The organism is Ruegeria sp. G7 (genome assembly GCF_056535465.1).
On record NZ_JBQFIL010000001.1, the window covers coordinates 2,820,129 to 2,930,062 of the forward strand.

Consider the following 109,934-nt stretch of genomic DNA (forward strand, 5'->3'; position numbering starts at 1 on the left):
GCCCTTGAAGATGACAATGGCAACCAGTGCCGCTGCCAGCAGATAGATGATATTGGATGTAAGCAGTCCGATAATCTGGTCTTCGATCATACTGTCCTCTATTTTTGTGTACTATAGTATACATTTGGGGATTGAGTCGCCCGATTTCAACTCTGGTATGGATTGTGGGGCTCAAAATGCAAATCTTTGAAGGCGTTTATGTGGCGTGGAATTTTCGCGCTGTGTCCACTTTGCATCCCGTGCGTGTTTGCGATATCGGGCCGGGATGAAACTGATCATAGACACGGACCCTGGCATCGACGACGCAATGGCAATCGCCTATGCCGCCGCAGCCACCGAGATTGACCTGATCGGCCTGACAACCGTATTCGGCAACACCCATGTCCACCAATCCAGCCGCAACGCGCGGTTTTTGGCAGACAAGCTGGGGCTGAACATCCCTGTGGCCGAGGGCGCGCCCTTTGCGCGCGGTGAGACAACGCATGCCCCGTCCGAGCGTGTGCACGGCCCAGAGGGTTTTGGCGATCTCACCGATATTCGCGAAGTCGGCCAGAATCACGCGCTGCCTGCGGCTGAGTTCCTTGTAGAAATGGCGCGGACCCATCGCCAAGAGCTGGTTGTATGTGCTGTGGGCCCGCTGACCAACATCGCGGATGCGATGCGGCTTGATCCCGAGTTTGCGGGCAACCTTGGTAAGCTGGTGATCATGGGCGGGGCCGTATTCTGCGCTGGAAACATCACCGAACATGCCGAGGCGAACATCTATCACGATGCCAAAGCCGCGGATGAGGTCTTTGCCGCGCCGCCACCCACGGTTTTGGTGGGTTTGGATGTGACGCTGAAAACGCTCTACGAAACCGCCGATTTTGAGGCTTTGGCCCTGCGCGCGCCTGATATGGGCGGCTTTCTGCGTGACATATCGCGCTTCTATCTGAAGTTCTACAAAGAGGTCGGCGGGCTTGAGGGCTGTGGCCTGCATGATTCAACCGCAGTGATTGCCTGCACGCATGAGCCGATGTTCGAGATGGTAGAAACCGGTTTGCAAGTGGCGTTGGACGGCCCCGAGATCGGCGCGACGCGACCTGACCCCGCGCGGCCGCCGGTGCGTGTGTGTCGGGATGTGGATGGGGCAGGGGTCGTGCATCTGTTTACGGAACGCGTGGCCTCGCTGCCCTGACGGGTTGCAATGCCCATGTAGATCGGGCAAAGCCTGCCCGGTTCAGCGACCCAAGGCGATGACATGACCCAACGATTTTCTTTTGATCTGAAAGCCACCGATGGCAAGGCCCGCACAGGTGTGATCAACACCCCGCGTGGCGAGGTGCGAACACCAGCGTTCATGCCTGTCGGTACGGCTGCAACAGTCAAGGCGATGATGCCGGAAAGTGTGCGGGCTACGGGTGCCGATATCCTGCTGGGTAACACCTATCACCTGATGCTGCGCCCCACGGCCGAGCGGATCGACCGTTTGGGCGGGTTGCACAAGTTCATGAACTGGGATCGCCCCATCCTGACGGATTCAGGTGGGTTTCAAGTCATGTCCCTTGCCGGTTTGCGGAAACTGACCGAGAAGGGCGTGACCTTCAAATCTCATGTCGATGGGTCCAAGCACGAGCTAACGCCGGAACGGTCGATGGAAATCCAGCGTTTGCTGGGTTCGGACATCGTGATGTGCTTTGACGAATGCCCGGCGCTGCCTGCCGACCGCGATCGGATCGCCAGTTCGATGCGGCTGTCGATGCGATGGGCCGAGCGCTCGCGTGAGGCGTTTGGCGATCGTCCGGGCCACGCGTTGTTCGGTATCATGCAGGGTGGGCTGGAACAGGACCTGCGCGCGGAAAGCGCCGAGGCGCTGAAGGCCATCGGATTCGAGGGCTACGCCATCGGCGGTCTGGCCGTGGGCGAGGGGCAGGAGGCCATGTTCGACTGTCTCGACTATGCACCCGACTATCTGCCCACCGACAAGCCGCGTTACCTGATGGGGGTCGGCAAGCCCGATGACATCGTCGGCGCGGTGGCGCGTGGGGTCGACATGATGGATTGCGTGCTGCCGTCGCGGTCGGGGCGGACGGGACAGGTGTTCACGCGGTACGGCGTGGTCAATATCAAGAACGCCCGACATGCCGACGACCCACGCCCGCTGGATGAACACTGCAGCTGCCCCGCATGCTCGAATTACTCCCGCGCCTATCTGCATCATGTGTTTCGCTCGAACGAGATGATCTCGGGGATGCTGCTGACGTGGCACAACCTGCATTACTTTCAGGAGATCATGCAGGGAATGCGCGACGCGATCACCTCGGGCACCTTCGCCGAGTGGCAGGCGCAGTTTCACGCGCAACGGGCGCAGGGCGATATCGAGCCGGTTTAACCGGGCTCTGCGTCTCTTCTATGCGATAACGCTTTGCTGAGTACTCGTTGGATCAGCCTGATCGAAAGCAATACGCTTGCGATCAACAACGGCAAAGCGATCGGCCAGAGATACAGTATCAAGTGACCGAAATAGAGTAAAAAGGCTTCCCATTCTATAAAGGCGGTCAGAATCAAGAGCACCAGAACGATGGTGGAGAGTGCGCCCAGAGCATCAAGCACTAAGCTTTTTACCTGAGAATCCGGGACTATGGGTGGTGTTTCGGTTTCTTTGTCGTTTTGAAACCATCTCATGCGAATGAAACGGATCGGAAGGACGCAAATGCCAAGCAATATCACCTCTTTGGTGTAGATCGGTAGTTTGACCAGAAGTACGGTTAGAAAAGCACACAGGATACACATCCCTATACGTCCGGACGGCCACCCGATTGACCACCTGATGCCAAAGGTCAAAAGCGCGGCAAGCGGTAAGTACAAAGCGATAAATATCAACAATAAATGAGGATTTTCGATGAATATCATTGAGCTATATTTGGATTTTAAACCTGCTGCAGCGAAGTGAGTGTGCAATGGCGAGGCTACACACCATAAAGTTGTGAAGTCAACATGGCCGTCTGACTACATCGAACTGATACCGCGGTGGCGCAGTAGGTTTTTTTGTTCGATTTTATGCCGTGCGCCGGCCATAGAAGACAAATTCGGTGGATATGTTCCAAGGACGCCTTGCAGTCGCCAAATCCTCGGGTCATGCTACTTCACGACGTAAGGCGATGAGGTTGAAATGGGGAAACAGGTGCCCCACCTTTATCGTCCAAACAGGAGACGGCCAAGGGTTGCCTGGATCAGGGACCGGTGTCGTCTTGCCAATGATAAGGATAGAGCATGCAAGAGCCTCTGAATTCCTCATACCCCGTCCTGCCGTTGCGCGACATCGTGGTGTTTCCGCATATGATCGTGCCGCTGTTCGTGGGCCGAGACAAATCGGTCCGCGCGCTGGAAGAGGTGATGCAGGATGACAAGCAAATTCTGTTGTCCAGCCAGATGGATCCCAGCGATGATGACCCGGATATTGACGGGATCTACCGCTCGGGCGTGCTGGCCAATGTGCTGCAGCTGCTGAAGCTGCCCGATGGCACTGTTAAGGTGCTGGTCGAAGGGCAGGCACGGGTGCAGATCACCGAGTTCCTTGAGAACGAACAGTTTTTCGAGGCCCGGGCCGAATATCTGACCGAAATCCCCGGTGATGTGACCACCACCGAAGCCTTGCTGCGCAGCGTCGCCGATGAGTTCGAGCGCTATGCCAAAGTGCGCAAGAACATCCCCGAAGAAGCGCTGGCTGCAGTCGGTGAGACCACCGAGCCCGCGAAGCTGGCCGACCTTGTGTCGGGTCATCTGGGCATCGAGGTTGAGCAAAAGCAGGAACTGCTTGAGACGCTCTCGGTCAGTGAGCGGCTTGAGAAGGTCTATGGCCTGATGCAGGGTGAAATGTCGGTTCTGCAGGTCGAGAAGAAGATCAAGACCCGCGTCAAAACCCAGATGGAGAAGACGCAGCGTGAGTATTATCTGAATGAGCAGATGAAGGCCATTCAGAAGGAGCTGGGCGACGGCGAGGACGGCAGTAACGAAGTTGCCGAACTGGAAGCCAAGATCGTTGAGACCAAACTGTCGAAAGAAGCGCGCGAGAAGGCCGAAGGTGAGCTGAAGAAGCTCAAGAATATGTCGCCCATGTCGGCTGAGGCCACAGTGGTGCGCAACTATCTGGACTGGATCCTGTCGCTGCCGTGGGGCACCAAGTCCCGCGTCAAAAAGGACCTGGGTCGCGCGCAGGACATTCTGGACGCCGATCACTATGGGCTTGAGAAGGTCAAAGAGCGGATCGTTGAGTATCTGGCTGTTCAGCAACGCTCGAAAAAGCTGAAAGGCCCGATCCTGTGCCTTGTCGGCCCTCCGGGCGTGGGTAAAACCTCACTTGGCAAATCGGTTGCCAAAGCCACGGGGCGCGAGTTCATTCGCATCTCGCTGGGCGGTGTGCGCGACGAGTCCGAAATTCGGGGTCACCGCCGGACTTACATTGGCTCGATGCCCGGTAAGATCATTCAGGCGCTGAAAAAGGCGAAAACCACGAATCCGCTGATCTTGTTGGATGAAATCGACAAGATGGGGCAGGACTTCCGTGGTGACCCGGCCTCGGCGATGCTTGAGGTGCTCGACCCTGAACAGAACAGCACGTTCATGGATCACTACCTTGAGGTCGAATATGACCTGTCCAACGTGATGTTCCTGACCACGTCGAACAGCTACAATATGCCTGGGCCTCTGCTGGACCGGATGGAGATCATCCCGCTGGCCGGTTACACCGAAGAGGAAAAATCCGAGATCGCCAAGCAGCACCTGATCAGCAAACAGGTCAAAAACCATGGCCTAAAAGCCAAGGAGTTTGAGCTGACCGATGAGGCGCTGCAGTCGATCATCCGCACTTATACCCGCGAGGCGGGGGTGCGGAACCTCGAACGTGAGATCGCCAAAGTGGCGCGGAAGTCGCTGACCAAGATCATCAAGAAAGAGGCTGACTCGGTTACCGTGACGCCCGACAATCTTGATGATTTCCTTGGGGTGCCCAAGTTCCGCTATGGTCTGGCCGAGCAGGACGATCAGGTTGGTGTCGTGACCGGTCTGGCGTGGACGTCGGTTGGGGGAGACCTTCTGCATATCGAAGCGCTGAAGCTGCCCGGCAAAGGCCGGATGAAGACCACGGGTAAGCTGGGCGATGTGATGAAGGAATCCATCGACGCGGCCTCGTCTTATGTGCGGTCGATCTCGCCCCAGATCGGGGTGAAGCCGCCTCAGTTCGACAAGATCGATATCCACGTGCACGTGCCGGATGGCGCAACGCCCAAAGACGGTCCGTCGGCGGGTCTGGCGATGGTGACGTCAATTGTCTCGGTCCTGACCGGTATTCCGGTGCGCAAGGATATTGCGATGACCGGCGAGGTCTCATTGCGCGGGAACGCGATGCCGATCGGCGGATTGAAGGAAAAACTGCTGGCCGCGTTGCGCGGTGGTATCAAGACCGTTCTCATTCCCGAGGAGAATGAAAAGGATCTGGCTGATATCCCGGACAATGTGAAGGAAGGGCTTGAGATCATCCCGGTCAAGCATGTTTCAGAGGTGCTGGAGCATTCATTGCTTCGCAAACCTGACCCGATTGAGTGGGACGAAGCTGCCGAGGAAGCCGCAGCTGCAGCGGCGCAATCTACAGACAGTAGCGGCCTGTCCGCGACGGCGCACTAAGTTCAGAGAGGCGGGCTTTGCCCGCCTTTTTGATTTGGCTGGATGATACGATGGCTATGCCCAGTGTTTTGGGAAAGGCTTTGGCCGATTTGGGGCTCATATCAAAACCGGTGGCATCAAAAATGCACCTCCGATACAATCTATATCCGCATTTGCAAATTCAGCGGTATTGTAAACAATCTGCCGCTCTTGAGGCTCGCGACGGTTTCGTAGGTCAGAAGCCTTAAATAACCCGAAGTTACAGGTTGACTGCGGCGACCAAAGTAAACTCTGCTGGCGTTTTTGCTGACCTTACCGCCGGGGAAAAACCAAGCACCATCGCACAAAGCGCAGGAATTCCGATGGGTTTCTTCTGCGAACGTCGTGACGAATTTTGGGCCATTTTTTTGGTTCTGGCACTGTGCAATTGCGCTTGTTATCCAGTTTGAACTCAGCGTTTAGCTTCTTACCCACCTTGGAACCGGCCAGATTTTTTTGCCTGAGCGGCAGTTTTGTTCTTAACTTGTTATGGTTATTTTGTGTGGTTTCTTTGTTCATGATATTCTCTATTCAATATCTCCGCTTCTTCGCTGCTTTCATCGTCGCCGTCACACATTGCGCTGGGGAAGCTTCACTTTTGTTCAACCGCGGCGAAGCGGGTGTTGATCTGTTCTTTGTGATTAGCGGTTTTGTGATTTACTTGGTCACGGAAAAGTCACGCGATACACCGCAAGCTTTTATCACTAAAAGATTTATCCGGGTAGCTTTACCCTACTATGTCCTACTCGCGTTCATTATATTCGACGAGGTGTATTTAGGCTGGACGAACGTAGATGATCGGCCACTTAATCTAAATGATGTTATACACTCGTTTCTGTTTGTTTTTGGCACAGAACCCAACGGAGTGTTCAGGCAACCTATTTATCCGATTGGCTGGACGCTCAACTACGAGATGTTCTTTTATGTCCTGATTGCTTTGTCGATACTGATTTCTCGACGTTATCGTCTGCTACTGGCGTCCTCGGCAATAGTAGGCTCGGCTGTGTTGCTCTGGATCATTCAGGCGGACGGCGGAATGCTCTACATGATGCAAAACCGAACTGCCATAGAATTCATCTATGGCATGCTAATTGCCTATTTCTACCTAAACAAGCGCGAAGCAATACTTGGGTTTCGGTTTTCCGTCCCGCTTGCAATTGTTGGAGCTTTGGTCGGTGCCGTGCTTCTTGTCTCCGGCCCTGAGATCCATCCTTACAGTAGTAGTCGGTTCATAACGACAGGGATCCCAGCAGCTATTCTAGTTGCTTCTTTGCTGGTGATTGAAATGGCAGGGCGCATGCCAAAAACCCAGTCGTTGTTTTACTTGGGCGGAGTGTCTTATTCGCTGTATCTGGTGCATCTGGTGGTTGCCGAGTTGTTTGTTCACTTTATTGGAATTGATGTCCTGCCGAGCCCGGTCTACGCCGTGGTCGCAATGCTCACGGCGTCGATGATAGCGGCGATAGCTTTCCACCATTTGTGCGAAAAACCACTTCTGGATTTATCTCGGCGTGTGAGCACTTATATGTTGAGCGGAGATTTGCGGACACGAAAATCTTCCTAACACCCACATCCAGCGCTTTAGGCTAAGTCAAAGCGAGCAGTCTCTGGGTAGAAGATAAGGTCGTACTTCAAATCGCCTCAAAACACTTTCGATGCGGTTCGTCGCTTTCAAGACCACAAAGAGGCTTTAAAGTGCCTGGTAGCGATTTGTTTTGTCAGAAAATGCGTGGTGGGTGATAAGAGATTTGAACTCCTGACATCTTCGATGTGAACGAAGCGCTCTACCACTGAGCTAATCACCCGTGGGGTCGGCTCTTACAGTGAGATTGGGTGTTACGCAAGGCCATTTGCTGGTTCGCTAAGGGGCGTTCAGGAAAATATCGGTCTTGCGCAAAAAACTTGAAAACCCCGCTTGACGCTGCCCGACCGGGGCCATAATACACCCCAACGTTCAGCAATGAACGGGCAGTGGGCGGTTGTAGCTCAGTTGGTTAGAGTACCGGCCTGTCACGCCGGGGGTCGCGGGTTCGAGCCCCGTCAACCGCGCCATCGCTGCACTCCTTGGTCCAGGTCAAAGGCCACGAAAATAGATGCGCGGTTGTAGCTCAGTTGGTTAGAGTACCGGCCTGTCACGCCGGGGGTCGCGGGTTCGAGCCCCGTCAACCGCGCCATTTCCCCTCTCTTACAAAAATCAGCCCTGACATTCAGGCCGTGTCATGTTGTAGTGCCGCGAATCCAGCCGAGGGCCGCAGTGACCAGTTTGAACCGAGTGATCATGGCGCGGCGCAGCCGTCAGTGGATACGCGATCTGAACCCGCCAAAGCTGGATGCGATCGAGATTTCGGGGTCGTGGGGCAGCCAGTTTGGGTTCCGCAGCTACACGCAGGTCTGGCACAATCAGCACGACATCTGCGCTGGACCCGTGCTGGATAATCAGGGGCAGGTTCGCCAGTTCGATCTGGTTCTGGCCAATCAGGTCTGGGAACATCTGGACCGCCCCTTCGAGGCCACATTGAACGTGCAGGAGATGCTGCGCCCCGGCGGTTATTTCTGGCTGGCGGTACCGTTCTTCATACCGTTTCACGCCGCGCCGTATGATTGCACGCGCTGGTCCGAACGCGGGTTGCGCAATCTGTTGACCGAGTGTGGTTTCGACCCGGCACATATCCGGGCCGAGCAGTGGGGAAATCGGCAGGCGGCGCTGCGGAACCTCGAGCCCGACTGGCCTCCGGTCTATGATCCGGCGACGGATGATCTGGAAAACGATCCCGCCTTTCCGATTTGTGCCTGGGCGTTGGCGCGCAAATCCGACAGTTAAGCCGGGATGAACCGAAAATCCGCTTGTTCTCACTTTGTTCTAACTTTTTGGTTGGAGACTCGGGCTTGCTCGCCTATTTCTAGGTCGTTGGTTGTTGGGGGCCGAAATGGCTGAGCTGAAGAATATCGAGGTGCGCGGCGCGCGCGAGCATAACCTCAAGGGCATTGATGTGGATATCCCGCGGGATCAGCTGGTGGTGATCACCGGGCTGTCGGGTTCGGGCAAGTCCTCGCTGGCATTTGACACGATCTATGCCGAGGGCCAGCGCCGCTATGTCGAAAGCCTGTCAGCCTACGCGCGGCAATTCCTTGATATGATGGAAAAACCCGACGTCGATCACATCAGCGGGCTAAGCCCCGCGATCTCGATCGAGCAGAAGACAACCTCGAAGAACCCGCGTTCGACCGTGGGGACCGTGACAGAAATTTACGACTATTTGCGCCTGCTCTTCGCCCGCGCCGGAACGCCCTACAGCCCCGCCACCGGCGAGCCGATCGAGGCGCAGCAGGTGCAGGACATGGTCGACCGGATCATGACCATGGAGGAGGGGACGCGGGGTTACCTGCTGGCCCCCATCGTGCGCGACCGGAAGGGTGAATATAAGAAAGAGTTTCTGGAGCTGCGCAAGCAGGGCTTTCAGCGCGTCAAGGTGGATGGCGCATTCTACGAACTGGACGAGCCGCCGACGCTGGACAAGAAGTTCCGGCACGACATTGACGTGGTCGTCGACCGTCTGGTCGTGCGTGAGGGGATGGAAACCCGGTTAGCCGACAGCCTACGAACTGCTTTGGATTTGGCTGATGGGATCGCCATTCTGGAAACAGCGCCAAAGGAAGGCGACCCCGAACGGATCACGTTCAGCGAGAATTTTGCCTGTCCGGTCAGTGGTTTCACCATCCCTGAAATCGAGCCGCGCCTGTTCTCGTTCAACGCGCCCTTTGGGGCCTGCCCGGATTGCGACGGTCTGGGGGTTGAGCTGTTCTTTGACGAGCGGCTGGTGGTGCCCGACCAGACTCTGAAACTTTACGACGGCGCGTTGGCACCTTGGCGCAAAGGAAAATCCCCGTATTTCCTGCAGACCATCGAGGCCATCGCGCGTCATTACGAATTCGACAAGAACACGCCATGGAAGGACCTGCCCAAGAAGGTGCAAGAGGTTTTCCTGCGCGGCTCGGGCGATGAGGAAATCCAGTTCCGCTATGATGAGGGGGGGCGCGTCTATCAGGTCACCCGCAGTTTCGAGGGCGTGATCCCGAATATGGAGCGTCGCTATCGCGAAACCGACAGTGCCTGGATTCGTGAGGAATTCGAGCGGTATCAGAACAACCGCCCCTGTGGCACTTGCGACGGGTATCGCCTGCGGGCCGAAGCTCTGGCTGTGAAGATCGCCGGGCTGCATGTTGGGCAGGTTGTTGAGATGTCGATCCGCGAGGCTCTGGCCTGGATCGAGGGCGCGCCAAACCATCTGAGCGTGCAGAAGAATGAGATCGCACGGGCCATCCTCAAAGAGATCCGTGAGCGGCTTGGTTTTCTGAATAACGTGGGTTTGGAATACCTTACGCTATCACGCTCAAGTGGGACCTTGTCGGGTGGAGAAAGCCAGCGTATTCGGCTGGCCAGCCAGATCGGATCGGGCCTGACCGGGGTTTTGTACGTGTTGGACGAGCCGTCAATCGGGCTGCACCAGCGTGATAATGACCGGCTGCTGGGCACGCTCAAGAACCTGCGCGATCAGGGCAATACGGTCATCGTTGTCGAACATGACGAAGAAGCCATTCGCGAGGCGGATTATGTCTTCGATATCGGCCCGGGCGCTGGGGTGCATGGGGGGCAGGTGGTTAGCCACGGAACGCCGGATCAGGTCGCGGGGGACGCGGCCTCAATCACCGGTCAGTATCTGTCGGGCACGCGCGAAATTGCGGTCCCGTCCGAACGGCGCAAGGGCAAAAAGCACAAGGTGACCGTGGTCAAGGCGACGGGAAACAACCTCAAGACGGTCACGGCAGCCTTTCCGCTGGGCAAATTCGTCTGCGTCACAGGTGTTTCGGGCGGCGGAAAATCCACTCTGACGATCGAGACGCTGTTCAAGACCGCCTCGATGCGGTTGAACGGTGCGCGGCAAACGCCGGCTCCGTGTGAGACGATCAAGGGGCTGGAGCATCTTGACAAGGTGATCGACATTGATCAGCGCCCGATCGGACGGACTCCGCGTTCGAATCCAGCGACTTACACCGGGGCATTCACCCCGATCCGCGACTGGTTTGCCGGGTTGCCCGAGGCCAAGGCGCGCGGATACAAGCCCGGGCGGTTCAGCTTTAACGTCAAGGGTGGGCGGTGTGAGGCCTGTCAGGGCGACGGTGTCATCAAGATCGAGATGCACTTCCTGCCCGATGTCTATGTCACCTGCGAGACCTGCAAGGGCGCTCGGTACAATCGCGAGACGTTGGAGATCAAGTTCAAGGGCAAGTCCATCGCGGATGTGCTTGATATGACTGTGGAAGATGCGCAGGAGTTCTTTAAGGCCGTCCCCTCGATCCGAGACAAGATGGATGCGCTGGCCCGCGTCGGGCTGGGCTATATCAAGGTCGGTCAGCAGGCGACAACCCTTTCAGGCGGTGAGGCGCAGCGGGTGAAACTGTCGAAAGAGCTGTCCAAACGTTCGACCGGGCGAACACTTTACATTCTGGATGAGCCGACAACGGGGCTGCATTTCGAAGATGTGCGTAAGCTGTTGGAAGTGCTGCATGAACTGGTGGATCAGGGCAACACTGTCGTGGTGATCGAACATAATCTGGACGTCGTGAAAACCGCCGACTGGATCATCGATATCGGCCCCGAGGGCGGTGACGGAGGTGGACAGATCGTCGCCGAGGGAACGCCGGAAGACGTTGCGGACTGCGAACGCAGCCATACCGGGCGCTACCTTAAGCCGATGCTGAACCCCGAGCGCGTGGCCGCCGAATAGCGGCCATCAATAAAGGATATCGGCCACCGCCCCAATGAGGTTCAGCACTTTGTGCGTTTCGGGATCGATTGTATAAACATAGTCCCCGGCGCGCACATAATTGCCACCACGGCGCAGCCCATAGCGGTAGGGGTCGTTGATCCAGATATAGTCATCAAGCCGGTCACCGGTCCGATAGAGCTTGTTGGCCTGTCCGGGTGGCACGCAGGGCACCGCTTTTTTGGCCAGACCCGGTGGGCAATGTCCGGCCCGGTTCGCGTAGACACCACCCGAATGCGGTGTGACACGTTCGACCTGCAGCTTGGATTTATTCTTACCTTTCCCATTGCCATTTCCCGCCAGGGCAATGGCTGGGCTCAGCGCAAGCAGGGTGATTATTGTGAGGCTGGTCAGGGTCTTCATAGAGGCGCGCTCCGGCGTGGGTGTTTCGGCATTGACTGCACTTTACCCAATCATCTAGGGACGCGCCTTACGCTTTCCAAGCTTGTGCGGTTTTCTGCCACAAGCCGGCTATGACCGGCTGCGTTTCTCGAACCGGGGCAGCATCGCGCTGAAATCGCGACCCAGACCTTCCTCATGTTCCACAAACTGCTCGTATAACATTGCGGCGACCTGTCCCATCGGCGTATCCGCATCGGCACTGTCGGCGGCCTGCTGGCTGAGGCGCAGATCCTTCAGCATCAGTTCTGCGGCAAAACCGGGTTGGTATCCGTTATCTGCCGGGCTCTGCGGGCCTACGCCGGGGGCGGGGCAATAGGCGTTCATCGTCCAGCTGTAACCCGATGACGTGCTCACGACATCGAACATCTTTTGACGGTCCAGACCGAGCTTGTCGGCCAGCGCGAAGGCCTCGCAGGTGGCGATCATGGTGACGCCGAGGATCATGTTGTTACAGATCTTCGCCGCCTGACCGGCACCTGCTTCGCCGCAATGCACCGCCTTCTGGCCCATGATGTCAAACAAAGGCGCAGCAAGCGCGAACGCGTCGTCCGACCCTCCGGCCATGAAGGTCAGCGTTCCGGCAGCAGCCCCGCCGATGCCGCCAGAGACCGGGGCATCAACCGCCAGCAGACCTGCGTCCGCGGCCTGCTTCGCGACAGTGCGTGCGCTGTCCACATCCACGGTAGAGCAATCGATCAACACCGCCCCAGTTTTCATCGCCGGGATGATCTGGTCCGCGACGCTACGCAGGATTTGCCCATTGGGCAGCATCGTAATGACTGCCTCGACCGCCGAGGCGGCCTCGGGGCCCGATGCGGCCATCGTGACGCCGTCGACCGAGACATCCGCCTGATCGAAACCGACCACGTCATGCCCGGCGGCGGCCAGATTGGCCGCCATGGGCGCGCCCATGTTGCCCAGCCCAATGAATGCGATTTTCATCCCTTACTCCTCTGCGAAACTCAGCGCGTTTGCCCCCAGCGGCTGCAGCATCTTCGAGACTGCCACAGTGGGTACGTTCATATCGGCAAATTGCCAGTTGGGGCTGCGATCCTTGTCGATGATCTGGGCACGGATACCTTCCAGAAAATCCCCGTGTTCCATCGCGCGATAGGTGAATCGATACTCCATATCCAACGCCTTGCGCAGCGTCAGGGTTGAGCCGCGTAACCGGTGCAGCATCTCAACTGTGCAGGCCATTGAAGTCGGGGAATTGCGTTGCAGCCCGCCCAGAATTTTCGTCGAAAATTCTTGGTCCTGGCTGCGCAGGTTGTTCAGGATGTCGGTCAGGCTCTCTCCGTCAAAGAGCGCATCTATCGCGGCCTGTGTATCAGCCAGATCGCTTTCGGGCAGAGCCTCGGCATGATCGTCGACGACCTCTGCGCGGCCCGACGCCTCGAGCAGTTCAATCAGTTCCGGCCAGCGCGCTTGGGGTACGAAATGATCGGCAAAACCTGCATAGATGGCGTCCGCAGGGCCCATGCGGTGGCCTGTTATACCCAGATATTCCCCCAACCGACCGGGTGCCAGCGCCAGCATCAGCGATCCGCCTACATCCGGTACGAGACCGATGGAGCATTCCGGCATCGATATCTTTGAGCTTTCGCCAACGACCCGATGACTGCCGTGACAGCCGATCCCAACACCACCCCCCATGGTAAATCCCTGCAGAAAGCTGATCACGGGCTTGGGGTATTCGAAAATAAGCGCGTTCAGGCGGTATTCGTCGCGCCAGAATGTGCGACCATAATTGTAATCACCCTTGGTGCCGGTCGCATAAAGTTCAGCGATGTCACCCCCGGCGCAGAAGGCTTTGTCACCCTCGGCATCCAGTATGATCAGGTCAACCGCATCATCTTCACGCCAGTTGCGCAGCGCGGTATCGATCGCCATGCACATCTCATAGCTGAGCGCGTTCAACGCTTTGGCACGTGTCAGCGTGATGCGCCCGGCGCGCCCGACTGTGCGGATTTCGATGTCGGCCATGTCGTCCTCAGCGGTTTGCAAGCATCTGGCGCGCTACGATGACGCGCATGATCTCGTTGGTGCCCTCGAGAATCTGATGCACGCGCAGATCGCGCACAAGCTTTTCGATGCCATAATCGGCCAGATAGCCATAGCCGCCATGCAGCTGCAGGCACTGGTCGACCACTTTCGAGCCGGTTTCGGTCACGAACTTCTTGGCCATCGCGCAGAATTTGCTGGCATCCGGTGCGCCTTGATCCAGTTTCCACGCCGCCTGTCGCAAGAACGTGCGTGCGGCCTGCAGCTCGATCTCCATATCCGCAAGCCGGAATTGAAGCGCCTGGAACTGATCGATGGATTGGCCAAACGCCTTGCGTTCGGACATATACTGCAGCGTCATGTCCAGCCCGTTCTGCGCAGCGCCCAGCGAGCAGGACGCGATATTCAAGCGCCCGCCATCCAGCCCCATCATTGCATATTTAAAACCGTCGCCTTCGGTGCCGACCAGATTTCCAGCTGGGATTTTGCAGTCGTCGAACTGAACCTGTGCGGTGGGCTGGCTTTTCCAGCCCATCTTCTGTTCCAGCGCGCCGAAGCTGAGGCCGGGCGTGCCATCCTCGACATAGACCGTCGAAATCCCCCGGGGGCCAGCTTCGCCGGTGCGGACCATGCAGACATAGGCATCTGAATACCCCCCGCCCGAGATAAAGGCCTTGGAGCCGTTCAGGGTGTATCCCTCGTTCGTCCGCTCGGCGCGGGTTTTAAGGGCAGCGGCGTCCGAGCCAGAACCGGGCTCGGTCAGGCAGTAGCTCAGCACTGTTTCGAGGCTGAGAATATCCGGCATGATGCGGGATTTCAGCGCATCGCTGGCAAAGCTGTCCAGCATCTTGGCGCACATATTGTGGATCGACAGAAACGCCGCGACCGACGGGCAGGCCATCGACAGGGCCTCGAACACCAACGTGGCGTCCAGCCGGCTCAGACCCGAGCCGCCGCCGTCTTCCGAGACATACAATGCGCCAAAGCCCAGCTCTCCGATCTTGGGCCACAGCTCTTTGGGAATGGTGCCATCCGCCTCCCACTGGCGAGCGAAGGGGGCGATATGGTCTTGGCCAAAGGCATAAGCCATGTCGAAAATGGCTGTCTGTTCTTCGGTCAGCGCGAAATCCATAGCTGTGGTCCCTGTATTCTGCAGAATTGAACGAGCGTTTTATTCTTCAATCCTTACAGAAATTTTTCAATCGGGGCAACGATCCTGCCCTATTTGGGCCGGGCGGACAACTGGGCTATACTGGCCTCATTCAATTAACCAATTTTTCGGAGGGTATTATGCCGAGCTACAAGATGGCCGTGGTCGTCATTCACGGGATGGGCAGCCAGTTTACTGGCCAAAAGAAGCCATCGTCCGAGGTGACATTCTCGCGCGATTTGCACCGGCGTGTCTCGCGCGAACTTGGGGCGCAATTCAATGACGTGGCTTGGCGCGAGATCGTCTGGGCGCATGTTTTGCAGGATCGGCAGAACGATTACCTGCGCAAGATCAAACGCCGGACCGGCTATGACGATGTGCGCAGCTTTGTGGTGCATAATCTGTCGGATGCCGCATCTTACCGAAAGACGGCGGATGGAAATGATGAGATCTACGAGGATATCCATGCCGAAGTGGACCGCGTAATGGAGGATGTCCGGCGGGATGTCGGCAACAATGCGCCCGTCCTGCTGCTTGCCCATTCCTTAGGGGGGCACATCATGTCCAACTACATCTATGATCACCAGAGCCATTTGCGCAAAACCGGGCAGACCCTTTTTAACTCGCCCGTTCGGAACATGCAGACGGTCGCCGGTATCATGACCTTTGGCTGCAATATCCCCATCTTCCTTTTTGCCTACCCGGAGGACGAGATTTACCCGATCGACGCACCAAGAGCGGCTGTGCCGCCAGCCATGCGCTTTAAGACATGGTGGTATAATTTCTATGACAAGCATGACGTGCTGGGCTATCCGCTGCGTGACTGCGGGCCGCGCTATGACCAGTTGGTCGCGTCGCAAGATATTCGTGATGTTTCAATCAATTCCGGCAATATCTTCACATCTTGGAACCCGTTGTCACACAACGGCTATTGGAAGGATCCCGATTTTTACGAACCCGTTTCGCGCATGGCGCGTAACATATTGCGTGCGGCCTGAGGTTACAAATCGGCATGGAACTCTTCTATCAGGTGACGCACAACCGCTTGACCGGCATCGTCGCCGCGTGCGGTCGCTTCGGCATGGATGCGGCGCTGGCGCGTGGCTGAGGTTCCGGTTTCAGCGATCTGCCGAAGGCTTGCGAGTTCTGCCATGGTGCCGAGGGCTTCGGCGTCTTCGGCCAGCATCCCCATAAGCTCGCCGATCAGTTCCGCCATCGGTGTGATCGAGCGGTCGCCGAAATCGATCAGACCTTCGCCAACGCCATAGCGCTGCGCGCGCCATCGGTTCTCTCCGATCAGGAACTTGTCATAGTGGCGCCAGCGCAGATTGCGCGCCTTCAGGCGGCACAACATGCGGGTCAGTGCCTGAACCAGCGCGGCCAGCGCAAGCGTGTGTTCCAATCGCGGTTGCACGTCCATTATACGCGTCTCGAGCGTCGGAAAGCGATGCGACGGGCGCAGGTCCCACCAGATTTTCGAGGTGTCTTCGATCACGCCCAACTCGACCAAAACTCCGGTGGTGCGCTCATATTCGCCCCAACTGCCAAAGACCGGTGGCAGGCCCGTGCGTGGCAGGTTGTCGAACACGGTCAGGCGGTACGAAGACAGGCCCGTATCTTCACCGTTCCAGTAAGGCGACGATGTCGACAGAGCCAGCAGGTGGGGCAGGAAATAGGACAGTTGCGGCATCAGGTCGGCGCGTAGGGCCTGATCCTCGATGCCCACATGCACATGCATCCCGCAGATCAGCATCCGCCGCGCAACGCCCCCAAGCGCGTGTTGCAGGGCGTCGTAACGTTCTTTGCGGGTATGGTGCTGATCCTTCCAGTTCGCGAAGGGATGGCACGAGACCGCGATGGGGGTCAGATTGTATTCGGCGGCGCGTTTTGACACGCAAGAACGCAGGCGCTTGAGATCCTCTCGGGCGGATTTGACGGTCGCGTGCGGGCGGGTACCGACCTCGATCTGACATTGCAGAAATTCGGGGCTGACCTGACCTTCGAAATCGGCCTGACAGGCCTCGATCAGTGCTTCGGGGGCATGCGCCAGTTGCAGGCTGTCGCGGTCAACCAGCAGATATTCCTCTTCGATCCCGATGGTGAATTCCTGCTGCATGATAATCCTCGTACTTCAATTCACTTCAGTGAATACGGAATTTTCCGTTTTGCCAAGGGTTTGACGTGGCGGGTTCTTGCGGATGCCCCTCAGGCAGAGGTATGGAACACCCAGAACCGAATGTGGAGCGCTTCGTGAAACCCAGGAAATTCCCCCAGATCAATGCGGCCCTTGATGAGTTGGGGGTCAAGCTGGTCGACAAGGTTATTGAAAACGATGAACGCGCACGGCTTGAGGCGTTCGAGCGGGCAGGGGGCCTGACCCGTCCGGCCTATGCGTTGTCGCCCGGGATGGAGGGGTTCGATATCGCACCCTTGATCGCCGATTACGTTCAGCACCAGTCTGCGCTCGAGGCGCTAAAGGACCCTGACCGCAACCAGACCGGATATCGTTCAGGCAATGGATATTATGACAGCCCGGACGCCGAAGCGCTGTATCTGATGATCCGCAGGTTCCAGCCCAGGCGCGTAATCGAGGTCGGTTGCGGAAACTCGACCCGTGTGACGCGACAGGCCATCATTGACGGCGGACTGCAAACCGGAATCACAGCAATCGATCCCTATCCGCGCGCCGATATTGCCCATGTGGTCGATCATTTCGAACAGAAACGTCTGGAAGAGGTCGATCCGGCCCTGTTCGATCAGCTCGAGTCCGGCGACGTTTTGTTCATCGACTCGAGCCATGTCGTGCGGATGAGCAACGATGTGGCGCATCTGTTCTGCCGCATCATCCCGACGCTGAAACCGGGCGTTGTGATCCATGTCCACGATGTTTTTCTGCCCTACGAATATCCCAAGCGTTTCTTCTATGACTGCCCGGGCTGGGGCGAGCAGTACATGCTTCACGCAGTGTTGCAATCCGGTGCCTATTCAATGCTTTGGCCCGGATACTACCTGCAGCAGGATCGCCCGGACGCAGTCGAGGCGCTGCCCTTTCTAAAAGATGGTCGCGCGCAGAGCATCTGGGTCCAGATCAAAGAAAATTGAAACAATTGTGATCCGGGCGACAGATTGTCCCGTAACCCTCTCCATAACAAGCTGGAGAGGAGTTAACAGCCATGTTCCGCCGCACATTCATGGGCGCCGCTGCCGCACTTGCCCTTGCGCTGCCCGTCAAGGCACAAGCCGCTGATATCGTAGACACGGCCGTATCTGCGGGGTCGTTCAATACGTTGGTTGCTGCTGTGCAAGCTGCAGGTCTGGTCGATACGCTGAAGGGCGACGGCCCGTTCACTGTGTTTGCCCCGACCGATGAGGCTTTTGCGGCGCTGCCGGAAGGCACCGTGGAAACGCTGCTGTTGCCTGAAAACAAGGACCAGCTTGTCTCGATCCTGACGTATCACGTGGTCCCTGCCAAGGTCATGTCCGGTGACATCGCGGGCAAGCGTGCAAAAGTTCTGACCGTTCAAGGAGATCGCCTGAGCGTGAATGCCAGGAACGGCGTAAAGGTCAATGACGCCAAAGTGGTGCAGGCCGATATTGAGGCAAGCAACGGCGTGATCCACGTGGTCGATACCGTTATCCTGCCCGAATAATCCCCCCTCAAGTACCCCCTGAACGTCAAAGCCCCGGTCCAATATGGCCGGGGCTTTTTCGTGGGGATTGTCAGTTGGGCTTATACCAAACGCACCTGCGTGCCGACCTGTACCAACGGGTAAAGCTCTTCGACATGCTGGTTGTAGAGCCCGATGCAGCCCGACGAGCTCTGCCGTCCGATCTTACGTGTATCATGTGTGCCGTGTACCAGATATGCTGGCCAGCCCAGATACATCGCTCGGGTTCCCAGCGGATTGCCGGGCTCGCCGCCTTCCATGCGGACCGGCAGCGAGGGGTCACGTTCGCGCATCGATGCCGTTGGCGTCCAGCTTGGGTTTTCCGCCTTGCGCACCACCTTGGTATAGCCGCGTTTGGTTAGTTCTTCGCTCATCGGGACCGAGCTGGGATAAAGCCGATAGGTTCCGTCCGGACCCCAGTAGTGCACCGCGCGGCTGGTGATATCGGCGAGCAGGGCGCCGACGCCCAGTTCATCAAAGTGGTCCTGCCAGTTCTGCTGCGAGAAGGATGACACATTGCGGCGCACTGGCAGTTGTGTGCTGATCGCGTCTTCGTCTTGCGGGAACGCATCAAGGCTCTGCGCGCGCACCAAAGCAGGCGTCGCGATCAGGGATGCGGCCCCCATCAGGGCGTAGCGGCGGGTCATACGGTTTTGGGACAAGTCTGCCTCCGGAACTATCAACTGCTCGGTCATTCAAGTTGGCGGTAAAATATTGGTGATTGTCCGATTTTTCCAGAGGGGCTGTTCTGAATTTCTTGTGAGGTGCGCCTTGGTGGTCATTCTGCCCCAGACAGTAAAAACCCGGCCGTGTTGGGCCGGGTTTAGAGTCGGTCGGAGAAGGCCGGTCAGTCCATCGCTTTGAAGTTGAACTCGCCACCTTCTTTGATGCCCGAAGGCCAGCGCGAGGTGACGGTTTTGGTCCGCGTATAGAACTTGAAGCTGTCCGGGCCGTGTTGGTTCAGGTCACCGAACATGGATTTCTTCCAGCCGCCAAAGGTGTGATAGGCCAGCGGCACCGGGATCGGCACGTTGATGCCGACCATGCCGATATTCACCCGGCTGGCAAAGTCACGCGCGGTGTCGCCGTCACGAGTGAAAATCGCGGTGCCGTTGCCGTACTCATGGTCCATCGCCAGCTTCAGCGCCTCTTCATACGATCCAGCGCGAACGGTGGACAGAACCGGGCCAAAGATTTCCTGCTTGTAGATATCCATATCCGGGGTGACATGGTCGAACAGATGCGGGCCGACGAAAAAGCCGTCTTCATAGCCCTGCAGGCTGAAGTCACGGTTGTCGACAACCAGCTTCGCGCCCTGTTCCACGCCCGAGTTGATCAGGCCCAGAATGCGTTCCTTCGCAGCTCGGGTCACGACCGGGCCCATGTCCACATCATCGCCAGCGGTATAGGGGCCAACTTTCAGTTTTTCGACACGCGGGATCAGCTTTTCGATCAGCGCATCGGCGGTTTCCTCTCCCACAGGGACGGCGACCGAGATCGCCATGCAGCGTTCGCCCGCCGCGCCGAATCCCGCCCCGACCAGCGCGTCAGCGGCCTGATCCATATCGGCGTCGGGCATCACGATCATGTGGTTTTTGGCACCGCCAAAGCACTGGGCGCGTTTGCCGTTCGCGGTTGCGCGGGCATAGATGTACTGCGCAATCGGGGTCGAGCCGACAAAGCTGACGCCCTGAATGATCTCGCTGTCCAGCAGAGTATCTACGGCCTCTTTATCACCGTTCACAACCTGGAAGACGCCTTTGGGCAGACCAGCTTCGATGAACAACTCGGCCAGCATCAGCGGGACCGAGGGATCACGCTCGGACGGTTTCAGCACCACCGCGTTGCCGCAGGCCAGCGCCGGGCCCACATGCCACAGGGGCATCATGGCCGGGAAGTTGAACGGCATGATCGAGGCGACAACACCCAGCGGCTGACGCATCGAATACATATCGATGCCGGGGCCCGCGCTGTCGGTGAATTCACCCTTCAGCATCTGCGGCGCGCCGATGCAATATTCGATCACCTCCAGCCCGCGCTGCAGATCGCCCTTGGCGTCGGGCAGCGTCTTGCCGTGTTCGCGGCTCAGCGCTTCGGCCAGCTTGTCCATGTCGCGGTTCATCAGGCCAACCATCGCCATCATCACCCGCGCGCGCTTCTGCGGGTTTGTCGCGCCCCATGCGACCTGAGCCGCAGCGGCGTCTTCAATGGCAGCGGTTGTCTCGGCCGCGCTGGCCATCGGGCATCTATACTGTGCCTCGCCGGTGGCGGGGTTGAAAACATCGTCGAAACGGCCCGATGTGCCGGCGACGTTCTCACCGTTGATGAAATGGGTCAGGTCGTTCATGGCAAACTCCTCCGAATTACGTTGCGCGCAGAATAGGCTTGCGAAAATCCCCTGAACAGAGGCAATGTTTCAAATCGGTTTTGCAAAAATGCAAAGGTTGAGGGATGTCACCAAACTGGGATGATCTGCGTGTCTTCCTTGCGGTCGCGCGCGAGGAAAGCCTGTCGGCGGCGGGCCGAGTGCTGATGATCGACCCGGCTACGGTTGGGCGTCGGATCGCGCGGCTTGAGGTTGCGCTGGATGCTGTTCTGTTCACGAAATCGCAGCAGGGATATGTGCTGACCACGGCAGGCCAACGGTTGATGGAGCACGGGCTGCAGGCCGAAGAGGCCATGCGCGCGGCGGCTGGGGTCATGTCCGGCTCGGCCAAATCGCTGAGTGGTCAGATTAGGATCGGCGCGCCGGATGGCTGTGCCAATTATCTGCTGCCGCAGGTTTGCGCGCAGATCAGCGATGCCAACCCGGATCTCGATATCCAGATTCTGGCCTTGCCGCGCATCATCAACCTGTCTCGGCGCGAGGCGGATATGGCGATTACCGTCAGCGCGCCGACAGCGGGGCAGTTGCTGGTTCAGAAAATCACCGATTATCGCCTGCATCTCGTCGCCAGTCAGAAATACCTGAACGATCACGACCCGATCCGGACCATCGGTGATCTGAACGCTCATCGCATGATCGGCTATATCCCCGACATGATCTTTGACCGAGAGCTGGATTACCTCAACGATATCGGGGTTGACCGTGTCGCGCTTGCATCAAACTCGGTGTCGGTGCAGCTGCGTCAGGTCTCGTTGGGATCGGGCGTCTGCGTGGCGCATGATTTTACGCTGCCGTTTCACTCCGGCTTGCGGAAAATCGTGACGGATCAGGTCAGTCTGACGCGGGGGTTCTATCTGGTGCGCCATCAGGGGGATCAGCGCAACGAGCGGTTGAACCGCTTTGCCGAGGCGCTGACGCGCGGCCTGCGGGACGAAGTGGCGCGGCTTGAGCGCGAAGCTTCACCTTGACACATTCAGGCATTCCGGCAACGCTTTGGAAAACAGTACGATATTCCGGAGGTTTTTGCTTATGCTTGTTCAGGCCATTCTTAAATCCAAGGCCACTGACGGGGTGGTGACGGTCGAACCATCGGCAACCGTCTCTCAGGCAGCAGAGATTCTGGCCAATAAACGGATCGGTACTGTGATCATCTCGGAGGATGGCGGCCAGACGGCAGCCGGTATATTGTCCGAGCGCGACATCGTGCGCGAGCTTGCCTCAAGCGGCAGCGGCTGTCTTGGAAAACCTGTCAGCGCCTATATGACCAAGGATCTTGTGACCGCGACCCAACAGGACACGGTCGAGGCCATCCTGTCCCGCATGACCGAAGGCCGCTTCCGCCACATGCCGGTTGTCGAAGAGGGCAAGCTGATCGGGATTGTGACGCTGGGTGATGCGGTGAAGGCGCAGCTTGCAGAACTGGCGATGGAAAAAAACGCGCTGGAAGGCATGATAATGGGGCATTGAGGGCAGGGCCCATGCCTGACCCTTGCACCTGCGGCAGAGTTATGTTTGCGTGCGCAGAAATAATGCGCAGGAGGCCCTGATGCGGGTTGGATTATATCCGGGAACCTTCGATCCCATCACCTTGGGTCATATCGACATCATCCGTCGGGCCTCGGCCCTTGTGGACAAGCTGGTGATCGGGGTTGCGATCAATCGGGACAAGGGCCCGTTGTTTTCTCTCGAAGAACGTGTGGCGATGATTGAGGCCGAGTGCGCCCATCTGACCGAGCAAACCGGCACCGAGATCGTAGCGCACCCATTTGAAAACCTGCTGATCGATTGCGCCCGCGATGTCGGCGCGCAGATCATCGTGCGCGGGCTGCGGGCGGTTGCGGATTTCGAGTATGAATTCCAGATGGTCGGGATGAACCGTGTGCTGGACGATTCGATTGAGACCGTATTCCTGATGGCCGAAGCGCGGCATCAGGCGATTGCTTCGAAACTGGTAAAGGAAATCGCCCGTCTGAACGGGGACGTGTCAAAATTCGTCACCCCCCGCGTCAATACGGCCTTGCGCGAACGCTTAGGATAGCGCGCCCATCGCGGCGGCCGTGTCCAGCATCCGGTTCGAGAAACCCCACTCGTTATCATACCACGCCAGCACGCGTACCAAGGTGCCGTCGGTCACTTTTGTTTCGGCAAGCGAAACAGTTGAGCTATGCGGGTCGTGATTGAAGTCGATTGAGATCAGCGGACGAGTCTCTGCGGCCAGAACGGTGGGCATTTTGGCAGCGGCTTCGACGAACAGGGCGTTGACCTCTTCTTCGGTGGTCGGGCGCGAGACCTCGGCCACCAGATCGACGACCGAGACGTTCGGCGTCGGTACTCGGATCGCTTGCCCGGTCAGTTTCCCCGCCAGTTGCGGCAGAACCAACCCGACCGCTGAAGCCGCACCAGTCGTGGTCGGAATCATCGAAAGTGCCGCTGCGCGCGACAGGTAGGGATCTTTGCCCGCAGTGTCATGCACCGGTTGGCTGGCCGTATAGGCGTGAACGGTGGTCATGTTGCCGTGCTTGATACCCAGACCAGCGTCCAGCGCCGCTGCGACCGGGGACAGGCAGTTGGTGGTGCAGGATGCGTTCGAGACAACGATGTCGTCGGCAGTCAGTTCGTGATCGTTCACACCAAAGACTACGGTTTTCACGCCGCCATCACCACGGGCGGGGGCCGAGATCAAAACCTTCTTTGATACGTTTTTCAGATGCCGCTCAGCCGCTTCGCGAGTACGGAACACGCCGGTACATTCCAGAACGACGTCCACATCGGCCCAATCCAGCGCTTCGGGGTCTCGCTCGCTGGTTAACCGGATGGGCCCGGCGCCAACGTCCAGACCTGCGTCGCTGAGTGTTACGGGGTTGGGATAGCGTCCATGCACGCTGTCAAACTCGAACAGATGGGCGTTCATCTCGGGCTTGGCCAGATCGTTGATCGCGACGATTTCAACATCGGTACGGCCTGATTCCATGACAGCGCGCAGAACACCGCGCCCGATCCGTCCAAATCCATTGATTGCCAGCTTGAGTGTCATGATACGCTCCGTCCGAATATCGCCTGTATATGGTTAGCGCTAACAAAGCCAGATTGCGCAGAAAGTCAAGCAAAACCTCTGTCAGCGCCAGAAGGCGAGCCAGTCGAGAAAATCGTAAAGCTTCTTACCGAGGAACAGCAGATGTTCTGTACCAACCAGCGCAACATCCAGCATCAGACCACCTAGAATGAGAATTCCAAGCCAGATGGCGATTTGATTGGTCATTGGGGTGCGCCCTAAACAAAATGCCCGCCCAGATAACCTGAGCGGGCATAAGGGTACAAGCGATGTGCGAAGGGTCAGTTAAGGCGGCCCATCGCAACGGCCACATCGGCCATACGCACCGAGAAGCCCCATTCATTGTCATACCACGCCAGCACGCGCACCATGCGGTTGTCGACCACGCGGGTCTGATCCGGCGCGAAGATCGAGCTTTCCTCGGTGTGGTTGAAATCGGTCGAGACCAGCGGCGCGGGTTCATACCCCAGAACGCGCTGCATCGGGCCTTTGCGGCCTCTTCCACGATGGCGTTGACCTCTTCGACGGTTACATCGCGCGAGGCGCGGAATGACAGATCGACAGCCGAGACGTTCGGGGTCGGCACGCGGATGGCCGAACCATCCAGTCGGCCTTTGAGGTTAGGCAGAACTTCGCCCAGGGCTGCAGCAGCACCGGTCGAGGTCGGGATCATCGACATGGCCGCTGCGCGCGCGCGGTAAAGATCGCTGTGACGGCGGTCCAATGTCGGCTGGTCACCGGTATAGGCGTGGATCGTGGTCATGATGCCGTGCTCGATGCCGACACCTTCGTCCAGAACCTTGGCAAGCGGGGCAAGGCAGTTGGTGGTGCAGGACCCGTTCGAAACCATCTTGTCTTCGCCGGTCAGGCTGTTGTGGTTCACGCCAAACACAATCGTCTTGTCGACGTTCTTGCCGGGGGCCGACAGCAAAACCTTCTGGGCGCCGCGATCCAGGTGTGTCTTGGCCTTCAGCCCGTCATTGAATTTGCCGGTGCATTCCAGAACGACGTCGCAGCCTTCCCAGTCCAGCTCGTTCATGTCGTAGGTCGAAAACATCTCCATCGGGCCGCGGCCCAGATCCATGGTGTTGCCCTCGATCGAGATATCGCGCGGGAACCGCCCGTGGATGCTGTCATATTTCAGCAGATGCGCCGAGGTTTCCAGCGGGCCGGTGGCGTTGACTTTGATCACTTCGATGTCGTTGCGGCCCGAGGCGGCAATGTGCGACAGGGTACAGCGGCCAATGCGGCCAAAACCATTGATACCGACCTTGATGGTCATCCGACGTCTCCAAACTGCGCTTATGTTGCAGCGCATATAGCCGCGAAAGTGGAATCTCAAAAGGGCAAAATTAGCATATTTTTAAGGTGTTAGCGCAAACCTGCGGCGGTTGCGCTAACGCTTGCGCTAGCTGTCGGATAAGGTAGGGTCCGACCGGAGCGGTTGATTGGAAAGGAAGCGCGATGAGTGGTCTTTTGGCCCTACTGGACGATGTGGCGGGCATCGCCAAGGTTGCCGCGGCCTCGGTCGATGACGTGGTGGCTGCAGCGGGTAAGGCCGGGGCAAAGACGGCAGGCGTGATCATCGATGACGCGGCAGTGACACCCAAATACGTTCAGGGTTTTGCGCCCGCACGCGAATTGCCGATCATCTGGCGTATCGCGCGCGGCTCGTTTTTCAACAAGCTCATCCTTTTATTACCGGTGGCGCTGCTGCTGGCCAATTTTGCGCCTTGGCTGATCACGCCTTTGCTGATGCTCGGCGGGTCTTATTTGTGTTTCGAAGGGGCCGAGAAGATCTTCCATGTGCTCTTTCCACATGGAAGCAAGGCGATCGAAGCGGATATGAAAAATCCAGATCCCGGTCATCTTGAGGAACAGAAGGTCAAGGGGGCGATCAAGACCGATTTCATCCTGTCGGCCGAAATCATGACCATCGCGTTAGCCGCCATCGAGGCGCCGAATGTTTGGATGCAAGCAGCAACGCTTGCTGTGGTTGGCATCGGGGTCACTGTGGCGGTCTATGGCTCTGTCGCGTTGATCGTGAAGATGGACGATGTGGGGCTGTTCCTAGCAAAAAATGCGCCGACGCGCATAGGACGAGGAACGGGCCGGGGGCTGGTCAAGGCAATGCCTGTTGTGATGAAAGTTCTGTCCATTGTCGGCACCGCTGCGATGCTTTGGGTCGGTGGGTCGATCATCATCCACGGGCTGGAGGAATTGGGCTTTGGCTGGCTTGGCCATCACATTCACGATTGGGCCTACGCTCTGGGCCATTTGGTTCCGGCAGCTTGGACAGGGGTTGTCGAGTGGGTGTCCAAAGCGACGATGGACGGGATTTTGGGACTGGCCTGGGGTATGGCGCTGATCCCGGTGGCGACCCGGCTGCTTAAATCGCACTGACAGCAATCAGCCCCACGCGCAAAGGTTCGGGCGCGTGGGGAGGTGTTCAATATCCGTTTGGGTTACCTTTGACGACAACACCCGCACCGTCCACCTTGCCGTCTTTGAACAGCGTTACGGCGGCTCCGTCGATTTTCAGGTTCCAACAATTCTTTGGGTCCGTTCCATACTGAAAGCACATACCGTTGTCCGTTGCCGTCCAAGTTCCGGTATAGCCGTCCCCTTTGATAGCGCCGTCAGCGGCGTAATACTCGGTGAACGCACCTGATAGCATGCCCCCCTGATAGGTGTGATCGCTCATGGTTTGCTGGATTTGTTCCTTCGTAGCGAAGTCGCCTGCGGCGGCTGTTGTGGCGATGCCCATCAAAACAATCGGGACTGCGGTTCGGAGTTGCATGGTCTGGTTCCCTGTATTCAATTCAGTGCCGCGCAGGTAATGCGAACGTGGTGCAGACACAGGGACGAGGGCTTCACGACGGCTCATCTATTCGTGACCGGTTCTGCGGAAACGAAAAAGGCGGCCGATGGGCCGCCTTTCCGATACGTTGTGCCTGGGCTTAACCCAGTAGCTCTTTGACTTTTGCAACAGTTGCTTCGGCGGTGATGCCAAAGTGTTTGTACAATTCACCCGCCGGAGCCGAAGCACCAAAGCTCGACATGCCGATAAAGCCAGCTTTGGCTTCGCGACCGCGTTCACCCAGCAGCCAGCGGTCCCAGCCTCCGGCACGCACTGCGGCCTCGATGCCGACACGTACGGCACCCGCGGGCAACACGCGCTTGCGATAGGCTTCGTCCTGCTCGGCGAACAGCTCCATACAGGGCATCGAGACGACGCGGGTGCCGATGCCTTCGGCTTCAAGCATCGCTTTGGCTTCCATTGCCAGCGAAACCTCAGAGCCGGTGGCGATCAGGATCGCCTGACGTTTGCTCTCGGCTTCGGCCAGAACGTAAGCACCCTGAGCGGTCAGGTTCTTGGCTTTGTGGTCCTTGCGCACGGTCGGAACGCCCTGACGGGTCAGCGACAGGACCGAGGGGCTGTCCTTGAAGGTCAGCGCCAGTTCCCAGGCTTCAGCGGTCTCAACGGTGTCGGCGGGGCGGAACACATAGGTGTTCGGCGTCGCGCGGCTGATCGCCAGATGCTCAACCGGCTGGTGGGTCGGACCGTCTTCGCCCAGACCGATCGAGTCATGGGTCATCACGAAAACCGACGGGATTTTCATCAGCGCAGCCAGACGCATGGAGGGGCGGGCATAGTCGGTGAAGGCCATGAAGGTACCGCCATAGGGGCGGATGCCACCATGCAGCGCCATGCCGTTCATCGCAGCGGCCATGCCGTGCTCACGAATACCGTAGTGGATGTAGCGACCCTTGCGGTTCTCCGGCAGGAAGACACCCATGTCAGCCGATTTGGTGTTGTTCGAGCCGGTCAAGTCGGCCGAGCCGCCCACGGTCTCGGTCATGATCGGGTTCACAACGTTCAGAACCTTCTCGGACGAGGCGCGGGTGGCCAGCTTGGGCTGGTCCTCGGACATTTGTTTCTTGAACGAACGGATGGCACCCGCCAGCTTTTTGGGCGCTTCAAACGCATAAGCGCGGTTGAACTCGGCCTGCTTGCGTTCAGATATATGCGAGAAGCGCTCCTCCCATGCAGCACGCTCGGCTGCGCCGCGGGCGCCAATGGCCTCCCACGCGGATTTCACATCTGCCGGGATTTCGAACGCATCATGCGGCCAGCCGTAGCCTTCCTTGGCAGCTTTCAACTGATCCTGATCGGTCAACGCACCGTGACCTTTCGAGGTGTCCTGCGCCGCGTGACCCAGAGCGATGTGGCTTTTGCAGGCAATCATCGAGGGTTTGTTTGATTTCTTCGCCTGAACGATGGCCGCGTCGATGGCTTTCGGATCATGGCCGTCGATCTCAATCACATGCCAGCCCGAAGCCGAAAAGCGGCGCACCTGATCGGTGCGGTCTGCAATATCGACCGTGCCGTCGATGGTGATGTTGTTGTCATCCCAGAAGACGATCAGTTTGCTCAGCTCGTGACGGCCTGCCAGTGTGATCGCTTCTTGGCTGACGCCTTCCATCAGGCAGCCATCGCCCGCGATGACGTAAGTGTAGTGATCAACGATCTTTTTGCCGTAATGTGCGCGCTGAATCTCTTCGGCCATGGCAAAGCCTACGGCGTTCGAGATGCCCTGACCCAGCGGCCCGGTGGTGGTTTCGATCCCCTCGACGAGGAAGTTCTCGGGGTGACCCGCAGTCTTCGCGCCCAGCTGGCGGAAGTTCTTGATCTCGTCCAACGTCACATCCGCGTGGCCAGTGAGATACAGAAGCGAATAGATCAGCATTGAGCCGTGGCCAGCCGACAGAATGAACCGATCGCGGTCAGGCCAGTTGGGGGCCGAGGCGTCAAACTTCAGGTGCTTTTCGAACAGCACGGTCGCAACATCGGCCATGCCCATTGGCATACCGGAATGGCCGGAATTGGCGGCGGCGACAGCGTCGAGGGTCAGGGTGCGGATGGCCGCAGCCTTGTCCCAGTGTTCAGGGTTGGCGGTGCGCAGCGCAGTCAGGTCCACGGGCGTTATTCCTTTGGGTTACGGGCAGATGGGGCGCTGAATACCATCCGTCCGTCAAAGTGCAAGCAGAACCGGGCGTTGCGTCTGTTTCGCGCTTGAACTGTGGTGCGCAAGTGGTTGAAACCAAACAGTGGGTATTTTCCGTCACATTCCGTTAGACTAGGCATCAGAGGCGCCGCTTTTGATTCGGTCAGGCGCGCAAAGAGAACGAACCTTGGTAAAGAGGTGACAGGGGCATGAGCCAGATCGAAGAATTACAACGCCGTATCATAACAGCGATGGAGCGGATCGGCAGCGGTGTTGAAGCACTACAGACGACCGCTGTGGCAGAGGGCGGTGATGCCGCTGCACTTGCGGAAGAGCGGTTGGCAAATGCTCAGTTGGAAGAGCGGATAAAGTCGCTCAAGGAACGCCATGCGCAGGAGATTGACGCGCTACGTGCCCAGCCTGCGTCGGACGGCGAGGTGGATGCCCTGCGTGCGCAGTTGGCGGATGTCAAATCCCAGTTGGCCGCAGTCGAGGCCGCGCGGTCCGAGTTGGCCGAGGCTAAAGCTGCTCTTGAAAATGACGACGAGATTTCAGCACTCAAGGCCGAGATTGAGATGCTGCGTCCTTACGCAGGCGCGGCGGAAGAGGCTGAGTCGCTGCGTTCTGAGGTCGAGCAGCTCACCCAGGTTGCAGATCGCGCTGAGGAAATGGAGACCGAACTGACGAAGTTGCGGGCTGAGCTTGCCGACAGTGAGCGCGTGGCCGAGTTGAGTGCCGAGCTTGAGATGCTGCGCGCTGAACGCGCAAGCCACGGCGCGGCGATGTCGCGGCTGGACGGCGATCTGCAGCGGCTACGCGGGGCAAACGAAAAACTGCGCGAGGCCGTTGACGAACTGCGCGCCGCCGCGCAGGACGGCGTGACGGATGCAGATATGCTCAACCGGGCAACCGCGGCAGAACTGGAGGCCACCCGAGCCGCACGGGCATCGGACGCCGCCGAAGCGCATGCGGTCTTGGCCCGGCTCGAGCCGTTGTTATCCCATGCCAAGCTGGCGGAAGGAGAGGTGGAATAATGCCCGAAGTAACCATTCATATCGGCGGTCGTGGCTTCGACGTATCTTGCCAGGACGGCGAGGAAACTTTTCTGCAAGCCGCCGCCAAGCTTTTGGATGATGAAGCTCAAGTGCTGTCAGACCAGATCGGGCGCATGCCTGAATCGCGCATGTTGCTGATGGCCGGACTGATGCTGGCGGACAAGGCAGCGGCGCAGGATGATCGTGTGAAACTGGCCGAGGCAAAGCTGGCCGAGGTCGAAGCCGAACTGACCCGCCTGCGCAACATGCCGCAACCGCAGCCCGAGCGGGTCGAGGTCGCGGTGGTTCCGCCTTCGGTGACGGATACGCTGGCCGAGATGGCCGCACGCGCTGAAGCCCTTGCGGCAGTCATCGAAGAGAAGTCGGCATGATGCTGCGGAGAGGTGTTGCAGTTAGCGCCGGAGTGCTTTCGATCTGGGGGTCTGCGGCGCTGGCGCAGATCGACATTCTATCGGTGACATTCACCTGCGAGAATGCAACGCAAATCCCGGTCTCTTACTTCAACGCGGCAGACGGGACAGGGGCTGCGGCGATGGTTATCGATGGACAGCTTATTGCGATGCAGCAGGCCGCAAGCGGATCGGGCATTCGATACGAATCCGTCGGTGCGAATGGCACGTACACGTTGCGGTCGAAAGGCTGGGACGCAACAATCAGCTTTCAAGCTGCAGGCGATACTGCCCCTGAACTGGTGTTGTTCAGGGACTGTGTCAGTCGCTAGATCAGGCGTTCGCTTCGCGAATTTTGTCTGCCGCGTCTTTGTTATAGCCGACGCCGTTGTCGTCAAACAGCGTGTCCAGCTCGCCTGATAGGGTCATCTCGGTGATGATGTCGCAACCGCCCACGAATTCGCCTTTGACATAAAGCTGCGGTACGGTCGGCCAGTCGGAATAATCCTTGATGCCCTGCCGCACGTTCTCGTCAGCCAGAACGTTCACGTCGGTATAGTCAACGCCCATATAGTTCAGTACCCCGGCCACGCGGGACGAAAACCCGCATTGCGGCATCTCTTTGGTGCCTTTCATATACAGCACCACATCATTGGCTTTAACGGTTTCGTCGATCTGGGTCTTAACGTCGCTCATTTCGCGTTTCCTTTGCTCTTAGGCATCATCGCTTTCGCGTCTTCTTGCGGGGCCTTCTGGACTATGGGGCTGCGCTGAAGCAATAGCGCCGATATGAGAATTGCTGGATGAATGTACAAGGTGACTGGTTGTGCCAGAAGCAAAGCCTTTTTCATCCTTGCGCCGTGCCTTTTGGTTGTTGATGGCGATGAGCGCGATCAAACAAACGAAGGCAGTCAACACCACCAAGATAACGATCGCATGCTCCATCTCACTTCGGCACTTTTCACTCAGGCACCTTTGTCGTCAACGCAAGCGCGTGCAGTTCTCCATCTGGGCCGTCCATCTTACCTTTCAAGGCCGCATAGACCGCGCGCTGTTGCTGAACCCGGTTTTTACCGCGAAAGCTCTCGTCCACGACCATTGCGGACATATGCACGCCGTCGCTGCCGCCAACCTGAATTTCCGCATCGGGAAAGGCTTCGCGCAGCAGGGTTTCGATTTCGTGGGCGCTCATCGGCATGTGGAGTTCTCCTGAAGATCTTTGAAAAAGATTTAGAGCGATGCGCAAGGGCGCGCAAGATGTGCTGGTCGGGCAAAGGCCTGAAACCCTGCACCCCAGAGGGGACGCAGGATTTTTCGGAGTTTAAACGACAATAGGGAGGTCTTAGGCAACGGCCTCGGCGAAGCTGCTACGGAACGTGTCCGTCAGTTCAGCCAGTGGGGCTTCGGAGGTGCCGATTTTCACGCTGTCACCCGTGAAGCGGCCAACCGAGACCAGTGGGACACCGGCCTGGCCCGCAGCAATCATCAGTGCCTCGGCCTGATCGAAGTTGCAGGCGACCAGATAGCGGGCCTGATCCTCACCGAACAGGAATTCGGTCGGTGCTTCGTCAAGGCAGACGCCAACGCCTGCAGCCTCGGCCAGTTCGAACGCGGCCAGAGCAAGGCCACCATCGCCCAGATCGGTGCAGGCCTTGATCATCTGGCGGTTGGCGCGGATGAATTCTCCGTTGCGCTGTTCCGCGTCCAGATCGACATGGGGCGCGTCGCCATCTTCGCGGTTGAACACCTCGGCGAGAAGCGCGGATTGGCCCAGATGCCCTTTGGTTTCACCGATGACCAGCGCAACATGGCCTTCGCGGACCTCGTTGCCGATGATCTCATCCGAGTGCGCCAGCAGACCAACCGCGCCGATGGTCGGTGTCGGCAGGATCGCCTGACCATCAGTTTCATTATAAAGCGAGACGTTGCCCGACACGATCGGCATATCCAACGCGCCGACGGCGGCACCGATACCCTGGATGGCACCAACGAACTGGCCCATGATCTCGGGCTTTTCGGGGTTGCCGAAGTTCAGGTTGTCGGTGGTGGCCAGCGGTTTGGCCCCAACGGCAGTCAGGTTGCGATAGGCCTCGGCCACCGCCTGCTTGCCACCCTCGACCGGGTTGGCGCGGACATAGCGCGGGGTCACATCGCTGGTGAAGGCCAGCACCTTGTCAGTCCCGTGGACGCGGACCATGCCTGCGCCCAGACCCGGTGTGCGGGTGCTGTCGGCCATGACCATGGTGTCGTATTGCTCATAGACCCACTGCTTGCCCGCATAGTTGGGCGACGCGAGCAGGGCGCGCAGGCCGTCGATCGGGTCGATTTGGGGAACGTCGGACAGGTCCTCGGCTTCGGGCGTGGCCACCCATGGGCGGTCGTATTCCGGTGCAGTTGACGAAAGCTTGGACAGGACCAAATCGGCTTTCACTTCACCATTGTGCATGATCAGGAAACGGTCTTCGGCGATTGTCTCGCCAACGATGGCGAAATCGAGATCCCATTTCTCGAACACGGCGCGCGCTTCGGCTTCAAGCTCGGGTTTGAGAACCATCAACATGCGCTCCTGAGATTCAGACAGCATCATTTCATAGGCTGTCATGTTCTCTTCGCGTTGAGGGACGTTTTCGAGGTCCAGACGAACACCCAGACCACCCTTGTCGCCCATTTCAACGGCGGAGCAGGTCAGACCCGCCGCGCCCATGTCCTGAATCGAAATCACGGCGCCGGTCTGCATCAGCTCCAGTGTCGCCTCCATCAGACGCTTTTCAGTGAACGGGTCGCCGACCTGAACAGTGGGGCGTTTTTCTTCGATGGTGTCATCGAACTCGGCCGAGGCCATGGTTGCACCGCCCACGCCGTCGCGACCAGTTTTCGCGCCCAGGTAGACGACGGGCATACCGACACCAGAGGCGGCGGAGTAGAAAATCTTGTCGCTATCTGCAAGACCTGCAGCAAACGCATTCACCAGACAGTTGCCGTTATAGGCGGGGTGAAAGCGCACTTCACCGCCCACGCAAGGCACCCCGAAACAGTTGCCATAGCCGCCGATGCCCTCGACCACGCCGTTGACCAACTGGCGGGTCTTGTGATGGCCGGGTTCGCCGAAGGACAGCGCGTTCATCGAGGCGATCGGACGCGCGCCCATGGTAAAGACGTCGCGCAAGATGCCCCCAACACCGGTCGCCGCGCCCTGATAGGGTTCGATGTATGACGGGTGGTTATGGCTTTCCATCTTGAAGACCACCGCCTGACCGTCGCCGATATCGACCACGCCCGCATTCTCGCCCGGGCCACAAATCACCTGAGGGCCAGAGGTGGGCAGGGTGCGCAGCCATTTCTTCGAGGATTTGTAGGAGCAATGCTCGTTCCACATGGCCGAGAAGATGCCAAGCTCGGTAAAGGTCGGCTCGCGCCCGATGATCTCGAGGATCATATCGTATTCATCGGGCTTGAGCCCGTGTGCGGCGATCAGATCGGGTGTGATGGCGGGCTCTTGCATCGTCTGTCCTTGTCCAAGGGTGGCCGAGATTGCGCGCCTTTTAGGGCAAGGGCGCGCCCGTGGGAAGGGTCATCTGAGCGCAGGGCGTTTGGGGCGACAAAAAAACGGAACCGGCGCAAGTGCCGGTTCCGGTATTGGCGCTTAACATTCTTGGCCCAGTCACGTCTTCAGACATGGCCTGGGCCGTATAGTCACGCCGGGGTTTGCCCCTTGTTGACCGCATCCGCGGCGGCTGCGCCAACAGCAGCCTTTTGTTCCTCGCTCAGGTGCTCTGCCTCTTCCAATCCGGGGATCGCGACGCGCACCTCTCGGCGGGCAAAGTCGATGCCATTGGCGTTGAATTCGGTCTTCACGCGATTGAAGATTTCCTTCCGCAAGGTGAACTGTTTGCCGGGCTTGGCCATGAATTTGCCCCGGATGATCATGCCGACATCGTCAAAGTCGAACACGCCCTGAGACTTGAAGGGCTGCAGGAAGCCATCCTTGTGCACCTCGTCCTGCATCATCTCGGCGCCGATCTTCTTGAAGATCTTCTTGACCTTGTTGGGATCGGTGTCGAAAGGCACGGTGAACTTCAGCTTCATGATCACCCAGTCGCGGCTGAAATTGGTCAGCTTCTGGATTTCGCCGTAGGGAATGGTGTGCACCGGACCGCGATGGTGACGCAGTTGCATGGAGCGGATCGAGATTTTCTCGACCGTGCCCATGGTACCACCCACGTCGACATATTCGCCGACCCGAAATGCGTCATCGATCAGGAAGAAGATGCCGCCGACGATATCCGCCACCAGTTTCTGCGCACCAAAGCCGATGGCCAGACCCAGAACACCAGCACCGGCCAGCAGCGGCGTGATATTGATCCCCAACGCACCCAGCGCGAGCAGGCCGAAGATGACCGCGATGGTGATCTGAGCGGTAACCCGCAGCAACGGCAGAACGGTCGCAAGGCGCGATCCTCCAGCACCTCCGCCTTCGCCACCGGCCTCTTCGTCCAGCGCCTCGGCCGCGGTCTGTTCTTGCGCCAGACGACGGTTGATCCAAAGCGAGACGATCTCGTTCATGATATAACCAATCGCGATGATCAGCAGGAACTCGATCACTGCGCCTCCGACTTCGGCGCTGACACCGGCTGAGGCCACGTTGCGCAGATCAAGCTGCCAGGCGTTGGCGATCATGAAGACGATAAACAGCCCGGCGATGACTCGTCCAATCCGGATATAGCTGCGTTTGGCCGACCGATAGGCCCGTTCCGCCAGGGGGCCTTCGCCAGACATGGGGGGCTGCAGGTGACGAACCAGCCCGCGTATCAAGGTATCAAGCGCCGGCGCGATCAGCAGCCAGAACATGGTGGTGAAATGCGCACCATTGACCAGCACGCGCAGGACGGCAGGATCACGGCGGGCGACAAGATATTCGACCAGAACCCAGATCACGACCGAAACACCGATGGCGAAATAGGGGTAATAGCGCGCAACCTCTTTATCGAACCGGGTATGATCGGGATCCGTTCCCAGCATCATCTGTGACAGCCCATCACGCGCGGTCCAGGCGATCACACCGATGTAGACGTGAATCGCCGCGTTCAGCCAAAAGCCGATGCGGGTGTCATCGCCACTGATGCCGTTGAGGGAATTGAACCGCAGTACGAACAGGGTAAAGCCGATCAGGATCAGCAGGCCGATCAGGTTGCGATGCAGGTATTTCGCCCAGTGATCGTCCACATTCACCAACCGAAACTGGGATTTCTGCGGCGCCAGCACAAAGCGCGATGCGGCGGCACCCAGGCGTGGCACCCAGATCAGATAGAAAACGAACGGAGCGGCATAGGTCAGTTGTTCGGTGGTCAACAAGCCGCGCCCGATCGCCCGGATAACGACATAAAAGACAATCAAACCCGCGATTTCACGGCAGAACCGACGGAACAGATATTGGACCGCGCCCCACAAATCCGCCTCATCTGCCACTTCGGTTGCCTCGTGCCAGCGGCGGGTCAGGAAGATAAACAGCTTTTCTGCGATAAAGCCAACCACCAGGACAGACAGCACAAGCCCAAGCAGCGTGTAGACACCGGTCGTACCAAGTGTATCAGAGAAATTGGCAAACGCCGTTTGTTGCGCTGTGACGATGTTGGGCAGCGTGGTCAGAACATGCGTCCAGGATGAGACCATCTCGGCCCAGATTTCGCTGATTTCGGTCAGCGGGTCGTCAACTTCAGCTTTTTCTGCGGCCTGCTGTTCGGCCACAGCATCCAGCCGCTCTAGCAAGATCGCGCGAACCTGATCGTCGGACATGCGTGCGACGAGATCATCCACTTGTTCCGGGGTGAGATCATCCGGGATGGCTGTCGGCGATGTGGTGCTGGTGTCTTGTGCATAAAGCGGCACCGCAAGAAACACAGCGGCGACCATCGCCAGAAAGAGGCGGAGTGGTTGGAACATGAATAGGCCCTCGAATACGAAAGTTGTATCGTTTTCCGGGATCATATGCTTATGCGTGCATTTTTCCCAGAGCTTTCGGCGGGTTAACTTGCTCTGCAGCCAAAAAAAAGGCCGAGCACTAAGCTCGGCCGTAGTCCAACAGGGAGGTATGAAGATGATGAGCGTTACAGCATCATCGCCTTCGAGTGCTCATTTAGGGATCAGTTTGTGAACGATCAAGCCGAATAGCGGCCCAGTTTGATCATGCCCGCTATGCCCGGGGCGCATAGCTAGAGTTTGCCAAGCTGCCGCAACTGCTTGCGATGCGCGATGATCTCATCCTGAACGAAGTCTCGAAATGCCGCTATCCGCTTGGAATGACGCAGTTCTTCCGGGTAGGCGAGGTAAACGGGTACATCCGCGCTTTCGATATCGGAAAGGACCGGTATCAGATTGGGAAAGTCGTCGGTCACATAATTGGGAAGCACGCCGATCCCGAGATCGTGAATAACGCCCTGCAAAACACCAAAGTAGTTGTTCACCGTCATCAGCGAAGCGGGATTGTAGGTCATCAAATGCCGAACCATCGCAGCGCCGACCCCAACTTGAGGGGCGGAAGGTGTCTGACAAATCAGCCTGTGCTTTGACATCTCTTCCAGCGTCTGAGGTGCGCCGCCATGGGTCTCAAGGTAGTTGGGCGTCGCATACAGCATCATCTGTACCGTCATCAGGCGCTTGCGGACCAGATCGGCCTGGCTGGGCTCTTTCATACGAATAGCGACATCAGCTTCGCGCATGGGAAGATCCAGAACCCGCTCCTCAAGCATCAGATCGATGTTGAGGTCGGGATATTGCTCGTAAAGCTTTGGCAGACGCGGGGCCAGCCACAGCGTGCCAAAGCCGAAGGTGGTGGTCACCCGCAGAACGCCGAACACTTCATCCTCGCTGTCGCGGATGCGTGCAGCGGCGGCATCCAGACGTTTGGACATGGCCGAGGTGGCATCGAACAGGAACTCTCCCTGTTCGGTCAGAATCAGTCCGCGTGCATGTCGATGGAACAGGGTGGCATCCAGTGATTCTTCAAGCGCCCGGATCTGACGACTCACGGCAGATTGAGACAAATTGAGCCTGTCGCCGGCATGTGTGAGGCTGCCCGCATCAGCAACTGCATGAAATATTCTGAGCTTGTCCCAATCCATCGCCGCAACTTTCGTTATCCTTGGGAAGCCCTATATGAAACACGTAACAAATTCCACAATCAAACCCGGAAATCGTTACGGAATAGAGCAAAATTGGTATACAGGTCAGCCTTTATGACCTAAAATGCATGCGAATGAAGCACACTAATCCGACGAGGGGAGACGTCAGATGAGTCAGCCGAAGATCTCATTGAATGACCGGTTCGATCTGTCCAAAAGCCCGGTTCTTCTGAACGGCACGCAGGCGCTGGTGCGCCTCATGATGATGCAGAAGGCGCGCGATACGGCAGCGGGGTTGAACACAGCCGGTTTGGTTACGGGATATCGTGGATCGCCCCTTGGTGCGGTGGATCTGCAAATGTCGCGGGCCGAAAAACAACTGGCCGAAAACGATGTCACGTTTCAGTACGGGTTGAACGAGGATCTGGCAGCAACCGCTTTGTGGGGCAGCCAGCAAGCGGGTCTACGCGGCGATGGGCGATATGATGGCGTGTTTGGCCTGTGGTACGGCAAGGGTCCGGGCGTTGACCGGTCCGGCGACGTGATGCGCCACGCCAACATGGCAGGTACTGCCCAGCATGGCGGCGTGCTGATGGCTATGGGCGATGACCATACGGGTGAAAGCTCGACCGTGTTGCACCAATCCGAATGGTCTCTGGTCGATATGTACATGCCGGTGGTCAGCCCTGCAGGTGTTCAGGAGATACTGGATTACGGCATCTACGGTTTCGCACTCAGCCGGTTTGCGGGGGTCTGGGTCGGGCTGAAGACGATGAAGGACACGATCGAGGTGACTTCGGTCGTTGATGGCCGTCCGGATCGAATGCATCTGGTGATACCTCAGTTCGATATGCCCGAAGGCGGATTGAACATCCGGCTTGGCGACACGCCGCATCTGCAGGAAACGCGGGTGATCGATCACAAACGCTTTGCGGCTGAGGTATTCTCGCACGCCAACAAGCTGGACAAGCGGGTATGGGGGAAACCCGGTGCCAAGATCGGCTTTGCGGCAGCAGGCAAGAACTGGCTGGATCTGGTCCACGCCATGTCGCTGCTGAACATCGACGCGAATGAGGCCGAGCGGTTGGGGATCACCACCTACAAGATCGGCCAGACATTCCCTCTGGATATGAAGGGGTTTCACGACTGGGCCGAGGGGCTCGACCTGATCGTGATCGTCGAGGAAAAGCGCAAGCTGATCGAGGTGCAGGTCAAAGAGGCGATCTTTGACGACCGGCGCGGGCGGCGTGTTTATGGCTGGTACAAAGGCGGTGCCGGGACGCTGCACCGCGAGGAATTGTTCCCGACCCGCGGCGCGCTGGATCCGATCATGATTGCCGAGAAACTGGGTGAGATTCTGATCGAAGAGGGGCGCGAAACCGATGGCGTGCGCGCCGGTCTGGCCGCGCTGTCCGAGGCGCGCCGCGCCGACAACGCGCAGGAAATCGCGGCGCGTCTGCCGTATTTCTGCTCGGGCTGCCCGCATAACAGCTCGACCAAACTGCCCGATGGCAGCCGGGCTTATGCCGGGATCGGCTGCCATTACATGGTGCAGTGGATGGACCGTGAGACCACCGGTTTTACCCAGATGGGCGGCGAGGGGGCGAACTGGATTGGCGAGGCCCCGTTCTCGACCACCAAGCATGTGTTCCAGAACCTTGGCGACGGCACGTATAACCATTCGGGCGTGCAGGCGATCCGCGCGGCGCTGGCGGCAGGCACCAACATTACCTTCAAAATCCTCTATAACGACGCCGTTGCGATGACCGGCGGGCAGGAGAACGAAGGTGGGCTGAGCGCCGAGCGTATCGTGGCTGAAGTGCGCGCCATGGGCGTCAGCAACGTCGCCGTTGTCTACGACGAAAAGGAAGATGTGAACTTTGGGGCCTTGCCCTCGGGCGTCGAAACCTTTGAGCGCGCCAAGCTGATGCAGGTTCAGGAAAAGTTCCGGGAAATTGAGGGTGTATCGGTCATTGTTTATGTCCAAACCTGCGCCGCCGAAAAGCGCAGGCGGCGTAAAAGGGGCACGTTCCCGGACCCGGACAAGCGGGTATTCATCAACACCGATATCTGTGAGGGCTGCGGGGATTGCGGCGTTCAGTCGAACTGTGTCTCGATTGTCCCGAAAGAGACCGAGCTTGGTCGCAAGCGGGCGATTGATCAGTCCAGTTGCAACAAGGATTTCTCTTGCCTGAACGGGTTTTGCCCGTCCTTCGTGACCGTTGAGGGGGCAAAAATCCGCAAAGAGGCGACCACCGATCTGGACTTGCCGGACCTGCCCGATCCCGTTCTGCCGCAGATCGATGGGACTCATAACGTGGTGATCACGGGCGTGGGTGGTACGGGCGTCGTCACCATCGGCGCAGTTCTGGCGCAGGCGGCGCAGATCGATGGCAAGGGCGCGGGCATGATGGAGATGGCGGGCCTCGCACAAAAGGGCGGTGCTGTACATATCCACTGTCGTCTGGCGAACCGGCCCGAAGATATCAGCGCCATTCGCGTCGCCACTGGTGAGGCGCATGCGCTCATTGGTGGTGATCTGGTGGTCTCGGCAGGGGCCAAGACGCTGGGTCTGACCCAGACCGGCCAAACCGGGGCGGTGGTGAACAGCCACGAGATTATCACTGGCGACTTTACGCGTGACACGGAATTCCAAATCCCAAGCGATCAGCTACAGCTTGCCTTGCAGGCCCGGTTGAAGGACGGGGTGGCATTGTTTGATGCCACCGATCTGGCGCGAGCGGTGATGGGGGATTCGATTTATTCCAACATGATGATCTTTGGTGCCGCCTGGCAAAAGGGCCTGCTGCCGATCCGGTTGCAGGCCATCATGGAAGCGATCGAGCTGAACGGCGCCGCGGTCGAGCGCAACAAGCGCGCCTTTGAGGTCGGACGGTGGGCGGTGACACATCCCGAGGACGCGGCCAAAATCCTGCGCCCGAACGTGGCGGAACTACCCAAGACGCTGGATCAGGTGATCGACTTCCGCGCCGCCCATCTGACCGATTATCAAGGCAAGCGGTTGGCCAAACGCTATCGTAAGCTGGTTGAAAGCGTCGAGGACGAACAGGTCCGCGAGGCAATTGCCAAAGGCTACCATAAGCTTTTGTCCTACAAGGATGAATACGAGGTCGCGCGGCTGCTGCTTGACAGCCGCAAGAAAGCCGAGGCCGAGTTTGATGGCGACTTCAAGATGACCTTCCACCTTGCGCCACCGACGTTGGGCACAAAGGGTGACAATGGACGTCCGGCCAAGAAAGCCTTTGGTGAATGGTTCCTGGGGCCGCTGAAACTGCTCGCCAAACTGAAAGGCCTACGCGGCACGCCCCTGGATGTGTTCGGTTACACGGCAGAACGCAGAATGGAGCGCGCCCTGATCCGGCAGTATGAGACGGACATGAAGGAAGTCCTGCCCAAGCTGACGCCCGACACAAGCGATGCCATTGCGGCATTGGCAGCTCTGCCGCTGGACATTCGCGGGTTTGGCCCGGTTCTGGTCGCGAACGAGGCCAAGGCTGCGAAACGGCGCGAGGAATTGCTGGCGGTAATCCGCGATGGGGGCCCTCAGATGAAGGCTGCGGCAGAGTGAAGTTTCACAAGGCTGTAACGTAAGCTATGCAAAATGGGTCCCCGGTCTTATTTAGACGTCAACAAACCCGAGGAACCCATGCCCCCGCGTCATCACGTCGCCCGTGACATCTCTTACGCCCACTCTGCGGAAACGCGGGGCGGGCGTATGGTCATCAAGCTGATGGAGAACACAACGGGCCGGATGCGTCTGATCCGGCGCGCCGACGGGTACGAGCAGGAAGTGGCGCAGGGGCGCGACTTCTGGTCCGTGATGGTAGATCGATACGGGCTGAGTTTGGACGTGGTGGGCGGTGCGTTGTCGAACATCCCCAAAGATGGGCCGCTGATCCTGATTGCCAACCATCCCTATGGCATTCTGGATGGTCTGATGATGGGGAATATCCTGTCTCAGACACGCGGAGATTTCCGCATTCTGGCCAATCATGTGTTCCGCAAGGCCGAAGACCTGAACCGGATCGTCCTGCCGATTTCGTTTGATCAGACGAAAGAGGCCGTCCGGCTGAACCTTGAGACCCGCAAAACCGCGCTGAACTATTTGGGCGAAGGTGGGGCGATCGGCATTTTCCCCGGTGGTACGGTCAGCACGGCCGTAAAGCCATTTGCCCACCCGATGGACCCGGGCTGGCGCGGATTTACCGCCCGTATGGTGGCCAAATCGCAGGCCACTGTGGTGCCTGTTTTCTTCGATGGCCATACCTCGCGCCTGTTCCAGATCGCCAGCCATCTGCACAACACGTTGCGGATGGGTCTGCTGATCAAGGAATTCAAGAAACGCGTCGATACCCCGGTCCGGGTCGTGGTCGGCGAGCCCATCGGACGCGACATTCTTGACCCGCTTGGCAAGGATACGCGCAAGATGATGGATTTCCTGCGCAAAGCCACGTATGAGCTGTCTCCAGAGCCGCTGAAGTCGTATGACTATGGCTATGAATTTGAGGAACGGCATCGCGCCTGAAGGGGCAAATGGCAGTAGGTATCTTTGATTCCGGATTGGGCGGTCTGACCGTCCTGAACGCCGCGCAGAAACATCTGCCCGACGTGGATTTCCTGTACTATGCGGATAGCGCGCATGCGCCTTACGGTGTGCGCGATGCCGAGGATATCTATAACCTGACCCGAGCCGCCGTACAGGACCTGTGGGATCGCGGCTGCAATCTGGTGATTCTGGCCTGCAATACCGCCAGCGCGGCTGCCTTGCGCCGGATGCAAGAGGCGGGCGTGCCCGAAGGAAAAAGGGTGCTGGGTGTGTTCGTGCCGCTGATCGAGGCCCTGACCGAACGGCAATGGGGCGATAACTCGCCACCGCGCGAGGTCGAGGTGCAGCATGTGGCGCTGTTTGCGACCCCTGCAACCGTGTCCAGCCGGGCTTTTCAGCGGGAACTTGCGTTTCGTGCCATCGGCGTGGATGTCGAGGCACAGGCATGTGGCGGTGTCGTGGATGCCATTGAAGACGGCGACATGATTCTGGCCGAAGCGCTAGTGCGCAGCCATGTGGACGCTTTAAAACGTAAAATGCCCCAGCCTCAGGCGGCCATTCTGGGCTGCACACATTATCCGCTGATGGCTGAGACCTTCCAGCAGGCGCTGGGGAGAGACGTAAAGGTCTATAGCCAGGGCGATCTGGTCGCCGAGAGTTTGGCGGACTACCTGAAACGTCACCCGAATATGCTGGGCGATGGGCCGGGCGGATTCCTGACGACCGGCAAACCGGGTGTGGTGACGGATCGCGCGACGCAGTTCCTCCGACGACAAATCACCTTTGCTGCCGCCTGACCTAGGTCAAGGACGGCGCTTTTCCGATTTCGTACTCCGTTGACCGTCGCAGCGGCGGTCTTCCCATGTGACACATGAATGAAAGAGGTCTGACATGACCCATAAAATCGCAATTCTGGGTGCTTCGGGCTATACTGGCGCGGAACTCGTGCGGCTGATCGCCGGGCATCCGAATATGGAAATCACCGCTCTGGCCGCCGAGCGTAAGGCCGGGCAGACCATGGCGCAGGTGTTTCCGCATCTGCGGCATATGGATTTGCCTGTGCTTTGCAAAATCTCAGAGATCGACTTTTCTCAGATTGATCTGTGTTTCTGCGCCTTGCCGCACAAAACCAGCCAAGAGGTCATTCGGGAGCTGCCCAAGACGCTGAAAATCGTTGACCTGTCAGCGGATTTCCGGCTGCGAGATGGCGATGAATACGAAAAATGGTACGGTAACCCGCACGCCGCCTTGGGACATCAGGCCGAGGCGGTCTATGGCCTGACCGAGTTCTACCGGGATGACATCCGCGCCGCGCGGCTGGTTGCGGGAACCGGGTGCAACGCGGCGACGGGTCAGTATGTGCTGCGTCCATTGATTTCGGCGGGGGTCATTGATCTGGACGACATCATTCTGGATCTGAAATGCGCCGTCTCGGGCGCGGGTCGGGCGTTGAAAGAGAACTTGCTGCATGCCGAGCTTAGTGAAGGGGCGAATGCCTATGCAGTGGGGGGTACGCACCGGCATCTGGGCGAGTTCGATCAGGAATTCTCGGAACTGGCGGGGCGGACGGTACATATTCAGTTCACGCCGCATCTGATCCCGGCCAACCGGGGCATTCTGGCGACCTGCTATGTGAAGGGTGACCCGCAAAGCGTTTATGAGACGCTGCAATCGGCCTATGACAATGAGCCCTTTATCGAACTGCTACCCTTTGGCGAGACGCCTTCGACCCATCATGTGCGAGGGTCAAACTTCTGTCATGTCGGGGTGGTTGGTGACCGGATTGAACGTCGCGCCATCGTCGTCGCGGCGCTGGATAACCTGACAAAAGGTAGCAGTGGGCAAGCCTTGCAGAACGCCAACCTGATGTTAGGTGAGGATGAAACCCTGGGGCTGATGATGGCCCCTCTGTTCCCGTGAGGACGGTATGAAAACGCTCAAGAAACGTCGTCGAGTTCAGGTGATATTGCTGGCTGTCGTGGCCTTGGTGCTGGCGACGGGATTGATTGGGTACGCGATGCGCGATGGCATAAACTTTTTCCGCTCGCCCAGCCAGGTGATCGCCGAGCCACCCAAACCGACCGAGGTCTTTCGGATCGGGGGACTGGTCGAGGAGGGCTCGATCATTCGTGGGCAGGGCGAGACGGTGCATTTTATTGTGACTGACGGGGGTGAAAGTGTGCCCGTGGCATTTACCGGAGTGCTGCCTGATCTGTTCTCGGAAAATCAGGGGATGGTTGGAACCGGAAGCTACGTGGATGGCGTCTTTGAAGCCACTGAGATTCTTGCCAAACATGATGAAACCTACATGCCGAAAGAAGTGGTCGACGCGCTGAAAGAACAGGGCGTTTATCAGGAGGCTGGTGACAGCTGAATACAGCTGGACGGCCTGCCTCCGGCGGAGGTAACTTAAACAGAACAAGCGGGGCGTTGCGCGCTTAAGGCGGGCAACGCCCTTTGTTTTGGCGGGGTTTTAACGCCTTTGCCTGACCGTTTGGTCCATCTGAACAAGGGGTGGTTTGATGCAGACGGTTCGGCAGATCGCAGAAGAAATCGTGGTGCGGGAAGGCGGGTTTGTGGATGACCCCGACGATCCCGGTGGCGCGACGAAACACGGAGTGACCCTCCACACCATGCGGCGCTTGGGCCTGGATTTGACCGGGGATGGGGTCGTTGGCCATGCCGATGTGCACGCGCTGACAAAGGCGCAGGCGGTCGATGTTTTCGTGCAGCATTACTTCGAAAAGCCACGCGTAGGGTTGTTGCCCGAGGCGCTGTGGCCATCGGTTTTTGATATGTATGTGAATGCGGGCGCACATGCGGTTCGGATTTTGCAAAAACTGCTGCGCCAGATGGGGTATGAAGTGGCCGTCGATGGTGGCATTGGTCCGCAGACAGCGCGGGCATGCGCGGATGCGGCGCGTCCGCAGGCGGATGTGCTGCGGGATGCGTATGGGATCGCGCGGCGGAACTATTATTTCCGGCTGGCGGATCGCAAGCCCGCCCTTCGCAAATACGCACGGACGCGCTCAGGCGGGAAGGGTGGGTGGATCAAGCGCGCCGAAGAGTTCGTGTCGCCCACCTATCATCTGAGCGATGCCGCGTTTCAGCGGAGGGTATCGGAATGGGGTTAATTTCAGGAATTCTGGGATTGTTGTTCGGCGGCGGTCGAAATGTCGTTGGCGAAACGGCTGAGGTGTTTCGCGAAAACTCGGAAGCGCGCGCCAAGCGGGCGGTTGCGCTGCGTGCGGCGGCGATGGGCCAGTTTGACGCAGAGTTTCAGACCTCGGACAAGGGAGGTTTTGATCGGTTCATGGATGGGGTGAATCGGCTGCCGCGCCCGGCACTGGCTTTGGGTACGCTGGGGCTGTTCATCGCGGCGATGGTTGATCCGATCTGGTTCGCCGCGCGCATGCAGGGAATCGCACTGGTGCCCGAGCCATTGTGGTGGCTGCTTGGCGTGATCGTCTCTTTTTATTTTGGGGCACGTCATCAGCTGAAGGCGCAGGATTTTCAACGCGAAATCAGCGGGTCCCTGCAGCAAATGCCCGAGGTCTTAGCCAACCTTGAAGCCCTTGATGCGATAGGTGCTGACAGCCGGACCGCAAGAGCGCCTGATCACAACCCGGCGCTGGATCGGTGGAAGGAACTGCGCGACAGCTGAGGCGCGACACTATGTGCGTTTGCGCGATGCGAATGTGAATGGTGCTTGGCCTGAGCTGCGCGTATAAATGGGCCATGATTACAGAGCTTGGCCACTTCGCACTGATCCTCGCCTTTCTGGTTGCCATTGTGCAAACTGTCGTTCCCCTTGTGGGGGCCTCAAAACGCTGGACCGGGTGGATGATTTTCGCTGAACCTGCGGCGATCACGCAGTTCATTCTGACGGCATTTTCCTTCGCGGCATTGGTCTGGGCGTTCACGACCTCCGACTTTTCGTTGCGGATTGTGGTCGAGAACAGCCATTCGGCCAAGCCGATGCTTTATAAGGTCAGTGGCACGTGGGGGAACCACGAAGGTTCGATGCTTCTGTGGGTACTGATCGTGGCGCTGTTCGGGGCGATGGCTGCGGTGTTCGGAGGCGGGTTGCCGCCAACCCTGAAAGCGCGGGTTCTCGCGGTTCAGGCGGCGATCGGTGTGGCGTTTTATGCGTTTATCCTGTTTACCTCGAACCCGTTTGACCGGTTGCCGGTTCCGCCATTCGACGGGCGCGATCTGAACCCCTTGTTGCAGGATCCCGGTTTGGCCTTTCATCCGCCCTTCTTGTATCTTGGCTATGTGGGGCTGAGCATGGCGTTCAGCTTTGCAGTGGCAGCCCTGATCGAAGGCCGCGTGGATGCTGCATGGGGGCGCTGGGTGCGGCCATGGACACTGGCGGCCTGGGTGTTTCTGACCATCGGCATCGCTCTGGGATCTTGGTGGGCGTATTATGAGCTTGGCTGGGGCGGTTTCTGGTTCTGGGACCCGGTCGAAAACGCCAGCTTCATGCCATGGTTGCTTGCGGCGGCGTTGCTGCATTCGGCCATCGTGGTTGAAAAGCGCGAGGCGCTGAAAAGCTGGACCATCCTTCTGGCGATCATCGCGTTTGGCTTTTCGCTGATCGGCACTTTCATCGTGCGCTCAGGGTTGCTGACCTCCGTTCATGCCTTTGCCAATGACCCCGAGCGTGGGGTGTTCATCCTGTTGATTCTGGTCTTTTTCACTGGTGGCGCTTTGACCTTATTCGCCGCCCGCGCACAGGCGATGGAGGCCAAGGGAGTCTTTGGGATGGTAAGCCGCGAAAGCGCGCTGGTTCTGAACAATATCCTGTTGGCGGTTAGCTGTTTCGTGGTGTTCTTTGGCACACTCTGGCCGATGGTGGCCGAGATGGCGTTTGACCGAAAGCTGTCGGTCGGACCACCCTTCTTCAACGCGGCGTTCACGCCATTCATGGTAGTGCTTGGGATCGTCCTGCCGGTCGGCGCCATGATTCCCTGGAAGCGCGGTCGGGTGGGCAAGGCTGCGTGGTCGTTGCGATACGCATTTGTGCTGGCCGTTGCTCTGGCCATACTCGTGTGGGTGATGCAGACCGGGCGCAGTGCTTTGGGACCGGTAGGCCTGTTTTTGGGGGCTTGGATCACTTTCGGGGCCATCGTTGATTTGTGGAGCCGCACGGGACGCAACGGCAGTGTTGCGCGCCTGTTCCGCCTGCCGGGGGCTGACTGGGGCAAAGCCGTTGCCCATACTGGTCTTGGCGTGACTATGTTTGCCATCGCGGGTCTCACCGCGTGGGAAGTGGAAGATATCCGCGTGGCGCAACCCGGCGAACCGTTTGAAGTCGGGCAGTTCACACTGACCCTGCAGGACGTGCGGCGGGTTGAAGGGCCCAATTATTTCTCGACGACTGCAGATGTCGCCGTTTCGTTGAACGGGCGTCCGATCACGACACTGCATCCTGAAAAGCGCGACTATCCGGTGGCCCGGATGCCCACGACCGAGGCGGCGATCGACTATCGGTTCCTGCGTGACCTCTACGTGGTGATCGGGGATCAGCAAGCGGATGGCGGCTGGGTGATGCGTACCTATATCAAGCCGCTGGCCAACTGGATCTGGGCTGGCTGCATTCTGATGTCGCTGGGCGGTTTGCTCAGCCTGTCGGATCGGCGCTTCCGGGTCGCGGCCGGCGCTCGTAAGACACCTGCCCGCGGGGTGCCTGCGGAATGAAACGCCTGATCCTGATCCTGATGCTGATGGCGAGTCCGCTTTTAGCGGTCCAACCTGACGAAGTGCTCGACGACCCCGTCCTGGAAGAGCGCGCACGTGAGCTGAGCACCGGTTTGCGCTGTCTGGTGTGCCGCAACGAAAGCATCGATGAAAGCAACGCCGAGCTTGCGCGCGACCTGCGCTTGCTGCTGCGCGAGCGGCTCGTGGCCGGGGACACCGATCAGGAAGCAGTGGACTTCATCGTTGCACGATATGGCGAATATGTGCTGCTCAGACCCACAATAACAGGTGCCAATCTGATGCTATGGCTCGCCGGCCCGGTCATGTTGCTGATCGCGGCAGGTATGGGATGGAGCTTTCTGCGCAAGCGGTCGCATGCTCAGGCAACGGGACCCGCAGACCAGCTCAGCGCTGAGGAACAAGAGCGTCTGCGTCGAATTCTGGAAGACTGACGCGCGGTTCCGCTTTTCCTTCGCTCACATTTGCGTAAGGTTTCGCAAAACGCTGCGCAGGTGAGGTTTTCGATGGAATACGAAGCGGTCCAACTGGATATTTCTGATGGTCTGGCGGTTCTGACGCTGAACCGGCCCGAAAAGATGAACGCTCTGACCACGCAGATGCGGGCCGAGATCACCTATGCGATGAAAGACGCCGCGCGTCAGGCCCGCGCGATTGTTCTGACGGGTGCAGGGCCTGCATTTTGCTCGGGTCAGGATTTGGGCGATGCGTCAAGCACCGGATCGATTGATCTGGAACGTGCGTTGCGTGATGAATACGAGCCGATGCTCGAAGCGGTCTATGACTGCCCGGTGCCGACCATAGCTGCGGTCAACGGACCGGCGGCGGGGGCAGGCGCCAATCTGGCCCTTTGCGCGGACGTCGTGATCGCGACCGAGAGCGCCTATTTCCTGCAGGCTTTCGCACGGATCGGCCTTTTGCCCGATGCCGGAGGGACATGGTTCATGCCACGGCAGATGGGCTTTGCCAAGGCGATGGGGGCGGCGTTGTTTGCCGACAAGATCAGCGCCCGGCAGGCGGATGACTGGGGCTTGATCTGGGAAGCGGTGCCTGATGATCAGTTTGACGCCCATTGGCGCAAACGCGCTGCTTATCTGGCCCATGGCCCGACGGCGGGCTTCCGGGCGATCAAGCAGGCGATCCGTGGGACATATGATAAGACATTGCCGCAGCAATTGGCGGCAGAGGCCCATCTGCAAGGCGAATGCGGGCGGACCCGCGATTTCGCCGAAGGCGTCGTGGCCTTTCTTGAAAAACGCCCCGCGAAATTCGAGGGGCGCTGATACTAGACTCAGGCCCGGCGACGGCGACGTGTGCGCCGTTCGGGCAGGGCATCATCCCCGGTGCCGTCCGACGCCGATGTGAACGGGCCGAGCGCCAGCGTGATTTCGTCCAGGGTCGGACGATTGCCCCGGGGCCGCGTGTCCAGAGCTTTGCGCATCTCCCGCAGATGTTCAGGCATCGTACCGCAGCAGCCACCAATGATCGTCGCGCCGCAATCCCGCGCCATCGCTGCGTATTGTCCCATCAGGGCCGGGGTGCCGTCATAATGGATATGGCCGTCCACATATTTCGGAATGCCTGCATTGCCCTTGGAGATCAGCGGGCGTTCGGTGCCTTGCGCGGCAAATCCAAGGATGGTGCGCAGAATATCCGACGCACCGGTGCCGCAATTGGCCCCAAATGCGATGGGTGGGTTGGGCAGCGTCTCGACGATCATCGCCAGATCCGAAGACGTCACGCCCATCATGGTACGGCCCGCCGTGTCAAAGCTCATGGTACCGCACCAGGGCATGTCGGCCAGGGCAAAAGCCTCGGCAGCGGCGCGGAACTCTTCCGGCGCACTTATGGTTTCCAGCCACAACACATCAGCGCCACCTGCTTTCAGGGCATCGGCCTGTTCGTGAAACATCTCGACAGCCTCGGCGTGGGTCAGGCTGCCGACGGGCTCCATGATTTCGCCGGTAGGTCCGACCGATCCGGCGACCACGATAGGCCGGTCTGCCTTATCCGCGACCTCACGACCCAACGCGGCCCCGATACGGTTCAGCTCGGCCACGCGGTTCTGTGCATCGTGCAATTTCAACCTTGCCGCCGTGCCGCCAAAGGTATTGGTCAGAAACAGATCGCTACCTGCGTCCACCGAACCCTGGTAAAGCGCCCTGATCTTGTCCGACGCATCGACGTTCCACAATTCGGGTGCGTCGCCGGATTGAAGGCCCATGTTGAACAGGTTTGTGCCGGTCGCACCGTCCGCAAGGATTGCATCGGTTGTTTCCAGAAGTTTGCTGAGCGCATTGGTCATTGGGGTATTCCAAAATATGAGGCCGAGACCTATCAAATATGAGACGCCCCGTGTCTCATGACCGGGGCGTCAAATCAAACTCATAAAACTCATGAAGATCATGAGTTTTGGATTTCGTCCAATCAGTCTTCGGCTTCTGACATGACCTGAAGCTTCGCTTCGACAAGCAATTCTGCCATTTTCTCGCGGATTTTGGCCTCATCCGCCAAGTCGCCAAGGTAGCCTTTGACCGCCTCGACAACATCGTCTTCGCTGACATTCTGCAGATCGGTGTGCACCAGTTCCTGCCCGTACTGCCGCGCCTGTTCTACGGTTTCGCCTTTCAGCGCTGACGCCCACACGGCCATGAAACGGTTGCGGCGCATGCGCGCGATGAACTGCATTTTCTCGTCATGGGCGAACTTGCTTTCAAACGCGGCTTCACGTTCGTCGAATGTGGTCATTGGTTGGGGACCCCTTGGCTTGGATTTCTCTCACGATGATATGACTATAGGATGTCCTGGGCGCAAGGTATTTGCGCTGCGTCAAACACTCTCGGGTCGCTGAACTTGCGGGAAGGCGGGGCTTGCACTATGAGGGCGCCAACGTGAAGGGACTCATTCCCTTTCGCCAGTCTGGAAAGGTCGCTCATGGCGCGTCGCAAGAAGATTTACGAAGGTAAGGCCAAGATTCTGTATGAAGGCCCCGAACCGGGCACCATCGTACAGTATTTCAAGGACGACGCCACCGCGTTCAACGCCGAGAAGAAAGACGTGATCGACGGCAAGGGCGTGCTGAACAACCGCCTGAGCGAGTTCTTCATGAACGGCCTGACCCAGATCGGCATCCCGAACCACTTCATCCGCCGCCTGAACATGCGCGAGCAACTGGTCCGCAACTGCGAGATCGTGCCGCTGGAAGTGATCGTGCGCAACTATGCCGCCGGGTCGATGTCGAAACGTCTGGGTATTGCCGAAGGCACGCAATTGCCGCGCCCGATCGTGGAATACTGCTATAAGGACGACGCTCTGGGTGACCCACTGGTGACCGAAGAACACATCGCGGCCTTTGGCTGGGCCAGCCAGCAGGACATGGACGATATCCTCAGTCTCGCGCTGCGTGTCAATGATTTCATGAGCGGCGTGATGCTGGCTGTTGGCATCCGTCTGGTCGATTTCAAGATCGAGATCGGGCGGATTTTTGACGGTGACTATCAGCGGCTGATCGTGGCCGATGAAATCAGCCCCGATAGCTGCCGCCTGTGGGATATCGAGACCGGTCAGAAGCTGGACAAGGACGTGTTCCGCCGCGATCTGGGCAGCCTGACCGACGCCTATTCCGAGGTCGCCCGCCGGCTTGGGGTTCTGCCCAAAAGCAATGTGACCAAGCCGACGCTGATCAACTGACCCTGCCGCTGACCGGCAGGGTTGTCCGACACGCGCAAGCGGGGTATCCCGCGCGCAACGAAACGGGCCGCAGGCGGTCCATGACTGGAGTTTTCGACCATGAAGGCACGTGTGCATGTGATGCTCAAGAACGGGGTTCTGGATCCGCAGGGCGAGGCGGTGCGTCACGCGTTGGGCGCGATGGGCTTCGATCAGGTTGAAGGTGTGCGCCAGGGCAAGGTGATTGATCTGGAACTGTCCGACGGCGCGACCGAGGCCGACGTGACCGCGATGTGTGAAAAGCTGCTGGCAAACACTGTCATCGAACGCTACGAGATCGAACTGGTCTGAGTTTGATGCGGGCTGCACGTCTGATCACCTATCGTCAGCCGCTTGAGGTGGCGACCATTCCCGACCCGGAACCGGCAGAAGACGGCGTCGTCGTCCGGGTTCTGGCTTGCGGAGTATGCCGATCAGACTGGCACGCGTGGTCCGGTTCGGACCCCGACGTGGTTCTGCCCATGACACCCGGCCATGAATATTGCGGCGAAGTGGTTGCCGTTGGCAGCCGCGTCAGACGCTGGCGTATCGGCGACCGGGTGATTGCTCCGTTCATTCTGGCCTGCGGTCATTGCCCGGATTGTGCGCAGGGGCATCAGACCATCTGCGCCGATCAGGTGGTGCCGGGCTTTACCTGCGACGGCGCCTTTGCCGAATTCATCGCGGTTGCCCATGCGGATGCGAACCTGACCGCTCTGCCCGTTACTCTGGCCCCGGAAATCGCCGCGGCCTTGGGATGCCGCGTGACGACGGCATGGCAGGCGCTGGTCGGGCGGGCACAGGTGCAGGGCGGTGAATGGCTGGCGGTGTTCGGCGGCGGCGGGGTCGGTATCTCGACCTTGCTGCTGGGCAAGGCACTTGGTGCGCGCGTTGTTGTCGTGGATATCGCCGATGACAAGCTGGCCTATGCCAAAAGCCTCGGCGCTGATGCGGTGGTCAACGCGGCCACCTGCGATGCGCCGCAGGCCGTCCGCGACCTGACCGGCGGCGGTGCGCATGTGGCGATCGAGGCGCTGGGGATCGAGGTCACGACGGTCTCGGCCATGAAATCGCTGCGCAAGCTGGGCCGTATGGTCCAGATCGGGATGCCGGCGGGCGATCACACCACCATGTCGCTGCCGATGGACGCGCTGTATTCCGGGCAGCTTTCCGTATTCGGCACGCGCGGGATGCCAAGCTGGCGCTATCCGTCGCTGCTGTCGCTGATTGCGGGCGGTGGCGTCGATCTGAGCCCACTGGTGACGCGAAAAATCACACTGAACCAGGCAAGCGCCGAGCTTGCCGCCTTTGACAATCCAACGCCTCCGGGTGTTGCTGTTATCACCGACTTTAGCTCGTAGGAGGGTCCGCCATGCGCGCAGCCGTCATCGTATTCCCCGGGTCCAACTGTGACCGTGATCTTGCCGTGGCGTTTGAACAGGCCGGATTCTCGGTCGATATGGTCTGGCACAAGGATGCCGCGCTGCCGGATGGTGTCGACATCGTCGGTGTACCGGGCGGGTTTTCTTATGGCGACTACCTGCGCTGTGGTGCGATTGCCGCGCAGTCGCCGATCTGCAAGGCGCTGTCCGCCCATACCGAGCGTGGCGGCTATGCCGTCGGGATCTGCAACGGTTTTCAGGTCCTGACTGAGACGGGCATCCTGCCGGGCGCGCTGCTGCGTAATGCAGGACTGAAATATATCTGCCGCACCGTGGGCCTGAAGGTGGAAACCAGCGACAGTGCTTTCACCCAGGGCTACAATGCGGGCGATGTGATCAACATCCCAATCGCGCATCACGACGGCAATTACTTCGCCGATAACCAGACGCTTGCGGCGCTGAAGGATGAGGATCGGATCGCCTTCACCTACGCCGAAAACCCCAACGGTTCGCGCGAAGATATTGCTGGGATTTTGTCGCACAACCGGCGCGTGTTGGGGATGATGCCGCACCCGGAACGGGCGGCGGATTCAGGCCATGGCGGCACGGACGGGACGGCGCTCTTCCGCGCATTGGCCGGAGTGTTGGCGCCAGCGTGACTTGAGGTGATCGGTCAGGGCGCGTAGCGTCAGTACATGAGTGCGGAAGATCAAGCTGACAATGCCGGAGTACTAAGCTGGTTGCGTGGCTCGCCTATGGGCTGGCGCTTGCGGCTTGCCGTGTTCCTGCTGTTGATTGCAACCGTCGCAACGGTCTGGATCACCAACAGCCTTCTGACCAGCCGGTTCACGGAATCGACGCGCAACCGGGCGGAATTGCGCCTGGCGCTGTATTCCGGGAACTTGCTGAGCGAATTGCGGCGAAACTCGATTGTGCCGCAGTTGCTGGCGCGCGATCCCACGCTGATCTCGGCGCTGCAGTCCAGTGATTATACGTTGTCGACCCAGCGCCTGATCTCGTTTGTTGAAGAAATCGGCGCAGCATCGCTTGTTCTGCTGGACGGAGATGGCCTGACGGTCGCTGCTACCGACCGGAGCCGTTTGGGCGAGGGGCACCGAAGCTCTCCGTATTTCATCGACGCCATGCGCTCGAACGCAACGATCTTTTCGGTGATCCCCCGCGAGGCAGGCGGCTACAGCTTTACATATTCGCGCAGGATCGAGGCAAATGCCGAAATCCTTGGGGTGATCGTGGTCGAGGTGGATCTGCAGAAGTTCGAAAGAGCCTGGGCCGGGATTTCGGATGCCGTGATGGTCACAGACAGTACCGGTAACATCATTCTGTCAACCGAGCCGCAGTGGCGTGGTCTGGATGAAAGCAGCGCCATCCTGCGCCAACCGCCACAGAATGCCATTCAGCGCGCGATCAGGGCGACGACGGACTGGAACGCCCTGCCACCTGATGCCTATGTGCAGGGCGAGGCCGTGATGCGGATGGAGACCCGGATACCTTTCCGGGGATGGCAGATGACCTCGTTCACCACCTATTCGTCGATCCGCGAGAGGGTGAACAGTGTTCTGGCGCTCGAGATCATGGCCTTTGCGATTCTTCTTGCGCTGGCTTTTTATGCGCTCAGCCGCCGGGCTACGTCGCGCATGACCTTGTTCCAGCGCGAGTCGGCGGAGCTTCGCGCATTGAATGTCAGGCTGCAGCGGGAAATTGCTGAGCGGGAACGCGTTGAAAAGACGCTGGAAGTCGCTGAGCAGACCCTTGCGCAAAGCTCGAAATTGGCGGCGCTGGGTGAGATGTCGGCCGCGGTCAGTCACGAGTTGAACCAACCGCTGGCCGCGATGAAAACCTATCTCGCCGGGGCGCGTCTTCTGCTGCGCCGCAATCGGCCCGAAGAGGCGCTGGCCAGCTTTGGCCGCATCGACGGGCTGATCGAGCGTATGGGTGCGATCACCCGCCAGCTGAAATCCTATGCACGTAAGGGCGCGGATGCGTTTTCGCCTGTAAATCTTGGCGAAGCGCTTGGGTCCAGCCTGTCGATGATGGAGCCGCAATTGCGCCAGCGCCATGTGAAGATTACCCAGATTCTGCCCGAAGAACCTGTTATAGTGATGGGAGATCGGATGCGCATCGAACAGGTGATGGTCAATCTCTTGCGCAATGCGCTGGACGCCACCAAATCTGTGGCAGAGCCGGATGTCGAGATCATTCTCGCCGCAGGCGAGACCGCGATTCTGACCGTGCGCGACAATGGGCACGGTATTGAGGATATCGAGAACCTGTTCGAGCCGTTCTATACGACCAAGCGTCCGGGCGATGGGGTTGGTCTGGGGCTTGCCATCTCGTCCGGGATCGTGAACGACCATGGCGGACGGCTGACCGCGCGCAACGGCCAACAGGGCGGCGCGGTGTTTGAGATGCAATTGCCCATATTGGGCAGCGACGGCCTTGAGGCCGCGGAGTAAAGGAAGTGACTATGGCACAGGCCATGAAAATCGCCATCGTTGATGATGAACAGGACATGCGCCAGTCGATCAGTCAGTGGCTGGCCCTGTCTGGCTACGACACCGAGACCTTTGCCAGCGCCGAGGACGCGCTGAAGGTGCTCGGGCCGGATTATCCTGGGATCGTGATTTCCGACATCAAGATGCCGGGCATGGATGGCATTCAGCTGCTGAAAAAGCTGATGGGAGCCGACAGTACGCTGCCCGTCATCATGATCACTGGGCACGGCGACGTGCCAATGGCAGTTGAAGCGATGCGGGTCGGGGCGTTTGATTTCCTTGAAAAACCCTTCAACCCCGACCGGATGTCGGAACTGGCCAAACGTGCCAGCAATGCACGGCGTTTGACACTGGATAACCGCGCGCTTCGGCGTGAGCTGTCGGGCGGCACCCAGATCATGAATAAGCTTATCGGCGCGAGCCCGGTCATGGAGCGTCTGCGCGAAGATATCCTGGATCTGGGGCAGGCGGATGGTCATGTTCTGATCGACGGCGAGACGGGTACAGGCAAGACTCTGGTGGCGCATGCTTTGCACGCTGTGGGCAGCCGGGCCGGAAAGAAGTTTGTTCTGGTCTCCTGCGCGGCGCTGGAAGAAGAGGCGCTGTCGAAGCGCTTGTTTGGTCCGATGCTGCCCGAGGACACGCAGCTGCCCGCCATCGAAGAGGCGCGCGGCGGCACGCTTGTGCTGGAAGATGTTGAGGCGCTGAGCGACACGCTGCAGGCCCGTCTGCTGAGCGTGATGAACGAGCAGGGCACCCCGGCGGAGACCCGCATCGTGGCGATTTCGAACCTGCAGGAAGCGGGCAAGACGTCCGAGGATGTTCTGCGCCCGGATCTGTTTTATCGTTTGGCGGCTTTGCGGATCACCATGCCTCCGCTGCGCCAGCGAGGTGAGGATATTCTGACCCTGTTCACCCGTCTGAGCGAGCAGTTTGCCGAAGAATACGGCTGTGATGCGCCGCAGGTCAGTGCGCAGGAAGCGGCGCAGCTGTTGCAGGCTCCGTGGCCGGGCAATGTGCGGCAGTTGATTAATATCGCGGAACGCGCCGTGCTGCAGTCCCGGCGCGGGTCGGGGACGATTGCCTCGTTGCTGATGTCGGATCATGAAGAGATGCAGCCGGTGATGACCACTGAGGGTAAGCCGTTGAAAGAGTATGTCGAGGCATTCGAGCGGATGCTGATCGACAATACGATGCGGCGTCACAAGGGTTCGATCGCATCTGTGATGGACGAGCTGTGCCTGCCGCGCCGGACACTGAACGAGAAGATGGCCAAATACGGGCTGCAACGTTCGGATTACCTTTGAGGGCAGGGAGGGGGCCAGCCCCCTCTTGGCCCGTTGGGCCAATTCACCCCCGGGATATTTATAGCCAGATGAAGAGATCGCGTGGCGCCTGATTTCGGCGTCGTGCAGTTTGCCCATTGTCTTTTCCACAGGACTGCTTTTAATGTGAGCGGACGGGCATGGCATTTTGAGCCTGCAAGCCCCGTATTTTGAGTTTCGCTGCTGAGCTGATGGTGAGGATTGATCCCGCGCGGCGCGGCAGACCGATTGTGCCCCGCTTGGGGCAGATGAACGCCTGAGCCCTTTGCAAGGGCGAAAGGAATAAATGGGCGGGCCGCGTTCAGACGGGCCTGTCGGAGAAGAACCGCGATGACGCGCGCGCAACGATTGAGTATACGGGCAGGGGGCCAAAGCGCCAGACCCTGCCGCGCGCCGTCCGATATCGCCCGTACAAGACACCCCGGCAAAAGCGCCTGTCCGCCTGGACGGGTCAGGACAACGCGTTTGGCGCGGTGCACCAAGGACACATGGCTAAGAAAATGCTTATCGATGCCACCCACGCGGAGGAAACCCGCGTCGTGGTGGTCGACGGAAACAAGGTTGAGGAGTTTGACTTTGAATCCGAAAACAAACGCCAGCTTGCTGGCAACATCTATCTTGCAAAAGTAACGCGGGTCGAGCCGTCGCTGCAGGCGGCCTTTGTTGATTATGGCGGGAACCGGCACGGGTTTCTGGCGTTTTCCGAGATTCACCCCGACTATTATCAGATCCCCGTCGCCGACCGTGAGGCGCTGATGGAAGAAGAGCGCGCCTATGCCGAGGCGATGAAGGCGCGTGACGAGGCCGAGGAAGCAAAGCCCAAAAAGCGTCGCTCGCGGTCGCGGTCGAAGGCTGCCGATGTAAAATCGGACGATCCGGTCGAGACGCTGGAGGTTTCGTCCGAACCCACTGGCATGGAAACCATCGATCTGGATGATGGTGATGAGGCAGAGGTACCCGAGGGGACCTCTCCGATGGAGATTGTTGCAGAGACGCCCGTGGAAGAGCCCGAGGAGGGGGATGTACCGGCCGCCGAAGAGGACGCCTCGGAGGAAGTGGCGCCGCCAGCGGAAGCGCATGAGGCGTCCGAAACAGCAGAAGGCTCTGAGGACGAGGCTGCGGATGTGGATGCGGCTGACGCCAAATCTGAACTGGAAGAGGCCGAAGCCTCTGATGATGAGCCCGACGCAGAGGATGACGTCGAGAGCAAGGGTGCAGATGCGGCCGCGAAGGATGACACAATCGAATCCGTGGCCGATGATGATGATAGTGAGGACATTCGCCCTCCGCGCAAACCGCGCCCGCGTCGGTATAAGATTCAGGAAGTCATCAAAGTGCGCCAGGTTTTGCTGGTGCAGGTCGTCAAGGAAGAGCGTGGCAACAAGGGTGCGGCGCTGACCACTTACCTGTCGCTGGCGGGTCGGTACTGCGTATTGATGCCGAACACGGCGCGGGGTGGCGGGATCAGCCGCAAGATCACCAACGCAGCGGATCGGAAGAAGCTTAAGGATATCGCCTCGGAAATCGATGTACCGACTGGCGCGGGCCTGATCGTCCGCACCGCAGGGGCGAAACGGACGAAATCTGAGATCAAGCGCGACTATGAATACCTGCAGCGCATGTGGGAGCAGATTCGCGAACTGACTCTGCAATCCATTGCGCCCGCGAAGATCTATGAAGAAGGCGACCTGATCAAACGATCGATCCGTGATCTTTATAACCGCGATATCGATGAGGTTCTGGTTGAAGGCGAAGGCGGGTATCGCATCGCCAAAGACTTCATGAAAATGATCATGCCGTCGCACGCCAAGAACGTGAAACGATATGAAGACGCGCTGCCTCTGTTCGCGCGCTATCAGGTGGAAAGCTATCTGGCGGGGATGTTCAACCCGACCGTGCAGCTGAAATCCGGCGGTTATATCGTGATCGGTGTGACCGAGGCGCTTGTGGCGATCGACGTGAACTCGGGCCGGGCAACCAAGGAAGGCTCGATTGAAGAGACCGCGTTGAAGACCAACCTGGAGGCCGCCGAGGAGGTGGCGCGCCAGTTGCGTCTGCGTGACCTTGCCGGACTGATCGTCATTGACTTCATCGATATGGATGAGCGTAAGAACAACGCAGCCGTCGAAAAGCGTCTCAAAGACAAGCTGAAAACAGATCGTGCCCGTATTCAGGTTGGTCGAATCTCTGGATTTGGCCTGCTTGAGATGAGCCGACAGCGTCTGCGCCCCGGTATGATCGAGGCGACGACGCAGCCGTGCCCGGCCTGTCATGGTACGGGGCTGATCCGTTCGGACGACAACATGGCGCTGTCGATCCTGCGCCAGATCGAAGAGGAAGGCACCCGCCGCCGCTCACGAGAGGTACTGGTGCGCTGCCCGGTTAGCATTGCCAACTTCCTGATGAACCAGAAGCGGGAACATATCGCACAGATCGAGGCGCGCTATGGCCTGTCGGTGCGGATCGAAGGGGATGTGCATCTGGTCAGCCCCGATTTCTCGATGGAGAAGTTCAAGACCGCCAGCCGTGTGGTGCCCGAGGCAACTGCTCCGGTGGTTTCGGTTGATGCATCGCTGATGGATATGGTCGATGCGTCGGAAGACGAGGCGCCTGCCGAAGAGACCCCCGTGCAGGCAGATGAGGAGGCGAAGCCCAAGCGCAAGCGGCGTCGGCGTCGTCGGAAGAAGAACGCGGCCGCAGTTGAGGCGGAAGCCGCCGCAGAGGACGCGCCTGAGGCTGCGGCCGAGGTCGAGGCCAGCGACGATTCGACAGCGGCCGAGCCTGCGGACGCAGCGGAAGAGGCCGAGAAAGCGGACAAGCCCAAGAAGCGTCGTGCGCCCCGTCGTCGCAAGAAAGATGTTGAGGCGAAAGCTGCGGAAGAAACTCAGGCTGCTGCCGAAACCGCTCAGGTCGCCGAGGTTGAACCGACCTCCACCGAGGCTCCTGAAGTGAGCGCTGAAGAACCAGCTGCCGAGGTCTCTGAGACCGAGGTTGCGCCTGCGGCGGAGGCAGACGCATCGCCGGATGCTACAGCGGCGGAAACGGATGTTGCAGAGAACTCTGCAGAGGACGCAGACGAACCTGAGACCACGGAGGAAGCTGCTCCTGAGGCCGAGCCCGAAACCGAAGCAACGCCCGAGCCCGTACTTGAGACTGTTGCGGAAGAGGCCGAGCCTGCTCCGGCCAAGCCAAAACGGCGGGGTTGGTGGTCCTTGGGTCAGTAATCAAAAAAGGCGGGCCAACTGGCCCGCCTTTTTCGTTCAGACTAACCGGCCTTTTGGATCAGATAGACCTGATAGCCGTCCGTCGTATCTTGTGAGATCAGGGTATGCCCCGCCTCGCTGCAGAAATGGGGCACGTCGATGATCGCCGCGGGGTCATCGGCCAGCACGCGCAGCACCCCTCCGGCAGGTAGGGACTTTAGCCGCTTTCGAGCCTTCAGGACGGGCAGCGGGCATAACAGCCCCAGCGCGTCGAGTGTTTCGGTCTTGTCAGTCATAAGTGTGAGATATTTCCAACGCGCGATGCTGTCCAGTATGCAACATGCAAGCACGAGGATGTGACCGTATGGCCTCGTGACGAAACTCGATCCATGCCATATGTGCTGACGTATGTTCGGAATAGATATCATCGACGCAGGGCTACTGCCCGCCATGTTCATCGCTATGCTTGGCGGGCTGATCAGTTTTCTGTCGCCCTGCGTGCTGCCCATCGTGCCGCCATATCTGGCGTATATGAGCGGCGTATCTATCAACGAGATGAAGGACGAGGCCCGCGCGCGGCGCAAGGCGACCCTGTCGGCACTGTTCTTCGTGCTGGGTTTGTCGACGGTGTTCCTGTTGCTGGGCTTTACCGCCTCGGCATTCGGGGCGTTTGTCCTGCAAAATCAGGTCCTTTTCGCCAAACTTTCAGGTGCTGTGGTCATCGTGTTTGGCCTGCATTTCCTGAACGTGTTCCGGATACCGCTGCTGGATCGAGAAGCACGGGTGGAAACTGGTGATTCCGGAGGTTCGGTCTTCGGGGCCTATATTCTGGGTCTCGCCTTTGCCTTTGGCTGGACCCCCTGCATTGGTCCTCAATTGGGGGCGATCCTCTCGCTGGCTGCGTCAGAGGCTTCGGTTGCGCGAGGCACGTTATTGCTGGGCGTTTATGCTGCGGGCCTGGGCATTCCGTTCCTGCTGGCGGCGATGTTCCTGAATCGATCGATGGCCGTCATGAACCGCATCAAGCCGCATATGGCGACGATCGAGAAGGTGATGGGCGGGTTGCTGCTGTTTGTTGGCATCATGCTGATCACCGGTCTGTTCACCGAGTTCAGCTGGTGGCTGCTTGAAACGTTCCCGGTCCTGGCGACGTTTGGTTAAACCTTTGCCGGTAAACATGGATGTGGCGATCCGGGGTCTTACGCTGGTCGCTGCTCTGCGTTAACCTTCAGGGTAAAGGGCCGGGTCGATGAGCAGCGAACAACCCCATCCACAGGTGCGCCGACGCCGGGTGTTCTACATTCCGGGCTATGACCCGATTCATCCGCGCAGATATCGCGAACTTTATCGGACCGAAAGCCGCGCACAGGCTGCGATATCCGGTTACGATATCTCCGTCATGGGGCGGACTGGGTCGGATCTGTACGGCTGGCAGGTGCAGTCCAAACAAGACTGCGAAAGCGTAGAGACCGAGATCGATGTACTGGTCTGGTCAGATATCGTGCGTGACAGCATGGCGCGTTCGATTCCCGGAACCTATTTGCAACTGGCCCAAACCGCCTGGGTTTATATTTCAACCGGAACCCTCTGGCGTTTGATGCAGCTGCGCAAGGGGCCTGTTATTGCCGCGTTGTATCCGGTTGGTATGTTGCTGCTGCAGCTCATCGTTGCAATCGCTATCGCGTACGTTCTGCTGATCCTGTTGCGCCCTTTGGTGAATGGCTGGGCTGTGCTGCCCGCGCTGGCGGCTTGCTATGGAATGCTGCTTTGGTTTCGCAGGATCGATAATCGGTTGTTCGCATATTACCTGATGCATGACTATGCCTATTCCGCGCGCCTGCGCGGGGCCTATACACCAGAGCTGAGTGCGCGGCTGGCGCAGTTTTCCAAGCTGATCGGACAGGCGCTTGAGAGCGACGTGGATGAGGTTCTGGTTGTCGGCCACAGCTCGGGTGCGCATTTGGGAGTTTCGGTCTTGGCCAGACTGTTGCGGCAGAGGGGCGTAGCGTACGGCCCAAAGCTGTCCTTCCTGACTTTGGGGCAGGTGGTTCCCATGGTGTCGTTCCTGCCGGGCGCCGACGCGCTGCGCAAGGACCTGCGCTATCTGTCAGAGCATCAGGACCTGACATGGGTGGACGTATCCGCGCCCGGCGATGGCTGCTCCTTTGCCCTGTGTGATCCCGTGGCGGTCAGCGGAGTTGCCACATCTGACACACGCAGCCCCCTGGTGCTTTCGGCAGCCTTCACTCAGACCTTGTCCGTAGCCCGCCTAAAGGAGATGCGTTGGCGTTTTTTCAAGCTGCATTTCCAATATCTCTGCGCTTTCGACCGACCCGGCACCTATGACTACTTCCGCATCACGGCAGGCCCGCAAACACTGGGGCATAGATTTGAAGGGCGCGCGCCCTCTCGATCGCGGATTGAAACGCCGGTCTCAAAATACAAATCGGTGAGCGCATGAAGCCGCCAAAGCCCCAGTCCCGGTCGGACAAGGTCTCGCTGTGGCGCTATTTGCAGCTGTTCCGGCAAGACCTGTTATCGGCGCAGCCTCAGCGGCTCTACCGTGGCTGGATGGCCGAATTCCGCACGCCTTTCTTCCGATCCTACCTGGTCAATCAGCCCACGTTGATCCGCAGCGTCTTGAAAGACCGGCCCGAGGATTTTCCGAAATCCAGCCGCGTCAGCGAAGGGCTGCGGCCTTTGCTGGGTCAATCGGTGTTTCTGACCAATGGCGAGACCTGGAAGCGTCAGCGTCGGATCATCGATCCTGCATTCGAGGGTGGGCGACTGAAAGACAGCTTCCCGGCCATTCAGGCCGCCGCACAAGCGTGTGTGGACCGGCTGCGCGCACAAACGGGGCAGGTGATCGAGTGTGAAAAGATCACGAGCCACGCCGCCGCAGATGTGATCTTTCGCACCCTCTTTTCGGTTCCGATAGACAATCAGGTTGCAGCGCAGGTTTTTGACAAGTTCCGCGCTTATCAGCGGGCTCAACCGTTGCTGAACCTCGCCGCGTTCATCCCGCTGCCGCGCTGGATGCCCCGGTTCCATACGCGCCAAACGCGCCAGACCGCACAGCAGATCCGAAATCTGATTGGACGGCTGACAACCGAACGCGCCGCTGCAATTGCAGCAGGCACCGCGCCAAATGATCTGGCGACCAAGATCATGACCGCGCAAGATCCCGAAACACGGCAGCGGTTTGACACCGACGAGATGATCGATCAGGTCGCCATCTTCTTCCTCGCCGGGCACGAGACCAGCGCCTCGGCTTTGGCTTGGACGTTGTATCTGCTCGCACTCTATCCCGACTGGCAAGAGAGCGTGGCGAATGAGGCAAAAGCGCTGGATGCCAGCGACTTCACCGCGATGTCGCAGCTGAAGCTCAGCCGTGACGTGTTCCGTGAGGCCTTGCGCCTGTACCCGCCAGTGCCGATGATGGTCCGCCAGACGACCGGTCCCGAGTGTTTCCGCGACCGCAACATTGCGAAGCACTCCCAGATCGTCATCAGCCCGTGGCACCTGCACAGGCACGAACGGCTGTGGGACAAACCGGATGATTTCGACCCGGCCCGTTGGCACACCGAAAACGGCCGCACCTGCCAGCGTGAGGCGTATATCCCGTTCTCCGCTGGCCCGCGCGTCTGCCCCGGCGCGGGGTTTGCCATGACCGAAGGGCCATTGATCCTATCGGCGCTGCTACGACACTATCGTTTCGAAACAATTCAAGGCAAAACGCCTGTACCGGTGGCGCATCTGACCGTTCGATCAAAGGATGGTATATGGTTAAGGTTGGTTGAGCGCTAACAACCTACCATAGCCTGTCGGCTTGCTGTATGCGATGGGCAAACGCGGAATCATATTGAACGGGAAAGAGTTATGTCCAAGGCAGAACAGCGCACGCAGATGTCCGAAGGCGCAGGATTTATCGCAGCACTGGACCAAAGCGGCGGGTCGACTCCGAAGGCGCTGGCGCTCTATGGTGTTGAAGCATCGGATTATGGCTCGGACGCCGAGATGTTCGGCGAGATTCAGAAAATGCGCGCGCGCATCATTCTGGCGGATGATTTCACCAGCGAGAAAGTGATTGGCGCGATCCTGTTCGAACGGACTCTGGGCGAGGAAATCGACGGTAAAAAGGTCGCCGACTATCTCTGGTCGGCCAAGCGTATCGTGCCGTTCCTGAAGATCGACAAGGGTCTTGAGGATCAAGCCAATGGCGTTCAGATGATGAAGCCTATCCCCGGTCTGGCCGAGACACTGGCAAAGGCGGATGGCGTCTTTGGCACCAAAGAACGTTCGGTCATTCATGAAGCCAACGCCGAAGGCATCACCGCCGTTGTAGCGCAGCAATTCGAAGTCGCGCGCGTGGTGACCGATGCCGGCATGGTTCCGATTGTCGAACCTGAGGTCAACATTCACTCGGACAGTAAGGCCGAGGCCGAAGGTATCCTGAAGGCCGAGATCCTGAAAAACCTCGATCAACTGGCCGAGGGGCAGGAGGTCATGCTGAAGCTGACCATCCCAAGTCAGGCGAACCTCTATGACGAACTGGCCGATCATCCGCGCGTTCTGCGCGTTGTGGCCCTGTCGGGCGGCTATTCGACTGAACAAGCCTGTGATCTGCTGAACCAGAACGGCAAGATGATCGCCTCGTTCTCTCGCGCGTTGACCGAAGGACTGTCCAAGCAGCAATCGGATGCGGACTTCAACGCCGCGTTGGGCAGCAATATCGACAAGATTTATCGCGCCTCGATCTGATCCCTCAGACAGGTTTGGTGAACGAGCGGCGCAGCTGCGCCGCTTTTTCACGTCCGATACAGCCCTCGGCATGATCGTTGACCAGCCCCATGGCCTGCATGAAGGCAAAGACCGTGGTGGGGCCGACGAATATCCATCCCCGTTTCTTCAGGTCCTTCGACATGGCGACGGATTCTGGTGAGGTTGACGTCGTTTGCGGCGGCGGAGGCGTCTCGGCCTCGTAACGCCAGACATATGCGGCCAGAGAGCCCTCGGCCGCGATCAACTCCTGCGCGCGGCGGGCGTTATTGATCACAGCTTCGATCTTGCCGCGGTGGCGGATGATGCCTGCATCTTCCAGCAGACGCTCAACATCTGCATCAGAAAATGCAGCCATCTTGTTGAAATCAAAACCACAAAAGGCTTTGCGGAAATTTTCGCGCTTGTTCAGGATCGTTCGCCAGCTGAGCCCGGATTGAAAGCTCTCAAGGCACAGTTTCTCAAACAATCGCTGATCGTCGGCAACCGGATAACCCCATTCCTGGTCGTGATAATCAAAGAACTCAGGCGCGGCCTGACACCATGCGCAGCGCGGTTGGCCATCAGGTCCAGTAACGGTCTTGCTCATGACGGTGTGCCCTTTTTGTTCTCATTCAGGCTACACACAACGAAACATATGTGACAAGCGTCAATCGCGGCTGCGATACCAGTTCAAAACATAAACCCGAATGGCCGAGGCAAGGCCGGTTTCGGGATCACGCTCGACATCAATTTCAGAAGCCAACGCGTTGATTGGCATATCTTTATCTTCTGCTATCTCCCGAAAAGCGCGCCAGAACTCATCCTCGAGCGAGACTGACGTGCGGTGTCCCTTGAGCGTTAGCGAGCGTTTGACCGGGCGACCACTCATTCGTCGACCTTGTGGCCGTCGAGATCGCGCTTCTGCCTGTCTTGCTGCAGTTTGACGACCTCTTTTTCGGTCTTTGTCCGTCCGAAAGCCACGGCGTTCCGGTCTGCGCGGGCCTTTTTGTCGGCCCGCGCTTTTTTCTTTCGATACCGGTTCAGATTGACCGGCTTACCCATCAGTCTTTCGGACCGATCATCTGTTCGGGGCGCACGACCGCGTCAAAGGTGGCCTCGTCCACAAAGCCCAGCGCGATGGCCTCTTCCTTGAGGGTCGTGCCGTTCTTATGCGCGGTTTTGGCGACCGTTGTGGCGTTGTCATAGCCAATGGTCGGGGCCAGCGCGGTGACCAGCATCAGCGATTCTTTCATCAGCTTGTCGATGCGCGGCTCGTTCGCTTTGATGCCCAAGAGCATGCGCTCGGTAAAGCTGTCGGCGGCGTCACCCAGCAGTTGGATCGACTGCAGCAGGTTGTAGGACATCATCGGATTATAGACGTTCAGCTCGAAATGACCCTGCGAACCCGCAAAATTCATCGCTGCGTTGTTACCCATCACATGGGCGGCGACCTGCGTCAGTGCCTCGGCCTGTGTGGGGTTCACTTTGCCGGGCATAATGGACGAACCAGGCTCATTCTCTGGCAGGATCAACTCACCCAGACCCGAGCGGGGACCGGACCCAAGGAACCGGATGTCGTTGGCGATCTTGTAACAGCTGCCCGCGATGGTGGCCAAAGCACCGGAGAGGAAGACCATGGCGTCATGCGCAGCCAGAGCCTCGAATTTGTTGGGTGCGGTCACGAACGGCAGGCCGGTGATGTCCGCCATATGACCTGCGACGGCCTCGCCCCAGCCATTCTGCGTGTTCAGGCCGGTGCCAACTGCGGTGCCGCCTTGCGCCAGTTCATAGATCCCGGGCATGGCCGCATGAACACGCGCGATGCCTTGGCGAATCTGATGCGCATAACCGCTAAATTCCTGACCCAGAGTCAGCGGCGTCGCGTCCTGCGTATGCGTCCGGCCGATCTTGATGATGTCTTTGAACTCTTCAGCCTTCTGCTCCAGCCCCGAGGCCAGTTTCTCAAGACCGGGCAGCAGCACATCACGTACGCTCATCGCGGTGGCGATGTGCATCGCAGTCGGAAAAGTGTCGTTCGACGACTGGCCCATGTTGCAGTGGTCGTTCGGGTGGACAGGATCTTTCGATCCGATCACGCCGCCCAGAATCTCAATTGCGCGGTTTGCGATGACCTCGTTCGAGTTCATGTTCGATTGCGTGCCCGATCCGGTCTGCCACACGACCAGAGGGAAATTGTCGTCGAACTTGCCCTCGACCACCTCGCCGGCGGCCTGGATCACTGCGTCCGCGATTTTGGCGTCCAGCTTTCCGGTCGCTTTGTTTTCCATCGCGCAGGCTTTCTTGATCACGCCCAGCGCGCGCACGATGGCGACCGGCTGCTTTTCCCAGCCGATAGGGAAATTCATGATCGAACGCTGTGTCTGCGCGCCCCAGTATTTGTCGGCAGGGACCTCAAGCGGGCCAAAGCTGTCGGATTCGGTGCGGGTAGAAGACATCTGTCACTCCGTCTGGTATGCGGTTGTATGCCGTTTAGCCGCAGCGCCGCCGCAACGCAATCGGCCAGTTGCGCGCACCTTAAACCCCGGCTGTTTAAAGGTATAGACGAGGCATTGGCACAAATAATTTCTGTTAGCGAAAACAGTGCCATTGTGCGCGCGCGGGCTAGAGTTAAACTGGATCAGCAACGCGCGTAGGAGGCCGTCATGCGTATCACCGCTACTGGAATGTCCCCATTTAGGGTGTTCATCGCCATCGCTGGCTTGATGTGGCTGATGTTGCAACCGCAACCGGCTTTGGCGGACGCGATTAAACCTTTTGTTGGCAGCTATGTCGGATCGGCTGATCTGGTCGAGGTTGATGGCACGTCCACCCCCCGTGACATGAGCGTCTCGATTCAGGAAATCCGTGGCGGGTTCAACGTAAGCTGGACCACCACGACCTACAAAGAGGATGGGCGGATCAAAGAGGGCAAGTACTCGGTCGATTTCAGAACGACCCCACGCCCTGATGTTTATTCCGCTGCCATGCGACGCAACGTGTTCGGCCACGAAGTGCCACTGGATCCTATGATGGGCGAACCCTTTGTCTGGGGGCGAATCGAGGACAAGACGCTGACCGTGTTCTCGCTGTTTATCGGAGAGACGGGGGATTATGAATTACAGCAATTCGACCGGACACTGGCCGAGGGCGGGCTGAACCTGTCCTTTTCACGCTTCCGCAACGGCGTAAAATCCAGATCCGTCGAGACGTTTCTGAAGAAAGAATAATCGCCGCAACGCCAGGTGTCTGAGTGCGCTATTTCCGGAAGCTGTCCAACGAGACGACATCCGCGTCGTGATGCGGCTCGGGCTCTTCAGCGTCGATCTCGATCGGTGCCTCCTCGGACAGGTGCTCGACCTCGTCCTCGTCTTCGGGGCCTTCGAACCGCAGCCCGAACTCTACCGACGGGTCGACGAATGTCTTGATCGCCAGATAGGGGATGTAAAGAGGCTCTGGCGAATCGCCGAAGTTCAGCGTGATTGAAAAACCGTCTTCACCGACATCGAAGTTCTCAAACCAGTGCTGCATGACGATCGTCATCTCTTCGGGATAGCGCTCACGCAGCCAGTCCGCGATTTCGACACCCTCCTGTCGCGTGTCGAACGTGATAAAGAAGTGATGCGCGCCCGGCAGGCCGGTTTCCGAGACACTGGTCAGCACGGTTTTGATCAGCCCGCGCATGGCGGTGTGCATCAGGTTCCCGTAGTCGATGTCTTGCGACATGGTTGATCCTTCGAAAGTGGTTGATCTCAGCATAAGGAATTTGGACGGAAACGAAAGGCCGGGCTGATCCGTATTGACTACAAAAAATAGAGACCAAGGCCCGCTAGCACCATCAAGCCTAATGTTGTTGCTAAACCGGATTTCAGTCGAAAAATCAATATGCCAGCGGCCAGGGTCAGGATGAGCGCATGGACATCCAATGTGCCTGGCTCTGGCAGAGGGATGGACATCGGGCCCCAGACCTTGGCCTTAATGCCGCCAAACAGGACGTTAAGGCCAAACCACACGGATAGGTTTAGAATCACTCCGACAACCGCGGCGGTGATGGCGTGCATCGCTTTGGCGAGGCGGGGACGCGCAGCGATCTTCTCCAGATGAGGTGCAGCCAGAAATATCCACAGGAAACACGGAACGAACGTCGCCCAGAGCGCGACAGCTCCGGCTGCAAGGGCCAATGCGGGACCTCCGGTCAGCTGTCCGCTCAGCATAGCGACAAACTGAGTCACCAGGATAAGCGGGCCGGGTGTTGTTTCGGCAAGGCCCAGCGCGTCGATCATCTGATCTGTGCTGATCCATTGATGCGTTTCCACAACGGTCTGGGTCATATAGGCCAGCACCGCATAGGCCCCTCCGAACGTCACAACAGCCAGACGGGCAAAGAACCAGCCCAGATCGCTTAGCAGCGTCTGGCCGCCCAGCTCCAACAGCATTAACGGGCCAAGCCAAAGCGGTAACCAAATCAGACAGGTTCGGATCGGTCTTGCGGTGTTTGCGTGAGGCGCGATCAGATCACGTGTCTTTGATTGCGATGAGGCGTAGCCCCAGACGGCCGCGCTAAAAATAATCAGCGGGAACGGCAAGTTGAAAACAAAGATCCCCAGAAAGGCAAGCACCGCGATCAGACGATGCGCGCCGTCGGTCAGTGCTTTGCGCGACAGTTTGCGCAAGGCTTGCAGCACGATAATGATGACCGTCGCTTTGATCCCAAGAAATCCGGCCTGAACCAGAGGCAGTGCACCAAACGCTGCATAGAGCGCGACCAGAACCGCAATCACCAGCGCGCCCGGCAGCACAAAGAGCGTGCCTGCGATCAGCCCTCCGACAACTCCGCGCAGACGCCAACCTGCATAGGTGGCGAGCTGCATCGCCTCGGGGCCCGGCAGCAGCATGCAAAGAGACAATGCGCGCAGGTAGGTTTCTTCATCAAGCCAGCGACGACGTTCGACAAGCTCTTGATGCATTAAAGAGATTTGCGCAGCAGGGCCGCCAAAGGACAGCAGCCCAATACGGCCGAACACCCGAAACAGTTCGGGCAGCACCGGTGTCATTGGCTTTGGCCTGCCGACCATTGCATGTTTCCTTTGCGTCGCGGAGACATGCGAACGGCAGCACCTGCCTGAATCGGTGTCCGCAAGCCGACCCTACCCAGCGTGCTACAGTGCTTGCCCGAGGCCGGTCAAGCGGGGCGGTTTGCGTTAGACCCAGTCGAGCCGTTGCCCCGTCATGCAGACCGGCAGAGTATCCTGCGGAAACTGGCCCAGCTGCTCGAAAAACGAGACAAAGTCGAACTGGTTATATGCCTCTACCATCTTGTCGCCTTTGAACCGCGCCATGACCTGCCCGGCAACCTCAAGGGGGGCCCCGTTATCGGCGCGGCAGGTGCGCACGTGCAAAATGCCCGAGACCCAATCACCATTTTCAATAATCTTCGGCAACTCGACGGAAATCTCGCCCAGAACGTGGCGGAACGCCATCACCAGATCGCGAAAATCATCAGCACCCACCTGCATCTCGGGGATCAACCCCTCGGCCAGCGTGTCGGGGGCAAAGAACTGGTCGATCGCGTCGATATTGCCCTTTTCCCAGACCTCGGAATACCACGCGCGCAACCTGTCAGATTTCGTCATCTCAACCCTCCTGATCTTGTGAAGGGGAAGATGGATCACAGAAGTGAATAAACCCTGAATCCCGAATGAGTTATGCGCAATAAGCAGACATAAAGGGGGAAATGCAGGTTTCTGTTGCCAGGTACCTGCGAACCCCGCCTTACGCGGCTAGGCGCAAGGGCTTAGATTTCGGTCTTGTTACTGCTTACGCAGCAACTGCAACCGGAGCACGATTGTCGTTTGCAATTGTACTATTTTCGCCGGTAACGGTGGCAGACAGCCGAGACAAAGCTAACCCCTTTAGACGTTCGTCGATCCTGTTTCGGCCCCAAAATCCCCAAACGAAGGATGGTTGGTGGAGCCGCCGGGTACCGCCCCCGGGTCCGATCCGCTTATTACGAGCGCGTTTATGTCCATAGTCCCGAAGGACATATCTTATATAGGTGAGGTTCCGGTGCGATGCAAACTCAGATTGCAGATCGGGGTCCGAAGTCAAACCAAAGGGTTAGGCCGCTTTGTTCATGTTAGCCAGAATCAGCCACAATGCCAGAACCAGCTCGATTCCGCCGAAAGTCAGCGCCTTGACCAGCGGCGGGTTATCCAGCGCGACTGAAACGAAACGACCCAGCGCCGCCCCGGCATAGATCACGCCCAGCATCACATAGGCCATCGGATTGTTCAGCCACAGAACCGCGAGGCCCGTGACCACAAACAACCCGCCGACCGAGGCCCGCATTTCGCTATAGCCCATCGTGCTGCTGGTGGGAGCCAGATCCAGTGCGTTTGCGGTGTAGGCCGGGGCCAGAAATCCGAATGAACCGAAACCGATCGTCAGAATGGCGGCAAGAATGTTCAGGGCTGAGACCATCATTTTTCCTTACGTCAGGCCGCATAGGCGGCGTCAAAGAACTCCAGCTCAAGCTCGACTGCGCGGTGGAACAGGCGTGTCACCTCGGCCTGCGCCTGCGCGTCCAGCGTCGGCCACACCTTGTCCAACTGGCCGCGCAGGTAAGCCACGACACCTTCGAACCCTTCGCCCGCATGTAGCGTGATCCATTCGGCAAACCAGAACGGCAGGTCCGGGGCCGGGGGATTCACCGGCGTGGCCCAGCTCAGGTAAACCCATTCTGCCACGACCAGAACTGCAAGCATATTCTCGTACCGGCCCGAGGCTGCGGCCTCGGCCATCAGCTGCTGGAAGGCCAGCGTGCTTGGTGCGGGCTGGTCGATGGGCGCGGTGCCCAACGCCTCCATCGCGCGCAGGAAATAGGTGTTTTCAGGGCCCGTGATCACTGCCAGAAACTGCGCCGCAGGGACACTGTCGGCAAGGCTGGGCGCGTGGGCAATGGCGCTGGCCAACAGGCGCACGAAACCGTCCACGAACTGGTAATCCTGCTGCAGGTACCAGCGCATCTTGTCAGCGGGCAGGGTGCCGTCTGCAAGCTCGCGCGTGAAGGCGTGGGTTGTCGCGGCCTGCCATTGGTCGGCACGGCCCTGGCGCAGAGTCTCGGTTGGGCTGGCGCTGTCTTGCATCTTGGGATCTCCGGTTCGTCGCGTGTTAAGACAAAGCCGGTTTTGAACGGTAAGACAAGGCGTTACAGGGCAGCATGTGCTCAGATAGCGGACCACAATCCCAGACAGCCGACCAGAATCAGGCTCAGCGCCCAGACAAGTTCCAGATTGAACCAGCTGCGTGACAGAAACTGCAGGCCTAGCCAGCGATAGACGGCAAAGGCCAGAAGGCCGCCGCCGAGGATCATCGCGGCGGTGTGCAGCGCGGCGACCGCCAGCACAAGGATTCCGTTTGTTGTCATGATCTCGGACACAGCGCGATGCCCGGCGTCCAGCTCATCCAAACCGCAAAGACCCAGATAGATCGGTACAAGCATCAGCGCCGCGCCATGCGCCAGCGCCACCAGAAAAGACCACAGCGCCAGTCTGCCCGGCGGGATGCGGGACAACATTCGGGGGTGACGCCGGGTGATGGCGATGTACGTGCCCATCGCGATCACGATCAGGGCGGCCCCGATCCGAATTTCGCGCTGGTAATCCACCAGAACCGCCATCAGGGCGAAAGGCAGCAAGACACCAAGCATGGCCACGAAATGCCCCCCCGCAAGCGCGGCAAGTGCACGCCAGAGGGCGGATGGCCTTTGTTCCATCAGGGCGGACGACACCGCCAGCGGCCAGCCCATCCCGGGGTTTAACCCATGATAGGCACCGCTAAGGATAACGGCCAGCCACAGGCCGGCCGTCGATGTCATCAGCCCCTCCAATTCAGACCGAGGGGTAGCAGAAGCTGTCGGTCGAGCAATCTCCGCCCTCAAGCCGGATCTGGTGGCTGCGGTAACCTGGGGGGAACTCGACCCAAAACTTGGGATCAAGCGTCAGGCCGCCGTTTTCGCCCACATCGGCCTTGACCATCGCGGCCCCGCCTTCTTCGGGATAGAACTGATCATCCCATGTGGAATAAAGCGAATTGGTCCAGTAGACGCGCTTACCATCCCGGCTGATCTCAACCATCTGCGGTCCGTACCCAAAGTTCTGGCCATTGGGGTGCTTGGTCTTCTTGACGATCCCGCCAATCTCGACCTTACCGGCCAGCGTTGGGTTCATCGGGTCGGACACATCGTATTGATGCATCTCGCCGGTGCCCCAGCAGGCGACATAGAGGTACTTGTCATCAAGGCTGAGGTCGATATCCGTGACCAAGGGTGGCACGGCGGCAAAGCCTTTCAGGAGCTCTGGCAAATCGTCAGGATCGGCGGGTTGTGGATCGATGGTGATGGTTTTCTTGGCCTCAAACGTTCCGTCATCATTGCGCCACCATGTGAATATCGCGCCCTGCAGGTTGGTCGTATCCACGACAACCCCGCAGAAGCCGTGTTGCTTGACCGGGTCATGGGCGGGCCTTATTTCCAGAGCCATCTGATGGTTCTCGCCCAGATCAATGGTCTGGATATTGGTGCGATTCCTCAGATTCCAGAAGTGAATCCGGTGGCCATACTTGTTGGACAGAAGGTCTTCGGCGACCAGCCCGTTCTCGAACTGCGGCGGCAGACCCCATTCTGAGCTGACCATGTAATCGCGCGGCAGGTTCCACCAGAAATCATAGTGCTTGTCCTGCACACCGCGTTCGATCTCATATCTGCCTATGATCTCGAAGCTTTCGCAATCCATGATGAAAATGCCCGGAGGCCCGTCAGTCCCATCTTCGCCACCGCCGCCCAGCGTGCTGACATAGATCCCCTCGGGGCCGCAATGGATCGTATGCGGGCGAGAATACCCGGTCTTTGCAAAGACTTCCTCGGGCTCGATAATCTTGTGAATCTTAGCTTCGAGTGGGCTCTTAACATCGATGATGTATATCCGGCTTGACCGGATTCCCGGAATGATCAGATAGCGGCGTTCCAGAAACGCGTGACCGCTCAGCGGTGACAAAGCCGAGGAACAGGCATTCCAACCAAAGTGATGAAATTCATCGCCTTTTTCCGGCATCATGACCTTGTGTACGATCTTTCCGAAATCCTCGGATGTCGGATCGACATTCACAACCGCCAGCCCGTCAGGCTGCGAAAAATCAGGGCTGAGCATCAGCGTGAAGGCCAGCGTCTCGCTTGGGCCTTCCATCGCCAGCTTGGCGGATGGATAAAAGGTTGGGTCCGGTCTGTGGTTCATAACGTCCTCCCGTAAGTCATTGATCTTCAATTCATAGTGAGAGTTCCGGTCTTGTCGCCGGATGTCATGCTGCCTGCTCGGGGTCCTCTTTGTTCTACGCGGGCTTGCGCCGCTTTTCAGCGACGTCCAGCGCCAGTTGTCGTGTATAGTTTTCCAGTTTCACCAGCGTCGCCTCGACCGCTTCGGCATCACCGGCTTCCAGCGCGTCCGCAATGTCCGTATGCAACGCGATAATCTCTTCGCGCGACCGCGCGGTGAAGGTGATCATGTTCATCAGGGGCTGCATGGCCTCGACCGCGCCTGCAAGCTGATAGGACAAAACCGGGTTGCCAGCCCCATCGACCAGCGCACGGTGAAAAGCCACGTCAGAGGCGCAGAAGGCCTCATCCGTCAGTCCCGGTTGCGCCTGTCGAAAAATCTCGGCCCGCATCGTAGCCAGGTGGTCGGCGGTGCGGCGTTGCGCAGACAGCGCGGCGCAGGCGCGTTCCAGCGCATAGCGGGCCTCGCATGCGGTATCAAAGCTGACTGCGTTCATCGACAACAGCAGGGTCGAGGTTGTGATCTGCTGGGAATAGGCGTCCTCAAAACTCAACCGGTTTACAAAGGCACCACCCGAGGCACCGCGCTGCGTTCGGATCAGAGACTGCGCAGCGAGGCGCTTCAGGGCCTCGCGCACCGTCGGGCGCGAGACCTGAAACTGATCAGCAAGCTCGGCCTCGGACGGGAGTCGTTCGTCTACGATCAACCGGCCAGAGACAATTGCATCCCGGATCGCCTGGGCAATTTGGGCCGATAGATCGGCGCGGCTTTGCGGGTCGATTTTCATGGTCTTTGGCGGGATTCGCTAAATTTCATTTGTCTGACATTTAAAAGTCTGACATTTGAAAAGCAAGTGAGTCGAGTCGGGAGGGGCAAGTGAGTCGTTCACTTTTCCGCAGCGCGCTTTGGTTGGGCTTCTACATCATGATCCTGTGGGCATGGTGGATGATGTTCAGCATGAGCCGCGACATGGATCTGGACTGGATCGGTCGGCCCGGTCCGATGGGGCAGGCCATGGCGGCGATGGATCCGCGTATGGATATGTATATGCCCATGGCCGAATTCGGTCCGCTGTTCTGGATGTGGGCGATCATGATGGCCGCGATGATGCTGCCGACTCTGGTGCCTACATTGCGCAGCTACGATGACCTGATCCGCAGCGCGAATGGGACGCGGGCGGGATGGCTGGGCGTCTTGTCGGGCTACTTCGTCGTCTGGGTTGGCTTTGCGGCGCTGATTGCGGGACTGCAACTGGTGCTGTTGTTCGGCGGCGCGATCGACATGCTGGGAATCGCCAAATCACCCTATCTTGCAGGCGGCCTGCTGATCGCGGTCGGGGCCTTCCAGTTCACCCGCGCGAAAGAAGTCTGCCACGGCGTCTGTCACGCCCCGATGACCTATTTCCTGGGGCACTGGCAAACCGGTTTCATTGGTGGTCTGCGCATGGGGCTGGGACTTGGCGCATTTTGCGTCGGCTGTTGCTGGGGGTTCATGGCGCTAGGCTTTGTTGGCGGGGTCATGAGCCTGTTGTGGATGGGTCTCGCGACCCTTTTCATGGTTCTGGAAAAGCTTCCTCAGATCGGGCACGCGGTGACGCGCCCGATGGGGTTCGCGTTGATTGCGGGCGGTTTTGGGCTGCTGGCGTATCACATTGCATACGGAGGATAACTCGATGGCAAAAAACAGAAAACCGGAGGCAGACAAGCTGCCGATCAGTCAACGAATCGACAGCCGGATGCCCAACCCTAAACGCCGCGAGATGAGCCCGACAGATTGGGCCATCAAGGGGGAACTGATCCTGAACTGTTCCTGTGATGTCTTTTGTCCGTGTGTGGTGTCGCTGGGCGCGCACCCTCCGACCGAAGGGCATTGTCATGCCTGGATGGGCATCATCATTGATGAAGGCCACTATGAGGGCGAAGACCTGTCCGGACTGAATGTCGGCCTTCTGGTCGATATTCCCGGGCGGATGGGCGAAGGACAGTGGAAGGTCGCAGCCTATGTCGATGAGCGCGCCAGTGGGAAGGCCTATAACGGTCTGCTGCAAATCTTCAGCGGTCAGGCGGGTGGCACCACCGGCCTGTTCACCATGTTGGTCAGTGAGATCATCGGGGCAGAGCGTGCTCCGGTCGTGATCGAACGCGATGGTACCAAGCGCCGCATCGTGATCGGGCGGAAGATTCAGGGTGAGATCGAGATGCTGACAGGCAAAGACCCTGAGCATCCGGTGATGGTCTCGAATTCAAAGTACTGGATGGGGCCGGATATCATTGTGGCGAAGGGTACCAAATCTAAGGTGCGTGATTATGGCCGTGTCTGGGATTTCGGCGGCAAATCGGCCGAGATCTGCCCGATCGACTGGCATGGGCCCAAGTGATGATCACCGGGGCCTATGCGCGTGAAATGGCGCGCTATAATCACTGGCAGAACAGTCAGTTGAAGGAGTTTCTTCAACAGCTTTCCAGCGAAGAGCTGGCGCGCGATCGCGGGGCTTTCTTCGGGTCGATCATGGGAACGGCGAACCATCTGTTGTGGGGCGACTGGATCTGGATGTCTCGCTTTGACAAGGGGCCCGGTCCGGGCGGAGGGATACCCGACAGCACCAAGATTTGCGCAGGTCTGAACGACTGGTTGCCTCTGCGCGATGAGATTGACGCGCGGATCGCTGTCTGGGCCGATAGGTTGGACCATGGCTCGTTGACCGGGCCGTTCACGTGGTTCTCAGCCGCGAAGAAGGCCGATGTGACAAGGCCTTACGCGCAGTGCGTCATCCATATGTTCAACCACCAGACCCATCATCGCGGTCAGTTGCACCAGATGTTGACCGAAGCGGGCTCGGCTGCGCCCGTCAGCGATCTGGTATTCTTGCCTCAGGAGGTCTGAATGGCACAAATCTCACTCTCGCGCCGTCTGCGCCGCACGCCGTTTTCCGATGGGGTCGAGGCCGCCGGGGTCAAGGGTTACACGGTTTATAATCGCATGCTGCTGCCAACAGTCTTCGAGAGCGTTGAGGCGGATTATCGGCACCTGAAGTCTCATGTGCAGGTTTGGGATGTCTCTTGCGAACGTCAGGTCGAGCTGCGCGGCCCCGATGCAGCACGGTTGATGCAAATGCTGACGCCCCGCGATTTGCGCGGGATGCTGCCTGGTCAGTGTTTTTACGTGCCCATCGTGGATGAAACCGGTGGGATGCTGAACGACCCGGTCGCAGTGAAGCTTGCAGATGACCGGTGGTGGATATCAATAGCAGACAGTGATTTGTTGCTATGGGTCAAGGGGTTGGCCAACGGTTATCGTCTGGATGTACTGGTGGATGAACCCGATGTGTCACCCTTGGCTGTGCAGGGGCCGAAGGCCGACGATCTGATGGCGCGCGTGTTCGGCGACCGTGTGCGCGATATTCGCTTCTTCAAGTTTGATATGTTCCAGTTCGAAGGGCGTGATCTGGCGGTTGCACGCTCGGGGTATTCGAAACAGGGCGGATTCGAGATCTACGTCGAAGGTGGAGATATCGGGATGCCCTTGTGGAACGCTTTGTTCGCCGCGGGTGAAGACCTGAACGTGCGCGCGGGATGTCCTAACCTGATCGAGCGGATCGAAGGCGGTTTGCTGTCTTATGGGAACGACATGACCGACGACAACACGCCCCACGAATGTGGTTTGGGCAAGTTTTGCAACACGCATACGGCGATTGGCTGCATCGGACGCGATGCCCTGCTGCGTGTCGCGAAAGAAGGGCCCGTCCAGCAGATCAGGCCGATTGAGATCGCAGGCGAAGCGGTGCCGCCCTGCGACCGGCCGTGGCCGGTCTATGGGGACGGCAAGCGGGTGGGGCAGGTGACCTCGGCTGCATGGTCGCCGGATTTTGAGGCAAATGTTTCGATCGGGATGTTACGGTTGAGCCATTGGGATGCCGGTACAAAGCTAGAGGTCGAAACGCCCGGCGGTATGCGGGGTGCAGTTGTGAAGGATGGGTTCTGGAATTGAGCGTCGAAGGGGGCTCTGCCCCCGTCGCTGCGCGACTCCCCCGGGATATTTTTGGCCAGATGAAGATGTGGATCTGGTGTTTGGAAACAGGAAGGATGTCGAATGTTTAACGCATTGGTGATGGATAAGGACGAAGAGAGCGGGCTGGCAAGTGCGTCCTTAAAGCAGATTGGCGAGGGTGATCTGCCACAGGGCGAGGTGACGGTCGCGGTGGAGTATTCAACCGTGAACTACAAGGACGGTTTGTGCCTGTCACCGAAAGGGGGCGGGTTGGTGCGCAGCTACCCTCATATTCCTGGTATCGACTATGCAGGGACTGTCGAAGCCTCTTCGGATGCGCGCTATGCGCCTGGCGATAAGGTTGTCCTGACCGGCTGGCGCGTTGGTGAGGCGCATTGGGGCGGGTATTCCCAGAAAGCGAACGCGCGGGCAGATTGGCTCGTGCCGCTGCCGGATGGTCTGACTTCCCGACAGGCGATGGCGGTGGGGACCGCCGGGTTTACGGCAATGTTGGCGGTGATGGCGCTGGAAGATCATGGGCTACGGCCGGGCCATGGACCGGTTCTGGTGACGGGCGCTGCGGGTGGGGTCGGCTCGGTCGCGACGGCGATTTTGGCACATCTGGGATATGAGGTTGCGGCGGTTACCGGGCGCCCGGAGACGGGGGAGTATCTCAAGTCCCTCGGGGCGACCACGATTGTGCCACGGGATGACTTGAACGAGACAACCAAGCGCCCGCTGGAGAGCGAAACCTGGGCGGGTTGTGTAGACGCCGTAGGGGGCGCGATGCTGGCGCGGGTTCTTGGGCAGATGAAATATGGGGCTTCGGTCGCGGCTGTTGGTCTTGCTGGCGGTGCGGCGCTGCCTGCAACGGTGATTCCCTTTCTGTTGCGTGGGGTGAACCTGCTGGGCATCGACAGTGTCATGCAGCCTTACGACAACCGCGTTCGGGCCTGGCAGCGTGTTGCGACTGATCTGCCCATGGAAAAGCTGGAAGCGATGGTGCATCCGGCGACGCTGTCGGATTTGCCCGCCTTGGGCGCAGATATCCTGCAAGGCCAGGTGAAAGGCCGCGTTGTGGTCGATGTGAACGCCTGATCAGCGCAAAAACGATCAGCCGGTCAGGCCTGTGGCTTGGCCGGTTTTTTGTTCAGGGGCCCGCGCAACATGCCAGAAACAGTTCTGGTCATTGCCACAATTCCTGCCCATGATTGCTATACATCCCATTTGTGATGGCTTAAGACCCATTCCAACAGCACCTGAAGACGGGGAGTGAGCAGCATGTCTGATGATTTTGACCTGGACACCGATGATCTGAAGCGCCGCATGGACGGCGCTATGGCCAACCTCAAAACCGAATTCGCATCGCTTCGGACCGGGCGGGCCTCGGCCTCGATGCTTGAGCCGGTGATGGTGGACGCCTATGGTTCGATGACGCCGATCAATCAGGTCGGCACGGTGAACGTACCCGAGCCGCGCATGGTGACCGTCAATGTCTGGGACAAGTCACTGGTGGGTAAGGTTGAAAAGGCGATCCGCGAGAGCGGGCTTGGCATCAACCCGCAGCTGAACGGCACGATCATCATGTTGCCGATCCCCGAGCTAAACGAGGAGCGCCGCCGCGAACTGGGCAAAGTCGCGGGCCAATATGCGGAAAGTGCACGGGTCTCGATCCGCAACGTGCGCCGCGATGGCATGGATCAGATCAAGAAGGGCAAAGCGGACGGGCTGTCCGAGGATGATCAGAAGCTGTGGGAAGCCGAAGTTCAGGACCTGACAGACATGATGATCAAGGCCGTGGACGAGGCGCTTGAGACCAAGCAAGCCGAGATCATGCAGGTCTGAGCGCTGCGCATGCCGAAAGATCCCCATACACCTGCGGTCACCGGGCCACGTCATGTGGCCATCATCATGGACGGGAATGGCCGCTGGGCGCAGGCGCGCGGGCGGCCTCGGTTGTTTGGCCACCATGCGGGCGCACGGCGTGTGCGCGAGGTGGTCGAGGCCTGTCCGGGACTGGGGATCAAGTACCTGACGATTTTTGCGTTTTCGACCGAGAACTGGAAGCGAACTCAGGTTGAGGTCGCCGGGCTGATGAGCTTGTTTCGCCGGTATATCGTCAAAGAAACGAAGACGTTGAAAGAGAACGGCATCCGGGTGCGGTTCATCGGCGATCGCGTGCGTCTGGACTCGAAGCTGACCGAACTGATGGATACGCTTGAACGTGAGACGCAAGACAATGATCTGGTGCATCTGACCGTTGCATTGAACTATGGTGGTCGCGACGAGGTTGCCCGCGCGACCAAACGTCTGGCGCGCGATGTCGCTGACGGGCGTCTGAAACCAGAAGATGTGGATGAAGAAACCCTGCCTAAGTATCTGGATACACGAGTTCTTCCCGATCCTGATCTGGTGATCCGCACCAGTGGAGAGGCGCGGATTTCCAACTTTCTGCTGTGGCAGTCAGCCTATTCCGAGTATGAATTCATCGATACATTGTGGCCCGACTTTACCGCCGCCGAGCTGGAACGCCTCTGTCAGAGCTATGGCGCGCGCGAGCGGCGGTTCGGAGCGGTTCCGGCATGACAGACGACCGATGGTCTGATCTGACAACCCGGGTTCTGTCGGCTGCGGTTCTGGTCATCATCGGCGCGGTCGAGGTCTGGCTGGGCGGGTTGTGGTTTGAAGCCTTCATAGCCACGGCGTGTGCGTTGATGACCTGGGAACTTGTGCGCATTGTTGATCCCGACCAGCGCGGAGTTGCTGTTCAACTGGCCATTCTCACAGGCGTCGCGGTGGTTCTCAGCTTTCACTTGCCACCGCTTTACAAGTTGCCGTTCCTTCTGGCCCCGGCTTTGGTAGGCGCAGGGCAAATCAGCCGGGCGCGCGGGTTGTATATGGTGTTCGCGTTTTGGATCGCAGCGTCAGGTTTGGGCTTCATAACCATCCGCGAGCATATGGGATTTGGCTGGATGGTCTGGTTGATCCTGGTGGTCGTCGCGACCGATATTTCCGGGTACTTTGTCGGCAAAACGCTCGGCGGTCCGAAGTTCTGGCCGCGTGTCAGCCCCAAGAAAACGTGGTCTGGCACGGTTGGCGGTTGGGCGGCGGCGGCTTTGGTCGGCACCGCTTTTGCTGTGCACGCCGGGTTTGGCATCGCATTCGTTGTGGTTTCGGTCCTTGCCTCGATGGCAAGTCAGGCCGGCGATATCATCGAAAGCGCCCTGAAGCGGAAATTCGGGGTCAAGGACAGCTCGAACCTGATCCCCGGGCATGGCGGGTTTCTGGATCGCTTTGACGGAATGATGGGTGCGGCAGTTTTTGTACTGATTGCCGGGCTGATCTACGCACCCGGAGGCATGTGATGCGCAAAGTATCGATATTCGGGGCGACCGGATCGATCGGGCGCAATACAATTGATCTGATCGCGCGGAATTCGGATGCCTACGATGTGGTTGCCCTGTCAGGCGGCCACAACATTGAACAATTGGCTGCGGATGCGCGCCGCCTGAAGGCGGATGTGGCCGTTTCTGCGTTCGATGAGCATCTGGATGATCTACGCGCCGCCTTGGCCGGCAGCGGGGTTCAGGCCGCCGCTGGGCAGGCGGCCCTGGTCGAAGCAGGCGCTCGGCCTGCGGATTGGGTCATGTCGGCTATCGTGGGCGCAGCGGGCCTTGCACCGGGGATCGAGGCGCTGAAACAGGGCGCGACGCTGGCGCTGGCGAACAAAGAGACGCTGGTCTGCGCAGGATCGCTGGTGCTTGAGATCGCTCGGGCGCACGGTGCGCGGGTCTTACCGGTCGACAGCGAGCATTCTGCCGTTTTTCAGGCCCTCGCGGGCGAAGACATGACATCGGTTGAGCGCATCATCATCACCGCAAGCGGAGGGGCGTTTCGCGATTGGCCCCTAGATGATCTGGCACGCGCAACGGTCGAGCAGGCCTCGAGCCACCCGAATTGGAACATGGGGCAACGGATCACTATCGACAGCGCTTCGATGTTCAACAAGGCTTTGGAAGTCATAGAAACCAAAGAATACTTCGGCGTAGATCCTGCGCAGATCGAAGTGCTGGTTCACCCTGAATCGATCGTCCACGCGCTTGTGGGGTTCCGCGATGGCGCGTTGATGGCGCATCTGGGCGCGCCGGATATGCGCCATGCGATCGGGTACGCGCTGCATTGGCCCACGCGACGTGATCTGCCGGTCGAGCGGCTGGACCTCGCGAAGCTTGGGCAGTTGCGCTTTCATACCCCGGACGACCTGCGTTATCCGGCGCTGCGTTTGGCACGCGAGGTCATGGAACGTGGCGGTCTGTCGGGGGCAATCTTCAATGCCGCGAAAGAGCGCGCCCTGGATCATTTCATCGAAAGCCGCATCGGCTTTCTGGACATGGCCGATACGGTCGCCACGGTGCTTGATCGCTTCGAGTCCACGGACGGCCTTATTGATGCCCCTTTGACACTTGATAATGTGCAGCAAACGGACCATCTGACACGGCAATGGGTCGATGAAACCGTATTGCAACGAGCAGGATAAATACCCTTGGATATACTCTCACTGATCCCGCAATTCGGCAATCTTCTCTATACGATAGTAGCGTTTGTTATCGCGCTTTCGGTGATCGTGGCAGTACATGAATACGGCCACTACATTGTCGGTCGCTGGTCAGGCATCCATGCCGAGGTTTTTTCGATCGGGTTCGGTCCCGTCCTCTGGAGCCGTATGGACAAACGAGGCACCCGGTGGCAGATCGCTCTGCTGCCGTTTGGGGGCTATGTGAAGTTTCTGGGTGACGCCAATGCCGCTTCGGGCAAAGACGAAGAGGCGATGCAGGACATAGCGCAGCAAAGCCCGGAAGAGTTGCGCCGCACCATGCATGGCGCCCCGCTCTGGGCGCGGGCGGCCACGGTTGCGGCTGGGCCGGTTTTCAACTTTGTCATGTCCATACTCGTGTTTGGTCTGGTCTTCTGGTCGCAGGGTGTCTCGCGGGAACCACTGACCGTAGGCGCGCTGCAGCCGCTGCCAGGTACGGTTCAGGGCCTGCAGGAAGGGGATGAGATCATCGCCATCGCAGGCATCGAAACCCCGGATTTCGATGATCAGAACAACTGGTCCGACTTCATTGACGCACTGCCGGTACAGCCCGAGCTGGACTATACGGTCATCCGCGACGGGCAGACGATGGATGTCGAAAGTCCATGGTTGTTTCCGCCATTGATCCAGCAAGTTACGCCACGCAGTGCGGCGATGGATATTCAGCTGCAGGCCGGGGACGTGATCACCTCGATCGATGGGGATCCGATCTTTGCCTTCGATCAGCTGAAAGAGCATGTTGAGGGCTCGGATGGGCGGGCGTTGTTGCTAACGGTCTGGCGCGATGGAGCGGATCTGGAATTTGCGCTTGCCCCACGCCGCACGGATGAGCCCGGACCTGACGGCGGTTTTGTTACCCATTGGCGGATCGGTATCGTCGGTGGCATGATGATCGAGCCTCAGACAGTACCCGCTGGTGTTCTGGAATCGTTGCAGGGGGGCATCACGCAAACCGGTCGCATCATCGAAGGTTCGTTGTCCGGCATGTGGCACATGATCACCGGCGCGATCAGCACCTGCAACATCTCTGGCCCCATCGGTATTGCCGAAGTTTCGGGCGCGATGGCCAGTCAGGGCACGCAAAGCTTCATCTTCTTCATCGCCGTTTTGTCAACCGCAGTGGGTCTTTTGAACCTGTTCCCGATCCCGGCGCTGGATGGTGGGCATCTGGTGTTTTACGCCTACGAGGCAGTGTCAGGCAAACCGCCCAGCGACAAGGCTTTCCGGGTCCTGATGGGAATAGGCGTAACGCTGATCCTGTCGCTGATGCTGTTTTCGGTCAGTAACGACCTGTTCTGCTGAATGAGGCATATCGGGCACGGTTCGGACGCAAAATTGCCTTAATTCAAACCTAATATATTCGGGTGTTTTCTAGCGAACGGACCCGGATGCGATGAGCAATGCATTGCGTAAATCTTATCAGAGCTTCAGCTTCCTGTTTCTTTTGAACTGGGACGTACTGCTCAGCTTTGGTGTCACTGCTTTGGCGCTGGCGGTTGGCGGGTATCTCGTCGGACTCTGATTCTGATCCTTACAGATGCGACATCATGGAACGGCCTGCGGGCCGTTTTTGCGTTTGCGCTTTTGACATGATGCCTCAATCGGGCTACTCAGCAGCTAAAGTCTGAAAATTCTGGGTAGTGAAAAAAATGACTGACAGCAGAGGCACGGGCACATTCTGCGGCTCTCGCGGGCGGCAAAACCATATTTTGTGGCAGGCACTAGTTTTCTTTTTCTTCTTTGCAATGCCGGGTTTGCTGGGGTTTGTGCACCCTGCGCAGGCGCAATCTTTCACCATCAACAGCTTCGAAGTTGAGGGTAACCGACGCATCGAAACCTCCACGATCATCGCCAGGACGGGAATCGAACCGGGTCAGACTGTAAGTGGTGGTGAGCTGAATGACGCCTTCCAGCGTTTGCTTGACAGTGGTGTTTTTGAGACAGTCGAGTTGACGCCGCGAGGGAACACTCTGGTCATCGAGGTCGAAGAATATCCGACGATCAACCAGATCAGCATTGAGGGCAACCGGCGCGTAAACGACGATGTGCTGCTCGAGGCCATATCATCCGAATCGCGTCGCGTGTTCACCCCGCAAGTGGCCGAAGCTGACGCCGATCTGATTGCGCGCATCTACTCAGAACAGGGCAGGGTATCCGCCACCGTGATCCCCCGGATTATTCGCCGTAACGACAACCGCGTCGATTTGGTGTTTGAAGTCGCCGAAGGCACCACGATCGAAGTCGAACGCGTCAGCTTCGTCGGAAACCGGGCCTATTCGGATCGGCGCCTGCGCCGGGTACTGGAGACCAAGCAAGCCAATATCCTGCGGACCTTCCTGCGCGGCGATACCTTCATCGCCGACCGGATCGAGTTCGACAAACAGGTGATCCGCGATTTCTACCTGTCGCGGGGCTATGTCGATTTCCGCGTGAACAGCGCCAATGTGGAATTCACGCGTGAACGGGATGCGTTCTTTCTGGTGATGAACATTACCGAGGGCCAGCGCTTTTCGTTTGGGCAGATCACAACTGTCAGCGAGATACCGGGCGTGGACCCGGCCGAATATCAGGATGCGCTCAGGATCAAGCCTGGTGTTATCTATTCGCCGTCGCTGGTGGAAAACTCGATTGCACGGATGGAACGGCTGGGCCTGAAAAACGGGGTCGATTTCCTGCGTGTCGAGCCGCGTGTGACGCGAAACGCGCGTGATCTGACGCTGGATGTTGAATTCGTTCTGACCCGCGGACCGCGCATTTTTGTCGAGCGGATTGATATCGAGGGCAATACAACCACGCTGGACCGCGTCATCCGCCGCCAATTCGACACTGTCGAGGGCGACCCCTTCAATCCCCGTGAAATTCGTCAGAGCGCCGAGCGTATTCGGGCGCTTGGCTTCTTCGCAGTAGCCGATATCGACACGCGTGAGGGCTCGTCGCCAAGTCAGGTCATCGTGGATGTGGATGTCGAAGAGCAACCCACCGGCTCGCTGAGCCTTGGCGGTAGCTTCTCGGCAACAGATGGCTTTGGGATCGCAGTTGCGCTGAATGAATCCAACTTCCTTGGCCGCGGTCAGAACCTGGGTGTCAGCCTTTCAACGGCGCAGGACTCCGAGCGGTATGTGATCAACTTTACCGAACCATTTCTGCTGGGGCGCAGGCTGCGCTTTGATCTGGGTGTTGGGTTGAACAGCACCAACTCCAGTTTTGCCAGCTTTGATACCAAGCGGATCTTCTTCAATCCGCAGATCAGCTATTCGCTTAGCGAGCTTTCGGTCCTGCGCTTGCGCTATAGCTGGGACCGCAGCGAGATGACCCAGCAGGGCGATCTGACAAACGGTGCGGTTGTTGCGTCGGAAATCGATCAGGGCAAACGCACGACAAGCTCGCTGGGTGTGACCTATGCATATGACAGCCGCCTTGGAGGTCTCAACCCGACCGCCGGCGTGCTGTTCGAAGTTGGCCTGGATGCGGCCGGCCTTGGCGGAGATAACGAATTCTTCCGGTCGACCGCCCGTGCGATCGCACAGAAACGTGTATGGAACGAAGAAGTTGTTCTGCGTGCCAGCCTGGAACTAGGTGCCCTGAAGTGGACCGGAGACGATTTCAGCCGGACGTTGGATCGCTTCACGCTGGGGCCCAGCACCTTCCGCGGTTTTGAACCTTCGGGCATTGGACCGCGCGACTTGTCGAACGGTCAGGACGACGCGATTGGCGGCAACTACTACTGGGTGGCCCGGTTCGAGTCGGATTTCCCGCTGGGTCTGCCCGAGGAACTTGGGCTGCGCGGCGGTGTATTCTATGATGTCGGCAACCTCTACAACATCGACGACGTCGACACCACGGGTGCCAATATCGTGGGCGCCGATGGTTCGATCCGTCACGTCATCGGTCTGTCGGTTCTGTGGACAACACCGTTCGGCCCGCTGCGTTTCAACTTCTCGAAAGCGCTCAAGAAAGAAGAGTTCGACAACGAGCAGAACTTTGACCTGACTATTCAGGCGCGGTTCTGATCCCGGATGAACCTCGTGTTTCTGAAACATCTGCAGGGCCCTCTATGGGCCCTGTGTGCTTTTCTAACACTGCTGGTCGTCCCAACTGCGCAGGGACAACAACTGGGGGTGCCCCAAACGGGCGTCCTGACGATTTCAAGCGAGCGGCTTTTCGCAGAGTCCGCGTTCGGCCAACGCGTGTTTCGCGAGATCGAAGCCGAGAGCACGCTGCTGGCAGAAGAAAATGAACGGATCGTCGCCGAATTGAGCAAAGAGGAAAAGGACCTGACCGAGCAACGCGCGAACTTGTCGGCTGAAGACTTTCGCCCTCTGGCCGAGGCGTTTGACCGGAAGGTTCAGTCTCATCGTGACGGGCAACGGGCCAAGCTTGATGTGCTGGCGCGGCGTGGCGAAGACGCGCGCGGGCGCTTTTTTGAACTGGCCCAACCCGTGCTGATCGAATTGTTGCGCGAATCTCAGGCCTCGGTCGTGCTGGAACGGGCTACGGTCGTGCTCAGCTCGGACGCGTCGGACATCACGGACGCCGCAATCGCGCGCATCGACGCTGTGATCGGCGATGGCACCGCACTTGCTGCACCCGACAGCGAATAGGTTGGCTTGCCCTTGCGTACGGGTATTGCTAACCACGCGTGAAAGAGACCTCCAGAACAGGACATCCCAACCATGACCACGGACACCAAAAGCGCTGACATTCAGCTGATCCAGCGGATCTTGCCACATCGCTATCCGTTTTTGCTGGTCGACAAGGTCGTGGATATTCAGGGCTATCAATCGGCGATCGGTATCAAGAACGTCACCATGAACGAGCCGCATTTTCAGGGCCATTTCCCGGGTACTCCGATCATGCCCGGTGTTACGATTGTCGAGGCGATGGCACAGACGGCCGGTGTGATGCTCGGCGTCGGTATGGATGTGATCGACAGCGAGCTGCTGATCTATTTCATGAATATCGACAAGTGCAAATTCCGCCGCAAGGTCGTGCCCGGCGACGTGCTGGAAATGCACGTCGAAACCGTGCGCGGCAAGAAGGGCGGCAAGATCTTCAAGTTCAGCGGCCGCGCTACGGTCGAGGGCGAGGTGGCTGCCGAGGCCGAGTTCTCGGCCTATGTCGATTGGGACATGGAAAAGACAACATGAGCGGCATCCATCCCAGCGCCATAATCGAAGAAGGGGCCCAGATCGGGCAGGGCTGTATCATCGGCCCGTTCTGTTATGTCGGGCCGCAGGTGCGGCTGGGTGATCGGGTCGAGTTGAAGTCTCATGTTGTGGTCACTGGCGATACCAGCGTTGACGAAGATACGGTCATCTTCAATTTCTCGGTGATCGGAGAGATCCCGCAAGACCTGAAATTCGGCGGCGAGGATACGCGGCTGGAGATCGGCAAACGCAACCGCATCCGCGAGCATGTGACGGTCAATACCGGCACAGAAGGGGGCGGCGGTGTGACTCGCATTGGCGATGATTGCCTGCTGATGGCCGGTGTCCATGTGGCCCATGATGTGCAGATCGGCGATCGCGTGATCATGGTCAACCATGCCGGCGCGGCGGGTCATTGCATTATCGAGGATGACGTCATCGTCGGCGGCATCTCGGGCCTGCATCAGTGGGTCCGCGTCGGTCGCGGCGCGATCATCGGTGCGCTGACCATGGTGGCCAATGACGTCATTCCCTATGGCCTTGTGCAGGCCCCTCGGGGGGAACTGGATGGGCTCAACCTTGTTGGCCTCAAGCGCCGAGGTGTGACGCGGGCGGATATCTCGGCCTTGCGTGCGGCCTTTCGCGAATTGTCCGAAGGCGAGGGTACCTTCATGGATCGCGCCAAGCGTCTGGGCGATGATGCCGAAAGCGAATATGTGCGCCAGATCGTCGATTTCGTGACGGGTGAGACAGACCGCTCTTTCCTGACGCCGAGGAAGTAACCCATGCTGGCACTGATTGCGGGGACAGGAGTGTTGCCGGACGCGGTGGTCGAAAACCTGCCCGAACGGCCGCTGATCTGCGCGCTGGAAGGGTTCGAGCCGGACACGCTGAACGCGGATGTGGTCTTTCCGCTGGAGCATCTGGGCAGTTTCATCGCTGACCTCAAGGCACGCGGCGTGACCGAGATTTGCATGGCCGGTGCCGTGCGTCGCCCGGTGGTGAATCCCGCGCGAATTGATGCCGCGACGATACCTCTGGTGCCGGTCTTGCAACAGGCCATGATGTCGGGCGACGATGGCGCGTTGCGGGCTGTGATTGGCATTTTTGAAGAGGCCGGGCTAACCGTGCAGGCGGTCCACGAGATTGCGCCGGACCTGTTGCCTCCGCTCGGCTGTTTGACCGAGGCGCAACCGTCTGAGGCCGATCTTGCGGATGCGGATCGCGCGGCAGGTATCCTGCGCGCAATGGGGGCGGCGGATATCGGTCAGGCCTGCGTGGTTCATAAAGGTCAGGCCGTCGCAATCGAAAGCATCTTTGGCACCACCTGGATGCTGCAATCCCTGACGCAACGCCCCGATGCGGGCGGCGGGGTTCTGTTCAAGGGCCCCAAACCGGATCAGGATCGGCGCGCCGATATGCCTGCCATCGGGCCGGACACGGTATCTGGCGCTGTGGCCGCTGGGCTGGTGGGCATCGTGATCGAAAAGGGCGGCGTCATCGTGCTGCAGCGCGACCGCGTGATCGAGGACTGCAACCGTCTGGGCTTGTTCCTGCAAGTCCGCGAGCGCGCGGTCTGATGCGCGTCTTTCTGGTCGCCGGGGAACCATCGGGCGACCGTTTGGGTGCCGCTTTGATGGATGGTCTGCGCGTGCTGGTTCCAGACGTCACATTTGATGGCGTTGGTGGCCCGTTGATGCAGGCCCACGGGCTGGTCAGCCGCTTTCCCATGTCTGAGCTGAGTGTGATGGGGCTGGTCGAGGTTCTGCCCAAGTTCTTTCATCTCAAACGCCGTATTGCCGAAACCGCACAGGCGGTGCTTGAGACGCAGCCCGATGTGCTGATCACCATCGATAGCCCCGATTTCTCGCTGCGCGTCGCCAAGCTGGTCAAGGCCGCCAGTGACATTCGTACAGTGCACTATGTCGCCCCCAGTGTCTGGGCTTGGCGGCCCGGACGGGCGGACAAGATGGCGAAGGTGATTGACCACGTCCTCGCTCTGCTGCCGTTTGAGCCGCCCTACATGGAACGCGCAGGTATGGAATGCGATTTCGTTGGCCATCCTGTGGCAAACGAACCGGTCGCGACCCAAGAGCAGATCACCGCGTTTCGCACGGAACACGCACTGGGTGACGCACCGATCGTCCTTGCGTTGCCCGGCTCTCGGCGGGGCGAGGTGGAGCGGTTGGCTCCTGTTTTCGGCGCGGCGCTGCATCAGTTTCTGCAAGATCGGCCAGACACGCGTGTCGTTGTCCCGGCGGTTGCCCATATGGTGGACGCGGTTGCAGAGCATGTGACGGACTGGCCCGGTCACCCGGTTGTCGTCGACCCACGAAACCTGCCGTCGGATCAGGCCCAAGCGCAAAAGCGCGCAGCCTTTGCGGTGGCCGACCTTGCGCTGGCCGCGTCGGGTACCGTTTCACTGGAGCTGGCTGCGCAGGCTACGCCCATGGTGATTGCCTATAACCTGAACTGGTTGACCACATTGATCGCCAAACGGATGGTGAAACTGGATACGGTGACGCTGGTCAATCTGGTGTCGGAAACGCGATCGGTTCCCGAATGCTTGCTGGACGATTGTCAGCCGGGCGAAATTGCCGCTGCGTTGCATCAGGTCGCTGCAACGCCGGACAGCCAGCAGGCGGCGATGACCGAGACCATGCAGCGACTGGGCCGAGGCGGCGAAGCCCCCGGCCTGCGTGCGGCGCGCGCGGTGCTGCAGCGGATGCCATAGCCTGATGCTAGATCATGTTCTCTTCTCGCTATCCGCCGGAGTGGCAATGGTCTCGACCAACCTGGACAATCTTGCGGTGCTACTGGGTCTGACCCTGATCATCGAGCAACGCCGCGCCATTGCGGGGTTCGCCGTCGCGCAAGGTATCGTTCTGTCGCTCGCCATGACCGTTGCGATCGGTCTGGATCAAAGCGGCATCCCCGAGTGGATCGGGTATCTTGGCGTTATCCCTTTGTTATTTGGCTTGCGCGGCATCTGGCGACAATTTCGTGGCACCGAGGCGGAAGATACTAGGTCGAAGGGGGCGATCAGCTCTGTTGTGACATTGTTTCTCAGCTTGTCTGTAGACAGCTTCGCAGTCATGACCCCGCTTTTGGCGGATTCAACGCCATCGTTCCGTCTGGCAGCTTTGCTGGGTGCCGCAGCGGCGGGGCTTCTGCTGGTCGCCGTGGCCACTTGGGGTGCGCCGCGGGCCAAAAGTCTTGGGCCGCGGGTCGCGCGGATGGATCGGATCGCACCCTACATCATGGTTTGTGTCGGGCTATATATCCTCTTCAACTCGCCCACCGACCTGCTGTGATCCGCCCGGCGGCGTTGACGACACCGTTTTCATCAGGTCTGTATGACTGCGCCATCAGGACCAACCCTGTCCGGTGAAGGAGAATTGTGATGTCCCGAATTCCGCCGCTGGGCGACGAGGAAATGACCGACACCGCCCGCGCGTATCGGGCTCTGCTTGGGGATTATGGTCCATTCGACAACTGGGCGCGTATTGCCGCCCATAGCCCTGCGGTGCTCGAGCACGTGGCCGCGATGTTGACCGCATTTCGGGCGCAGGAAAACCTGCCGCGCCGCGCACTGGAACTGGCGATGGTGACAGTTTCGAAACTGAATGCCTGCGACTATTGCGTCTCGCACCACACACCACTGCTGACTGTGACTGGGCTCAGCCCCGAAGGCGCGGCGCGCCTGCCGGATGTCGAGGATCACCCCGAACTGGACGATTGTGACAAAGCGGTGGTGCGTTATGCCGAAGCCGTGACAACGCGGTCGGGCCGGATGCGGGATGCAGAGGTATCGGACCTGCGCCAGTGGTTCAGCGATGCGCAGATCGTCGAGCTGACATGGCGCATCGCCCTGACCGGAGCATTCAACAGGTTCAACGACGCGCTGCAGATACAGATCGAAACCGAGGTCGATCCGATTTCAGCTTAGTAACCGCGCCAGATCCAGCCGCCGCCAAAGATCCGGCTACCCTCGGTCGCATAGAACACGCAAGCCTGTCCCGGCGAAACACCCTCTTCTGGCGTCAGCAGCTCAACCTCGGCAGTGGTGTCCGAGAGCGGGCGAATGATCGCCTCGCGCGGGGGCCGGGTCGAGCGAACCTTGACCTTGAGATGCCATTCTTCGCGAGACGTGAAGGCTTCATCTCCCAGCCAGTTGATCTCACGCACGGGGATGGTGCGGGTGGCCAGCATCTCTTTGGGGCCGACGACGACCTGCTTCTTGTCAACGTCCAGCTTGACCACATAAAGCGGCTCGCTCAGGCCACCGATGCCAAGCCCGCGGCGTTGGCCGATGGTGTAGTGAATCACGCCGTCATGCTGCGCCAGCACGCGTCCATCTGCATGCACGATCTCGCCCGGTTCGGCGGCACCCGGGCGCAGTTTCTCAATGACGCTTGCATAGTTGCCGTTGGGCACAAAGCATATGTCCTGACTGTCGGGCTTGTCTGCGACCGCCAGCCCATATTGGGCCGCCATCTCACGCGTGGCATCCTTCGAGGGCAGGTGGCCCAGCGGGAAGCGCAGGTAATCCAACTGCTCAGGCGTGGTCGAGAACAGGAAGTAGGACTGATCGCGGTTGGCATCCTCGGCGCTGTGTAACTCGGGGCCGTTCGCGCCCATCTTGCGCTGGATGTAGTGACCGGTTGCCATGCAATCGGCCTCAAGGTCTTTGGCGGTTTCCAACAGATCCTTGAACTTCACCCGCTCATTGCAGCGAATGCAGGGCACCGGAGTCGCGCCCGCCAGATAGCTGTCGGCGAACTCATCAATCACCGCGTCCTTAAAAATGTTCTCATAGTCCAAGACGTAGTGCGGGAACCCGCGCTCCTCAGCCACACGCCGCGCATCATGGATGTCGATCCCGGCACAGCATGCGCCCTTTTTGGCCAGCGCAGCACCATGGTCATAAAGCTGCAGCGTCACGCCTACCACGTCATAGCCCTGATCGGCCAAATGGGCGGCCACGACCGAGCTGTCGACGCCGCCCGACATGGCCACCACCACCCGCGTTTCCGAGGGCGGTTTGGCAAAGCCAAGCGAATTGATTTGGGTCTCGGCGGCGAGGGCCATGGCGATTCCAGTCCGGGTTAAGAAAGACCGGCAGAATATAGGAAAATTCTACACACTCTCAAGGGGCGGTTTCACGCCCTCTTAAGTAGGCTGGGTGCAGCTTTGTCGCAGCAGAAAAAGGTAGGACGGATGTATTTGCACAAAGTCGAAGGGCCAAGGTCGGTCACCTTGCCGGATGGAAGCGTTCTGACCCGCGCAGACCTGCCCCCGGCGGACACGCGGCGCTGGGTCGCCTCGCGCAAGGTCATTGTCGTGCGCGGGGTGCTTTACGGGCTCATTTCGCTGTCGGATGCCAAAAAGCGATACGGGCTGAGCGATGAAGAGTTCAATGCGTGGGTCTCTGCCGTGGCCGAGCACGGAACGGATGCATTGAAGGTCACCACGCTAAAAAAATATCGACAACCTAAAGGTGAAAGTGAATAAATGAATCAACAGTAACGACAGGTTAACCATTTTTCGCCAGTTTCATTTCGAACCGAAGATATTTAACCAAATTGGAGCAGTTGAATGCGCATACTTCTTGTCGAAGACGATCCCACCACGTCCAAAAGCATCGAGCTGATGCTGACACATGCCAATCTGAACGTTTATGCGACGGACCTGGGCGAAGAAGGGATCGATCTGGCCAAGCTTTATGACTATGATCTGATCCTTTTGGACCTGAACCTGCCGGACATGAACGGACATGAGGTTCTTCGGCAACTGCGCATCGCGCGGGTCGAAACCCCGATCCTGATCCTTTCGGGTGCGGATGATACCGAAAGCAAGATCAAGGGCTTCGGGTTCGGCGCGGATGACTATCTGACCAAACCATTCCATCGCGAAGAACTGGTGGCACGCATCCATGCAATCATCCGCCGCTCAAAGGGGCATTCACAATCGGTGATCCACACCGGTCAGGTGGCTGTCAATCTGGATGCCAAAACCGTCGAGGTCGAGGGTAAGACCGTTCACTTGACCGGGAAAGAATACCAGATGCTGGAGCTGTTGAGCCTGCGCAAGGGCACGACCCTCACCAAAGAGATGTTTCTGAACCATCTTTATGGCGGAATGGACGAGCCTGAGCTGAAGATTATCGACGTGTTCATTTGCAAGTTGCGTAAAAAGCTTAGCAATGCGACCGGTGGCGAGAACTATATCGAGACCGTTTGGGGACGCGGGTATGTTCTGCGTGACCCGCAATCCGGCAGCGTCGGTGAACAACGGATGGCGGTGGGCGCCTGACCTTCTGAGATTGATGTCGCCGGCGGTCCGGGGCGGCATTCCCACTCGCGGCTCAGCACAACACTGGACCTGACCATGGCCTCGCCCTATCACTGGGGTCCAAGACAACGTGACAGGGCGGGGACATGAGCAAAACCATCGCGGTAGCTGATTTGAGCGAGGACGAAGCCCGGGAAGAGCTTGCCCGGCTCGCCGCGGCTCTGCTGCGTGCAAACGATCTTTACCACGCAAAAGATGCGCCCGAGATCTCGGATGCTGAGTACGACACTCTAAAGCGTCGCAATGCCGAGATCGAAGAGCGGTTTCCGAATCTGAAGCGCAGCGACAGCCCCAGTGATCAGGTCGGTGCGCGGCCCGCCGATGGGTTCGCCAAAGTGGCGCATGCTGTGCGCATGATGTCCCTGGGCAATGCTTTTGATGACGATGACGTCGCGGATTTCGATCGCTCGATTCGCAAGTATCTGGGCCACAGCGCCGATGCACCGCTGGCCTATACCGCCGAGCCAAAGATTGATGGGCTGTCTCTGTCCCTACGCTATGAAAAGGGCAGGTTAGTGCAGGCCGCCACCCGTGGGGATGGCGAAGTCGGTGAAAACGTCACGGCAAACGCCCGGACAGTGGCTGACATCCCGCACCGGATCGAAGGCGCTCCGGAACTTTTGGAGGTTCGGGGTGAGGTCTATATGTCTCATGAGGATTTCGACGCATTGAACGCGCGGCAATCTGAGACAGGCGGGAAGACCTTCGCCAACCCGCGCAATGCCGCAGCGGGGTCTCTGCGCCAGCTTGATTCCGAAATCACGCGATCACGGCCGCTGCGGTTCTTTGCGTATGCATGGGGTGCATTGTCCGAGCCCCTGGCAGAAACCCAAATGGAGGCGATAAAGCGGCTGCGCGCGTTCGGATTTCAGGTCAATGACCTGACCCGCCTGTGCACCACGACAGATCAGATGCTCGATCACTACCGTACGATTGAGGCGCAGCGCGCGACCCTCGGCTACGACATCGATGGTGTTGTTTACAAGGTTGATGACCTCGGCCTGCAGGCGCGCTTGGGGTTCCGTTCCACAACGCCCCGTTGGGCGATCGCGCATAAGTTTCCGGCCGAGCTTGCCTGGACACGGCTGGACGCGATCGACATTCAGGTTGGCCGCACCGGGGCCCTCAGCCCTGTTGCCCGGCTGCATCCCGTCACCGTCGGCGGCGTTGTGGTGTCGAACGCAACTTTGCACAACGAAGATTACATCGCCGGTCGCGACGCCAAAGGCGGCGTGATACGGGAAGGTAAGGACATCCGTGTCGGCGATTGGGTACAGGTCTATCGCGCAGGCGATGTGATCCCGAAGATCTCGGATGTGGACCTGTCCAAACGTCCCGACGGCGCCGAACCCTATGATTTCCCGTCGACATGCCCTGAATGCGGCAGCGATGCGATCCGTGAGGAGGGCGACGCGGTACGCCGCTGCACCGGCGGTTTGATCTGCCCGGCGCAAGCTGTTGAGAAGCTTAAGCACTTTGTGTCTCGCAAGGCTTTTGACATCGAGGGGTTGGGGGCCAAGCAGATCGAAATGTTTCACGGCGATCCTGTTCTGCCGATCAATACGCCCGCAGATATCTTCTCGCTCAAAGATCGGGACGCGGGCAACCTGGCGCGGCTGAAGAACCGCGAGGGCTGGGGTGATACCTCGGCCAGCAACCTGTTTGCAGCCATCGAAGACAAACGGACAATTCCCTTTGCGCGGCTGCTGTTTGCCCTTGGTATTCGCCATGTCGGTGAGGTTGGCGCGCGTGATCTCGCGCTGTTCTATCGCGATTGGGACGTGATGGCGGCCGCGATTGATGCTGCGCGGCCAGCGGCCTTGGCACAACGCGCAGCGGACGAAGCGGAAGAGGCCGAACGGATCGCCGCCGCTGCGGAAGGTCGACGCGCGCGTTTGAAGGAAGCGCGCGATGCAGCAGTGGCACGGCTGAATGTACCCGGTTCAGCGGCGAGCGCATGGTCCGACCTGATCGGGATCGATGGCATCGGGGCCACGCTGGGCCTTTCACTGTCGGACGCATTCGCCAACACCGAAGAGCGTAAGGCCTTCGACGACCTGCGTGGCTATCTGACAATTGTGCCGCCCGAAGCCCCATCATCGGACAGCCCGGTTGCGGGCAAAACCGTGGTCTTCACCGGCACCTTGGAAAAGATGACACGCGCCGAGGCCAAGGCACGGGCTGAGGCGTTGGGTGCCAAAGTGTCCGGTTCGGTCAGCCAAAAGACAGACCTTCTTGTGGCAGGTCCGGGGGCCGGGTCGAAGGCGAAGAAAGCGGCGGATCTGGGCATCGAAACCCTTGACGAAGACGGCTGGTTACAGCTGATCGGGGATGCATGAGCGGTAGGCCAGAAAAGCTGTTTCCGCTGTTCGCAGGGCTTGAGACGCTGGATGGCGTTGGACCCAAGACCGCGCAACTGATGGGTCAACTTGGGATCGAGACACCGCGGGATGTATTGTTCGCGCTGCCTTATGCGGTGATCGATCGCAGGCGGCGGGACACCATTCAAGGGGCGGATTTACCGACGACCCTGACGGTAGAGGTGACCGTTGGCCCGCATCGCCCTCCGCGCAACAAGGGCGGTGCCTATCGCATTCATGTCGAGGATGCGCAGGCCGACTTCCAGTTGGTTTTTTTCCATGCGCGCGGGGACTACCTGAAGAAAATCCTACCGCAAGGTGCCCGCCGGGTCGTGTCGGGTAAACTTGAGCTCTTTGATGGCATGGCGCAGATGGTGCACCCGGACCATATCGTAGCCCCCGAAAGCGCCGGAACGCTGCCCGAGTTCGAGCCGGTTTACCATCTGACACAAGGCGTCACGCAGAAGACGGCCTACAGGGCTGCTCAAAGTGCATTGGCGCGGGCACCCGCTCTGGCTGAATGGGCGGATCCGGCGCAGGTTGCGCAGCAAAGCTGGCCGGACTGGCAAGGGGCGGTACATGCGGCACATAATCCGAAGGGTGCGGACGATGTGGCCCCGTTCGCGCCGTCGCGTGAGCGATTGGCTTATGATGAGCTGTTGGCACATCAGTTGACGCTGGCGATCGCGCGCCAACGAGAACGTAAGAGTCGTGGACTGGTGAGTGTCGGCACGGGCGCTCTGCAGTCAAAGGTACTGGCGAGTTTGCCCTACCGTCCGACCGGGGCACAAACCCGCGCGATTGAAGAGATCGCGGCAGACATGGCCTCGGACAATCGTATGAACCGGTTGCTGCAGGGCGATGTGGGCGCGGGCAAAACGCTGGTGGCGTTCATGGCCTTGCTGGTGGCCGTTGAAGCGGGCGGGCAGGGCGTGATGATGGCTCCGACAGAGATTCTGGCCCGCCAGCATCTCGAAGGATTGCGCCCCTTAGCAGAGGAAGCGGGCGTTGTGCTCGAAATCCTGACTGGGCGCGACAAGGGCGCAGAACGGCGCGCCAAGCTGGAGGCATTGAAACAGGGTCGTATCCAAATCCTTGTTGGCACACATGCGGTCTTCCAAAGCGATGTGGAATTCGATGCCCTACGGTTGGCGATCGTCGATGAACAGCATCGTTTTGGCGTGCGTCAACGGATGGAGCTTTCCGAGAAAGGCCAACGCGCGGATGTTCTGGTGATGACCGCTACGCCGATCCCTCGTAGCCTTGCGTTGGCACAGTACGGGGACATGGATGTTTCGGTTCTGGACGAGAAACCTCCGGGCCGGAAACCGATCAAAACGGCCATCGTCAGCACGCAGCGTATGGATGAGGTCGTGGCCCACTTGCGGGGCGCGATCGACGCTGGCAAGCAGTGCTATTGGGTCTGCCCGCTGGTCGATGAATCCGAAGTTTCGGATCTGACTGCGGCAGAAGAGCGTTTCAAACGGCTGCGTGCAGCGTTGGGGGATGACACCGTCGGGCTGGTGCATGGGCAAATGCCACCCGCCGAGAAAGACGCCGCCATGGCCGCGTTTCAGTCCGGTCAGACCAAAGTACTGGTGGCCACGACCGTGATCGAAGTCGGGGTGAACGTGCCCAACGCGACAATCATGGTGATTGAGCGGGCCGAGTTCTTTGGCCTTGCGCAGTTACACCAGTTGCGAGGCCGCGTAGGGCGGGGCGAAGATGCCTCGACCTGCTTGCTGATGTATCAGCCACCGCTCAGCGAGGGCGGACGCAAGCGTCTTGAGGTTCTACGCGAGACCGAAGACGGGTTTCGCATTGCCGAGACAGACCTGCAGATGCGTGGGGCCGGGGATCTGATCGGAACCGCGCAATCGGGGCTGCCCCAATTCCGCATCGCCGATCTGGAAAGGCAGGCCGGGTTGATGGCGGTCGCTCAATCGGACGCGCGGACATTGCTCAACGCAGATCCCGCGCTGACCTCGGATCGCGGCAAGGCGGCGCGCGTTCTGCTATGGCTGATGAAACAGGATCAGGCGATCCGTTTGATTTCAGTGGGTTAGACCGATAAACCCCAAAAGTTCGCAAATGTTCTTAAAAAGTTCTTTACCGACTCGCCAAAATATGAGAACAAAAGGTCAACAAAAGATTAAACCCTGACCGGAGGTGAGACCATGCTGACCCAGATCAAGGCCGCTTTCAGCCGTTCGCAAGCAACGATTTTGCAGGATGCTGTGGGTGCCGTCTCGTTGGTGGTCATGCTGGTGGTTGCCCTTCACCTGCCGACAGGATTTTAAGCTTTTCTGCCTGCGATCTCATGCCGATAGCCCCGCGCTTGTTTCCCCATCTCAGTCAAGGGTGACCTGCCTGTCCCAAACCCCTTGAAGGGGCCAGCCTCGGCCCCGCGCGGAAATCCGGACCCTACGTGAGACACGCACAACCTGCCGCCGCCCTTTCCGCCCGGAAGGTGCGGCGGTTTTTTTATAGCTGCCCGGTTTTGATGATCTCCAGCATCGCCGACAATACCGAATTCACAGCGACCGAAGCCAGGATCATCCCCATGATCCGACTGATGATCGCAGCCCCGGAATGCCCGATCCACCGGATGATGGGCTCGGCCAGCAGCATCAGCACAAATGCAATGGCGATCACCACAAGCATGACCAAAGCGGTTATGCCCTGATCCGCAACACTGTAGCGATTGTTGTCGGTCAGCACGACGATCGCCAGCATCGCGCCGGGCGAGGCCAGAGATGGCACCGCCAGCGGAAAAATCGCCGGATTGGTCTTATGCATCCTGTCCTGCAGATCTTCCTGCGCCTCGCGCTGTTCGATATCCTGTTTGCTTTCGCCAAAGATCATGGTCAGCGCGAACAGGAACAGGATAATCCCGCCTGCGACCTGAAAAGAGTTCAGGCCAATATCCAGCGCCTCGATCACAAGCTGGCCGCAAACCAGGAAGAACAACAAAATACCAGCGCTCACCAGCGCAGCCAGCAGGGCGGTTTTGCGTCTAGCGGCAACACCGGCGCTGGCAGTGACGGCAATGAAGACGGGAATCGTACCGATCGGATCGATGACCACCCAAAGGGTCACGAAATGTTCGATCAATTTCTCCACGCCACTGTCTCCCCCGGATTTTGGCAGAGATTACACGGCTTTGTCGGAAAAGACCACGCTCAGGCGCAATTGGCCTGTTCTGCTTGTTCCATCGCTTCGGCTGTGGCTTCAAGCGACAAAAGGATCGATGCGTGACGGTTCTTGTAGTCGCGCGCCGGCATCAGTACCTCAAGCCCGTCAAACGGCGCATCCGGGGCAGGGCCACCTTTTTTCAGCATCGCTGACAGTTGATCCCGGGCCGTTTCGATCTGCGCTCGTGTGGCACCTATCACCGCACGCCCGACAACCGAAGCAGAAGCTTGCCCCAGAGCGCAGGCTTTGACGTCCTGTCCGAACGCGGCGATCCGCCCGTCCTGCACCTTTACATCCACCGTGACAGTCGACCCGCACAGCGGGGCACGTTTTTTGACGGTTGCATCCGGGTGCTCCAGCCGCTCCAGATGAGGGATATCAGCGGCAAGCGCCAGAATGCGCCCGGAATAGAGCTTGATCAGATCGGTTTCGCCGCTCATGGCTTTCCCTCGTTGGCTGTTCCCCATACATAGTGGCCATGGTCCCGGATGCAAAAGGTTTTTGCCATGACACAAACTGTCTCGTTCGATCCAACGACGCTTAAATACAATGACGCGGGCCTTGTGCCTGCGATCGCGCAAGACGAAAGCACGGGTGACGTGCTGATGATGGCCTGGATGAGCGCCGAAGCGGTAGCAAGGACGTTGCAGACCGGTCGCGTGACCTATTGGTCGCGGTCGCGGCAAGCCTTCTGGGTCAAAGGTGAAAGCTCGGGTCATGTGCAGGAATTGGTAGATCTCCGTGTCGATTGTGACCGGGATTGCCTGCTGGTGTTGGTGCGTCAAACGGGCCCGGCCTGTCACACCAATCGGCGGAGTTGTTTTTACACCGCTGTACGCGACGGAGCTGAGGTCGAGTTGATGAAGCCGCAGGAATAAACTGTCGATCGTAAGACCGTCACAGCCCAACCATCTTTCGAATATCGTAGGCAGAAGCACCCTGTGCACGGTAAAGCGAAATCGCGCGCGCATCGTCCCGTTTTGCAAGCCGCTTGCCATCGTCGTCCCGGATCAGACGGTGGTGATGGTAGACCGGCGTTGGCAGGTCCAGCAGACCTTGCAGCAAGACATGAATTTGGGTGGCCTCAAACAGATCCTCGCCACGCACCACATGCGTAATCTGCTGATCGGCGTCGTCGACGACCACTGAAAGATGGTAGGAACTGCCCATGTTCCGCCGCACAAGAATAATGTCACCAACCGCATGAAGCAGGTGATCCGGACGCAGATCATGCGCTCCGAAATGGGCCTCTCCGTTTTCCTGAAACGCCCTCAATTCAGAGACTTGCAGAGCTTTTCGAATGTCAAGGCGCAGCACATCATTTGGACCTGCCTCGGACAAATGGCGTCGACGGCAGGTGCCGGGATAGATGCGCCCGTCAGGCCCGAACTGCGGGACACCTTCCTGTGGCGCGCCAGCGGCGGCTTCGATATCTGCACGTTTGCAGGAACAGGGATATACCACACCTAGCTTTATCAGTTCGTCAAGAGCGTGTTGGTATCGTCCAAGCCTGTCAGACTGCCGCAAGACCGGGCGCGGCCAGCGCAGCCCGAGCCAGCTGAGATCATCATAAATCTGCTCTTCCCAATGGGACCGGCAACGGGATTGATCAATATCCTCAATCCGCAGCAGAAACTGCCCTGCGTTAGCGGTGGCCAGATCCTGTGCCAGAAGTGCAGAATAGGCATGGCCAAGATGTAGGGGACCAGTTGGAGACGGGGCAAAGCGCGTTGTATAGGTCAAGCTTTCTCAACAACATAGACGTCAGACTTCATGTCCATGCCTTGCAGATGCGGGCCGTATTCGCGGAACAAAAGCCGCGCGTGCCCCATATCAAGCCAGTCATTCAGTCGCGTGGTATAGGCGGGGTCGGCCAGAGTATAGTCGTTGAACGAAAACGCCAGATACCCACCACGGGGTAAAGCGTTCATCAACAGGTCAAAAACCTGCGGCGGTGCCGCGCCCGAACCTATGACTCCAATCGCAGTGATCGTACTGTACGAACCGTGCTTGACGGGTTCGGGGTCGGTCAGCTCGAAACCGCGAAGGGTGCGATAGACCCCTTTGGCGGCGGCCTGCTCCAGCATCTTGGGTGTTGGGTCCATCCCGTCAAGAACGCGAAAGCCTGCCGCGTGCAGGGCGACACCAGACAGCCCGGTACCGCAGCCGTAATCCAGAACAGGAACCTCTGCATCTTGGACAAAGGATTTTAGCGCAGCGGCAACACGGCCGGGGGTGACATAGCCCTGCTCGCCGACCTCATCATCGTAAGAGGCGGCCCATTTCTGATAGTGATCCTGCGTCTCCTGCGCCGAACCCAGATCATATGTATCTTTCAGAAACTTGTCGCTCATACCTTATATTTTAGGCGCAGCGTGGCGGGGTCGTCCAGTCAACTGTGTGACAGCCATTCCGACCATGCGGATTTCGCGCGATCGGTGTAGGCTTTGTAGCGATCCTTGCGACCCCGGCGGCCGCCTTTCAGACCCTCAACAGGGCGGAAAAGACCGAAGTTCACATTCATCGGCTGAAAGGTCTTGGCCTCGGCACCGCCGGTGATGTGATGGATCAACGCGCCCATTGCGCTGTCTTGCGGCACCTCGGGCAGGGCGCGACCCTGAATCTGCGCCGCAGCCAGACGGCCAGCCAACAGGCCCATGGCAGCGCTTTCGACATAACCTTCGACCCCGGTGATCTGACCGGCAAAGCGGATATTAGGCTGCGATTTCAGCCGCATCTGCGCATCCAACAGCGTCGGAGAGTTGATGAAAGTATTGCGGTGAATGCCACCCAACCGTGCAAAGCTGGCGCCTTCGAGGCCCGGAATCATGCGGAAAACATCCGTTTGCGCGCCGTATTTCATCTTGGTCTGAAAGCCCACGATGTTGAACAACGTGCCCAGAGCGTTATCCCGCCTCAGTTGAACCACCGCATGCGGCTTCACATCCGGCCGATGCGGATTGGTCAGACCAACCGGTTTCATCGGGCCGTGTCGCAGGGTCTCGCGCCCGCGTTCGGCCATCACCTCGATCGGCAGGCAACCGTCGAAATAACCGGCGGTCTCACCTTCGTGGAACTCGGTCTTGTCAGCGGCCAGCAGCGCGTCGATGAATGCCTCGTACTGATCGCGATCCATGGGGCAGTTCAGATAGGCCGTGCGCTCTTCTTCGGTTTCTCCCTTGTCATAACGGGACTGCATCCAGGCCTGGCTCATATCGATGCTATCGGCATAAACGATCGGGGCAATGGCATCGAAAAAGGCCAACGCCTCGGCTCCGGTCCGGGCGCGGATCGCGTCACCCAGTGCGGGAGAGGTGAGCGGGCCGGTGGCAAAGATCCAGTGGCCATCGGATGGCAGCGTCGTGACCTCTTCCCCCGTGACCGAAACACGCGGGTGCGCCCGCAGCTTTGCCGTGACGGTTTCGGCAAACGGATCACGATCCACGGCCAGGGCCCCACCGGCGGGCAAACGATGGGCATCTGCCGTCGTCATGATCAACCCGTTGGCGGCGCGCATTTCCCAATGCAGCAGACCCACCGCGTTCTGTTCATCATCATCCGAGCGAAACGAGTTCGAACACACCATCTCGGCCAGATGACCGGTTTGGTGCGCAAACGTTCCCACCTGAGGGCGCATTTCGTGAATCACCACGTCCACACCCATCTCGGCGGCCTGCCATGCGGCTTCGGACCCGGCCATGCCGCCGCCCACGATATGCAAAGTCTCTGTCATGGGCTGCCACATAGGGCACGGACAGGTCCGGCGCAATGCGCTGTTTTTGTCGATCTTTGAGGAGAAGTCTTGGGGTCGCCGCTGCGGGAATGTCTACGCCGGTGAGAGAAACCAGCTTGGAGGGACCTTCCGCCCACGGCGACCCAAAAGTCTGTACAGGCCTCAGCCTTGACCCACCATTGCCACAGTGTCGCCCTTTTGAAAAGTGCAAAAATACGAACAGTAGGCAAAAATGCATAAAATAATTGCGTTACTGCTGCCAATTGGGCGGGCGTTTTTCGATAAATGCCGTGATGCCTTCCTCGGTGTCCCGGTACATCATATTCTGTGCCATCACCTCGGCGGTGTAGTCATAGGCCTGTTCGGTGGACAGTGAGAGCTGCTGATAAAACGCCTCTTTTCCGATTTTGACGGCGGCACCAAGTTTGCCCGCCAACTGTTCGGCCAGCGCATTTGTTTCCTGTTCCAGCTGATCGGCCGGCGCGACGCGGTTGATCAGGCCCAATGCGGCGGCGCGATCAGCGCTGATGAAATCACCCGTGGTCAACATCTCGAACGCTTGTTTGCGCGGGATGTTCCGACTAAGCGCGACCATTGGGGTTGAGCAGAAAAGCCCGATATTCACGCCATTCACACCAAACCGCGTCCCTTCTGCCGCGATAGCCAGATCGCAGGTGGCCACCAATTGGCATCCCGCTGCCGTTGCGATGCCATGGGTCTGCGCAATGACCGGCTGGGGCAGCTTTTGAATGGACATCATCATCTTCGCGCAGCGATCGAACAGGTCCTGAAAATAGCCCAAACCGCCGTCCGGGGCCTGTCGGCCTTGCGTCATCTGCTTCAGGTCATGCCCGGCACAGAACGCTTTGCCCGCGCCAGACAGGACCACAACCCGAATCGAGCTGTCCTTCTTCAGTGCATCCAATTCGGCCTGTAGGGCGGCCAGCATCTCATCGCTTAATGCATTCAGACGCTCGGGGGCGTTCATTACAAGCCGTGCGATCGCGCCAGTGTCGTTACGTTCCAGAATTGCCATCTTGCCCTCCCGCTGGCTGTTGGGCCAACTCTAGGGCGACAGGGAGAAGAGGGGAAGCATGTCTTTAGCGTTGAACAAGCAAGAGCTGACCGAGTATCTGGCGCAGGTATTCCCGCAGGTTCACAAGGATTTCGTTGTCGAGGATCTGACCGACACCACCATCACGATGCGCCTGCGGGTCGAGGACCGGCATTTGCGACCGGGTGGCACGGTGTCGGGCCCTTCAATGTTCGGTCTGGCCGATGTCTGTGTCTACGCGATGGTTCTCGCCCGCAAAGGGCGGCAGTCGCTGGCGGTCACCACCAGCAGTTCGATGGATTTCTTGAACAAGCCCGAAGGCGGCAAGGACATGATCGCCCAATGCCGCTTGCTGAAACTCGGACGAAGCTTGGCGGTTGGCGATGTGCTGATGTATTCGGAAGGTTCGGAAAAACCTGTGGCGCGGGCCAGTATGACGTATTCGATCCCTCCGGAAGGGTCTGCCGCAGCAACCTTCGGATGAAAAAAGGCCGGGGACAAGCCCCGGCCAGGAAGAGGTCCCATGAAAAGGGACTGGGGATTTCTAAATCAACCAGAAATAACGACGGCTCTCCACGTCGGCCTGATGTCGGGTCAGGCCGACATCCTGCAACAGCCTGTCATCCAGCTTGCCCAGATTGATACGGCTGCGACGGCGCTGTTCCCACTGTGTCACCGACGCCGCAAACCGCACGGCCAGCATCGCGATCAGCGGCAGCCGAGGGCTGTCGTTCAGCAGTATGAGGGCGGGGTTGTGCATTGCGCGTGCCATAGTGGGTATCCTTCCATATTGTATTGACACAAAGTAAAAATGCTCGATATATTGAATTGATACATTCAGCATTGTGTCGAAAGCAAAGGAAGAATTGTAATGGATACAATTTGGCCGGAAGTGCTGCCAAAAGCAAAGGGCCCGAAATACACTCTGGTCGCCGATACAATTCGAAAAGCGATTGAAAACAAAACGCTGGAAGTGGGTGTGAAGCTGCCTCCGGTGCGGGAACTCGCGTATCGATTGAAGATTACGCCCGGAACCGTTGCGCGGGCCTACACGATTCTGACCGACGAAGGTTTGCTTCAGGCTGAGGTTGGGCGTGGTACATTCGTGGCCCCTCCGAAATCGCCGATTCTGGACGATGTCTGGGCGCGGCAACTGCATCTGCGGGACGACAAATACAACGCAAATGTCAGTCTGTTCAGCCCAAGGCTCGCGGATGTGGGGCAGGTCTCTCTGATCCGCGAATGTCTGCAAAAAGTCGCACAGGCGGATCCGGGGCTGTTTCTGAACTATCCAACCCGTGACGCGTATCAACCGATGCGGCAGTCGGTGGTCGATTGGTTGTCCGAGCTGCCATTGGGGCCGCTTTCGCATGACGACATTGTATTGACACATGGCGGCCAAAACGGGTTGTGCCTTGTGTTCCAGACAATTCTGCGCGGCCCCAAACCGGTGGTGTTGGTCGAGGACCTGTCTTATGCGGGGTTCCGCCGCGCAGGGGAATTGATGCGGGCCGATGTCATGGGCGTTAAGATGGACAAATGGGGGATCGACCCCAAAGCCATGGAGCATGTCTTGCGCCAGACCCCGGCACAAGCCGTCTGCGTTTCGCCCGAAGTGCAGAATCCGACCGGCGCGCATACGCCGCTGGAACGTCGCAAAGAGATTGTCGAAGTCGCCCGCCGCTTTGATCTGCAGATTGTCGAGGATGATTGTTACCGCATGGGGGATGCGCGCGAGCCCAGCTTTCGCGCTTTGGCCCCCGAAAGGGGGTGGCATGTCTCGTCTATCTCAAAAACCCTGACGCCCGCGCTGCGGGTCGGCTTTGCGATTGCCCCACGCGAACGCAGCGTGGATTTGCGCCGGTCGGCTGAGTACGGATATTTCGGGCTGGCCCAGCCATTGGCAGAACTGACCCGCCTGATGCTGTCCGATCCGCGTACCCGTGTCATCGCCCGCGACGTGCGGGTGAAAATGGGAGAGTACGTGCGCGTGGCGGTCAACGCCTTGGGTGGTTTCGATCTGAATTGGGCACCGGATGTGCCCTTCGTCTGGCTGAACCTGCCATCCGGCTGGCGTGCCGCTGCATTCAGCCGCGCCGCCGAGCGTGAGGGCATTCAGCTGCGATCAGCGGATGAGTTTGCGCTACGTGATGGACGTGCACCCAACGCGGTACGGATCGCGATGAACGGGCATGTTTCACTTGAACGGTTCGAGGACGCCATGCAACGCCTGCGTCGGTTGCTGGACAATCCACCGGAACAGATCTCGGTCTGAGGGACAGATACGATGCATATTCCCGAACTGCGCGGCAGCGGTTTTGTGATCGCGCCCATGATCGAGACCGATTTCGAACCCCTATATGCGGCCGCCAGCGACCCGCTGATCTGGGCAGGTCACCCCGCAAAGACACGGCATGAACGAACCGTTTTCAAACCGTATTTCGACTTTCTGATTGGGGCAGGGGGTGCTGTCACCATCCGAGAAACAGGCGGTCGGGTGGTTGGATGCTCAAGGTTTTATGAACCGCCCGAAACGCCCGGCGCGATCGCGATCGGCTACAGTTTCCTTGTTCGGGACCACTGGGGTGGGGCAAGCAACAAGGCCGTGAAGACCTTGATGCTGAACCATGCGCTTCAGGACCGGGATGAGGTCTGGTTTCATATCGATCCCTCGAATATCCGCTCGCAAAAGGCCACCGCGAAGCTGGGCGCGCGCCATATCGACACCCGACCGCGTGATCTGGGGAATGGCGAGGCGATGTGGATGCGGTGGGTTTTGCCGAAATCAGAGTGGGAGAAATGTGGGGTAAAATAATACCTATTTTATAACCATATGTTATTGCTCATTTAAATGCACTCTTACGTGCTTGACGCGCGCATGCACACCTCATAAAACCCGTCCATCGAATTCGGGCCGCTCCGTAAGGGGGCGGTCTTTCACATCAAACAGGACTATCCTGCCATGAAAACCTTTTCTGCAACACCTGCAGACATCGACAAGAAATGGATCCTGATCGACGCCGAGGGCGTTGTTCTGGGCCGTCTTGCCTCGATCGTCGCCATGCGCCTGCGTGGCAAGCACAAAGCGTCGTTCACCCCGAACATGGACATGGGCGACAATGTCATCGTGATCAACGCTGACAAAATCCAGATGACCGGCAAGAAGCGCGAAGAGAACTTCTACTGGCACACTGGCCACCCGGGCGGCATCAAGTCGCGCACCAAACAGCAGATCCTGGAAGGTGCACACCCCGAGCGCGTTGTCGTTCAGGCCGTCAAGCGCATGCTGCCGGGCAACCGTCTGGCCCGCAAGCAGATGACCAACCTGCGCGTTTACGCCGGTGGCGAGCATCCCCATGAGGCGCAAGCGCCCGAAGTTCTGGACCTGAAGTCCATGAACAAGAAAAACACCCGGAGCTAATGACCGATGGCTGATCAGATCAATACTCTCGAAGAGCTGAGCGCCGTCGCAGGCGTTGAAACCGTGGCCGAAGAAGTCATCGTGCGCGAACCCGTACGTGATGAGCTGGGCCGCTCCTATGCCACCGGCAAGCGTAAAGACGCTGTTGCCCGCGTTTGGATCAAGCCGGGTTCCGGCAAGGTCACCGTGAACGGCAAGGACCAGGACACCTATTTTGCGCGTCCCGTTCTGCAGCTGATCCTGCGCCAGCCGTTCCAGGTTGCTGGTGTGGAAGGTGAGTTCGACGTTGTTGCGACCGTCAAAGGCGGTGGCCTGACCGGTCAGGCCGGTGCGGTCAAGCACGGCATCTCGAAAGCACTGCAGCTGTACGATCCGTCGCTGCGTGGCGCTCTGAAAGCCGCTGGCTTCCTGACCCGCGACAGCCGCGTTGTGGAACGTAAGAAATACGGTAAGCGCAAAGCGCGTCGTTCGTTCCAGTTCTCGAAGCGTTAATCGCTACGGACAACCGAATTGGAAAGGGCTCGCAAGCGCGAGCCCTTTTTCTTTGGCTTACTCTTCGTAAACCAGTTTCCACGCTCCGTTTTCGACCACGCTGACGAACACGGTATCCGCGCCCTGATGATCGTCCGGACCATAGGTGATCTGGTTGCCGACCAGTTCATCCATGTAATCCAGCGACTCCATCGCGGCGATGAAACTGTCATGGGTCAGGTCGGGGCCTGCGGCCTCAAGCGCTTTGACCATCATCTCGGCAGCGGAATAGCCCAGCATCGAGAAACCGACCGGGTCTTCGCCCGTAGCTGCTTTGTATTCCGCAATGAACGCGGCCGGAGCAGGTTCTTCGGCCCGAGCCCACAGGTCCAGCCACGAGGCAGCCGCATAAAAGCCATCGGTGACGCCACCCGGCACCTGCGCGACAACCGTCAGGAAGCTGGCCGAAGTGCCGAGGAACTTCATATCCTCCAGCCCCATTTTCTTGGCAGTGCCAACCACCGTGATCGCCTGCCGCACGCCCAAGGCCATGGTGACGATATCGCAACCTTCCTCTTTCAGCTTGCTCAGAGAGCCGACAAAATCAGTCTCGTCCGGTTTATGCGTGGTCTCGGCGCCAAAGGTGATGCCAGCTTCTTCGGCTCCGGCTTTACTGCCTTCCAGAATTTCCTCGCCGAAATCGGTGGGCAGATACATGCTGCAGACGGTTTGCGATCCGAACTCTTCATTCAGATATTTTACCCCGATCCGCGCCTGATCGTAGTAGGTTGAAAACGAAGTGAACTTGTTCCGCATCGGCTCTTGCAACATTTGCCGCGCGGCGGTCAGCGGGGCGACGTTCGGAATCCCCTTTGGATCCAGCAGCTTGAACCCGGCAAGGTTCATCGGCGTGCCTAAGGATTGCATCATGGCAAACACCTTGTCGCGGTTCAGCAGCTTGTTATAGCCCTGCATCGCGCGCGGCATCTGATAGCCGTTATCCTCGACCACAAAGCGGATCTTGCGACCATGCACCCCACCCTCGGCATTGACGCGGTCGAAAACCACATTTGCACCCTTGGTGGCCGGAACGCCCACGGCGGCGAAAATACCGCTTAGGTCGTTGACCGAGCCAATGACGATCTCATCATCGGTTACACCTTGTGTTTGTGCCCAGCCGATTGTGGCAGATGCCGTCACGGTCGTCGCTGCGGCAAGACCTCTAATCAATTGCTTCATAATTCTCCTCCCTCTTTGGGTCGTCCCTTAACTAAGTGTACATATCCTCGATGAGATGTGCGTGTTTCTTTTCCACCAGACCACGCTTGAGCTTCATCGTTGCCGTCAGTTCTTCATCTTCGGCGGTCAGCAGCAC

At 58.9% G+C, this 109,934-nt stretch carries 112 protein-coding genes, 3 tRNA genes, 1 other RNA gene and 1 pseudogene (2 of these 117 cut by a window edge); 70 read left to right on the top strand and 47 right to left on the bottom strand.

Annotated features, from left to right (window positions below; translation table 11 throughout):
• Nucleotides 1-90, bottom strand: partial view of an SPFH domain-containing protein gene (locus ACR3EN_RS14150; protein WP_480822002.1) — the 5' end (the start) only. The gene continues 801 nt to the left of window position 1, outside the view; 90 of the gene's 891 nt are visible here — the first part of the coding sequence; its start codon is at nucleotides 88-90; its stop codon lies beyond the left edge, outside the window.
• Nucleotides 91-265: 175 nt separating this feature from the next.
• On the opposite strand from ACR3EN_RS14150, the gene ACR3EN_RS14155 reads away from it, so the two are divergent.
• Complete coding sequence (locus ACR3EN_RS14155) at nucleotides 266-1,177, top strand: nucleoside hydrolase (protein WP_480870748.1); 912 nt, start codon at nucleotides 266-268, stop codon at nucleotides 1,175-1,177.
• A 63-nt stretch (nucleotides 1,178-1,240) separates the two neighbouring features.
• Nucleotides 1,241-2,371 carry a tRNA guanosine(34) transglycosylase Tgt gene (tgt, locus tag ACR3EN_RS14160; protein WP_480822006.1) on the top strand — a complete coding sequence of 377 codons (1,131 nt, stop codon included), beginning with the start codon at nucleotides 1,241-1,243 and terminating at the stop codon, nucleotides 2,369-2,371.
• On the opposite strand, the gene ACR3EN_RS14165 is transcribed toward tgt, so the two are convergent.
• Nucleotides 2,368-2,892, bottom strand: a complete 525-nt coding sequence (locus ACR3EN_RS14165) for a hypothetical protein (protein ID WP_480822008.1) — start codon at nucleotides 2,890-2,892, stop codon at nucleotides 2,368-2,370. The genes tgt and ACR3EN_RS14165 overlap by 4 nt on opposite strands.
• Nucleotides 2,893-3,252: 360 nt before the next feature.
• Between ACR3EN_RS14165 and lon the strand changes: the two genes are divergently transcribed.
• Entirely contained in the window at nucleotides 3,253-5,661 is a 2,409-nt protein-coding gene (lon, locus tag ACR3EN_RS14170; RefSeq protein ID WP_480822010.1) for an endopeptidase La, read from the top strand.
• A gap of 454 nt (nucleotides 5,662-6,115) precedes the next feature.
• A complete protein-coding gene (locus ACR3EN_RS14175; RefSeq protein WP_480918432.1) occupies nucleotides 6,116-7,243 on the top strand; it encodes an acyltransferase family protein in 1,128 nt (375 codons plus the stop codon).
• Between the two features lie 166 nt (nucleotides 7,244-7,409).
• On the opposite strand, the gene ACR3EN_RS14180 is transcribed toward ACR3EN_RS14175, so the two are convergent.
• A tRNA-Val gene (locus tag ACR3EN_RS14180) sits at nucleotides 7,410-7,484 on the bottom strand.
• 170 nt (nucleotides 7,485-7,654) lie between these two features.
• Between ACR3EN_RS14180 and ACR3EN_RS14185 the strand changes: the two genes are divergently transcribed.
• The 4 genes from ACR3EN_RS14185 (at nucleotide 7,655) to uvrA (ending at nucleotide 11,465) form a co-directional block, all read left to right on the top strand.
• A tRNA-Asp gene (locus ACR3EN_RS14185) sits at nucleotides 7,655-7,731 on the top strand.
• 45 nt (nucleotides 7,732-7,776) lie between these two features.
• A tRNA-Asp gene (locus tag ACR3EN_RS14190) sits at nucleotides 7,777-7,853 on the top strand.
• 104 nt (nucleotides 7,854-7,957) lie between these two features.
• Complete coding sequence (locus ACR3EN_RS14195; RefSeq protein WP_480918433.1) at nucleotides 7,958-8,500, top strand: methyltransferase domain-containing protein; 543 nt, start codon at nucleotides 7,958-7,960, stop codon at nucleotides 8,498-8,500.
• A 106-nt stretch (nucleotides 8,501-8,606) separates the two neighbouring features.
• On the top strand, nucleotides 8,607-11,465 hold the full coding sequence (uvrA, locus tag ACR3EN_RS14200) for an excinuclease ABC subunit UvrA (RefSeq protein ID WP_480822018.1): 2,859 nt from the start codon (nucleotides 8,607-8,609) through the stop codon (nucleotides 11,463-11,465).
• A gap of 6 nt (nucleotides 11,466-11,471) precedes the next feature.
• Here the strand turns inward: uvrA and ACR3EN_RS14205 are convergent, their stop codons facing one another.
• The 4 genes from ACR3EN_RS14205 to ACR3EN_RS14220 form a co-directional block, all read right to left on the bottom strand.
• Nucleotides 11,472-11,867 (bottom strand): hypothetical protein, encoded by a 396-nt coding sequence (locus ACR3EN_RS14205; RefSeq protein WP_480822020.1) that lies wholly within the window; start codon nucleotides 11,865-11,867, stop codon nucleotides 11,472-11,474.
• 108 nt (nucleotides 11,868-11,975) lie between these two features.
• Nucleotides 11,976-12,848, bottom strand: a complete 873-nt coding sequence (gene mmsB / locus ACR3EN_RS14210) for a 3-hydroxyisobutyrate dehydrogenase (RefSeq protein WP_480822022.1) — start codon at nucleotides 12,846-12,848, stop codon at nucleotides 11,976-11,978.
• A gap of 3 nt (nucleotides 12,849-12,851) precedes the next feature.
• Entirely contained in the window at nucleotides 12,852-13,892 is a 1,041-nt protein-coding gene (locus ACR3EN_RS14215) for an enoyl-CoA hydratase/isomerase family protein (protein WP_480870750.1), read from the bottom strand.
• A 7-nt stretch (nucleotides 13,893-13,899) separates the two neighbouring features.
• Nucleotides 13,900-15,042, bottom strand: a complete 1,143-nt coding sequence (locus ACR3EN_RS14220) for an acyl-CoA dehydrogenase family protein (protein ID WP_480822026.1) — start codon at nucleotides 15,040-15,042, stop codon at nucleotides 13,900-13,902.
• Between the two features lie 158 nt (nucleotides 15,043-15,200).
• On the opposite strand from ACR3EN_RS14220, the gene ACR3EN_RS14225 reads away from it, so the two are divergent.
• Nucleotides 15,201-16,058, top strand: coding sequence for a hypothetical protein (locus ACR3EN_RS14225; protein ID WP_480822028.1), 858 nt, complete (start codon nucleotides 15,201-15,203; stop codon nucleotides 16,056-16,058).
• A gap of 2 nt (nucleotides 16,059-16,060) precedes the next feature.
• Here the strand turns inward: ACR3EN_RS14225 and ACR3EN_RS14230 are convergent, their stop codons facing one another.
• On the bottom strand, nucleotides 16,061-17,176 hold the full coding sequence (locus ACR3EN_RS14230) for a carboxylate-amine ligase (RefSeq protein ID WP_480822030.1): 1,116 nt from the start codon (nucleotides 17,174-17,176) through the stop codon (nucleotides 16,061-16,063).
• Between the two features lie 134 nt (nucleotides 17,177-17,310).
• On the opposite strand from ACR3EN_RS14230, the gene ACR3EN_RS14235 reads away from it, so the two are divergent.
• Nucleotides 17,311-18,162 carry a class I SAM-dependent methyltransferase gene (locus ACR3EN_RS14235; protein ID WP_480822032.1) on the top strand — a complete coding sequence of 284 codons (852 nt, stop codon included), beginning with the start codon at nucleotides 17,311-17,313 and terminating at the stop codon, nucleotides 18,160-18,162.
• A 71-nt stretch (nucleotides 18,163-18,233) separates the two neighbouring features.
• On the top strand, nucleotides 18,234-18,710 hold the full coding sequence (locus ACR3EN_RS14240; protein ID WP_480822034.1) for a fasciclin domain-containing protein: 477 nt from the start codon (nucleotides 18,234-18,236) through the stop codon (nucleotides 18,708-18,710).
• 80 nt (nucleotides 18,711-18,790) lie between these two features.
• Here the strand turns inward: ACR3EN_RS14240 and ACR3EN_RS14245 are convergent, their stop codons facing one another.
• Both ACR3EN_RS14245 and ACR3EN_RS14250 read right to left on the bottom strand, forming a co-directional pair.
• Nucleotides 18,791-19,375, bottom strand: coding sequence for a L,D-transpeptidase (locus ACR3EN_RS14245; protein WP_480822415.1), 585 nt, complete (start codon nucleotides 19,373-19,375; stop codon nucleotides 18,791-18,793).
• 200 nt (nucleotides 19,376-19,575) lie between these two features.
• On the bottom strand, nucleotides 19,576-21,075 hold the full coding sequence (locus ACR3EN_RS14250) for a CoA-acylating methylmalonate-semialdehyde dehydrogenase (protein ID WP_480822036.1): 1,500 nt from the start codon (nucleotides 21,073-21,075) through the stop codon (nucleotides 19,576-19,578).
• Nucleotides 21,076-21,179: 104 nt separating this feature from the next.
• Here ACR3EN_RS14250 and ACR3EN_RS14255 point away from each other — a divergent pair, with 104 nt between their 5' ends.
• From ACR3EN_RS14255 to coaD, 3 genes are all read left to right on the top strand, one after another.
• Nucleotides 21,180-22,082 (top strand): LysR family transcriptional regulator, encoded by a 903-nt coding sequence (locus tag ACR3EN_RS14255; RefSeq protein WP_480822038.1) that lies wholly within the window; start codon nucleotides 21,180-21,182, stop codon nucleotides 22,080-22,082.
• A gap of 61 nt (nucleotides 22,083-22,143) precedes the next feature.
• Nucleotides 22,144-22,581: a CBS domain-containing protein gene (locus ACR3EN_RS14260; RefSeq protein ID WP_480822040.1), complete on the top strand. Its 438-nt coding sequence runs from the start codon at nucleotides 22,144-22,146 to the stop codon at nucleotides 22,579-22,581.
• 79 nt (nucleotides 22,582-22,660) lie between these two features.
• The gene (gene coaD, locus ACR3EN_RS14265) at nucleotides 22,661-23,152 is read left to right on the top strand and encodes a pantetheine-phosphate adenylyltransferase (protein WP_480822042.1); all 492 of its coding nucleotides are present in this window, start codon (nucleotides 22,661-22,663) and stop codon (nucleotides 23,150-23,152) included.
• Here the strand turns inward: coaD and gap (ACR3EN_RS14270) are convergent.
• From gap (ACR3EN_RS14270) to gap (ACR3EN_RS14280), 3 genes and pseudogenes are all read right to left on the bottom strand, one after another.
• A complete protein-coding gene (gene gap, locus ACR3EN_RS14270; RefSeq protein WP_480870751.1) occupies nucleotides 23,144-24,148 on the bottom strand; it encodes a type I glyceraldehyde-3-phosphate dehydrogenase in 1,005 nt (334 codons plus the stop codon). The genes coaD and gap (ACR3EN_RS14270) overlap by 9 nt on opposite strands.
• 81 nt (nucleotides 24,149-24,229) lie before the next feature.
• A complete protein-coding gene (locus tag ACR3EN_RS14275; protein ID WP_480822046.1) occupies nucleotides 24,230-24,373 on the bottom strand; it encodes a hypothetical protein in 144 nt (47 codons plus the stop codon).
• A gap of 74 nt (nucleotides 24,374-24,447) precedes the next feature.
• Nucleotides 24,448-25,448 (bottom strand): annotated as a pseudogene (gene gap, locus ACR3EN_RS14280) (type I glyceraldehyde-3-phosphate dehydrogenase).
• 182 nt (nucleotides 25,449-25,630) lie between these two features.
• On the opposite strand from gap (ACR3EN_RS14280), the gene ACR3EN_RS14285 reads away from it, so the two are divergent.
• Nucleotides 25,631-26,569 carry a DUF808 domain-containing protein gene (locus ACR3EN_RS14285; protein ID WP_480822050.1) on the top strand — a complete coding sequence of 313 codons (939 nt, stop codon included), beginning with the start codon at nucleotides 25,631-25,633 and terminating at the stop codon, nucleotides 26,567-26,569.
• A 46-nt stretch (nucleotides 26,570-26,615) separates the two neighbouring features.
• On the opposite strand, the gene ACR3EN_RS14290 is transcribed toward ACR3EN_RS14285, so the two are convergent.
• Both ACR3EN_RS14290 and tkt read right to left on the bottom strand, forming a co-directional pair.
• Complete coding sequence (locus ACR3EN_RS14290) at nucleotides 26,616-27,053, bottom strand: hypothetical protein (protein ID WP_480918434.1); 438 nt, start codon at nucleotides 27,051-27,053, stop codon at nucleotides 26,616-26,618.
• A 73-nt stretch (nucleotides 27,054-27,126) separates the two neighbouring features.
• Nucleotides 27,127-29,148, bottom strand: a complete 2,022-nt coding sequence (gene tkt / locus ACR3EN_RS14295; protein WP_480822054.1) for a transketolase — start codon at nucleotides 29,146-29,148, stop codon at nucleotides 27,127-27,129.
• 236 nt (nucleotides 29,149-29,384) lie between these two features.
• Between tkt and ACR3EN_RS14300 the strand changes: the two genes are divergently transcribed.
• Genes ACR3EN_RS14300 through ACR3EN_RS14310 form a run of 3 tightly spaced genes read left to right on the top strand, consistent with a single transcriptional unit; the run spans nucleotide 29,385 to nucleotide 30,951 of the window.
• Nucleotides 29,385-30,209 (top strand): hypothetical protein, encoded by an 825-nt coding sequence (locus ACR3EN_RS14300; RefSeq protein WP_480822056.1) that lies wholly within the window; start codon nucleotides 29,385-29,387, stop codon nucleotides 30,207-30,209.
• Nucleotides 30,209-30,601 (top strand): cell division protein ZapA, encoded by a 393-nt coding sequence (locus ACR3EN_RS14305; RefSeq protein WP_480822058.1) that lies wholly within the window; start codon nucleotides 30,209-30,211, stop codon nucleotides 30,599-30,601. Before ACR3EN_RS14300 ends, ACR3EN_RS14305 begins: the two co-directional genes overlap by 1 nt.
• On the top strand, nucleotides 30,598-30,951 hold the full coding sequence (locus tag ACR3EN_RS14310; protein WP_480822060.1) for an MliC family protein: 354 nt from the start codon (nucleotides 30,598-30,600) through the stop codon (nucleotides 30,949-30,951). Before ACR3EN_RS14305 ends, ACR3EN_RS14310 begins: the two co-directional genes overlap by 4 nt.
• 1 nt (nucleotide 30,952) lies before the next feature.
• Here ACR3EN_RS14310 and grxD read toward each other — a convergent pair whose 3' ends face one another.
• The 6 genes from grxD to ACR3EN_RS14340 form a co-directional block, all read right to left on the bottom strand.
• Nucleotides 30,953-31,315, bottom strand: a complete 363-nt coding sequence (grxD, locus tag ACR3EN_RS14315) for a Grx4 family monothiol glutaredoxin (protein ID WP_480651070.1) — start codon at nucleotides 31,313-31,315, stop codon at nucleotides 30,953-30,955.
• Between the two features lie 18 nt (nucleotides 31,316-31,333).
• Complete coding sequence (locus ACR3EN_RS14320; protein WP_480822062.1) at nucleotides 31,334-31,564, bottom strand: hypothetical protein; 231 nt, start codon at nucleotides 31,562-31,564, stop codon at nucleotides 31,334-31,336.
• Nucleotides 31,565-31,580: 16 nt separating this feature from the next.
• A complete protein-coding gene (locus tag ACR3EN_RS14325; RefSeq protein ID WP_480822064.1) occupies nucleotides 31,581-31,817 on the bottom strand; it encodes a BolA family protein in 237 nt (78 codons plus the stop codon).
• Nucleotides 31,818-31,961: 144 nt separating this feature from the next.
• Nucleotides 31,962-34,121 carry a phosphoribosylformylglycinamidine synthase subunit PurL gene (gene purL / locus ACR3EN_RS14330; protein WP_480822066.1) on the bottom strand — a complete coding sequence of 720 codons (2,160 nt, stop codon included), beginning with the start codon at nucleotides 34,119-34,121 and terminating at the stop codon, nucleotides 31,962-31,964.
• 191 nt (nucleotides 34,122-34,312) lie between these two features.
• Entirely contained in the window at nucleotides 34,313-36,559 is a 2,247-nt protein-coding gene (locus ACR3EN_RS14335; RefSeq protein ID WP_480822068.1) for a mechanosensitive ion channel family protein, read from the bottom strand.
• A gap of 269 nt (nucleotides 36,560-36,828) precedes the next feature.
• Nucleotides 36,829-37,737, bottom strand: a complete 909-nt coding sequence (locus ACR3EN_RS14340) for a LysR family transcriptional regulator (RefSeq protein ID WP_480822070.1) — start codon at nucleotides 37,735-37,737, stop codon at nucleotides 36,829-36,831.
• Nucleotides 37,738-37,906: 169 nt separating this feature from the next.
• Between ACR3EN_RS14340 and ACR3EN_RS14345 the strand changes: the two genes are divergently transcribed.
• From ACR3EN_RS14345 to ACR3EN_RS14390, 10 genes are all read left to right on the top strand, one after another.
• The gene (locus ACR3EN_RS14345; RefSeq protein ID WP_480822072.1) at nucleotides 37,907-41,326 is read left to right on the top strand and encodes an indolepyruvate ferredoxin oxidoreductase family protein; all 3,420 of its coding nucleotides are present in this window, start codon (nucleotides 37,907-37,909) and stop codon (nucleotides 41,324-41,326) included.
• Nucleotides 41,327-41,404: 78 nt separating this feature from the next.
• Nucleotides 41,405-42,283 (top strand): lysophospholipid acyltransferase family protein, encoded by an 879-nt coding sequence (locus tag ACR3EN_RS14350; protein ID WP_480870753.1) that lies wholly within the window; start codon nucleotides 41,405-41,407, stop codon nucleotides 42,281-42,283.
• Nucleotides 42,284-42,291: 8 nt separating this feature from the next.
• Nucleotides 42,292-43,101 (top strand): glutamate racemase, encoded by an 810-nt coding sequence (locus tag ACR3EN_RS14355; RefSeq protein ID WP_480822076.1) that lies wholly within the window; start codon nucleotides 42,292-42,294, stop codon nucleotides 43,099-43,101.
• 94 nt (nucleotides 43,102-43,195) lie between these two features.
• Nucleotides 43,196-44,224, top strand: coding sequence for an N-acetyl-gamma-glutamyl-phosphate reductase (argC, locus tag ACR3EN_RS14360; RefSeq protein ID WP_480822078.1), 1,029 nt, complete (start codon nucleotides 43,196-43,198; stop codon nucleotides 44,222-44,224).
• A gap of 7 nt (nucleotides 44,225-44,231) precedes the next feature.
• The gene (gene ccmE, locus ACR3EN_RS14365; RefSeq protein WP_480822080.1) at nucleotides 44,232-44,678 is read left to right on the top strand and encodes a cytochrome c maturation protein CcmE; all 447 of its coding nucleotides are present in this window, start codon (nucleotides 44,232-44,234) and stop codon (nucleotides 44,676-44,678) included.
• Nucleotides 44,679-44,826: 148 nt separating this feature from the next.
• Entirely contained in the window at nucleotides 44,827-45,438 is a 612-nt protein-coding gene (locus tag ACR3EN_RS14370) for a holin-associated N-acetylmuramidase (RefSeq protein WP_480822082.1), read from the top strand.
• Nucleotides 45,429-45,968 (top strand): holin family protein, encoded by a 540-nt coding sequence (locus tag ACR3EN_RS14375; protein WP_480822084.1) that lies wholly within the window; start codon nucleotides 45,429-45,431, stop codon nucleotides 45,966-45,968. The genes ACR3EN_RS14370 and ACR3EN_RS14375 overlap by 10 nt, the downstream gene beginning before the upstream one ends.
• Nucleotides 45,969-46,042: 74 nt before the next feature.
• Nucleotides 46,043-48,007 (top strand): heme lyase CcmF/NrfE family subunit, encoded by a 1,965-nt coding sequence (locus ACR3EN_RS14380; protein ID WP_480822417.1) that lies wholly within the window; start codon nucleotides 46,043-46,045, stop codon nucleotides 48,005-48,007.
• Entirely contained in the window at nucleotides 48,004-48,459 is a 456-nt protein-coding gene (locus ACR3EN_RS14385; protein WP_480822086.1) for a cytochrome c-type biogenesis protein, read from the top strand. The genes ACR3EN_RS14380 and ACR3EN_RS14385 overlap by 4 nt, the downstream gene beginning before the upstream one ends.
• A gap of 72 nt (nucleotides 48,460-48,531) precedes the next feature.
• Complete coding sequence (locus ACR3EN_RS14390) at nucleotides 48,532-49,308, top strand: enoyl-CoA hydratase-related protein (protein WP_480870755.1); 777 nt, start codon at nucleotides 48,532-48,534, stop codon at nucleotides 49,306-49,308.
• Nucleotides 49,309-49,316: 8 nt separating this feature from the next.
• Here ACR3EN_RS14390 and bmt read toward each other — a convergent pair whose 3' ends face one another.
• Nucleotides 49,317-50,330: a betaine--homocysteine S-methyltransferase gene (gene bmt, locus ACR3EN_RS14395; RefSeq protein ID WP_480822089.1), complete on the bottom strand. Its 1,014-nt coding sequence runs from the start codon at nucleotides 50,328-50,330 to the stop codon at nucleotides 49,317-49,319.
• A gap of 122 nt (nucleotides 50,331-50,452) precedes the next feature.
• On the bottom strand, nucleotides 50,453-50,773 hold the full coding sequence (locus ACR3EN_RS14400; protein WP_480822090.1) for a DUF1476 domain-containing protein: 321 nt from the start codon (nucleotides 50,771-50,773) through the stop codon (nucleotides 50,453-50,455).
• 186 nt (nucleotides 50,774-50,959) lie between these two features.
• Here ACR3EN_RS14400 and purC point away from each other — a divergent pair, with 186 nt between their 5' ends.
• The 7 genes from purC (at nucleotide 50,960) to ACR3EN_RS14435 (ending at nucleotide 60,177) form a co-directional block, all read left to right on the top strand.
• Nucleotides 50,960-51,715 carry a phosphoribosylaminoimidazolesuccinocarboxamide synthase gene (purC, locus tag ACR3EN_RS14405; protein ID WP_480529019.1) on the top strand — a complete coding sequence of 252 codons (756 nt, stop codon included), beginning with the start codon at nucleotides 50,960-50,962 and terminating at the stop codon, nucleotides 51,713-51,715.
• 99 nt (nucleotides 51,716-51,814) lie between these two features.
• Entirely contained in the window at nucleotides 51,815-52,045 is a 231-nt protein-coding gene (gene purS, locus ACR3EN_RS14410; protein ID WP_480822091.1) for a phosphoribosylformylglycinamidine synthase subunit PurS, read from the top strand.
• 5 nt (nucleotides 52,046-52,050) lie between these two features.
• Nucleotides 52,051-53,094, top strand: coding sequence for a zinc-dependent alcohol dehydrogenase family protein (locus ACR3EN_RS14415; RefSeq protein WP_480822092.1), 1,044 nt, complete (start codon nucleotides 52,051-52,053; stop codon nucleotides 53,092-53,094).
• 11 nt (nucleotides 53,095-53,105) lie between these two features.
• Nucleotides 53,106-53,774 carry a phosphoribosylformylglycinamidine synthase subunit PurQ gene (gene purQ, locus ACR3EN_RS14420; protein ID WP_480822093.1) on the top strand — a complete coding sequence of 223 codons (669 nt, stop codon included), beginning with the start codon at nucleotides 53,106-53,108 and terminating at the stop codon, nucleotides 53,772-53,774.
• A 96-nt stretch (nucleotides 53,775-53,870) separates the two neighbouring features.
• Nucleotides 53,871-55,589, top strand: coding sequence for a sensor histidine kinase (locus ACR3EN_RS14425; RefSeq protein WP_480822419.1), 1,719 nt, complete (start codon nucleotides 53,871-53,873; stop codon nucleotides 55,587-55,589).
• An 11-nt stretch (nucleotides 55,590-55,600) separates the two neighbouring features.
• Complete coding sequence (locus ACR3EN_RS14430) at nucleotides 55,601-56,935, top strand: sigma-54-dependent transcriptional regulator (RefSeq protein ID WP_480822095.1); 1,335 nt, start codon at nucleotides 55,601-55,603, stop codon at nucleotides 56,933-56,935.
• Nucleotides 56,936-57,441: 506 nt separating this feature from the next.
• On the top strand, nucleotides 57,442-60,177 hold the full coding sequence (locus ACR3EN_RS14435; RefSeq protein ID WP_480870757.1) for an Rne/Rng family ribonuclease: 2,736 nt from the start codon (nucleotides 57,442-57,444) through the stop codon (nucleotides 60,175-60,177).
• Nucleotides 60,178-60,218: 41 nt separating this feature from the next.
• On the opposite strand, the gene ACR3EN_RS14440 is transcribed toward ACR3EN_RS14435, so the two are convergent.
• Nucleotides 60,219-60,452, bottom strand: coding sequence for a sulfurtransferase TusA family protein (locus ACR3EN_RS14440; protein ID WP_480822099.1), 234 nt, complete (start codon nucleotides 60,450-60,452; stop codon nucleotides 60,219-60,221).
• Between the two features lie 112 nt (nucleotides 60,453-60,564).
• Between ACR3EN_RS14440 and ACR3EN_RS14445 the strand changes: the two genes are divergently transcribed.
• The 4 genes from ACR3EN_RS14445 (at nucleotide 60,565) to ACR3EN_RS14460 (ending at nucleotide 64,917) form a co-directional block, all read left to right on the top strand.
• Nucleotides 60,565-61,317, top strand: a complete 753-nt coding sequence (locus ACR3EN_RS14445) for a cytochrome c biogenesis CcdA family protein (protein ID WP_480469888.1) — start codon at nucleotides 60,565-60,567, stop codon at nucleotides 61,315-61,317.
• 88 nt (nucleotides 61,318-61,405) lie between these two features.
• A complete protein-coding gene (locus tag ACR3EN_RS14450) occupies nucleotides 61,406-62,617 on the top strand; it encodes a hypothetical protein (RefSeq protein WP_480822101.1) in 1,212 nt (403 codons plus the stop codon).
• Nucleotides 62,614-63,963: a cytochrome P450 gene (locus ACR3EN_RS14455; RefSeq protein WP_480822103.1), complete on the top strand. Its 1,350-nt coding sequence runs from the start codon at nucleotides 62,614-62,616 to the stop codon at nucleotides 63,961-63,963. The genes ACR3EN_RS14450 and ACR3EN_RS14455 overlap by 4 nt, the downstream gene beginning before the upstream one ends.
• A 72-nt stretch (nucleotides 63,964-64,035) precedes the next feature.
• The gene (locus tag ACR3EN_RS14460) at nucleotides 64,036-64,917 is read left to right on the top strand and encodes a fructose bisphosphate aldolase (RefSeq protein WP_480822105.1); all 882 of its coding nucleotides are present in this window, start codon (nucleotides 64,036-64,038) and stop codon (nucleotides 64,915-64,917) included.
• A gap of 4 nt (nucleotides 64,918-64,921) precedes the next feature.
• Here ACR3EN_RS14460 and ACR3EN_RS14465 read toward each other — a convergent pair whose 3' ends face one another.
• The 4 genes from ACR3EN_RS14465 to fumC are packed head-to-tail and all read right to left on the bottom strand — an operon-like array spanning nucleotide 64,922 to nucleotide 67,373.
• Nucleotides 64,922-65,524: a DNA-3-methyladenine glycosylase I gene (locus tag ACR3EN_RS14465; protein WP_480822107.1), complete on the bottom strand. Its 603-nt coding sequence runs from the start codon at nucleotides 65,522-65,524 to the stop codon at nucleotides 64,922-64,924.
• Between the two features lie 60 nt (nucleotides 65,525-65,584).
• Nucleotides 65,585-65,806 (bottom strand): ribbon-helix-helix domain-containing protein, encoded by a 222-nt coding sequence (locus tag ACR3EN_RS14470; protein ID WP_480822109.1) that lies wholly within the window; start codon nucleotides 65,804-65,806, stop codon nucleotides 65,585-65,587.
• Nucleotides 65,803-65,979: a DUF4169 family protein gene (locus tag ACR3EN_RS14475; protein ID WP_480822111.1), complete on the bottom strand. Its 177-nt coding sequence runs from the start codon at nucleotides 65,977-65,979 to the stop codon at nucleotides 65,803-65,805. Before ACR3EN_RS14475 ends, ACR3EN_RS14470 begins: the two co-directional genes overlap by 4 nt.
• Nucleotides 65,979-67,373, bottom strand: a complete 1,395-nt coding sequence (fumC, locus tag ACR3EN_RS14480) for a class II fumarate hydratase (protein WP_480822113.1) — start codon at nucleotides 67,371-67,373, stop codon at nucleotides 65,979-65,981. The genes ACR3EN_RS14475 and fumC overlap by 1 nt, the downstream gene beginning before the upstream one ends.
• Nucleotides 67,374-67,580: 207 nt before the next feature.
• Here fumC and ACR3EN_RS14485 point away from each other — a divergent pair, with 207 nt between their 5' ends.
• Nucleotides 67,581-68,144: a hypothetical protein gene (locus ACR3EN_RS14485; protein ID WP_480822115.1), complete on the top strand. Its 564-nt coding sequence runs from the start codon at nucleotides 67,581-67,583 to the stop codon at nucleotides 68,142-68,144.
• Nucleotides 68,145-68,172: 28 nt separating this feature from the next.
• On the opposite strand, the gene ACR3EN_RS14490 is transcribed toward ACR3EN_RS14485, so the two are convergent.
• The 9 genes from ACR3EN_RS14490 to ACR3EN_RS14530 form a co-directional block, all read right to left on the bottom strand.
• Nucleotides 68,173-68,640 carry an SspB family protein gene (locus ACR3EN_RS14490; RefSeq protein WP_480870759.1) on the bottom strand — a complete coding sequence of 156 codons (468 nt, stop codon included), beginning with the start codon at nucleotides 68,638-68,640 and terminating at the stop codon, nucleotides 68,173-68,175.
• Nucleotides 68,641-68,717: 77 nt separating this feature from the next.
• A complete protein-coding gene (gene chrA / locus ACR3EN_RS14495) occupies nucleotides 68,718-69,968 on the bottom strand; it encodes a chromate efflux transporter (protein ID WP_480822421.1) in 1,251 nt (416 codons plus the stop codon).
• A 147-nt stretch (nucleotides 69,969-70,115) separates the two neighbouring features.
• Nucleotides 70,116-70,547, bottom strand: coding sequence for an ester cyclase (locus ACR3EN_RS14500; protein WP_480822119.1), 432 nt, complete (start codon nucleotides 70,545-70,547; stop codon nucleotides 70,116-70,118).
• A 100-nt stretch (nucleotides 70,548-70,647) separates the two neighbouring features.
• Nucleotides 70,648-70,995, bottom strand: a transfer-messenger RNA (tmRNA) gene (ssrA, locus tag ACR3EN_RS14505).
• 36 nt (nucleotides 70,996-71,031) lie between these two features.
• Nucleotides 71,032-71,394 (bottom strand): DUF4345 family protein, encoded by a 363-nt coding sequence (locus ACR3EN_RS14510; protein ID WP_480529039.1) that lies wholly within the window; start codon nucleotides 71,392-71,394, stop codon nucleotides 71,032-71,034.
• A gap of 14 nt (nucleotides 71,395-71,408) precedes the next feature.
• Entirely contained in the window at nucleotides 71,409-72,059 is a 651-nt protein-coding gene (locus tag ACR3EN_RS14515) for a TenA family protein (RefSeq protein ID WP_480870761.1), read from the bottom strand.
• Nucleotides 72,060-72,139: 80 nt separating this feature from the next.
• Nucleotides 72,140-72,790, bottom strand: coding sequence for a hypothetical protein (locus ACR3EN_RS14520; protein ID WP_480822127.1), 651 nt, complete (start codon nucleotides 72,788-72,790; stop codon nucleotides 72,140-72,142).
• A 13-nt stretch (nucleotides 72,791-72,803) separates the two neighbouring features.
• Nucleotides 72,804-74,204 carry a selenium-binding protein SBP56-related protein gene (locus tag ACR3EN_RS14525; protein WP_480822129.1) on the bottom strand — a complete coding sequence of 467 codons (1,401 nt, stop codon included), beginning with the start codon at nucleotides 74,202-74,204 and terminating at the stop codon, nucleotides 72,804-72,806.
• A gap of 94 nt (nucleotides 74,205-74,298) precedes the next feature.
• On the bottom strand, nucleotides 74,299-75,030 hold the full coding sequence (locus ACR3EN_RS14530) for a FadR/GntR family transcriptional regulator (protein ID WP_480822131.1): 732 nt from the start codon (nucleotides 75,028-75,030) through the stop codon (nucleotides 74,299-74,301).
• Between the two features lie 137 nt (nucleotides 75,031-75,167).
• Between ACR3EN_RS14530 and ACR3EN_RS14535 the strand changes: the two genes are divergently transcribed.
• The 19 genes from ACR3EN_RS14535 to ACR3EN_RS14625 all read left to right on the top strand — a co-directional run bounded on the left by ACR3EN_RS14535 (nucleotide 75,168) and on the right by ACR3EN_RS14625 (nucleotide 91,920).
• Nucleotides 75,168-75,911, top strand: a complete 744-nt coding sequence (locus ACR3EN_RS14535; RefSeq protein ID WP_480822423.1) for a DUF2182 domain-containing protein — start codon at nucleotides 75,168-75,170, stop codon at nucleotides 75,909-75,911.
• 4 nt (nucleotides 75,912-75,915) lie between these two features.
• On the top strand, nucleotides 75,916-76,620 hold the full coding sequence (locus ACR3EN_RS14540) for a DUF1326 domain-containing protein (RefSeq protein ID WP_480822133.1): 705 nt from the start codon (nucleotides 75,916-75,918) through the stop codon (nucleotides 76,618-76,620).
• A complete protein-coding gene (locus ACR3EN_RS14545) occupies nucleotides 76,620-77,126 on the top strand; it encodes a DinB family protein (protein ID WP_480822135.1) in 507 nt (168 codons plus the stop codon). Before ACR3EN_RS14540 ends, ACR3EN_RS14545 begins: the two co-directional genes overlap by 1 nt.
• Nucleotides 77,127-78,230: a dimethylsulfoniopropionate demethylase gene (locus ACR3EN_RS14550; RefSeq protein ID WP_480870763.1), complete on the top strand. Its 1,104-nt coding sequence runs from the start codon at nucleotides 77,127-77,129 to the stop codon at nucleotides 78,228-78,230.
• Between the two features lie 102 nt (nucleotides 78,231-78,332).
• On the top strand, nucleotides 78,333-79,328 hold the full coding sequence (gene acuI / locus ACR3EN_RS14555; RefSeq protein WP_480822139.1) for an acryloyl-CoA reductase: 996 nt from the start codon (nucleotides 78,333-78,335) through the stop codon (nucleotides 79,326-79,328).
• A 183-nt stretch (nucleotides 79,329-79,511) separates the two neighbouring features.
• Nucleotides 79,512-80,075, top strand: coding sequence for a ribosome recycling factor (gene frr / locus ACR3EN_RS14560; RefSeq protein WP_480822141.1), 564 nt, complete (start codon nucleotides 79,512-79,514; stop codon nucleotides 80,073-80,075).
• 9 nt (nucleotides 80,076-80,084) lie between these two features.
• Complete coding sequence (locus ACR3EN_RS14565; protein ID WP_480822143.1) at nucleotides 80,085-80,816, top strand: isoprenyl transferase; 732 nt, start codon at nucleotides 80,085-80,087, stop codon at nucleotides 80,814-80,816.
• Complete coding sequence (locus ACR3EN_RS14570; protein WP_480822145.1) at nucleotides 80,813-81,595, top strand: phosphatidate cytidylyltransferase; 783 nt, start codon at nucleotides 80,813-80,815, stop codon at nucleotides 81,593-81,595. Before ACR3EN_RS14565 ends, ACR3EN_RS14570 begins: the two co-directional genes overlap by 4 nt.
• Nucleotides 81,595-82,767 carry a 1-deoxy-D-xylulose-5-phosphate reductoisomerase gene (gene dxr, locus ACR3EN_RS14575; protein ID WP_480870765.1) on the top strand — a complete coding sequence of 391 codons (1,173 nt, stop codon included), beginning with the start codon at nucleotides 81,595-81,597 and terminating at the stop codon, nucleotides 82,765-82,767. The genes ACR3EN_RS14570 and dxr overlap by 1 nt, the downstream gene beginning before the upstream one ends.
• Nucleotides 82,768-82,773: 6 nt before the next feature.
• Nucleotides 82,774-84,126, top strand: coding sequence for an RIP metalloprotease RseP (rseP, locus tag ACR3EN_RS14580; RefSeq protein ID WP_480822149.1), 1,353 nt, complete (start codon nucleotides 82,774-82,776; stop codon nucleotides 84,124-84,126).
• A 91-nt stretch (nucleotides 84,127-84,217) separates the two neighbouring features.
• Nucleotides 84,218-84,346, top strand: coding sequence for a hypothetical protein (locus ACR3EN_RS14585; protein WP_480822151.1), 129 nt, complete (start codon nucleotides 84,218-84,220; stop codon nucleotides 84,344-84,346).
• A gap of 223 nt (nucleotides 84,347-84,569) precedes the next feature.
• On the top strand, nucleotides 84,570-86,834 hold the full coding sequence (gene bamA, locus ACR3EN_RS14590; RefSeq protein ID WP_480843337.1) for an outer membrane protein assembly factor BamA: 2,265 nt from the start codon (nucleotides 84,570-84,572) through the stop codon (nucleotides 86,832-86,834).
• A 6-nt stretch (nucleotides 86,835-86,840) separates the two neighbouring features.
• Nucleotides 86,841-87,425: an OmpH/Skp family outer membrane protein gene (locus tag ACR3EN_RS14595; protein WP_480843335.1), complete on the top strand. Its 585-nt coding sequence runs from the start codon at nucleotides 86,841-86,843 to the stop codon at nucleotides 87,423-87,425.
• Nucleotides 87,426-87,497: 72 nt separating this feature from the next.
• Nucleotides 87,498-87,971 carry a 3-hydroxyacyl-ACP dehydratase FabZ gene (gene fabZ, locus ACR3EN_RS14600; RefSeq protein ID WP_480822157.1) on the top strand — a complete coding sequence of 158 codons (474 nt, stop codon included), beginning with the start codon at nucleotides 87,498-87,500 and terminating at the stop codon, nucleotides 87,969-87,971.
• Nucleotides 87,968-88,753: an acyl-ACP--UDP-N-acetylglucosamine O-acyltransferase gene (lpxA, locus tag ACR3EN_RS14605; RefSeq protein ID WP_480870767.1), complete on the top strand. Its 786-nt coding sequence runs from the start codon at nucleotides 87,968-87,970 to the stop codon at nucleotides 88,751-88,753. The genes fabZ and lpxA overlap by 4 nt, the downstream gene beginning before the upstream one ends.
• A 3-nt stretch (nucleotides 88,754-88,756) precedes the next feature.
• Entirely contained in the window at nucleotides 88,757-89,551 is a 795-nt protein-coding gene (locus tag ACR3EN_RS14610; protein WP_480822161.1) for an LpxI family protein, read from the top strand.
• Nucleotides 89,551-90,705, top strand: coding sequence for a lipid-A-disaccharide synthase (gene lpxB, locus ACR3EN_RS14615; protein ID WP_480822163.1), 1,155 nt, complete (start codon nucleotides 89,551-89,553; stop codon nucleotides 90,703-90,705). The genes ACR3EN_RS14610 and lpxB overlap by 1 nt, the downstream gene beginning before the upstream one ends.
• A 4-nt stretch (nucleotides 90,706-90,709) precedes the next feature.
• Nucleotides 90,710-91,285 carry a hypothetical protein gene (locus ACR3EN_RS14620; RefSeq protein WP_480822165.1) on the top strand — a complete coding sequence of 192 codons (576 nt, stop codon included), beginning with the start codon at nucleotides 90,710-90,712 and terminating at the stop codon, nucleotides 91,283-91,285.
• A gap of 89 nt (nucleotides 91,286-91,374) precedes the next feature.
• On the top strand, nucleotides 91,375-91,920 hold the full coding sequence (locus tag ACR3EN_RS14625; RefSeq protein WP_480822167.1) for a carboxymuconolactone decarboxylase family protein: 546 nt from the start codon (nucleotides 91,375-91,377) through the stop codon (nucleotides 91,918-91,920).
• On the opposite strand, the gene mnmA is transcribed toward ACR3EN_RS14625, so the two are convergent.
• The gene (mnmA, locus tag ACR3EN_RS14630; protein ID WP_480822169.1) at nucleotides 91,917-93,062 is read right to left on the bottom strand and encodes a tRNA 2-thiouridine(34) synthase MnmA; all 1,146 of its coding nucleotides are present in this window, start codon (nucleotides 93,060-93,062) and stop codon (nucleotides 91,917-91,919) included. The two genes, ACR3EN_RS14625 and mnmA, sit on opposite strands and share 4 nt — an antisense overlap.
• 129 nt (nucleotides 93,063-93,191) lie before the next feature.
• Between mnmA and sciP the strand changes: the two genes are divergently transcribed.
• The 5 genes from sciP (at nucleotide 93,192) to ACR3EN_RS14655 (ending at nucleotide 98,985) form a co-directional block, all read left to right on the top strand.
• Nucleotides 93,192-93,485, top strand: coding sequence for a CtrA inhibitor SciP (sciP, locus tag ACR3EN_RS14635; protein WP_480822171.1), 294 nt, complete (start codon nucleotides 93,192-93,194; stop codon nucleotides 93,483-93,485).
• 84 nt (nucleotides 93,486-93,569) lie between these two features.
• Nucleotides 93,570-94,286, top strand: a complete 717-nt coding sequence (ctrA, locus tag ACR3EN_RS14640; protein WP_480822173.1) for a response regulator transcription factor CtrA — start codon at nucleotides 93,570-93,572, stop codon at nucleotides 94,284-94,286.
• 125 nt (nucleotides 94,287-94,411) lie between these two features.
• Nucleotides 94,412-96,664 (top strand): NAD-dependent DNA ligase LigA, encoded by a 2,253-nt coding sequence (ligA, locus tag ACR3EN_RS14645; RefSeq protein ID WP_480822175.1) that lies wholly within the window; start codon nucleotides 94,412-94,414, stop codon nucleotides 96,662-96,664.
• On the top strand, nucleotides 96,661-98,751 hold the full coding sequence (gene recG / locus ACR3EN_RS14650) for an ATP-dependent DNA helicase RecG (protein ID WP_480822177.1): 2,091 nt from the start codon (nucleotides 96,661-96,663) through the stop codon (nucleotides 98,749-98,751). Before ligA ends, recG begins: the two co-directional genes overlap by 4 nt.
• 111 nt (nucleotides 98,752-98,862) lie before the next feature.
• Nucleotides 98,863-98,985, top strand: coding sequence for a hypothetical protein (locus tag ACR3EN_RS14655; RefSeq protein ID WP_480822179.1), 123 nt, complete (start codon nucleotides 98,863-98,865; stop codon nucleotides 98,983-98,985).
• Between the two features lie 184 nt (nucleotides 98,986-99,169).
• On the opposite strand, the gene ACR3EN_RS14660 is transcribed toward ACR3EN_RS14655, so the two are convergent.
• Both ACR3EN_RS14660 and ACR3EN_RS14665 read right to left on the bottom strand, forming a co-directional pair.
• Nucleotides 99,170-99,808, bottom strand: coding sequence for a MarC family protein (locus tag ACR3EN_RS14660; RefSeq protein WP_480822181.1), 639 nt, complete (start codon nucleotides 99,806-99,808; stop codon nucleotides 99,170-99,172).
• Nucleotides 99,809-99,867: 59 nt separating this feature from the next.
• Nucleotides 99,868-100,320: an iron-sulfur cluster assembly scaffold protein gene (locus ACR3EN_RS14665; RefSeq protein ID WP_480822183.1), complete on the bottom strand. Its 453-nt coding sequence runs from the start codon at nucleotides 100,318-100,320 to the stop codon at nucleotides 99,868-99,870.
• Between the two features lie 48 nt (nucleotides 100,321-100,368).
• On the opposite strand from ACR3EN_RS14665, the gene hisI reads away from it, so the two are divergent.
• The gene (hisI, locus tag ACR3EN_RS14670; protein WP_480822185.1) at nucleotides 100,369-100,758 is read left to right on the top strand and encodes a phosphoribosyl-AMP cyclohydrolase; all 390 of its coding nucleotides are present in this window, start codon (nucleotides 100,369-100,371) and stop codon (nucleotides 100,756-100,758) included.
• Nucleotides 100,759-100,777: 19 nt separating this feature from the next.
• On the opposite strand, the gene gluQRS is transcribed toward hisI, so the two are convergent.
• The 4 genes from gluQRS to ACR3EN_RS14690 form a co-directional block, all read right to left on the bottom strand.
• Entirely contained in the window at nucleotides 100,778-101,623 is an 846-nt protein-coding gene (gene gluQRS / locus ACR3EN_RS14675) for a tRNA glutamyl-Q(34) synthetase GluQRS (RefSeq protein ID WP_480822187.1), read from the bottom strand.
• Nucleotides 101,620-102,234, bottom strand: a complete 615-nt coding sequence (locus ACR3EN_RS14680) for a class I SAM-dependent DNA methyltransferase (protein ID WP_480822189.1) — start codon at nucleotides 102,232-102,234, stop codon at nucleotides 101,620-101,622. Before ACR3EN_RS14680 ends, gluQRS begins: the two co-directional genes overlap by 4 nt.
• A 38-nt stretch (nucleotides 102,235-102,272) precedes the next feature.
• A complete protein-coding gene (gene trmFO / locus ACR3EN_RS14685) occupies nucleotides 102,273-103,613 on the bottom strand; it encodes a methylenetetrahydrofolate--tRNA-(uracil(54)-C(5))-methyltransferase (FADH(2)-oxidizing) TrmFO (protein ID WP_480822191.1) in 1,341 nt (446 codons plus the stop codon).
• 250 nt (nucleotides 103,614-103,863) lie between these two features.
• The gene (locus tag ACR3EN_RS14690) at nucleotides 103,864-104,649 is read right to left on the bottom strand and encodes an enoyl-CoA hydratase (RefSeq protein ID WP_480822193.1); all 786 of its coding nucleotides are present in this window, start codon (nucleotides 104,647-104,649) and stop codon (nucleotides 103,864-103,866) included.
• A gap of 58 nt (nucleotides 104,650-104,707) precedes the next feature.
• Between ACR3EN_RS14690 and ACR3EN_RS14695 the strand changes: the two genes are divergently transcribed.
• On the top strand, nucleotides 104,708-105,151 hold the full coding sequence (locus ACR3EN_RS14695; protein WP_480822195.1) for a PaaI family thioesterase: 444 nt from the start codon (nucleotides 104,708-104,710) through the stop codon (nucleotides 105,149-105,151).
• Between the two features lie 60 nt (nucleotides 105,152-105,211).
• On the opposite strand, the gene ACR3EN_RS14700 is transcribed toward ACR3EN_RS14695, so the two are convergent.
• Nucleotides 105,212-105,439, bottom strand: a complete 228-nt coding sequence (locus tag ACR3EN_RS14700; RefSeq protein ID WP_480822197.1) for a DUF1127 domain-containing protein — start codon at nucleotides 105,437-105,439, stop codon at nucleotides 105,212-105,214.
• A 99-nt stretch (nucleotides 105,440-105,538) separates the two neighbouring features.
• Here ACR3EN_RS14700 and ACR3EN_RS14705 point away from each other — a divergent pair, with 99 nt between their 5' ends.
• From ACR3EN_RS14705 to rpsI, 4 genes are all read left to right on the top strand, one after another.
• On the top strand, nucleotides 105,539-106,942 hold the full coding sequence (locus ACR3EN_RS14705) for an aminotransferase-like domain-containing protein (protein WP_480822199.1): 1,404 nt from the start codon (nucleotides 105,539-105,541) through the stop codon (nucleotides 106,940-106,942).
• 12 nt (nucleotides 106,943-106,954) lie between these two features.
• A complete protein-coding gene (locus ACR3EN_RS14710) occupies nucleotides 106,955-107,482 on the top strand; it encodes a GNAT family N-acetyltransferase (RefSeq protein ID WP_480822201.1) in 528 nt (175 codons plus the stop codon).
• Nucleotides 107,483-107,629: 147 nt separating this feature from the next.
• On the top strand, nucleotides 107,630-108,088 hold the full coding sequence (rplM, locus tag ACR3EN_RS14715) for a 50S ribosomal protein L13 (RefSeq protein WP_480822203.1): 459 nt from the start codon (nucleotides 107,630-107,632) through the stop codon (nucleotides 108,086-108,088).
• Nucleotides 108,089-108,094: 6 nt separating this feature from the next.
• Nucleotides 108,095-108,580 (top strand): 30S ribosomal protein S9, encoded by a 486-nt coding sequence (gene rpsI, locus ACR3EN_RS14720; RefSeq protein ID WP_424833688.1) that lies wholly within the window; start codon nucleotides 108,095-108,097, stop codon nucleotides 108,578-108,580.
• Between the two features lie 57 nt (nucleotides 108,581-108,637).
• Here the strand turns inward: rpsI and ACR3EN_RS14725 are convergent, their stop codons facing one another.
• Both ACR3EN_RS14725 and ACR3EN_RS14730 read right to left on the bottom strand, forming a co-directional pair.
• A complete protein-coding gene (locus ACR3EN_RS14725) occupies nucleotides 108,638-109,798 on the bottom strand; it encodes an ABC transporter substrate-binding protein (RefSeq protein ID WP_480822206.1) in 1,161 nt (386 codons plus the stop codon).
• A 31-nt stretch (nucleotides 109,799-109,829) separates the two neighbouring features.
• Nucleotides 109,830-109,934, bottom strand: partial view of an AMP-dependent synthetase/ligase gene (locus ACR3EN_RS14730; protein WP_480822208.1) — the end only. It continues 1,776 nt past the right edge of the window; only the last 105 of its 1,881 coding nucleotides appear in the window; its start codon lies off the right edge, out of view; its stop codon occupies nucleotides 109,830-109,832.

What these genes read in the sequence shown, in the direction of transcription:
- ACR3EN_RS14355 (WP_480822076.1), top strand. Translation starts at nt 42,292, where the DNA reads ATGGCAGTAGGTATCTTTGATTCCGGATTGGGCGGTCTGACCGTCCTG.
- ACR3EN_RS14245 (WP_480822415.1), bottom strand. Translation starts at nt 19,375, where the DNA reads ATGACCCGCCGCTACGCCCTGATGGGGGCCGCATCCCTGATCGCGACG.
- ACR3EN_RS14475 (WP_480822111.1), bottom strand. Translation starts at nt 65,979, where the DNA reads ATGGGTAAGCCGGTCAATCTGAACCGGTATCGAAAGAAAAAAGCGCGG.
- ACR3EN_RS14515 (WP_480870761.1), bottom strand. Translation starts at nt 72,059, where the DNA reads ATGCAAGACAGCGCCAGCCCAACCGAGACTCTGCGCCAGGGCCGTGCC.
- ACR3EN_RS14375 (WP_480822084.1), top strand. Translation starts at nt 45,429, where the DNA reads ATGGGGTTAATTTCAGGAATTCTGGGATTGTTGTTCGGCGGCGGTCGA.
- ACR3EN_RS14565 (WP_480822143.1), top strand. Translation starts at nt 80,085, where the DNA reads ATGCCGAAAGATCCCCATACACCTGCGGTCACCGGGCCACGTCATGTG.
- ACR3EN_RS14655 (WP_480822179.1), top strand. Translation starts at nt 98,863, where the DNA reads ATGCTGACCCAGATCAAGGCCGCTTTCAGCCGTTCGCAAGCAACGATT.
- chrA (WP_480822421.1), bottom strand. Translation starts at nt 69,968, where the DNA reads ATGACACCGGTGCTGCCCGAACTGTTTCGGGTGTTCGGCCGTATTGGG.
- ctrA (WP_480822173.1), top strand. Translation starts at nt 93,570, where the DNA reads ATGCGCATACTTCTTGTCGAAGACGATCCCACCACGTCCAAAAGCATC.
- ACR3EN_RS14230 (WP_480822030.1), bottom strand. Translation starts at nt 17,176, where the DNA reads ATGCAGCAGGAATTCACCATCGGGATCGAAGAGGAATATCTGCTGGTT.
- ACR3EN_RS14435 (WP_480870757.1), top strand. Translation starts at nt 57,442, where the DNA reads ATGGCTAAGAAAATGCTTATCGATGCCACCCACGCGGAGGAAACCCGC.
- ACR3EN_RS14195 (WP_480918433.1), top strand. Translation starts at nt 7,958, where the DNA reads ATGGCGCGGCGCAGCCGTCAGTGGATACGCGATCTGAACCCGCCAAAG.
- bamA (WP_480843337.1), top strand. Translation starts at nt 84,570, where the DNA reads ATGCCGGGTTTGCTGGGGTTTGTGCACCCTGCGCAGGCGCAATCTTTC.
- ACR3EN_RS14400 (WP_480822090.1), bottom strand. Translation starts at nt 50,773, where the DNA reads ATGACCACATTCGACGAACGTGAAGCCGCGTTTGAAAGCAAGTTCGCC.
- ACR3EN_RS14285 (WP_480822050.1), top strand. Translation starts at nt 25,631, where the DNA reads ATGAGTGGTCTTTTGGCCCTACTGGACGATGTGGCGGGCATCGCCAAG.
- ACR3EN_RS14510 (WP_480529039.1), bottom strand. Translation starts at nt 71,394, where the DNA reads ATGGTCTCAGCCCTGAACATTCTTGCCGCCATTCTGACGATCGGTTTC.
- recG (WP_480822177.1), top strand. Translation starts at nt 96,661, where the DNA reads ATGAGCGGTAGGCCAGAAAAGCTGTTTCCGCTGTTCGCAGGGCTTGAG.
- ACR3EN_RS14710 (WP_480822201.1), top strand. Translation starts at nt 106,955, where the DNA reads ATGCATATTCCCGAACTGCGCGGCAGCGGTTTTGTGATCGCGCCCATG.
- ACR3EN_RS14530 (WP_480822131.1), bottom strand. Translation starts at nt 75,030, where the DNA reads ATGAAAATCGACCCGCAAAGCCGCGCCGATCTATCGGCCCAAATTGCC.
- ACR3EN_RS14680 (WP_480822189.1), bottom strand. Translation starts at nt 102,234, where the DNA reads ATGAGCGACAAGTTTCTGAAAGATACATATGATCTGGGTTCGGCGCAG.
- ACR3EN_RS14490 (WP_480870759.1), bottom strand. Translation starts at nt 68,640, where the DNA reads ATGTCGCAAGACATCGACTACGGGAACCTGATGCACACCGCCATGCGC.
- ACR3EN_RS14465 (WP_480822107.1), bottom strand. Translation starts at nt 65,524, where the DNA reads ATGAGCAAGACCGTTACTGGACCTGATGGCCAACCGCGCTGCGCATGG.
- ACR3EN_RS14415 (WP_480822092.1), top strand. Translation starts at nt 52,051, where the DNA reads ATGCGGGCTGCACGTCTGATCACCTATCGTCAGCCGCTTGAGGTGGCG.
- ACR3EN_RS14595 (WP_480843335.1), top strand. Translation starts at nt 86,841, where the DNA reads ATGAACCTCGTGTTTCTGAAACATCTGCAGGGCCCTCTATGGGCCCTG.
- ccmE (WP_480822080.1), top strand. Translation starts at nt 44,232, where the DNA reads ATGAAAACGCTCAAGAAACGTCGTCGAGTTCAGGTGATATTGCTGGCT.
- ACR3EN_RS14500 (WP_480822119.1), bottom strand. Translation starts at nt 70,547, where the DNA reads ATGACGAAATCTGACAGGTTGCGCGCGTGGTATTCCGAGGTCTGGGAA.
- bmt (WP_480822089.1), bottom strand. Translation starts at nt 50,330, where the DNA reads ATGACCAATGCGCTCAGCAAACTTCTGGAAACAACCGATGCAATCCTT.
- ACR3EN_RS14300 (WP_480822056.1), top strand. Translation starts at nt 29,385, where the DNA reads ATGAGCCAGATCGAAGAATTACAACGCCGTATCATAACAGCGATGGAG.
- ACR3EN_RS14450 (WP_480822101.1), top strand. Translation starts at nt 61,406, where the DNA reads ATGAGCAGCGAACAACCCCATCCACAGGTGCGCCGACGCCGGGTGTTC.
- ACR3EN_RS14550 (WP_480870763.1), top strand. Translation starts at nt 77,127, where the DNA reads ATGGCACAAATCTCACTCTCGCGCCGTCTGCGCCGCACGCCGTTTTCC.
- ACR3EN_RS14385 (WP_480822086.1), top strand. Translation starts at nt 48,004, where the DNA reads ATGAAACGCCTGATCCTGATCCTGATGCTGATGGCGAGTCCGCTTTTA.
- gap (WP_480870751.1), bottom strand. Translation starts at nt 24,148, where the DNA reads ATGACACTCAAGCTGGCAATCAATGGATTTGGACGGATCGGGCGCGGT.
- ACR3EN_RS14220 (WP_480822026.1), bottom strand. Translation starts at nt 15,042, where the DNA reads ATGGATTTCGCGCTGACCGAAGAACAGACAGCCATTTTCGACATGGCT.
- dxr (WP_480870765.1), top strand. Translation starts at nt 81,595, where the DNA reads ATGCGCAAAGTATCGATATTCGGGGCGACCGGATCGATCGGGCGCAAT.
- fumC (WP_480822113.1), bottom strand. Translation starts at nt 67,373, where the DNA reads ATGTCTTCTACCCGCACCGAATCCGACAGCTTTGGCCCGCTTGAGGTC.
- ACR3EN_RS14260 (WP_480822040.1), top strand. Translation starts at nt 22,144, where the DNA reads ATGCTTGTTCAGGCCATTCTTAAATCCAAGGCCACTGACGGGGTGGTG.
- ACR3EN_RS14215 (WP_480870750.1), bottom strand. Translation starts at nt 13,892, where the DNA reads ATGGCCGACATCGAAATCCGCACAGTCGGGCGCGCCGGGCGCATCACG.
- purS (WP_480822091.1), top strand. Translation starts at nt 51,815, where the DNA reads ATGAAGGCACGTGTGCATGTGATGCTCAAGAACGGGGTTCTGGATCCG.
- ACR3EN_RS14520 (WP_480822127.1), bottom strand. Translation starts at nt 72,790, where the DNA reads ATGACATCGACGGCCGGCCTGTGGCTGGCCGTTATCCTTAGCGGTGCC.
- ACR3EN_RS14455 (WP_480822103.1), top strand. Translation starts at nt 62,614, where the DNA reads ATGAAGCCGCCAAAGCCCCAGTCCCGGTCGGACAAGGTCTCGCTGTGG.
- purC (WP_480529019.1), top strand. Translation starts at nt 50,960, where the DNA reads ATGGCGCGTCGCAAGAAGATTTACGAAGGTAAGGCCAAGATTCTGTAT.
- ACR3EN_RS14275 (WP_480822046.1), bottom strand. Translation starts at nt 24,373, where the DNA reads ATGACCAATCAAATCGCCATCTGGCTTGGAATTCTCATTCTAGGTGGT.
- sciP (WP_480822171.1), top strand. Translation starts at nt 93,192, where the DNA reads ATGTATTTGCACAAAGTCGAAGGGCCAAGGTCGGTCACCTTGCCGGAT.
- tgt (WP_480822006.1), top strand. Translation starts at nt 1,241, where the DNA reads ATGACCCAACGATTTTCTTTTGATCTGAAAGCCACCGATGGCAAGGCC.
- frr (WP_480822141.1), top strand. Translation starts at nt 79,512, where the DNA reads ATGTCTGATGATTTTGACCTGGACACCGATGATCTGAAGCGCCGCATG.
- ACR3EN_RS14320 (WP_480822062.1), bottom strand. Translation starts at nt 31,564, where the DNA reads ATGGAGCATGCGATCGTTATCTTGGTGGTGTTGACTGCCTTCGTTTGT.
- ACR3EN_RS14205 (WP_480822020.1), bottom strand. Translation starts at nt 11,867, where the DNA reads ATGAAGACCCTGACCAGCCTCACAATAATCACCCTGCTTGCGCTGAGC.
- purQ (WP_480822093.1), top strand. Translation starts at nt 53,106, where the DNA reads ATGCGCGCAGCCGTCATCGTATTCCCCGGGTCCAACTGTGACCGTGAT.
- ACR3EN_RS14255 (WP_480822038.1), top strand. Translation starts at nt 21,180, where the DNA reads ATGTCACCAAACTGGGATGATCTGCGTGTCTTCCTTGCGGTCGCGCGC.
- ACR3EN_RS14340 (WP_480822070.1), bottom strand. Translation starts at nt 37,737, where the DNA reads ATGGATTGGGACAAGCTCAGAATATTTCATGCAGTTGCTGATGCGGGC.
- ACR3EN_RS14290 (WP_480918434.1), bottom strand. Translation starts at nt 27,053, where the DNA reads ATGAGCCGTCGTGAAGCCCTCGTCCCTGTGTCTGCACCACGTTCGCAT.
- ACR3EN_RS14350 (WP_480870753.1), top strand. Translation starts at nt 41,405, where the DNA reads ATGCCCCCGCGTCATCACGTCGCCCGTGACATCTCTTACGCCCACTCT.
- rplM (WP_480822203.1), top strand. Translation starts at nt 107,630, where the DNA reads ATGAAAACCTTTTCTGCAACACCTGCAGACATCGACAAGAAATGGATC.
- ACR3EN_RS14430 (WP_480822095.1), top strand. Translation starts at nt 55,601, where the DNA reads ATGGCACAGGCCATGAAAATCGCCATCGTTGATGATGAACAGGACATG.
- mmsB (WP_480822022.1), bottom strand. Translation starts at nt 12,848, where the DNA reads ATGAAAATCGCATTCATTGGGCTGGGCAACATGGGCGCGCCCATGGCG.
- purL (WP_480822066.1), bottom strand. Translation starts at nt 34,121, where the DNA reads ATGCAAGAGCCCGCCATCACACCCGATCTGATCGCCGCACACGGGCTC.
- ACR3EN_RS14665 (WP_480822183.1), bottom strand. Translation starts at nt 100,320, where the DNA reads ATGAGCGGCGAAACCGATCTGATCAAGCTCTATTCCGGGCGCATTCTG.
- ACR3EN_RS14695 (WP_480822195.1), top strand. Translation starts at nt 104,708, where the DNA reads ATGTCTTTAGCGTTGAACAAGCAAGAGCTGACCGAGTATCTGGCGCAG.
- ACR3EN_RS14585 (WP_480822151.1), top strand. Translation starts at nt 84,218, where the DNA reads ATGAGCAATGCATTGCGTAAATCTTATCAGAGCTTCAGCTTCCTGTTT.
- lpxA (WP_480870767.1), top strand. Translation starts at nt 87,968, where the DNA reads ATGAGCGGCATCCATCCCAGCGCCATAATCGAAGAAGGGGCCCAGATC.
- ACR3EN_RS14345 (WP_480822072.1), top strand. Translation starts at nt 37,907, where the DNA reads ATGAGTCAGCCGAAGATCTCATTGAATGACCGGTTCGATCTGTCCAAA.
- ACR3EN_RS14390 (WP_480870755.1), top strand. Translation starts at nt 48,532, where the DNA reads ATGGAATACGAAGCGGTCCAACTGGATATTTCTGATGGTCTGGCGGTT.
- ACR3EN_RS14725 (WP_480822206.1), bottom strand. Translation starts at nt 109,798, where the DNA reads ATGAAGCAATTGATTAGAGGTCTTGCCGCAGCGACGACCGTGACGGCA.
- ACR3EN_RS14705 (WP_480822199.1), top strand. Translation starts at nt 105,539, where the DNA reads ATGGATACAATTTGGCCGGAAGTGCTGCCAAAAGCAAAGGGCCCGAAA.
- lon (WP_480822010.1), top strand. Translation starts at nt 3,253, where the DNA reads ATGCAAGAGCCTCTGAATTCCTCATACCCCGTCCTGCCGTTGCGCGAC.
- grxD (WP_480651070.1), bottom strand. Translation starts at nt 31,315, where the DNA reads ATGAGCGACGTTAAGACCCAGATCGACGAAACCGTTAAAGCCAATGAT.
- ACR3EN_RS14335 (WP_480822068.1), bottom strand. Translation starts at nt 36,559, where the DNA reads ATGTTCCAACCACTCCGCCTCTTTCTGGCGATGGTCGCCGCTGTGTTT.
- ACR3EN_RS14525 (WP_480822129.1), bottom strand. Translation starts at nt 74,204, where the DNA reads ATGAACCACAGACCGGACCCAACCTTTTATCCATCCGCCAAGCTGGCG.
- ACR3EN_RS14570 (WP_480822145.1), top strand. Translation starts at nt 80,813, where the DNA reads ATGACAGACGACCGATGGTCTGATCTGACAACCCGGGTTCTGTCGGCT.
- ACR3EN_RS14545 (WP_480822135.1), top strand. Translation starts at nt 76,620, where the DNA reads ATGATCACCGGGGCCTATGCGCGTGAAATGGCGCGCTATAATCACTGG.
- trmFO (WP_480822191.1), bottom strand. Translation starts at nt 103,613, where the DNA reads ATGACAGAGACTTTGCATATCGTGGGCGGCGGCATGGCCGGGTCCGAA.
- ACR3EN_RS14370 (WP_480822082.1), top strand. Translation starts at nt 44,827, where the DNA reads ATGCAGACGGTTCGGCAGATCGCAGAAGAAATCGTGGTGCGGGAAGGC.
- ACR3EN_RS14380 (WP_480822417.1), top strand. Translation starts at nt 46,043, where the DNA reads ATGATTACAGAGCTTGGCCACTTCGCACTGATCCTCGCCTTTCTGGTT.
- ACR3EN_RS14250 (WP_480822036.1), bottom strand. Translation starts at nt 21,075, where the DNA reads ATGAACGACCTGACCCATTTCATCAACGGTGAGAACGTCGCCGGCACA.
- ACR3EN_RS14310 (WP_480822060.1), top strand. Translation starts at nt 30,598, where the DNA reads ATGATGCTGCGGAGAGGTGTTGCAGTTAGCGCCGGAGTGCTTTCGATC.
- ACR3EN_RS14540 (WP_480822133.1), top strand. Translation starts at nt 75,916, where the DNA reads ATGGCAAAAAACAGAAAACCGGAGGCAGACAAGCTGCCGATCAGTCAA.
- rpsI (WP_424833688.1), top strand. Translation starts at nt 108,095, where the DNA reads ATGGCTGATCAGATCAATACTCTCGAAGAGCTGAGCGCCGTCGCAGGC.
- acuI (WP_480822139.1), top strand. Translation starts at nt 78,333, where the DNA reads ATGTTTAACGCATTGGTGATGGATAAGGACGAAGAGAGCGGGCTGGCA.
- argC (WP_480822078.1), top strand. Translation starts at nt 43,196, where the DNA reads ATGACCCATAAAATCGCAATTCTGGGTGCTTCGGGCTATACTGGCGCG.
- uvrA (WP_480822018.1), top strand. Translation starts at nt 8,607, where the DNA reads ATGGCTGAGCTGAAGAATATCGAGGTGCGCGGCGCGCGCGAGCATAAC.
- ACR3EN_RS14445 (WP_480469888.1), top strand. Translation starts at nt 60,565, where the DNA reads ATGTTCGGAATAGATATCATCGACGCAGGGCTACTGCCCGCCATGTTC.
- ACR3EN_RS14225 (WP_480822028.1), top strand. Translation starts at nt 15,201, where the DNA reads ATGCCGAGCTACAAGATGGCCGTGGTCGTCATTCACGGGATGGGCAGC.
- ACR3EN_RS14620 (WP_480822165.1), top strand. Translation starts at nt 90,710, where the DNA reads ATGCTAGATCATGTTCTCTTCTCGCTATCCGCCGGAGTGGCAATGGTC.
- ACR3EN_RS14485 (WP_480822115.1), top strand. Translation starts at nt 67,581, where the DNA reads ATGCGTATCACCGCTACTGGAATGTCCCCATTTAGGGTGTTCATCGCC.
- ACR3EN_RS14690 (WP_480822193.1), bottom strand. Translation starts at nt 104,649, where the DNA reads ATGGCAATTCTGGAACGTAACGACACTGGCGCGATCGCACGGCTTGTA.
- ACR3EN_RS14535 (WP_480822423.1), top strand. Translation starts at nt 75,168, where the DNA reads ATGATCCTGTGGGCATGGTGGATGATGTTCAGCATGAGCCGCGACATG.
- ACR3EN_RS14325 (WP_480822064.1), bottom strand. Translation starts at nt 31,817, where the DNA reads ATGCCGATGAGCGCCCACGAAATCGAAACCCTGCTGCGCGAAGCCTTT.
- ACR3EN_RS14165 (WP_480822008.1), bottom strand. Translation starts at nt 2,892, where the DNA reads ATGATATTCATCGAAAATCCTCATTTATTGTTGATATTTATCGCTTTG.
- ACR3EN_RS14240 (WP_480822034.1), top strand. Translation starts at nt 18,234, where the DNA reads ATGTTCCGCCGCACATTCATGGGCGCCGCTGCCGCACTTGCCCTTGCG.
- ACR3EN_RS14625 (WP_480822167.1), top strand. Translation starts at nt 91,375, where the DNA reads ATGTCCCGAATTCCGCCGCTGGGCGACGAGGAAATGACCGACACCGCC.
- hisI (WP_480822185.1), top strand. Translation starts at nt 100,369, where the DNA reads ATGCAAAAGGTTTTTGCCATGACACAAACTGTCTCGTTCGATCCAACG.
- ACR3EN_RS14305 (WP_480822058.1), top strand. Translation starts at nt 30,209, where the DNA reads ATGCCCGAAGTAACCATTCATATCGGCGGTCGTGGCTTCGACGTATCT.
- ACR3EN_RS14460 (WP_480822105.1), top strand. Translation starts at nt 64,036, where the DNA reads ATGTCCAAGGCAGAACAGCGCACGCAGATGTCCGAAGGCGCAGGATTT.
- mnmA (WP_480822169.1), bottom strand. Translation starts at nt 93,062, where the DNA reads ATGGCCCTCGCCGCCGAGACCCAAATCAATTCGCTTGGCTTTGCCAAA.
- ACR3EN_RS14610 (WP_480822161.1), top strand. Translation starts at nt 88,757, where the DNA reads ATGCTGGCACTGATTGCGGGGACAGGAGTGTTGCCGGACGCGGTGGTC.
- ACR3EN_RS14470 (WP_480822109.1), bottom strand. Translation starts at nt 65,806, where the DNA reads ATGAGTGGTCGCCCGGTCAAACGCTCGCTAACGCTCAAGGGACACCGC.
- ACR3EN_RS14440 (WP_480822099.1), bottom strand. Translation starts at nt 60,452, where the DNA reads ATGACTGACAAGACCGAAACACTCGACGCGCTGGGGCTGTTATGCCCG.
- fabZ (WP_480822157.1), top strand. Translation starts at nt 87,498, where the DNA reads ATGACCACGGACACCAAAAGCGCTGACATTCAGCTGATCCAGCGGATC.
- ligA (WP_480822175.1), top strand. Translation starts at nt 94,412, where the DNA reads ATGAGCAAAACCATCGCGGTAGCTGATTTGAGCGAGGACGAAGCCCGG.
- ACR3EN_RS14700 (WP_480822197.1), bottom strand. Translation starts at nt 105,439, where the DNA reads ATGGCACGCGCAATGCACAACCCCGCCCTCATACTGCTGAACGACAGC.
- coaD (WP_480822042.1), top strand. Translation starts at nt 22,661, where the DNA reads ATGCGGGTTGGATTATATCCGGGAACCTTCGATCCCATCACCTTGGGT.
- lpxB (WP_480822163.1), top strand. Translation starts at nt 89,551, where the DNA reads ATGCGCGTCTTTCTGGTCGCCGGGGAACCATCGGGCGACCGTTTGGGT.
- ACR3EN_RS14155 (WP_480870748.1), top strand. Translation starts at nt 266, where the DNA reads ATGAAACTGATCATAGACACGGACCCTGGCATCGACGACGCAATGGCA.
- ACR3EN_RS14425 (WP_480822419.1), top strand. Translation starts at nt 53,871, where the DNA reads ATGGGCTGGCGCTTGCGGCTTGCCGTGTTCCTGCTGTTGATTGCAACC.